The sequence below is a fragment of the Pseudomonas sp. GW821-FHT02A08 genome (assembly GCF_059422045.1).
The window spans coordinates 1-115343 of the sequence record NZ_JBWKWD010000017.1 but is presented as its reverse complement, the minus strand read 5'-3'; the positions used below and the strand labels follow the sequence as shown (position 1 = coordinate 115343).

At 60.1% G+C, this 115343-nt stretch carries 107 protein-coding genes and 5 pseudogenes (1 of these 112 running past the window's edge); 91 read left to right on the top strand and 21 right to left on the bottom strand.

Annotated elements, in window-relative coordinates; translation table 11 throughout:
- From flgH to flhB, 48 genes are all read left to right on the top strand, one after another.
- Positions 1-547, top strand: the 3' portion of a protein-coding gene (gene flgH, locus AC07W4_RS14430; RefSeq protein WP_008052830.1) for a flagellar basal body L-ring protein FlgH. 149 nt of this gene lie to the left of the window's left edge; only the last 547 of its 696 coding nucleotides appear in the window; the start codon falls outside the window, past its left edge; the stop codon is at positions 545-547.
- 18 nt (positions 548-565) lie between these two features.
- Positions 566-1675 (top strand): flagellar basal body P-ring protein FlgI, encoded by a 1110-nt coding sequence (locus AC07W4_RS14425; RefSeq protein ID WP_008052831.1) that lies wholly within the window; start codon positions 566-568, stop codon positions 1673-1675.
- Positions 1676-1686: 11 nt separating this feature from the next.
- Complete coding sequence (flgJ, locus tag AC07W4_RS14420; protein ID WP_495032876.1) at positions 1687-2973, top strand: flagellar assembly peptidoglycan hydrolase FlgJ; 1287 nt, start codon at positions 1687-1689, stop codon at positions 2971-2973.
- A 23-nt stretch (positions 2974-2996) separates the two neighbouring features.
- Positions 2997-5054: a flagellar hook-associated protein FlgK gene (flgK, locus tag AC07W4_RS14415; protein ID WP_495032875.1), complete on the top strand. Its 2058-nt coding sequence runs from the start codon at positions 2997-2999 to the stop codon at positions 5052-5054.
- A gap of 13 nt (positions 5055-5067) precedes the next feature.
- On the top strand, positions 5068-6639 hold the full coding sequence (locus AC07W4_RS14410) for a flagellar hook-associated protein 3 (RefSeq protein WP_495032874.1): 1572 nt from the start codon (positions 5068-5070) through the stop codon (positions 6637-6639).
- 124 nt (positions 6640-6763) lie between these two features.
- On the top strand, positions 6764-10336 hold the full coding sequence (locus tag AC07W4_RS14405; protein ID WP_495032873.1) for a glycosyltransferase: 3573 nt from the start codon (positions 6764-6766) through the stop codon (positions 10334-10336).
- Positions 10337-10626: 290 nt separating this feature from the next.
- The gene (gene rfbF, locus AC07W4_RS14400) at positions 10627-11400 is read left to right on the top strand and encodes a glucose-1-phosphate cytidylyltransferase (protein WP_008052842.1); all 774 of its coding nucleotides are present in this window, start codon (positions 10627-10629) and stop codon (positions 11398-11400) included.
- Positions 11382-12464, top strand: a complete 1083-nt coding sequence (gene rfbG / locus AC07W4_RS14395) for a CDP-glucose 4,6-dehydratase (RefSeq protein WP_495032872.1) — start codon at positions 11382-11384, stop codon at positions 12462-12464. Before rfbF ends, rfbG begins: the two co-directional genes overlap by 19 nt.
- Positions 12461-13021 (top strand): dTDP-4-dehydrorhamnose 3,5-epimerase family protein, encoded by a 561-nt coding sequence (locus AC07W4_RS14390; protein ID WP_495032871.1) that lies wholly within the window; start codon positions 12461-12463, stop codon positions 13019-13021. The genes rfbG and AC07W4_RS14390 overlap by 4 nt, the downstream gene beginning before the upstream one ends.
- Positions 13018-14244 (top strand): methyltransferase domain-containing protein, encoded by a 1227-nt coding sequence (locus AC07W4_RS14385; RefSeq protein ID WP_495032870.1) that lies wholly within the window; start codon positions 13018-13020, stop codon positions 14242-14244. Before AC07W4_RS14390 ends, AC07W4_RS14385 begins: the two co-directional genes overlap by 4 nt.
- Positions 14241-15092, top strand: a complete 852-nt coding sequence (locus tag AC07W4_RS14380) for an NAD-dependent epimerase/dehydratase family protein (RefSeq protein WP_495032869.1) — start codon at positions 14241-14243, stop codon at positions 15090-15092. Before AC07W4_RS14385 ends, AC07W4_RS14380 begins: the two co-directional genes overlap by 4 nt.
- On the top strand, positions 15089-16159 hold the full coding sequence (locus AC07W4_RS14375) for a class I SAM-dependent methyltransferase (RefSeq protein ID WP_495032868.1): 1071 nt from the start codon (positions 15089-15091) through the stop codon (positions 16157-16159). Before AC07W4_RS14380 ends, AC07W4_RS14375 begins: the two co-directional genes overlap by 4 nt.
- Before the next feature lie 17 nt (positions 16160-16176).
- Positions 16177-16914 carry a cephalosporin hydroxylase family protein gene (locus tag AC07W4_RS14370; protein WP_495032867.1) on the top strand — a complete coding sequence of 246 codons (738 nt, stop codon included), beginning with the start codon at positions 16177-16179 and terminating at the stop codon, positions 16912-16914.
- A gap of 51 nt (positions 16915-16965) precedes the next feature.
- Positions 16966-19902 (top strand): TIGR00180 family glycosyltransferase, encoded by a 2937-nt coding sequence (locus AC07W4_RS14365; RefSeq protein ID WP_495032866.1) that lies wholly within the window; start codon positions 16966-16968, stop codon positions 19900-19902.
- 30 nt (positions 19903-19932) lie between these two features.
- A complete protein-coding gene (gene pseB / locus AC07W4_RS14360; protein ID WP_495032865.1) occupies positions 19933-20934 on the top strand; it encodes a UDP-N-acetylglucosamine 4,6-dehydratase (inverting) in 1002 nt (333 codons plus the stop codon).
- Positions 20931-22094: a UDP-4-amino-4,6-dideoxy-N-acetyl-beta-L-altrosamine transaminase gene (gene pseC / locus AC07W4_RS14355; RefSeq protein WP_495032864.1), complete on the top strand. Its 1164-nt coding sequence runs from the start codon at positions 20931-20933 to the stop codon at positions 22092-22094. Before pseB ends, pseC begins: the two co-directional genes overlap by 4 nt.
- A 6-nt stretch (positions 22095-22100) precedes the next feature.
- Positions 22101-22796 carry a pseudaminic acid cytidylyltransferase gene (gene pseF, locus AC07W4_RS14350; RefSeq protein ID WP_495032863.1) on the top strand — a complete coding sequence of 232 codons (696 nt, stop codon included), beginning with the start codon at positions 22101-22103 and terminating at the stop codon, positions 22794-22796.
- Complete coding sequence (pseG, locus tag AC07W4_RS14345) at positions 22793-24298, top strand: UDP-2,4-diacetamido-2,4,6-trideoxy-beta-L-altropyranose hydrolase (protein WP_495032862.1); 1506 nt, start codon at positions 22793-22795, stop codon at positions 24296-24298. The genes pseF and pseG overlap by 4 nt, the downstream gene beginning before the upstream one ends.
- A complete protein-coding gene (gene pseI / locus AC07W4_RS14340) occupies positions 24291-25343 on the top strand; it encodes a pseudaminic acid synthase (protein ID WP_495032861.1) in 1053 nt (350 codons plus the stop codon). The genes pseG and pseI overlap by 8 nt, the downstream gene beginning before the upstream one ends.
- A 226-nt stretch (positions 25344-25569) precedes the next feature.
- A complete protein-coding gene (locus AC07W4_RS14335; protein WP_008052855.1) occupies positions 25570-26496 on the top strand; it encodes a ketoacyl-ACP synthase III in 927 nt (308 codons plus the stop codon).
- Positions 26497-26587: 91 nt separating this feature from the next.
- Positions 26588-27880 carry a motility associated factor glycosyltransferase family protein gene (locus AC07W4_RS14330; protein ID WP_495032860.1) on the top strand — a complete coding sequence of 431 codons (1293 nt, stop codon included), beginning with the start codon at positions 26588-26590 and terminating at the stop codon, positions 27878-27880.
- Complete coding sequence (locus tag AC07W4_RS14325) at positions 27877-28146, top strand: hypothetical protein (RefSeq protein WP_495032859.1); 270 nt, start codon at positions 27877-27879, stop codon at positions 28144-28146. Before AC07W4_RS14330 ends, AC07W4_RS14325 begins: the two co-directional genes overlap by 4 nt.
- Before the next feature lie 255 nt (positions 28147-28401).
- Positions 28402-29247, top strand: a complete 846-nt coding sequence (locus tag AC07W4_RS14320) for a flagellin domain-containing protein (RefSeq protein ID WP_495032858.1) — start codon at positions 28402-28404, stop codon at positions 29245-29247.
- A 71-nt stretch (positions 29248-29318) separates the two neighbouring features.
- On the top strand, positions 29319-29684 hold the full coding sequence (locus AC07W4_RS14315) for a flagellar protein FlaG (protein ID WP_495032857.1): 366 nt from the start codon (positions 29319-29321) through the stop codon (positions 29682-29684).
- An 82-nt stretch (positions 29685-29766) separates the two neighbouring features.
- Positions 29767-31209 carry a flagellar filament capping protein FliD gene (gene fliD, locus AC07W4_RS14310; protein ID WP_495032856.1) on the top strand — a complete coding sequence of 481 codons (1443 nt, stop codon included), beginning with the start codon at positions 29767-29769 and terminating at the stop codon, positions 31207-31209.
- 130 nt (positions 31210-31339) lie between these two features.
- Complete coding sequence (gene fliS / locus AC07W4_RS14305) at positions 31340-31735, top strand: flagellar export chaperone FliS (protein ID WP_008052862.1); 396 nt, start codon at positions 31340-31342, stop codon at positions 31733-31735.
- Positions 31736-31745: 10 nt separating this feature from the next.
- On the top strand, positions 31746-32042 hold the full coding sequence (fliT, locus tag AC07W4_RS14300) for a flagellar protein FliT (RefSeq protein ID WP_008052864.1): 297 nt from the start codon (positions 31746-31748) through the stop codon (positions 32040-32042).
- Between the two features lie 172 nt (positions 32043-32214).
- Positions 32215-33690 (top strand): sigma-54 dependent transcriptional regulator, encoded by a 1476-nt coding sequence (locus AC07W4_RS14295; RefSeq protein ID WP_008052865.1) that lies wholly within the window; start codon positions 32215-32217, stop codon positions 33688-33690.
- A 128-nt stretch (positions 33691-33818) separates the two neighbouring features.
- Positions 33819-35024, top strand: a complete 1206-nt coding sequence (locus tag AC07W4_RS14290; RefSeq protein WP_495032879.1) for a sensor histidine kinase — start codon at positions 33819-33821, stop codon at positions 35022-35024.
- Positions 35025-35029: 5 nt separating this feature from the next.
- Positions 35030-36415, top strand: coding sequence for a sigma-54-dependent transcriptional regulator (locus tag AC07W4_RS14285; RefSeq protein ID WP_495032855.1), 1386 nt, complete (start codon positions 35030-35032; stop codon positions 36413-36415).
- Positions 36416-36677: 262 nt separating this feature from the next.
- Positions 36678-37004, top strand: coding sequence for a flagellar hook-basal body complex protein FliE (fliE, locus tag AC07W4_RS14280; protein WP_008052868.1), 327 nt, complete (start codon positions 36678-36680; stop codon positions 37002-37004).
- A 16-nt stretch (positions 37005-37020) separates the two neighbouring features.
- Complete coding sequence (gene fliF, locus AC07W4_RS14275; protein ID WP_495032854.1) at positions 37021-38808, top strand: flagellar basal-body MS-ring/collar protein FliF; 1788 nt, start codon at positions 37021-37023, stop codon at positions 38806-38808.
- Positions 38801-39820, top strand: a complete 1020-nt coding sequence (fliG, locus tag AC07W4_RS14270) for a flagellar motor switch protein FliG (protein ID WP_007983391.1) — start codon at positions 38801-38803, stop codon at positions 39818-39820. The genes fliF and fliG overlap by 8 nt, the downstream gene beginning before the upstream one ends.
- 4 nt (positions 39821-39824) lie before the next feature.
- Entirely contained in the window at positions 39825-40622 is a 798-nt protein-coding gene (gene fliH, locus AC07W4_RS14265) for a flagellar assembly protein FliH (RefSeq protein WP_495032853.1), read from the top strand.
- The gene (gene fliI, locus AC07W4_RS14260) at positions 40612-41970 is read left to right on the top strand and encodes a flagellar protein export ATPase FliI (RefSeq protein ID WP_429385789.1); all 1359 of its coding nucleotides are present in this window, start codon (positions 40612-40614) and stop codon (positions 41968-41970) included. The genes fliH and fliI overlap by 11 nt, the downstream gene beginning before the upstream one ends.
- A 6-nt stretch (positions 41971-41976) precedes the next feature.
- Positions 41977-42426, top strand: a complete 450-nt coding sequence (fliJ, locus tag AC07W4_RS14255) for a flagellar export protein FliJ (protein WP_495032852.1) — start codon at positions 41977-41979, stop codon at positions 42424-42426.
- Between the two features lie 207 nt (positions 42427-42633).
- Positions 42634-42933, top strand: coding sequence for an STAS domain-containing protein (locus tag AC07W4_RS14250; protein ID WP_495032851.1), 300 nt, complete (start codon positions 42634-42636; stop codon positions 42931-42933).
- Between the two features lie 5 nt (positions 42934-42938).
- Positions 42939-44645, top strand: coding sequence for an ATP-binding SpoIIE family protein phosphatase (locus tag AC07W4_RS14245; RefSeq protein WP_495032850.1), 1707 nt, complete (start codon positions 42939-42941; stop codon positions 44643-44645).
- A gap of 30 nt (positions 44646-44675) precedes the next feature.
- Positions 44676-45026 carry an Hpt domain-containing protein gene (locus tag AC07W4_RS14240; RefSeq protein ID WP_495032849.1) on the top strand — a complete coding sequence of 117 codons (351 nt, stop codon included), beginning with the start codon at positions 44676-44678 and terminating at the stop codon, positions 45024-45026.
- 100 nt (positions 45027-45126) lie between these two features.
- Positions 45127-46503, top strand: coding sequence for a flagellar hook-length control protein FliK (locus AC07W4_RS14235; protein ID WP_495032848.1), 1377 nt, complete (start codon positions 45127-45129; stop codon positions 46501-46503).
- Positions 46504-46738: 235 nt separating this feature from the next.
- Complete coding sequence (gene fliL / locus AC07W4_RS14230; protein ID WP_495032847.1) at positions 46739-47242, top strand: flagellar basal body-associated protein FliL; 504 nt, start codon at positions 46739-46741, stop codon at positions 47240-47242.
- A gap of 9 nt (positions 47243-47251) precedes the next feature.
- Complete coding sequence (gene fliM, locus AC07W4_RS14225) at positions 47252-48220, top strand: flagellar motor switch protein FliM (RefSeq protein ID WP_008052878.1); 969 nt, start codon at positions 47252-47254, stop codon at positions 48218-48220.
- A 66-nt stretch (positions 48221-48286) separates the two neighbouring features.
- The gene (gene fliN, locus AC07W4_RS14220; RefSeq protein WP_008052879.1) at positions 48287-48733 is read left to right on the top strand and encodes a flagellar motor switch protein FliN; all 447 of its coding nucleotides are present in this window, start codon (positions 48287-48289) and stop codon (positions 48731-48733) included.
- 30 nt (positions 48734-48763) lie between these two features.
- Positions 48764-49177, top strand: coding sequence for a flagellar biosynthetic protein FliO (fliO, locus tag AC07W4_RS14215; RefSeq protein ID WP_008052880.1), 414 nt, complete (start codon positions 48764-48766; stop codon positions 49175-49177).
- The gene (gene fliP / locus AC07W4_RS14210; protein ID WP_008052881.1) at positions 49177-49935 is read left to right on the top strand and encodes a flagellar type III secretion system pore protein FliP; all 759 of its coding nucleotides are present in this window, start codon (positions 49177-49179) and stop codon (positions 49933-49935) included. The genes fliO and fliP overlap by 1 nt, the downstream gene beginning before the upstream one ends.
- Complete coding sequence (gene fliQ, locus AC07W4_RS14205; RefSeq protein ID WP_007948918.1) at positions 49932-50201, top strand: flagellar biosynthesis protein FliQ; 270 nt, start codon at positions 49932-49934, stop codon at positions 50199-50201. Before fliP ends, fliQ begins: the two co-directional genes overlap by 4 nt.
- A 3-nt stretch (positions 50202-50204) precedes the next feature.
- Entirely contained in the window at positions 50205-50987 is a 783-nt protein-coding gene (fliR, locus tag AC07W4_RS14200) for a flagellar biosynthetic protein FliR (protein ID WP_008052882.1), read from the top strand.
- A 3-nt stretch (positions 50988-50990) separates the two neighbouring features.
- Positions 50991-52130: a flagellar biosynthesis protein FlhB gene (flhB, locus tag AC07W4_RS14195; protein ID WP_495032846.1), complete on the top strand. Its 1140-nt coding sequence runs from the start codon at positions 50991-50993 to the stop codon at positions 52128-52130.
- A 92-nt stretch (positions 52131-52222) separates the two neighbouring features.
- Here the strand turns inward: flhB and AC07W4_RS14190 are convergent, their stop codons facing one another.
- Positions 52223-52777 (bottom strand): cytochrome b, encoded by a 555-nt coding sequence (locus AC07W4_RS14190; RefSeq protein ID WP_495032845.1) that lies wholly within the window; start codon positions 52775-52777, stop codon positions 52223-52225.
- A 227-nt stretch (positions 52778-53004) separates the two neighbouring features.
- Here AC07W4_RS14190 and flhA point away from each other — a divergent pair, with 227 nt between their 5' ends.
- From flhA to AC07W4_RS14115, 15 genes and pseudogenes are all read left to right on the top strand, one after another.
- Entirely contained in the window at positions 53005-55134 is a 2130-nt protein-coding gene (flhA, locus tag AC07W4_RS14185) for a flagellar biosynthesis protein FlhA (protein WP_032829794.1), read from the top strand.
- Positions 55135-55145: 11 nt separating this feature from the next.
- Complete coding sequence (gene flhF, locus AC07W4_RS14180; RefSeq protein ID WP_495032844.1) at positions 55146-56474, top strand: flagellar biosynthesis GTPase FlhF; 1329 nt, start codon at positions 55146-55148, stop codon at positions 56472-56474.
- Between the two features lie 116 nt (positions 56475-56590).
- Entirely contained in the window at positions 56591-57421 is an 831-nt protein-coding gene (gene fleN / locus AC07W4_RS14175) for a flagellar synthesis regulator FleN (RefSeq protein ID WP_008001746.1), read from the top strand.
- Positions 57418-58158, top strand: a complete 741-nt coding sequence (gene fliA, locus AC07W4_RS14170; protein WP_150724477.1) for an RNA polymerase sigma factor FliA — start codon at positions 57418-57420, stop codon at positions 58156-58158. The genes fleN and fliA overlap by 4 nt, the downstream gene beginning before the upstream one ends.
- Before the next feature lie 167 nt (positions 58159-58325).
- Positions 58326-58697 (top strand): chemotaxis response regulator CheY, encoded by a 372-nt coding sequence (locus AC07W4_RS14165; protein ID WP_003183998.1) that lies wholly within the window; start codon positions 58326-58328, stop codon positions 58695-58697.
- Positions 58698-58718: 21 nt separating this feature from the next.
- On the top strand, positions 58719-59507 hold the full coding sequence (locus tag AC07W4_RS14160; protein ID WP_008052267.1) for a protein phosphatase CheZ: 789 nt from the start codon (positions 58719-58721) through the stop codon (positions 59505-59507).
- Between the two features lie 54 nt (positions 59508-59561).
- Positions 59562-61826, top strand: coding sequence for a chemotaxis protein CheA (locus tag AC07W4_RS14155; RefSeq protein ID WP_495032843.1), 2265 nt, complete (start codon positions 59562-59564; stop codon positions 61824-61826).
- A gap of 48 nt (positions 61827-61874) precedes the next feature.
- Complete coding sequence (locus AC07W4_RS14150; RefSeq protein ID WP_495032842.1) at positions 61875-63005, top strand: protein-glutamate methylesterase/protein-glutamine glutaminase; 1131 nt, start codon at positions 61875-61877, stop codon at positions 63003-63005.
- Positions 63005-63745: a flagellar motor protein gene (locus tag AC07W4_RS14145; RefSeq protein WP_008052271.1), complete on the top strand. Its 741-nt coding sequence runs from the start codon at positions 63005-63007 to the stop codon at positions 63743-63745. The genes AC07W4_RS14150 and AC07W4_RS14145 overlap by 1 nt, the downstream gene beginning before the upstream one ends.
- A 15-nt stretch (positions 63746-63760) precedes the next feature.
- Complete coding sequence (gene motD / locus AC07W4_RS14140) at positions 63761-64651, top strand: flagellar motor protein MotD (RefSeq protein ID WP_008052273.1); 891 nt, start codon at positions 63761-63763, stop codon at positions 64649-64651.
- Between the two features lie 43 nt (positions 64652-64694).
- Positions 64695-65483 (top strand): ParA family protein, encoded by a 789-nt coding sequence (locus AC07W4_RS14135; RefSeq protein ID WP_008052275.1) that lies wholly within the window; start codon positions 64695-64697, stop codon positions 65481-65483.
- 1 nt (position 65484) lies between these two features.
- Positions 65485-65607 (top strand): annotated as a pseudogene (locus AC07W4_RS14130) (outer membrane lipoprotein carrier protein LolA); the annotation flags it as partial.
- A gap of 2 nt (positions 65608-65609) precedes the next feature.
- Entirely contained in the window at positions 65610-66530 is a 921-nt protein-coding gene (locus tag AC07W4_RS14125; RefSeq protein ID WP_495032841.1) for a CheW domain-containing protein, read from the top strand.
- 73 nt (positions 66531-66603) lie between these two features.
- Positions 66604-67089, top strand: a complete 486-nt coding sequence (locus AC07W4_RS14120; protein WP_007980742.1) for a chemotaxis protein CheW — start codon at positions 66604-66606, stop codon at positions 67087-67089.
- A complete protein-coding gene (locus AC07W4_RS14115; RefSeq protein WP_007980743.1) occupies positions 67090-67482 on the top strand; it encodes a DUF2802 domain-containing protein in 393 nt (130 codons plus the stop codon).
- 132 nt (positions 67483-67614) lie between these two features.
- On the opposite strand, the pseudogene AC07W4_RS14110 reads toward AC07W4_RS14115, so the two are convergent.
- A pseudogene (locus tag AC07W4_RS14110) lies at positions 67615-67760 on the bottom strand (EscU/YscU/HrcU family type III secretion system export apparatus switch protein); the annotation flags it as partial.
- A gap of 403 nt (positions 67761-68163) precedes the next feature.
- On the opposite strand from AC07W4_RS14110, the gene AC07W4_RS14105 reads away from it, so the two are divergent.
- The 7 genes and pseudogenes from AC07W4_RS14105 to AC07W4_RS14075 form a co-directional block, all read left to right on the top strand.
- The gene (locus AC07W4_RS14105; RefSeq protein ID WP_495032840.1) at positions 68164-69243 is read left to right on the top strand and encodes a hypothetical protein; all 1080 of its coding nucleotides are present in this window, start codon (positions 68164-68166) and stop codon (positions 69241-69243) included.
- 35 nt (positions 69244-69278) lie between these two features.
- A complete protein-coding gene (locus AC07W4_RS14100; RefSeq protein WP_495032839.1) occupies positions 69279-72155 on the top strand; it encodes a type VI secretion system Vgr family protein in 2877 nt (958 codons plus the stop codon).
- Between the two features lie 2 nt (positions 72156-72157).
- Positions 72158-74119 (top strand): phospholipase D-like domain-containing protein, encoded by a 1962-nt coding sequence (locus tag AC07W4_RS14095; RefSeq protein ID WP_495032838.1) that lies wholly within the window; start codon positions 72158-72160, stop codon positions 74117-74119.
- 3 nt (positions 74120-74122) lie between these two features.
- A complete protein-coding gene (locus tag AC07W4_RS14090) occupies positions 74123-75154 on the top strand; it encodes an SEL1-like repeat protein (RefSeq protein WP_495032837.1) in 1032 nt (343 codons plus the stop codon).
- A 73-nt stretch (positions 75155-75227) separates the two neighbouring features.
- A complete protein-coding gene (locus AC07W4_RS14085; RefSeq protein ID WP_495032836.1) occupies positions 75228-76292 on the top strand; it encodes an SEL1-like repeat protein in 1065 nt (354 codons plus the stop codon).
- 150 nt (positions 76293-76442) lie between these two features.
- On the top strand, positions 76443-77438 hold the full coding sequence (locus tag AC07W4_RS14080; protein ID WP_495032878.1) for an SEL1-like repeat protein: 996 nt from the start codon (positions 76443-76445) through the stop codon (positions 77436-77438).
- Positions 77439-77468: 30 nt separating this feature from the next.
- Positions 77469-77543 (top strand): annotated as a pseudogene (locus tag AC07W4_RS14075) (DUF2802 domain-containing protein); the annotation flags it as partial.
- Between the two features lie 191 nt (positions 77544-77734).
- On the opposite strand, the gene AC07W4_RS14070 reads toward AC07W4_RS14075, so the two are convergent.
- A complete protein-coding gene (locus AC07W4_RS14070; RefSeq protein ID WP_495032835.1) occupies positions 77735-78064 on the bottom strand; it encodes an EscU/YscU/HrcU family type III secretion system export apparatus switch protein in 330 nt (109 codons plus the stop codon).
- Positions 78061-79635, bottom strand: a complete 1575-nt coding sequence (fliK, locus tag AC07W4_RS14065) for a flagellar hook-length control protein FliK (RefSeq protein WP_495032834.1) — start codon at positions 79633-79635, stop codon at positions 78061-78063. The genes AC07W4_RS14070 and fliK overlap by 4 nt, the downstream gene beginning before the upstream one ends.
- Positions 79636-79833: 198 nt before the next feature.
- On the opposite strand from fliK, the gene ccmA reads away from it, so the two are divergent.
- From ccmA to phnN, 12 genes and pseudogenes are all read left to right on the top strand, one after another.
- The gene (gene ccmA, locus AC07W4_RS14060) at positions 79834-80469 is read left to right on the top strand and encodes a cytochrome c biogenesis heme-transporting ATPase CcmA (RefSeq protein ID WP_495032833.1); all 636 of its coding nucleotides are present in this window, start codon (positions 79834-79836) and stop codon (positions 80467-80469) included.
- The gene (gene ccmB / locus AC07W4_RS14055) at positions 80466-81134 is read left to right on the top strand and encodes a heme exporter protein CcmB (RefSeq protein ID WP_007980754.1); all 669 of its coding nucleotides are present in this window, start codon (positions 80466-80468) and stop codon (positions 81132-81134) included. The genes ccmA and ccmB overlap by 4 nt, the downstream gene beginning before the upstream one ends.
- A gap of 73 nt (positions 81135-81207) precedes the next feature.
- Entirely contained in the window at positions 81208-81963 is a 756-nt protein-coding gene (locus AC07W4_RS14050; protein ID WP_008052303.1) for a heme ABC transporter permease, read from the top strand.
- Positions 81960-82136, top strand: coding sequence for a heme exporter protein CcmD (gene ccmD, locus AC07W4_RS14045; RefSeq protein ID WP_007980758.1), 177 nt, complete (start codon positions 81960-81962; stop codon positions 82134-82136). The genes AC07W4_RS14050 and ccmD overlap by 4 nt, the downstream gene beginning before the upstream one ends.
- Positions 82133-82588 (top strand): cytochrome c maturation protein CcmE, encoded by a 456-nt coding sequence (gene ccmE / locus AC07W4_RS14040; protein ID WP_007980760.1) that lies wholly within the window; start codon positions 82133-82135, stop codon positions 82586-82588. The genes ccmD and ccmE overlap by 4 nt, the downstream gene beginning before the upstream one ends.
- Before the next feature lie 3 nt (positions 82589-82591).
- Positions 82592-84580, top strand: a complete 1989-nt coding sequence (locus tag AC07W4_RS14035) for a heme lyase CcmF/NrfE family subunit (RefSeq protein ID WP_495032832.1) — start codon at positions 82592-82594, stop codon at positions 84578-84580.
- Positions 84577-85113 carry a DsbE family thiol:disulfide interchange protein gene (locus tag AC07W4_RS14030; protein WP_495032831.1) on the top strand — a complete coding sequence of 179 codons (537 nt, stop codon included), beginning with the start codon at positions 84577-84579 and terminating at the stop codon, positions 85111-85113. Before AC07W4_RS14035 ends, AC07W4_RS14030 begins: the two co-directional genes overlap by 4 nt.
- Positions 85110-85583: a cytochrome c-type biogenesis protein gene (locus AC07W4_RS14025; protein ID WP_150673902.1), complete on the top strand. Its 474-nt coding sequence runs from the start codon at positions 85110-85112 to the stop codon at positions 85581-85583. The genes AC07W4_RS14030 and AC07W4_RS14025 overlap by 4 nt, the downstream gene beginning before the upstream one ends.
- Positions 85576-86778, top strand: a complete 1203-nt coding sequence (gene ccmI, locus AC07W4_RS14020; RefSeq protein WP_495032830.1) for a c-type cytochrome biogenesis protein CcmI — start codon at positions 85576-85578, stop codon at positions 86776-86778. Before AC07W4_RS14025 ends, ccmI begins: the two co-directional genes overlap by 8 nt.
- Positions 86779-86792: 14 nt before the next feature.
- Positions 86793-87200: a hypothetical protein gene (locus tag AC07W4_RS14015; protein WP_008052315.1), complete on the top strand. Its 408-nt coding sequence runs from the start codon at positions 86793-86795 to the stop codon at positions 87198-87200.
- A gap of 91 nt (positions 87201-87291) precedes the next feature.
- Positions 87292-87606 (top strand): annotated as a pseudogene (locus AC07W4_RS14010) (alpha-D-ribose 1-methylphosphonate 5-triphosphate diphosphatase); the annotation flags it as partial.
- A gap of 44 nt (positions 87607-87650) precedes the next feature.
- Positions 87651-88217 carry a phosphonate metabolism protein/1,5-bisphosphokinase (PRPP-forming) PhnN gene (gene phnN / locus AC07W4_RS14005; RefSeq protein WP_495032829.1) on the top strand — a complete coding sequence of 189 codons (567 nt, stop codon included), beginning with the start codon at positions 87651-87653 and terminating at the stop codon, positions 88215-88217.
- A gap of 95 nt (positions 88218-88312) precedes the next feature.
- Here the strand turns inward: phnN and AC07W4_RS14000 are convergent, their stop codons facing one another.
- From AC07W4_RS14000 to AC07W4_RS13990, 3 genes are all read right to left on the bottom strand, one after another.
- A complete protein-coding gene (locus AC07W4_RS14000) occupies positions 88313-89200 on the bottom strand; it encodes a LysR family transcriptional regulator (protein ID WP_495032828.1) in 888 nt (295 codons plus the stop codon).
- A gap of 148 nt (positions 89201-89348) precedes the next feature.
- The gene (locus tag AC07W4_RS13995) at positions 89349-90068 is read right to left on the bottom strand and encodes an SDR family oxidoreductase (RefSeq protein WP_495032827.1); all 720 of its coding nucleotides are present in this window, start codon (positions 90066-90068) and stop codon (positions 89349-89351) included.
- 194 nt (positions 90069-90262) lie between these two features.
- Positions 90263-91468 carry an MFS transporter gene (locus AC07W4_RS13990; RefSeq protein WP_495032826.1) on the bottom strand — a complete coding sequence of 402 codons (1206 nt, stop codon included), beginning with the start codon at positions 91466-91468 and terminating at the stop codon, positions 90263-90265.
- A 235-nt stretch (positions 91469-91703) separates the two neighbouring features.
- Here AC07W4_RS13990 and AC07W4_RS13985 point away from each other — a divergent pair, with 235 nt between their 5' ends.
- Positions 91704-92333 (top strand): hypothetical protein, encoded by a 630-nt coding sequence (locus tag AC07W4_RS13985; RefSeq protein ID WP_495032825.1) that lies wholly within the window; start codon positions 91704-91706, stop codon positions 92331-92333.
- Between the two features lie 12 nt (positions 92334-92345).
- Here AC07W4_RS13985 and AC07W4_RS13980 read toward each other — a convergent pair whose 3' ends face one another.
- A complete protein-coding gene (locus AC07W4_RS13980) occupies positions 92346-93071 on the bottom strand; it encodes a hypothetical protein (protein ID WP_495032824.1) in 726 nt (241 codons plus the stop codon).
- Positions 93072-93186: 115 nt separating this feature from the next.
- Positions 93187-93495: pseudogene (locus AC07W4_RS13975) on the bottom strand (sulfate ABC transporter substrate-binding protein); the annotation flags it as partial.
- A gap of 240 nt (positions 93496-93735) precedes the next feature.
- On the opposite strand from AC07W4_RS13975, the gene AC07W4_RS13970 reads away from it, so the two are divergent.
- Positions 93736-94179 carry a hypothetical protein gene (locus AC07W4_RS13970; RefSeq protein ID WP_495032823.1) on the top strand — a complete coding sequence of 148 codons (444 nt, stop codon included), beginning with the start codon at positions 93736-93738 and terminating at the stop codon, positions 94177-94179.
- Positions 94180-94394: 215 nt separating this feature from the next.
- Here AC07W4_RS13970 and AC07W4_RS13965 read toward each other — a convergent pair whose 3' ends face one another.
- The 8 genes from AC07W4_RS13965 to gcl all read right to left on the bottom strand — a co-directional run bounded on the left by AC07W4_RS13965 (position 94395) and on the right by gcl (position 104028).
- Positions 94395-95393 carry a sulfate ABC transporter substrate-binding protein gene (locus tag AC07W4_RS13965; RefSeq protein WP_495032822.1) on the bottom strand — a complete coding sequence of 333 codons (999 nt, stop codon included), beginning with the start codon at positions 95391-95393 and terminating at the stop codon, positions 94395-94397.
- A gap of 165 nt (positions 95394-95558) precedes the next feature.
- Complete coding sequence (locus AC07W4_RS13960; protein ID WP_008052626.1) at positions 95559-96383, bottom strand: ion transporter; 825 nt, start codon at positions 96381-96383, stop codon at positions 95559-95561.
- Positions 96384-96404: 21 nt separating this feature from the next.
- Positions 96405-97319, bottom strand: coding sequence for an urea transporter (locus tag AC07W4_RS13955; protein ID WP_495032821.1), 915 nt, complete (start codon positions 97317-97319; stop codon positions 96405-96407).
- Positions 97320-97468: 149 nt separating this feature from the next.
- Positions 97469-98884 (bottom strand): pyruvate kinase, encoded by a 1416-nt coding sequence (pyk, locus tag AC07W4_RS13950; RefSeq protein WP_495032820.1) that lies wholly within the window; start codon positions 98882-98884, stop codon positions 97469-97471.
- The gene (locus tag AC07W4_RS13945) at positions 98874-100154 is read right to left on the bottom strand and encodes a glycerate kinase type-2 family protein (protein ID WP_008052629.1); all 1281 of its coding nucleotides are present in this window, start codon (positions 100152-100154) and stop codon (positions 98874-98876) included. The genes pyk and AC07W4_RS13945 overlap by 11 nt, the downstream gene beginning before the upstream one ends.
- Before the next feature lie 152 nt (positions 100155-100306).
- Entirely contained in the window at positions 100307-101200 is an 894-nt protein-coding gene (locus AC07W4_RS13940) for a 2-hydroxy-3-oxopropionate reductase (RefSeq protein ID WP_008052631.1), read from the bottom strand.
- A gap of 128 nt (positions 101201-101328) precedes the next feature.
- On the bottom strand, positions 101329-102111 hold the full coding sequence (hyi, locus tag AC07W4_RS13935) for a hydroxypyruvate isomerase (RefSeq protein WP_495032819.1): 783 nt from the start codon (positions 102109-102111) through the stop codon (positions 101329-101331).
- A gap of 141 nt (positions 102112-102252) precedes the next feature.
- Positions 102253-104028 carry a glyoxylate carboligase gene (gene gcl, locus AC07W4_RS13930; protein WP_008052634.1) on the bottom strand — a complete coding sequence of 592 codons (1776 nt, stop codon included), beginning with the start codon at positions 104026-104028 and terminating at the stop codon, positions 102253-102255.
- A 268-nt stretch (positions 104029-104296) separates the two neighbouring features.
- On the opposite strand from gcl, the gene AC07W4_RS13925 reads away from it, so the two are divergent.
- Positions 104297-104737 (top strand): GlcG/HbpS family heme-binding protein, encoded by a 441-nt coding sequence (locus AC07W4_RS13925; RefSeq protein ID WP_495032818.1) that lies wholly within the window; start codon positions 104297-104299, stop codon positions 104735-104737.
- Between the two features lie 195 nt (positions 104738-104932).
- Positions 104933-105391: an REP-associated tyrosine transposase gene (locus AC07W4_RS13920; protein WP_495032817.1), complete on the top strand. Its 459-nt coding sequence runs from the start codon at positions 104933-104935 to the stop codon at positions 105389-105391.
- Between the two features lie 109 nt (positions 105392-105500).
- Here AC07W4_RS13920 and AC07W4_RS13915 read toward each other — a convergent pair whose 3' ends face one another.
- Complete coding sequence (locus tag AC07W4_RS13915) at positions 105501-106109, bottom strand: TetR/AcrR family transcriptional regulator (protein WP_015096199.1); 609 nt, start codon at positions 106107-106109, stop codon at positions 105501-105503.
- Between the two features lie 134 nt (positions 106110-106243).
- Between AC07W4_RS13915 and AC07W4_RS13910 the strand changes: the two genes are divergently transcribed.
- The gene (locus AC07W4_RS13910; RefSeq protein WP_495032816.1) at positions 106244-107158 is read left to right on the top strand and encodes a DUF808 domain-containing protein; all 915 of its coding nucleotides are present in this window, start codon (positions 106244-106246) and stop codon (positions 107156-107158) included.
- A gap of 126 nt (positions 107159-107284) precedes the next feature.
- Here the strand turns inward: AC07W4_RS13910 and AC07W4_RS13905 are convergent, their stop codons facing one another.
- Positions 107285-108073: an MlaA family lipoprotein gene (locus AC07W4_RS13905; protein WP_008052639.1), complete on the bottom strand. Its 789-nt coding sequence runs from the start codon at positions 108071-108073 to the stop codon at positions 107285-107287.
- Positions 108066-109364: a hypothetical protein gene (locus AC07W4_RS13900; RefSeq protein WP_008052640.1), complete on the bottom strand. Its 1299-nt coding sequence runs from the start codon at positions 109362-109364 to the stop codon at positions 108066-108068. The genes AC07W4_RS13905 and AC07W4_RS13900 overlap by 8 nt, the downstream gene beginning before the upstream one ends.
- 225 nt (positions 109365-109589) lie before the next feature.
- Here AC07W4_RS13900 and AC07W4_RS13895 point away from each other — a divergent pair, with 225 nt between their 5' ends.
- The gene (locus AC07W4_RS13895) at positions 109590-109958 is read left to right on the top strand and encodes a hypothetical protein (RefSeq protein ID WP_495032815.1); all 369 of its coding nucleotides are present in this window, start codon (positions 109590-109592) and stop codon (positions 109956-109958) included.
- Between the two features lie 123 nt (positions 109959-110081).
- On the opposite strand, the gene AC07W4_RS13890 is transcribed toward AC07W4_RS13895, so the two are convergent.
- Complete coding sequence (locus AC07W4_RS13890) at positions 110082-111677, bottom strand: glycoside hydrolase family 17 protein (protein ID WP_495032814.1); 1596 nt, start codon at positions 111675-111677, stop codon at positions 110082-110084.
- Positions 111678-111965: 288 nt separating this feature from the next.
- Between AC07W4_RS13890 and AC07W4_RS13885 the strand changes: the two genes are divergently transcribed.
- The 3 genes from AC07W4_RS13885 to AC07W4_RS13875 all read left to right on the top strand — a co-directional run bounded on the left by AC07W4_RS13885 (position 111966) and on the right by AC07W4_RS13875 (position 115024).
- Positions 111966-112817: a glycine betaine ABC transporter substrate-binding protein gene (locus tag AC07W4_RS13885; RefSeq protein WP_495032813.1), complete on the top strand. Its 852-nt coding sequence runs from the start codon at positions 111966-111968 to the stop codon at positions 112815-112817.
- A gap of 240 nt (positions 112818-113057) precedes the next feature.
- Positions 113058-113369, top strand: a complete 312-nt coding sequence (locus AC07W4_RS13880) for a DUF485 domain-containing protein (protein ID WP_008052644.1) — start codon at positions 113058-113060, stop codon at positions 113367-113369.
- Complete coding sequence (locus tag AC07W4_RS13875) at positions 113366-115024, top strand: cation acetate symporter (protein WP_008052645.1); 1659 nt, start codon at positions 113366-113368, stop codon at positions 115022-115024. Before AC07W4_RS13880 ends, AC07W4_RS13875 begins: the two co-directional genes overlap by 4 nt.
- Positions 115025-115343: the final 319 nt, after the last annotated feature.

Below are 115343 nucleotides of genomic sequence, written 5' to 3'. Positions count from 1 at the left end.
TCAGGCCGGTTTCGAACAGAACCTCTACACCGACCGCAAGGCGTTCCGGATCGGTGACATCATCACCATCACCCTGAACGAAAGGACCCAGGCCAGCAAAAACGCCAACTCGCAAATTGGCAAGAACAGCAAGGCCAACATCGGCCTGACTTCGCTGTTCGGCAGCAGCGCCACCACCAACAACCCGTTCGGCGATGGCGACCTGAGCCTGAGTGCCAGTTACGAAGGTGATCGCGCGACCAAGGGTGACAGCAAGGCGGCGCAGGGCAACACCCTGACCGGTTCGATCACGGTCACCGTCGCCGATGTGTTGCCCAACGGCATCATCGCGGTACGCGGCGAGAAGTGGATGACCCTCAACACCGGTGACGAACTGGTGCGGATTGCCGGCCTGGTTCGCGCCGATGACATCGCCACCGACAACACCGTGCCGTCGACCCGTGTCGCCGATGCGCGCATCACCTACTCGGGCACCGGTTCGTTTGCCGATGCGAGTCAGCCAGGCTGGTTCGACCGTTTCTTCCTCAGCCCGCTGTTCCCTTTCTAGGTGGCTTTCCAGTTGAGCATGTTGAACTTCAAACACCTGATGGTGGCCGCCCTGATGTTGTCCGCCGCCTTCAACGCTCAAGCCGAGCGCCTGAAGGACATCGCCAGCATTTCCGGCGTGCGTTCCAACCAGTTGATCGGTTACGGCCTGGTGGTCGGGCTTAACGGCACCGGCGACCAGACGACGCAGACCCCGTTCACCCTGCAGACCTTCAACAACATGCTCTCGCAGTTCGGCATCAAGGTACCGCCGGGCTCGGGCAACGTGCAGTTGAAGAACGTCGCGGCGGTGTCGATCAGTGCCGATTTGCCGGCGTTCGCCAAGCCGGGCCAGCAGGTCGACATCACCGTTTCGTCCATCGGTAACTCCAAGAGCCTGCGCGGCGGCACCTTGCTGCTGACGCCACTCAAGGGTATCGACGGTAACGTCTATGCGGTGGCCCAGGGCAACCTGGTGGTTGGCGGTTTCGATGCGGAAGGGCGAGACGGCTCGAAGATCACCGTCAACGTTCCGTCGGCCGGTCGCATCCCCGGCGGTGCGTCGGTGGAGCGTGCGGTGCCGAGCGGTTTCAACCAGGGCAATAGCCTGACGCTGAACCTCAACCGTTCCGACTTCACCACCGCCAAGCGCATCGTCGACAAGATCAACGACATGCTCGGCCCTGGCGTGGCCCAGGCCATCGACGGCGGTTCGATTCGCGTCACCGCGCCGCTCGATCCGAGCCAGCGGGTCGACTACCTGTCGATCCTGGAAAACCTCGAAGTCGATCCGGGCCAGGCGGTGGCGAAAGTCATCATCAACTCCCGTACCGGTACCATCGTGATCGGCCAGAACGTCAAGGTTTCTCCGGCCGCCGTGACCCACGGCAGCCTGACCGTGACCATTACCGAAGACCCGATCGTCAGTCAGCCCGGCCCTCTGTCCAATGGCACGACGGCGGTGGTACCGCGCTCGAAGGTCAACGCCCAGCAGGAGGCCAAGCCGATGTTCAAGTTCGGTCCGGGCACCACTCTCGACGAAATCGTGCGGGCGGTGAACCAGGTCGGCGCGGCACCGGGTGACTTGATGGCGATCCTCGAAGCGCTGAAGCAGGCCGGCGCCCTGCAAGCCGATCTGATCGTGATCTGAGGACGGCCATCGTGGATATGCGCAAGAGCGGTCTGGTCAGCAGCAGCGATTCGGGCTCCTATTCGGACCTCAATCGTCTGAATCAGCTCAAGGTCGGCGACAAGAACAGCGACGGCAATATGCGCAAGGTGGCGCAGGAGTTCGAATCGCTGTTCCTCGGTGAGATGCTCAAATCCATGCGCTCGGCAACCGAAGCGCTGGGCCAGGACAATCCGATGAACACGCCGGCGGCCAAGCAGTACCAGGAAATGTACGACCAGCAACTGGCGGTTTCCATGTCCCGCGAAGGTGGAGGTATCGGCCTGGCGGACGTGCTGATGCGTCAGATGTCAAAGAACAAGCCAATGGCCCCTGGCGAGGCCGCCGCAGCGTCTCTGGCCAAGCAAGAGGCTGCGAAAGCGGCCGTGCAAACGCCGGTGGCGGCAGGCACGGTGGCAATCAATGGCCCACTGTCGCGGGTCAATGGCCAGCGTCCGTTGTGGGCTTCGCGTTCAGTCCATACGCCGCAAGAAGCGGGTGAGGGTGCTCATCGCAATGACATGGTGCTGATCAATCAGCGACGCCTGGCACTGCCGCCGAAACTGGCTGACCGGTTGTTGGCCGGGCTGGTGCCTTCGGCGACGACCGCCGCCACGACGATCAACAAGACAACCCTGCCACAGCGCACGACGAACGCCGGCACGGGACCGTTGTACAACGGCGACTGGCTGGCGACCGCGCAACAATCCTCCACTGGCGGCATGCAAATCTACGGGCGCGCCATGGCGCAGATTCCTCTGGCGCCGGCGAAAAAAGCCTTCAGTTCCGCCGACCAGTTCGTCAACACCATGCTGCCGATGGCCAGGGAAGCGGCGGCCCGCATTGGTGTCGATCCACGTTACCTGGTGGCCCAGGCGGCCCTGGAAACCGGTTGGGGCAAGTCGGTCATGCGTGCCCAGGACGGCAGCAGCAGCCACAACCTGTTCGGCATCAAGGCCGGCAATAGTTGGCAGGGCAATTCGGCGCGGGCGATCACCAGCGAATTCAGGAACGGGGAGATGGTCAAGGAGACGGCCGAGTTCCGTTCCTACGACTCCTACAAGGACAGTTTCCATGACCTTGTGACTTTGCTGCAGACCAACAATCGCTATCAAGATGTCGTGAAGTCGGCCGATAACCCAGAACAGTTTGTACGCGAGTTGCAGAGAGCCGGTTACGCAACCGACCCGAACTACGCGAGCAAGATTTCGCAGATAGCCAAGCAGATGACGAGTTACCAGAACTACGCTGCGGCGGGCGTTTCCACCACGCCTTTATAGGCACAAGGTATAAGGTCTGAACCATGAGTTTGCTCAATATCGGGATGTCGGGGCTGAGTGCCAGTCATAGCGCCTTGGCGACTACCGGCAACAACATTGCCAACGCCGACACCGCCGGTTACTCGCGCCAGCAAACCGTGCAGGGCACCAAGGGGTCGATTCAGTACGGCAACGTCTACATCGGCACCGGCACGACGCTGGCCGATGTGCGCCGGGTATACAACAGCTACCTCGATGCACAGTTGCAGACCACGACGTCGCTCAACAGTGATTCGGCGGCGTACCTTGGGCAAGTCACGCCACTCGATACCTTGCTGTCCGACAGTGGCACAGGTCTCAATGGTGCCTTGACCAAATTCTTCGCCTCGGTACAAAACGTCAATGCCAAACCGGGCGACGACGCCTCCCGCCAGTTGTTGCTCAGCGATGCCCAGGCCCTGAGCAATCGTTTCAATTCCGTGTCCAGTCAGTTGAACACGCAGAATGCGAACATCAACGGCAACCTGACGAACATGGCCGATCAGGTCAACAAACTGGCCACGACCGTGGCGCAGTTGAACCAGAAAATCAGCGAGATTTCGAGCGCAGGCGGTACGCCGAATGAACTGCTCGATGCCCGCAACGAAACCATGCGCCAGCTGTCGACCTTCACTGGCGCACAGTATGTCGAGCGCGACGGCAACGTCGATGTGTACCTGGGTAGCGGTCAGCCACTGGTGATCGGCAGTACCGTCAACAAACTCGAGGCGGTGCCGGGTAAGGATGATCCGGGACGGTTGTCGCTGCAGCTCAATCGTGGCTCGAGCACTATCGACATCACCTCGATCATGACCGGTGGTGAAATCGGCGGCCTGCTGCGTTATCGCAGCGAAGTTCTCGATCCGGCCATGAACGAACTGGGTCGTGTGGCGCTGGTCGTCGCCGATCAGATGAACAGTATCCAGGCTCAGGGCATCGACAAGAACGGTGATTTCGGTTCGAACCTGTTCAGCAACATCAACAGCGCCGCGCAGATGTCTCAGCGCAGTATCGCTTCCACCGGCAACAGTGCCGGCTCCGGTAACTTCGATGTGAGCATCGAGGAGACGGGCAAGCTGACCATCAACGATTACAAGGTCACGTTCACCAGTGCTACCGACTACACCGTTCAGCGCCTGCCCGATAACACGTCGATGGGCAGCTTCAGCACCACGACGACGCCTGCGCCGGTGATCGACGGGTTCTCGATGACGTTCAACGGTGGGGCTGCCCAGGGCGACACTTTCAAGCTCACCCCGACACGTAACGCCTCGGCCAATATCAAAACCGAGATGACCGACTCCAAGCGTCTGGCCATCGCCGCACCGCTGGGTGCAGCGATTGCAGCGGGGGGCAGCGGCACGCTGACGATTCCGGCCAGCGGTCAACCGACCCTGACGACCAGGTTCGACCTCTACGACGCGGCCACCACCACCGCGATGCAGAACGGTATGAAGTATTCGACGCCGGTCAAAGTGGTGTTTGGCGATCCGTCGGCTGACGGCACGACCCAGAGCTATCAATTGCTGGATGCCAAAGGTGGCGTTCTCAGCAGCGGTACCATCCAGCCGGGCCAGAACAACACCTTGAACCTGAGCATTCCACTCAAGGACTCGACCGGTGCGCCGATCCCGCCAGCGCCTGCCACGCAGTACACCGTCAATTTCGACATGACCGTCGCCGGTTCACCTGGCAAGGGCACGGCGATCAACGTCAGCCTGAGCCAGCCAGGTTCCCTTGACAATCGAAACGGCACGGTTCTGGCGGGTCTGCAGACTGCGCAAACGGTCGACACCGGCTCGGCAAGCAAAGGTATTTCGCTGAACGATGCCTACGGCAAACTGGTCGAGGGTGTCGGTTCCAAGGCGGCACAAGGCAAGCTGGACAGTGCTGCGACCACCGCCATTCTGGCGAACGCCAAGGGCGCACGTGACTCGCTTTCGGGTGTCGACCTCGACGAGGAAACCGGCAACCTGGTCAAGTACCAGCAGTACTACACCGCCTCTTCGCAGATCATCAAGGCTGCGCAGGAAATCTTCAGCACACTGATCAACAGTCTTTAAGGAGTCGTAGCCCATGCGCATTTCTACCGCCCAGTTTTACGAGTCCTCGGCAGCGAACTATCAGAAAAATTTCGCCAACGTGGTCAAGAGCAGCGAAGAGGCGAGCAGCCTGGTTCGCGTCAACACCGCGGCGGATGATCCGGTTGGCGCTTCGCGTTTGCTGCAATTGGGTCAGCAGGCTTCGATGCTCGACCAGTATTCGACCAACATGACCACCATCAAAGGCACGCTCGGTCAGACCGAGGCGGTGATGACCAGCATCGGCAACGTGTTGCAGCGGGCCAAAGAGCTGGCGCTGGGTGCGGGCAACGCCGGTTTTACCGATGCCGACCGTCAGGCGAACGCATCCGAGCTGGGTGAGATCGAAGAGCAATTGCTCAGCCTGATGAACAGCAAGGACGAAAACGGCAAATACATCTTCGCCGGCTCCAAGGGTGATGTGGCTCCGTTCAGCCGCAACACTGATGGCACCTACAGCTACAACGGCGACCAGGTGACCCTCGACCTGCCAATTGGCGACAATCAATCGATGGCTTCCAACAGCACCGGTTGGGACGTGTTCCAGCAGGCGATCAACACCAACCGTACGTCCGCCACGCTCACTTCGCCAGCGGTGGATGACGGTCGTGTCGCGTTGTCCAACGGTCAAGTCGCGTCGGATGTCACCTACAACGCCAAGTTCCGTAGCGGTGAGCCTTACACCGTGGAGTTCTTGAGCAGCACTCAGCTGAAAATCACCGATGCGCTGGGTAACGACGTAACGTCTGAAGCGGGCCAGAACGGCGTGTTCAACTCCAACAACGCAGCCACGCAAACCGTGAGCTTTCGCGGCGTTGATCTGAAGCTCAATATTAACCTCAAGGCAGGTGACAGTGCCGACCCGGACGCGGCAATTGCCGGCCACAGTTTCACCCTGGCGGCCAAACCGGACAGCTTCAATACCTCGCGCAGCCCGGGCAATCCTTCGAGCGCCCTGGTGACAGGAGCCTCGGTGACCAACAGCACTGACTACCATGCCAGCTTCCCGGGCGGCGGTGCCGTGCTCAAGTTCACCAGCGCTACGGATTTCGAGCTGTATGCCGCGCCGGTGACGGCTGACAGCACGCCAGTGTCGACCGGCACCATGGCTGGCACTACCGCAACCGCATCGGGTGTTTCGTTCACCGTCGCCGGTACGCCGGGCGCAGGTGACCAGTTCTCGGTAGCGGTCAACACGCACCAGACCCAGAACGTTCTGGATACGGTCAGCCAACTGAGAATGGCCCTGTCGACACCGACCAACAATAATCCGGTCGCCATTCAGAAAATGAACGCGGCAGTCACAGCCGGTATCGGCAACCTGGCCAGCGGCATCGATCAACTGGCCACCGGTGTCAGTTCTGTGGGTGGTCGCGGTGCATCGCTGGTGACACAGACGGACATCAACCAGAGTCTGGTACTGGCCAACACGCAGACCCAGGGCGCCATTCGCGACTCCGATCCGGCTGAAGTGATGACCCGCCTGACCTTGCAGCAAACCATGCTGCAGGCATCGCAATTGGCGTTCAGCAAGATCGCTCAGTTGGGCCTGTTCAACAAAGTCTGAGTCAGGGCCTTCCCGATGACCTCGCGAAGGCGTTCGACAACCGAGTGAAAACCGTCTTTCTTCTGCGGTTCAGGGAGTCTTGCTTCATCCAGGCAAGCTCCCGCCGCTCGCGAGTTCCCCCGCCGTGAAACCAGCACCTCTTGTCACCATCGCCATTCCCGCCTTCAACCCGCGGTTCTTCCTCGTGGCACTGGAAAGCGCCCTGAGTCAGACCTACGCCAATCTTGAAGTGATCGTCTGCGATGACAGTGGCGGTGACGAGATCCGCGAGATCGTCGATGCCTGTGAAGTGCCTGCCTCGATTCGTCTGCGTTATGTGCGCAATCCACGGCGCCTGGGTTTTCAAGGCAACCTCATCGCGTGTGCGCGGGAAGCCAGCGGCGACTTTCTGAAATTGTTGTGCGATGACGATCAGTTGCTGCCTGAGTGCATTGCGCAACAGATCGCCGGATTCATCGATCACGACGATGTCAATCTGGTCATCGGCCAACGGCAGTTCTACGACGAAGACTGCATCCTGTTATCCGACCGTGTGGAAAATAGCTGCTTTTCCAAAGGTGTCACCTTGTTCAAGGGTGAGGATCTGTTGGGGATTCTGGAAACCAGTGTCCTTAATTTTCTCAGTGGCCTCAGTGGGGCCTTGCTGCGAACTGTGCATGCACTGGAATACTTGCCGACCCTGACACAGATCGGCGAGGGCTTTGTTGCGAACCTGGATTTTGCTTTGTTCGCGTGCCTGTTGCGACGCGGCAATCTTGTCGTGGTCGGGCAGATCCTGAGTCTTGAGCGTTTGCATCCGGCGCGTCTGAGCAACCAGCCCGCGGTCAAGGCTGCGGTCGTGACCGAACTCGACTGGCTCAAGCAAATGCTCTCTCTGCGCAGTGGCGAGCCAGCGCCGGCACCCGGCTGGGTGCGTCATGTTGCGCTGGCCGATGCCATTGAAGGGCAGGCTTATGCGTGGGAAGAGGCGGCCCTTGGCCGACAACTGGGTTTCATTCAAACCCTGGTGAATTCCCGGGTCGGCCCGGATTGCGAAAGTTTCGCTGACATGTATCGGCAATGGCTGTCCTGCCGCCATCTGAATCCGTCCCAGCAACGCCTGCTTGATGCTCGCGTGCAGAGTTGGAGCTGGCGTCCGCGCGTCGTGCCGATCGTGCTCGACAGCGAAGGTGACTTGTCGGCGTTGGAGGACACCCTCAAAAGTCTTCGCCAGCAAGCCTACAGCGCTGAGCAAGTGGTGGTGCTTTCCCCATTGCGGCACGCACCTGTCGACGGTGTGCGTCATGTGCCACTGGAGGCGGACGCGGTTGCCCGGTTCAACCATCTGCTGGCCGAGTTGGACAACGCGGACTGGATCTATCTGGTTCGCGCCGGTGACCGCGTGCATGAACTGGCGTTGCTGTTGCTCGCCGAGCGCATGGTGGAAATGCCGGATGTGCGCTGCCTTTACAGCGACGAAGGCGGTTTGCGTGACGAGATCTCGATCGAGCCGGTGTTCAAGCCGGATTTCAATCTCGACTTGATGCGCAGCTTTCCCTATGTCGGCCGTGTGCTCGCGCTACAGCGCCAGTGCCTGCTGGAACTTGGCGGGATGGCGCCGGGCTTTGGTGAGCTTGGCGTGCACGATCTGCTCTGGCGCCTGGTCGAAAACAACGGGCCACACACGATCGGGCACATTGCCGAAGTTCTGGTGGAGTCCACCCTGCGCCTGTCCCAGTGGCTGACACAGCCGCAGGTCATTGATCAGGCCCCGCTAGTGTTGGCCGCGCATCTGACGCGCCTGGGTGTTCCTCACCGAATCCGCACCGGCAGTCAGCGGATGATCAGTCGTGTGGATTACCTCCATGTTCAACCGGCCATGGTGTCGATCATCATCGCGACCCGTAATGAGCTGGCGTCTCTGGAGCGTTGCATTGAAAGCCTGCTGGAGAAAACCACCTGCCAGCGATTTGAAGTGCTCATTGTCGATAACGGCAGCACGGCGCTGGATGCCTGCAACTGGCTGTCGGCCGTGGAGCAAATGGGAAGCGACAAGCTGCGCGTGCTTCGTTGTGATCATGGCGACAATCCGGCAGCGGTGCACAACTTCGCCGCCGGCCAGGCTCGCGGTGACTACCTGTTGTTTTTCAGCCCGTGCAACCGCGTGGTCAATCCGGACTGGCTCGACGAGTTGCTCAACCATGCCCAGCGTCCGGAAGTCGGCATCGTCGGCGGCCGTCTGGTGAGTCCGCAAGGGCGCATCGAAGGGGCTGCGCTGGTGTTGGGGCTGCGGGGGGCAGTGGGGGTGCCCAATCGTGGCGAGCTACTGAATACGCCGGGCTACATGCAGCGCCAGCAGACCGTGCAGAACTTCAGCGCGGTGGGCATCGACTGCCTGCTGGTGCGCAAGAAGGTCTTCGACGAAGTGCTCGGCCTCGACGAAAAAGACCTGTCGCAGGCACTCAATGGCGCAGACTTCTGCCTGCGGGTGAAGCAAAACGGATACCTTGTGGTATGGACGCCGTACGCCGAACTGATGCGAGTGTCGGCGGCTTCCTATGCGGAACCGGCCCCGCGCACCCTGCAAAACGAGCAGAAAAGCTTTTATCAGCGTTGGTTGCCTCTGGTCGCCAGAGATCCGGCTTACAACCCTAACCTGAGTCTGGGCAGCAGTAATTTCAGTCTCGAACCCGGATTCAAAAACGGTTGGGATCCGTTCTTCCGCCAGTTGCTGCCCAAGGTGCTGGCGATCCCGATCAACACGTCTGCCGTGGGCCATTACCGGGTTGCCCAGCCGTTTCTTGAACTGGAAGCGGCTGGGCGTATAGTCGGACATTTGAGTTACCACACGCCGACGAACGTCGAGCTTGAGCGCAGTTCGCCGGACGTGATTGTGCTGCAGGGTCGCTATAGCCAGAACGCGGTCGACGAAGTGGAGCGCGTCAAGGACGCTTCCCGGGCATTCAGGATTTTCGAGCTGGATGACTATGTGATCGATGTGCCGAAAAAGAACGCACACATACGCAAGGCTGAAGTCGGCGTCGACAATATCGTGCGTCGTGGCATCAGTCTGTGTGACCGGGTGGTGGTATCGACCCAGCCACTGGCCGATGCATTGCGTGGCATGCACCACGACATCCGGGTCGTCCCGAACATGCTGGCGCCACACCTGTGGGCCGGCCTGAACAGTCGTCGACGTACTTCGCGCAAACCTCGCGTCGGCTGGGGGGGCGGGACCAGTCATGACGGCGACCTGGCGATCATTGCCGATGTCGTCCGTCTGTTGGCCAACGAAGTCGAGTGGGTGTTCTTCGGTATGTGCCCGCCGGCGCTACGTCCGTTCGTTCATGAATTCCATCCAAGCGTTGGCCTCGACGCCTACCCGGCCAAACTGGCCAGCCTGAACCTTGACCTGGCACTGGCGCCGCTGGAATTTCATATCTTCAACGACTGCAAGAGCAACCTGCGCCTGCTGGAATACGGTGCCTGCGGCTACCCGGTGATCTGCACCGAGACTGAAGCCTATCGCGGCTATCTTCCGTGCACCAGAGTCGTGAGCAACAGCGCCGAGGAATGGCTTGAGGCGATCCGCATGCATCTGTCCGATCCGCAGGCCAGCTACCGCATGGGCGATGCGTTGCGCGAGGAAGTGCTGCGCGATTACATGCTCAAGGGCAACAACCTCAATTACTGGGCCGAGGGTTGGCTGCCCAACTGATCCGAAGTGAATATTGGTGTTTTAGCAGGCGGCCTTGGGCCGCCTGTTTTGTTTGTGTCGAAAACGTCGCAAATCCCGCTGATGGACTCATCCCTTTTTTCCTGGCCGATTACGCCACCGACATAGAGCCTGCGCGGCTGGCGCGTTTCCTGCACGTCCCCCTCAAATCGCCATAAAACGAGCGCTCGCGGTCATTCCACCAGCGTCCGGAACGGTAGAAGGTTTAGCCAGAAGGCCCGCAACGCTCAAGAAAGCGGCGCGCAGCCCGGTGAAGAACAAGAGGGGAGACGATGAAGGCAGTTATTTTGGCGGGTGGCCTCGGCACGCGCATCAGTGAAGAGTCGCACCTCAAGCCCAAGCCGATGATCGAGATCGGCGGCAAGCCAATTCTCTGGCACATCATGAAGCAGTATTCCGCCCACGGAATCCACGATTTCGTGATCTGCCTTGGCTACAAGGGTTACGCGATCAAGGACTTCTTCGCCAACTACTTCCTGCACACCTCCGACGTCACCTTCGACATGCGCAACAACCGCATGGACGTGCACCAGAATTACAGCGAGCCGTGGAGCGTCACCCTGATCGACACCGGCGAAGAAACCATGACCGGTGGCCGTCTGCTGCGTGCCGGTCGTTACCTGAAGGATGAAGAGGCGTTCTGCTTCACCTACGGCGATGGCGTTTCCGATCTGAACATTCGTCAATTGGTGGACTACCACCGAGCCCATGGCCGCCTGGCAACCGTCACCGCCGTGCAACCTCCCGGCCGTTACGGCGCGCTGGACCGTCACGGTGATCAGGTGCTCGGGTTTACCGAGAAACCGCGTGGCGACGGTGGCTGGATCAATGGCGGATTTTTCGTTCTGTCACCCAAAGTGCTGTCGTATATCGCCGGTGACGGGACTACATGGGAAGCCGAACCCTTGGCGCGTCTGGCCCAGGAAGAACAGTTGAAAGCCTTTGAACACAATGGTTTTTGGCAACCGATGGACACCCTGCGCGACAAGAACCATCTCGAAGCGCTGTGGCAGAGCGGGGAGGCCCCATGGAAGCAATGGGCCTGAGTGCGGATTTCTGGCGTGGCAAGCGCGTCCTCGTTACCGGCCACACCGGTTTCAAAGGCAGCTGGCTGACTCTGTGGCTGCAAAGCCTCGGCGCACAAGTCAGCGGTTTTGCCCTTGATCCTTCAACCGGGCCGAACCTGTTCGAACTGGCGCGCGTCCACGAAGGCATCAACGATCAGCGCGGCGATCTGCGGGATCTCGGCGCCTTGCTGGAAATCATCGCCGAAACCGAGCCTGAGATCGTCCTGCACCTGGCCGCTCAGCCTCTGGTGCGTGAAGGTTATCGCGATCCGCTCGGCACCTATTCCAGCAACGTCATGGGCACGCTCAACTTGCTCGAAGCGATTCGACAGGTCGGCTGTGTGCGTGCCTGTGTGCTGGTGACCACCGACAAGGTCTACGCCAACAAGGAATGGCTGTGGCCGTACCGCGAAGACGAAGCCCTCGGTGGCCACGATCCTTACAGCAGCAGCAAGGCCTGCTGTGAACTGTTGGCGCAGTCTTATGCCGCGTCGTTTTTTCCGGCCGACAAATACGCCGGGCACGGTCTGGCCCTGGCTACCGCGCGTGCCGGCAATGTCTTGGGCGGCGGTGACTTTGCGCCTGAGCGACTGATTCCCGACGTGCTCAGAGCCTGGACGGCAGACGAGCCGGTGACCCTGCGCTACCCGCATGCCGTGCGCCCGTGGCAGCACGCGCTGGAGCCACTGGCCGGTTATTTGCAATTGGCCGCCGGCCTCTACGAGCAAGGCCCGGAATACGCCGGCGCGTGGAATTTCGGTCCGGGCGAAGCGGACATGTGCAGCGTCGGCGCAGTCGTCGAATTGCTTGCCAATCGCTGGCCACAAGCCCGTGGTCTGCGCATCGAGCCGAGTGAATTGCACGAGGCCGGTCTGCTGCGTCTGGACAGCAGCCGCGCGCGCCGGTTGCTCGGCTGGCAGCCACGCTGGACCTTGCAGCAATGCCTGACTCAAACCCTCGACTGGCATCTGGCATGGCAGAACGGCGATGACATGCGCGCCGTGACCCTTAGTCAATTGAACCTGTACCGAGGCGCACTGTGAGCGAGTTTTCCTTGCACGCGTTACCGCTGACCGGACTGTTCAGCGTCCAGCACAAGCGCTTCGAAGATCAGCGCGGGCACTTCGCCCGACTGTTCTGCGAGGGCAGCCTGAGCGCGTTTGGCAGCGAATTTCACATTCGTCAGATCAACCATTCCCGCACCCGCGAGAAGGGCAGTGTGCGCGGTCTGCATTATCAGAATGCCAATGCGCCGGAAGCCAAACTGATCACCTGCCTGCGCGGTGAAGTGTGGGATGTGGCGGTAGACCTGCGCCCCGAATCCAAGACCTTTTTGCATTGGCACGCCGAGCATCTGAAGGCGGGTGACGGTCGCAGTCTGCTGATTCCGGCGGGGTTCGCCCACGGTTTCCAGACACTGACTGAAGACGCCGAATTGCTTTACCTGCACAGCGCCGATTACGCGCCGGAGCATGAGGGCGGTCTGTCGGTGAACGATCCACGGCTGGCGATTGCCTGGCCATTGCCTGTCAATAATTTGTCAGCGCGTGATTCCAGCCATCCCGCGCTCGATCAACACTTTGCTGGAGTGCCTCTATGAACTGCCGTGGTTGCGCCGCACCGCTGAGCCTGCCGCTGATCGACCTTGGCACCGCGCCACCGTCCAACGCCTACGTGCATGCCGATCGCCTGGAGCAGGCTGAACAATGGATGCCACTGAAGGTCGCCGTGTGCCGGCAATGCTGGTTGGTACAGACCGAGGATTACACCCGCGCCGACAGCCTGTTCGACGCCGAATACGCCTACTTCAGTTCGTTCTCCAGCACCTGGCTGGCCCATGCCGAGCACTATGTCGCCGAAATGGTCGAGCGTTTCGGCCTGACTGCCGACAGCCGCGTGGTTGAAGTCGCTGCCAACGATGGCTATCTGCTCCAATACGTGGCGGGTCGCGGCATCCCTTGCCTGGGTGTCGAGCCAACGCGCAGCACTGCGCAAGCAGCGCGGGAGAAGGGCCTGGAAATTCGCGAGCTGTTCTTCGGTCGTGAAACTGCCGCGCAGTTGAACAGCGAAGGCTGGGGCGCCGACTTGATGGCCGCCAATAACGTGCTCGCGCATGTGCCGGACATCAATGATTTCCTCGGTGGTTTCGCAACGCTGCTCAAGCCAACCGGCGTGGCCACTTTCGAATTCCCGCAACTACTGACGCTGATGGCCGGCGCGCAGTTCGACACGCTGTATCACGAGCACTATTCCTACCTGTCTTTGACTGCCGTGCAGACCCTGTGCGAACGCAATGGCCTGGAAGTGTTCGACGTCAGCCAATTGAGCACTCATGGCGGATCGCTGCGGGTGTTTGTGCAGCGCAAGGACGGCGAACGACGCGCGGTACAAGCGGCCGTGCAGCAACAGTTGCAGGCCGAGCTCGATGCCGGGGTGAAAACCGCCGAGTACTACGCGACCCTCGCACCGGCCGCTGAACACATCAAACATGAGCTGCTGCGCTTCCTGTTGCAGGCCAAGGCCGACGGCAAGCGCGTGGTCGGTTACGGCGCGGCGGCCAAGGGCAACACGCTGCTCAATTACGCCGGGGTCAAACCCGACTTGCTCGCCTGGGTGGCCGACGCCAATCCGCACAAGCAAGGCAAGTACTTGCCGGGCAGTCGCATCCCGATTGTCGCACCGGCGCAGATCGATATCGAAAAACCGGACTACGTGCTGGTGCTGCCGTGGAACCTGCTGCACGAAGTCAGCCAGCAACTGGCACAGGTGCGTCAATGGGATGGGCGCTTCGTGATCGCCGTGCCTGAGTTGAAAGTACTGTGAAGGTTCTGGTCACTGGCGCCACAGGCTTCGTTGGCCGGCATCTGGTCGCGCAATTGCTCGCCCGTGGCGACGACGTTCGCGCCGTGGCACGTAACGTGGAAACCGCGCAAGGCATGCCGTGGATAAACGATGTCGAGTTCGTAAGCGCGGATATTCACGCCGCCGATCTCGATATCCGCGCGCTGACCGACGGCATCGACGCGCTGGCGCATCTGGCCTGGCCGGGGTTACCGAACTATCGGGCGCTGTTTCATTTTGAACACAACCTGATGGCCGATTACCGTTTTATCAAAGGCGCGGTCGAGGTGGGCGTGAAGCAGGTTCTGGTCACCGGGACTTGCCTGGAGTACGGCATGCAAGGCGGACCGCTCAGCGAAAGTACCGAGCCGCGCCCAAGCAATCCGTACGGACTGGCCAAACACACGTTGCACCTGTTTTTGCAGAACCTGCAGCAGGAACATCCGTTCACCTTGCAGTGGGCGCGATTGTTCTATCTGCATGGCGAAGGGCAGAACCCCAACAGTCTGCTGGCGGCACTGGACTGTGCGATCGATGCCGGTGAGCAATCGTTCAACATGTCCGCCGGTGAACAGTTACGCGATTTTCTACCGATTGAAACCGCGACCGGTTACCTCGCCGCAATCGTGCATCAGCGCGACTTCGACGGCGTTATCAATTGCGCCAGTGGTCAGCCGGTGTCGGTACGGACGCTGGTCGAACAACGCCTGCGCGAACGCGGCGCGACGCTGAAACTGAACCTTGGCCACTACCCATACCCGAGCCACGAACCGATGGCGTTCTGGGCCGTGACCGAGCGTTTGCAACAGTTATTGGGAGAGCCGCAATGAGGCACGAGTTGTATCGGGTCACCGACCTGCCGGTGCTGCAGAACCGCACTTTTACCGATGCCGAGTCGGCGCGAGCCTCTGCCAGTGCCGACATGTTGCTGGTGCAGGACGAGCGCAGCGGCCTGATCTTCAATGCCGCCTTTGACGCCGACAAGCTCAGCTACGACGCTGACTATCAAAACGAGCAGGCACATTCAGGCCGGTTCCAGAAGCACCTGAGCGACGTCGAAGGCATCATCGCCAGGCGCTTCAAGGGCCAGGAACTGATTGAAGTCGGCTGCGGCAAGGGCTACTTTCTTGAACTGCTCAAGGGCCTGGGCTATTCGATCACTGGCATCGATCCGGCTTACGAAGGCGATAACGCCAACGTGATCAAGGCCCCGTTCACTCGCGGTCTCGGTCTGGCTGCGGACGCCATCGTCCTGCGGCATGTTCTGGAGCACATTCAGGATCCGGTGAGCTTCCTCGCTGAAATTGCCAATGCCAATCAGGGCGGGCAGATCTACATCGAAGTGCCGTGCTTCGACTGGATCCTTGAGCATAAAGCCTGGTTCGATCTGTTCTACGAACACGTCAATTATTTCCGCCTCGATGACCTGCGCCGGATGTTCGGCACTGTGCACGAGGCTGGTCACCTGTTCGGTGGCCAATACCTGTACATCGTCGCCGATCTGTCCACGTTGCGCCTGATCCCGGAGCAACCGGTACCGCGCCTGACGCTGCCGCAAGATTTCACCGCCAGCCTCGACCGCGCGGTGCGGATCGTTCAATCCGCGCCCGGGCAGGGCTCGGCGATCTGGGGCGCCTCGTCCAAAGGCGTGATCTATTCGCTATTCCTGCAACGCGCGGGTGTGGCGGTTGATCGAGTGGTGGATATCAACCCGGCCAAGCAGGGACGTTATCTGCCGCTGAGCGGTGCCCGCGTGTCTTCGCCGCAAGAGGCCATGGACGCGTTGCCCGAAGGCGCCAACCTGTTTGTGATGAACTCCAACTACCTCGAAGAAATCAAGCGGATGACCGGTGGACGCTACGTCTATCACGCCGTTGACAGCGCTTCGTTCCAGTGACCCTTGAGATTTTGAAAATGACCGACAACAGCATCAATAAAGCCTTCGAAGCCGAGTGCCGGGAACAGATTGCCCAGCAGGGTGACGACCAGAGGCTCACTGGCCTGGCCCGGGATTTCTTCAATGAATCGGCCAGGCACAAGTACAGCTACCACTTTTCGTGGATGGGCCGTCCGATCATCCAGTTGCCACAAGACATGATGGCGATGCAGGAGATCATCTGGCAGGTCAAGCCGGACCTGGTCATCGAGTGCGGCATCGCCCACGGTGGTTCCATCATCTACTACGCCTCGTTGCTGGAGCTGCAAGGCCACGGCGAAGTACTGGGCATCGACCTCGACATTCGCCCGCACAACCGCGAAGCGATCGAAAGCCATCCGATGGCCAGGCGCATCAGGATGATCGAAGGTTCCAGCATCGACCCGGCCATCGCCGCTCAAGTGCAAGCTGCCGCCAAAGGCAAAAAAGTCATTCTGGTCCTCGACTCCAACCACACCCACGACCACGTACTCGAAGAGTTGCGCCTGTACGCGCCGCTGGTCTCGGTCGACAGCTACTGCGTGGTGATGGACACCGTGGTGGAAGACATGCCGGCCGACTTTTTCCCGGATCGTCCATGGGGTCCGGGCGACAACCCGAAAACCGCGGTATGGAAATACCTGGAAGAGAACAAGGATTTCGAGATCGACCAGCAGTTGCAAAACAAGCTGCTGATCACCGTGGCGCCGGACGGCTATCTGCGTCGCGTTCGTTAATCAAAAACAGTTTCAGGCGTCAGGCGACTGGCCGGTTGTGGGGATAGGAAAATGCAGGTTCAAAGCAGTACGCAAACCAACGTGACACCGCTGGACGAATTGTTCACGGTGGTGCTGATCACCCACAACCGCAAGGCGTTCCTGCGACGCGCGTTGCAGTACTACAGCAGTTACTCCGCCAAGGTCCTGGTGCTGGATTCATCGGTGCAGGGCGATGACAGCATCGCGGGCGATTTTCCTTCGGTCGATTATCGCCATTTGCCTGATTACACCTATCTGGGGTTTCAGCAAAAGCTTGCCTATGGGGTCAGCCAGGTTACTACGCCCTACATGGTGCTGGCCGCTGACGACGATTTCATGCTGCACGGTGCATTGACCGACTCGGTCAATTTTCTGGAAGCCAACCCCGATTACGGTATGTGCCATGGCTATTGCCTGATGTACCTCACGCACGCCAACTTCGTGCAGTACTATCGCCGTGACAAGAAGGTGCAAGAGGACTACAACGCCGAGCGTGCGCAGGATCGTATTCTCGACTACATGGGGCAGTACATACCGCCGTTCTATGCAGTGCATCGCACCGCGTTGTTGCAGGACTGGTATGCGGCGATGCCGCAAGGCACGATTTTCGAGTGGCAGGAAATCGGCCATGTGTATTACGTGCTGGCACGGGCCAAGGCGCGGATTCTGCCGATTCCGTATGTGGTTCGGGAGGTCAACTATGGCCGCTCGGATCACAACACCGAGATCATTCACGTCCTCCGTTTCCAGGATGCCCGTTCCGTCGCCGAGCGTGAGCGCTTTGCCGGGTTCCTTGCCACGTTGCCAACCGAAATAAATGAGCCGAACGCGGAGCAAACCGCAGCCTTTGCCCTGCAGAGTTTCCAGGCGCTGGCGGACAGCCTCGCCACGCGCAATGCACTGACGATCGAGCCGATCTTCGAGTCCTGGTGGAAAGACCCGACCACGGGCCCGAAACGAGTCTTCGGCCCCCGGCAATACGTCGAAATGCCGTTCTACAATCAGGCTTTTTTCGATCAGTTGACCGAGTTTGAATTCCTCCTGCATGCGATGCCCGCCGGGCGCTTGCAGCGGGAAGAAATGGAAGGTGCATTGCTCAAGCAGCACACGCTGCTGAGCACCTATTCCAATGACACGCCCGAGACTATCCAGAATCGCTTGCTGGAAGCCGTGCAGTTGGGGCCATTCAACCGTCGTGTTGTGCAGAAAATGCATCGGCAACTGCTGGATCTGGGCCAGAACGGTGATGCGCAAGTACTCGCAGACTGGATGGCGCGGCTGGACAGCGTGCCGACGTACGACAGCCGTCAAATGCTCGACAGCACGCGTTCCGGTCAGTTGATGAACTGGTTGCAGGCACGTCAGCCGAACGAGACCGCCATCGGCAAGATCAATCAGCAACTGGCGACTGTCGGGGGTGGGCCGCAGTTCGGCATTCTGTTGCTGGATCTTGAAGCTGACATGGACAAGCTTCAGGTCACCTTCGACAGCCTGATGGAAAGCGCTTTGCGCGCGTTCAAGGTGGTGGTCTTCACGACGGGGGATCTGCCAGCTGTCACGACCGAACAGAGCACCGTGCATTTCGTCAAAGTCAGCACCGCTAACTACGTCGACAAGCTGAACCAGATCGCCCGGCGCTCGAACGCCGATTGGTTGCTGTTGGCCGAGGCCGGTGACGAGTTCACCCGCAGCGGTTTCCTGCGTGCCAGCCTTGAGTTGCAGAACGCTGAAGGTTGCCGTGCAGTGGCCATGGATGAGATCCATCGTCGCACTGACGGCACGTTGAGCGACATGTTCCGCTCGGCGTTCAACCTCGATCTGCTGCAAAGCATGCCGTCGCTGACGGCCCGGCATTGGCTGATTCGACGCGAAGTCATGGTCGAGGCCGGTGGCTTTGCCCGCGAGTACAGCGATGCGCTGGAGTTCGACCTGCTGTTGCGCCTGATCGAGGCCGGGGGCCTGGCTGGCCTGGCGCATCTGGCCGAGCCGTTGCTGATCACCCCGGCCGTGGCGCCGGCGCCGAACGAGCATCAACGTCAGGCCCTCGTGCGGCATCTGGCAACCCGCGGTTATCAGGCGCAAGTGAGTGCCGAGGCATTCGGTGGCTTGCGCGTCGATTACCGCCACGCCGACCGACCGAAAGTGTCGATCATCGTCTGCAGCGATGACAATCAGGAGCACCTGCAGCGTTGCCTGGTGAGTGTGCTGCAACGCACTCGTCATCAGAACAACGAGATCATCATTGCCGATAACCACAGCCAGTCGAGCGAACTGCTGGCCTGGCTGGAAAGCCTCGAGCAAAACGGGCGTGGGCGTATTCGTCTGATCAGGAATGAGCAGTGCCTGAGCGCTTCGGCTTTGGTCAATCAAGCTGCCGCTCAGGCTCAAGGCGAGTATCTGGTGCTGCTGGCGGCGGACGCCGAAGTGCTCAACGCCAGTTGGATCGAAACCTTGCTGAACCAGGCTCAACGCCCGGAAGTCGGCGTGGTCGGCGCCAAACTGGTGGATCGTGAAGGTTCTGTGACCTGCGCCGGATTCATCCTGGGCCTTGGTGATGGTTTGGCTTCACCGTTCCTCGGCGAGAAAAAAGACGCAACGGGTTACATGCACCGGTTGCTGGTCGAGCAGAATTGTTCGGCGGTCTCCGGCGCTTGCCTGATGGTGCGCAAGGTGATTTTCGAGGCCTTGGGTGGACTGGATCAGGAGCACTTCGATGAGGCGTTCGCCGACGTCGACCTGTGCCTGAAAGCCGCCGATGCCGGGCTGTTGACCGTATGGACGCCGCAGGTGCAGATCGTCCACACCGGTACGTTGCCGAACGATGCGCAGGCCGTTGCCGCGCTGCAAGACAAGTGGCAAGCGCACTTTGCCCAAGACGTAGCCTACAACCAGAACCTTTCCCTGACCGGCAAGGGCTTCACCCTCGGCCAGGCCTCCAGTATCGACTGGGCGCAGTTGCTCGCCTAAGCCTGACGATCAGGAAACAGGACTCAAGACATGTTCAACGGTCAATCGATTTTCATCTCCGGCGGCACCGGCTCGTTCGGTCGCAACTTCATCCGCCGCTTGCTGGAGCAATATCAGCCCAAGCGCGTGGTGGTGTTCTCGCGCGATGAACTCAAGCAATACGAAATGCAGCAGACGTTCAATGCGCCGTGCATGCGTTACTTCCTCGGAGACGTACGCGACGCCGACCGTTTGCGTCAGGCGATGCGGGGCATCGATTATGTGGTGCACGCGGCCGCACTCAAGCAAGTGCCGGCGGCGGAATACAACCCGACCGAGTGCATTCGCACCAACGTCAATGGCGCGGAAAACATCATTGCCGCCGCCATCGACAATGGCGTGAAGAAAGTGGTGGCGCTGTCGACCGACAAGGCGGCCAGCCCGATCAACCTGTACGGCGCAACCAAGCTGCTGTCGGACAAACTGTTCGTGGCCGCCAACAACATTGCCGGCGAACAGCAGACCCGTTTTGCCGTGGTGCGCTATGGCAACGTGGCCGGTTCGCGGGGGTCGGTGGTGCCGTTCTTCAGCAAACTGATTGCCGATGGTGCCGAGGAGTTGCCGATCACCGATGAGCGCATGACGCGCTTCTGGATCACCCTCGACCATGGTGTGCAGTTTGTTCTCGACAGCTTTGCACGCATGCACGGTGGTGAAGTATTCGTGCCGAAGATCCCGTCGATCCGCATCGTCGATCTGGCGCGTGGCATGGCCGAGCATCTGCCGCACAAGCACGTCGGGATTCGTCCGGGTGAGAAACTGCACGAGCTGATGGTGCCGCTGGACGATGCGCGGATGACCCTGGAGTTTGCCGATCACTACACCATCCAGCCGTCGATCCGCTTCACCAGCGTCGACGTCGATTTCGCTGTCGACAAATCGGGCGAGCGCGGTCAGCCGGTGGGTGAAGAGTTCGAATACCGTTCCGACACCAATCCGCACTTCCTCTCGGTCGGGCAGATCGCCGACCTGCACGCGAGGCTGTCGAAATGATCCCTTACGGTCGGCAGAGTCTCGATCAGGCCGATATCGACGCTGTGGTCGACGTGCTGAAATCCGACTGGCTGACCCAGGGGCCGGCCATCGAGCGTTTCGAACAGGCAATGGCCGAACGTTGCCAGGCGGATTACGCGGTAGCGGTGTGCAACGCCACGGCGGCGCTGCACATTGCCTGTCTGGCGGCCGGGCTCGGCGCGGGTGATCGCTTGTGGACGACGCCGAACACTTTTCTGGCCTCGGCCAACTGCGGTCGTTATTGCGGCGCCGAGGTTGATTTTGTCGATATCGATCCGCTGACCTGGAACCTCGATACGTTCGCGCTGGCCAAGAAGCTGGAGCGGGCCGGGCGCGACGGTACGTTGCCGAAGGTTTTGGTGGCGGTGGCGTTCTCTGGGCAAAGCTGCGACATGCGCCGGATCGGCGAACTGGCCGAGCGCTACGACTTCACCGTCATCGAAGATGCTTCGCATGCGGTCGGCGCCTCATACGCCGGTCGTCCTGTGGGCTGTGGTGAATTCGCGGCGATGACCGTGTTCAGTTTTCATCCGGTGAAGATCATCACCAGTGCCGAGGGCGGCATGGTGCTGACCAATCGCGCGGAGCTGGCCGAGCGCTTGCAGCGCTTGCGCAGCCACGGCATGACCCGCGATCCGCAACAGATGAGCGAGCCCAGCCACGGCCCGTGGTATTACCAGCAGGTGGAATTGGGCTTCAATTACCGGATCACCGATTTGCAAGCCGCGCTCGGGCTGTCGCAGCTTGGCAAGCTGGATGAGTTTGTCGCCCGTCGACGTGAGCTGGCGGCGCGCTATGAGCGCTTGCTGGCCTGCCTGCCAGTGACATTGCCGAGCGCACAGTCCGAAGCCGAATCCGCCTGGCATTTGTACGTGGTGCGTTTGCAGCGCGAGCGCATCAACCTCAGCCATCGTCAGGTGTTCGAAGGCTTGCGCGCGGCCGGGGTCGGGGTGAATCTGCACTATATTCCGGTGCACTTGCAGCCTTACTATCAAGACCTGGGTTTTACCGAGGGAGACTTTCCCGAGGCCGAACGTTATTACGCAGAAGCGATCAGCCTGCCGCTGTTTCCACTGCTGACTGATGAGCAACAGGACTACGTGGTCGAGCAATTGCGACGGCTGGTTCTTGAGGAGTAGGACAAGGTGAGCTGCGTTGCGATCATCCCCGCCCGTGGTGGCAGCAAGCGCATTGCGCGCAAGAACCTGAAGCCGTTCGACGGCGTGCCGATGATCGTCCGTTCGATTCGCACGGCGCTGGAATCGGGATTGTTCGAGCGCGTGGTTGTCAGCACCGACGACGAAGAGATTGCCCAGGTAGCGCGAGCGCATGGCGCCGACGTGCCGTTCATGCGGCCTGCCGATCTGGCCGATGATTTCACCGGTACTGCTGCTGTGATCGTCCACGCCTTGCAGCAGTTGCCGGGCTTCGATTACGCCTGTTGCGTGTACGCCACCGCGCCGCTGTTGCAGGCGCGGTATTTGCGTCAGGGTTTTGATTTGCTGGAGCTGCGTGGGGACAAATCCTTTGCCTTCTCCGTCAGCAGTTTCGGTTTCCCGATCCAGCGTGCGTTGACCCTCGACGGGCAGGGCGCGCTGACGGCGTTGTATCCGGAATTTCGTAATACCCGCTCACAGGATCTGCCTGAAGCCTTTCAGGATGCCGGCCAGTTCTACTGGGGGCGCAGCGAGGCCTGGTTGCGCGGCGAGGTGTTGTTCTCACCGGCCAGTCTGCCGGTGATCGTGCCGCGGCATCTGGTACAGGACATCGACACGCCAGAAGACTGGACGCGCGCCGAGTATCTGTACGCCGCGCTCAAGGCGGGCGGAGAGCTTTCATGAGAGTGCTGATCCGTGCCGACGCCTCGCCGACCATCGGCAGCGGCCACATCGCTCGTTGCCTGAGTTTGGCGCGGGTGCTGCGCAAGCAGGGCAGTCATGTGGCGTTTGCCTGTCGGCGCTTGCCGGGACATCGGCTCGACGCCTTGCAGGTCGATGGTTTCGAGACGTTCGCGCTACCCGAGCGCTATGTCGATGAAGACCCGCAGCAGACCATCGAAGCGATGCTGCCTTGGCGGGCCGACATTGATGCGCTAGCCCAATTGCTTGATGGTCACGCCGGGTTCGACTGGATCATCGTCGACCACTATGGCCTCGATCATCAGTGGCAAACGGCAGCCCGGCGCTGGGCACCACGGATTGCCGCGGTGGATGATCTGGGGACTCGGCGCTACAGCGTCGATCTGCTGCTCAATCAGAACTTGTCGGGCCTGACCGAGAATTACCCACCACTGCTGCCTGAAGGTTGCCGCACGCTGCTCGGCCCGCGCTACGCCATGTTGCGTGAAGAGTTCAGTTGCCCGGCCATTGCGATCAAACCCAGGGCGCAGCGGGTGCTGGTGAACTTCGGTGGTTTCGACGCGGCGATGCAGACCCATCACGCTATGTTGGCGCTGGCCGATTTTGCAGAGTTGGAAGTGGACTTTGTCGCCGGCGCCGATAACCCGGCATGGGCGCAGATGCAGGCGCTGGCCGAGACTCGGCCGAACTGGCATCTGCACAGTTTTGTCAGCGATTTTTATCAGCGCATGAGCGCGGCCGATCTGTTTATCGGCGCGGGTGGCGGTACCAGTTGGGAGCGCGCGGCCATGGGCCTGCCGACGATTTGTATCGCCGTGTCGAACAACCAGCAGGCCAATGGCGAAGTGATGGCGGCAGCGGGGGCGCATGTGTTCCTGGGCGCTCGCGAGCAGGTCAGCGTCGAGCAATTGCGCCAGGCCATCGGCTTTGTCGCCGGGAATTTTTATTTGCGTCAAAGTCTCGCCGATCGTTCGCGGCGACTGGTCGATGGTGGCGGTGCGCTTCGCGTCGCGGTAGCGCTGGCCGGTGCGGTGCTCAACCTGCGCGTGGCGACTACGCAAGATGCTCAGTTGTTGTTCGAAGGGCGCAATGCCAAGGCAGTGCGGCGCTGGTCGAAAAATCAAGGCGTGATCGACTGGGCGCAACACCTGAACTGGTTGAACGCAAGTTTGGGCAAACCGCAGTGTCTGCTGTTGATTGCCGAGGCCGATGATGGGCCGGTGGGGGTCTTGCGTTATGACTTGCGCGGGCTCGAGGCCGAAGTGTCGATTTTTCTGCTCGAGGGGCGTTTTGGGCTCGGCTGGGGCAGGGCGTTGCTGGCTCGCGGCGAATCGTTCGTCAGCGAATACTGGCCGCAATTGACGGCCATTACGGCCCAGGTGCTGCCCGCCAATCACCCCTCATTGAATGTTTTTCGAGACGCCGGGTTCACTCAAAGTGCCTGCGCGTTCACCCGTGTTTTGAAGGAACATCCCCATGCCTAGTTTCAAGATTGGCGACCGCCTGATCGGTGCCGACGCGCCGCCGTTCATCATTGCCGAGATGAGCGGCAACCATAACCAGTCGCTGGACATTGCACTGCAAATCGTCGAAGCGGCGGCCAGGGCCGGCGCGCATGCCTTGAAACTGCAAACCTATACAGCCGGGACCATGACTCTGGATATTGCCGAGGGTGAGTTCTTCATCAAGGATCCGGGCAGTCTGTGGGCGGGCACCTCGCTCTACGATTTGTATGAAAAGGCCCATACGCCGTGGGAATGGCATGCGCCGATTTTCGCCCGGGCCAAGGAGTTGGGGATACTGGCGTTCTCGACGCCGTTCGATGACACGGCGGTGGATTTCCTCGAAAGCCTCGATGTGCCGGCCTACAAGATCGCCAGTTTCGAAAATACGGATTTGCCGTTGATCCGACGTGTGGCCGCCACCGGCAAGCCGCTGATCATCTCCACCGGCATGGCCAGCATCGCCGAGCTTGACGAAACCGTGCGCGCGGCCCGCGAGGCCGGTTGCAAGGATATGGTGCTGCTCAAGTGCACCAGTACTTATCCAGCGACCCCGCTCAACAGCAACGTGCGCACGATCCCGCATCTGCGCGAATTGTTCGGTTGTGAAGTGGGACTGTCCGACCACTCCATGGGCGTTGGCGTGTCTGTCGCCGCTGTGGCGCTCGGCGCGACCGTGGTGGAAAAACACTTCACCCTTGACCGCGCGGCCGGCGGGGTGGATGCCGGTTTCTCGCTGGAACCTGAGGAAATGGCCAGTCTGGTGCTCGAGACCGAACGCGCCTGGCAGGCCATGGGTCAGGTGCAATACGGCCCCACCGAGGCCGAGCGCAAGTCGCTGGTGTATCGCCGTTCACTGTACGTCACCGCTGAAATGGCCGCCGGTGAGCTGTTTACCGAGGACAATCTGCGCGCCATTCGTCCGGGTCTCGGTTTGCCGCCCAAGCATACCGATGCGCTACTCGGTCGCCGCGCTCGGGCCCCGATCAAGCGCGGCACGCCGCTGGACTGGTCATTGGTTGAATGACCCGATATGCAACCGATTCGGCAAAATAGCGTGACCTGCGAGTCATAACGCGCATCTTCACTGTATTGTATTGATCGGGGAGGTGGCGCCTGGCCCTTTATCGGATCCAGTGATGGCCCTTTGCGCTCCCCGTGGCTGTCCGTTGTGGCGGCCGTTTTCTGTTTGTCGGCGCCCCTCGAATCCTTGCGAGCGGTGGTCTTGGGCTGTTTTTTATTGGGAAGCCGTAATGATTGGCATAAAAAGCATTGCGAGCTACGTTCCTGTAGCCGGCGTGGACAATTACGCACAAGGTGCAAAATTCGAGAAGGATGAAGAATTCATCCTCGGCAAGATCGGTTCGGCATTCCTGCCGCGCAAAGGCGCTGAACAGGAAACCTCCGATTTGTGCGTGGAAGCGGCCAATGCGCTGTTTGCCGGCAACCCTGATCTGAAACGTGAATCGATCGACGCACTGATCGTCGTCACCCAGAACGGTGACGAAGAAGGCCTGCCGCACACCGCGGCGATCGTGCAGGACAAACTCGGTCTGTCGACCAATGTCGCTGCGTTCGATATTTCCCTGGGCTGCTCCGGTTATGTATACGGCATCTACGCGATCAAGGGCTTCATGGAAGCCGCTGGTCTGAAGAACGGCCTGTTGATCACCGCTGACCCCTATTCGAAGATCGTCGACCCGGAAGATCGCAACACCACCATGCTCTTCGGTGATGCCGCTACCGCGACCTGGATGGGTGAAGATCCGTCCTGGGCGCTGGGCAAGGCCAAGTTCGGCACCGACGGTTCTGGCGCACCGCACCTGAAAGTCACCGATGGCGTGTTCTTCATGAACGGCCGTCAGGTGTTCAACTTTGCGCTGCTCAAAGTACCGGCACACTTGCACGAATTGCTCAACGACTCAGGCCTCAAGGCCGATGACATCGATGCGTTCTGCATTCACCAGGGCAGTGCGGCGATAGTCGATGCCGTGGCGCGGCGCTTCGAAGGCGAGCCGGAGAAGTTCATCAAGGACATGGTCGAGACGGGTAATACCGTTTCGTCGAGTGTTCCGCTGCTGCTGGAAAAACACGTGCTCGATTCTGACTGGAAGCGCATTGCGATCAGCGGTTTTGGCGTAGGTTTGTCCTGGGGGTCGGCGATCATCTATCGTCCCTGAGCAAGCTCTTTATCGGTAAATCGCGGCACAATAAAGCGCTCAAGGTGTAACCTTGAGCGCTATTTTTTTGCCCGAATTTTCACGAGGCGCCATGAGCGAGTTTTTTCAATCGAATGCCGACGTTATCCAGCGTCGCTGGCCTCTGGTGGCTGCCCGTCTGTTGGCGGAAGATCCGTCATCGCTGCAGGCGGATCTGGTGGAAGGGCTGGGTTCGACGTTGAGCATCAACGGCATTCAACTGACCAGCCGCCATGACCGAACGCGCGAGGCGCAAATCCAGGCGGCGAGCCTGGCGCGCAACAGTCTGGTGCTGCACGTCTACGGCACCGGGCTGGGCGATCTGCAACTGGAACTGTTGCAGCGTCCGCAGCTCAAGCAATTGCACGTGCATCTGCTCAACGGTGCGGTGTTTGCGTTGGTTCTGCAGTTGCTCGATCAACAGCCGTGGCTCAAAGATCCGCGCATCGAATTGCATTACGCCGGCGATCTTGCGGAAATCTGCCTGCCGTTTTTCGCGTTGCCCTCGGAGTTGGTATTGGCCGACGACTACAACGCCAGGATCCGTGATCGGCTGATCAGCGAAACCCACCTGAGCTTCAATAATCGCGAGTTCGACCCGCAATCACCGGAAGTCGTCGAGCGCTTGCAAGCCGGCAAGACGCTGCTGCAGGGTGATGGCGATGTGGCTGAGCTGTTCGGTTCGCAGACTGGGCGCGATGTTTTCGTGATTGCCACGGGGCCGAGTCTGGAACTGCACTTCGAGCGCCTGCGAGCCATTCGCGAGCAAGCCGAGCGGCCGTTGTTCATTTGTGTCGATACGGCATATCGCCCGTTGCTGGAACACGGCATTCGTCCAGACTTTGTGGTCACCATCGATCAGCGCATTTCGGCCCGGCATCTGCCGCCGACGGACACTGCTTCAATAGCGCTGGCCTATATGCCCATGGTCGATCCGCAGGTGCTCAAGGACTGGCAAGGAGTGCGCTACGCCGCTTACTCGGCCAGTCCGATCTATCAGGCGATTCGCCATCAATTGCCTCGCGGTGAACTGTATGTCGGTGGCAGTGTGATTCATCCGGCGGTGGATCTGGCGGTGAAAATGGGTGCGGCGCAGATCACTCTGTTCGGTGCCGACTTTGCTTTTCCTGGCGACAAGACCCATGCCGGTTGGGGCGACGGTGATCTGGGGCCGCAACTGGTCGCAGCCAAACACTGGGTGCTCGATGGCCATGGACAGCGAATCAAGACCCAGCTCAACTTTCGCAGTTATCTGTGCGAACTGGAGCGCTACATCGCCAGGCATCCGCAGGTGCGTTTCCATAACACCAGCCGGGCAGGAGCGATGATTGCCGGAACAGTGTTTGATCCGGAGTGGGCGGTATGAGCGTGAGCGATTCGTTTGTTGTCAGGGCGCGCGAGTGCGCCGTCCTGTTTCGCCTGGGGCGGGATGTGGAGGCCGGGGGCGTGATGATCGATCTTGTGACCGATATACAGCCGTCATTCGACAAGGCATCGCAGCAAAGTCAGCAGCAGTGGGTGCAGGTGCTTGCTCAGATGCTGCAATGCCAGGAAACCCAGAATTGGCTGGCGTTGGCCGACTATCTGGAATACGAGCTGGTACAGGTGGTGACTGACAATCTGTCCATTTGAACAATTTTGCTCTGTCGCGGCTGACAGGAGGGCATTGTTCTGAGTGAGTGGCGAATTCCTGACGCCATTTATTCGCTGTTGGGCAGCAGCCAAGACCTTGATTTACGGGGAGGTGGCCAGCTGATGGCAAAAAATTTCGAAATTCTGCTAAAGCAACCTGCGTTGGCGACGATAACTACTACGAAGGTTCTCTAGGCCATACCGGGCGGTTGCCAGGGCCGGAAGCCGTAGTACCCAACCAACGAGGAATTCGTCATGGCTTTAACAGTAAACACCAACACTACTTCCCTGGGTGTTCAGAAGAACCTGAACCGTGCGTCCGACGCACTGTCGACCTCGATGTCCCGTCTGTCCTCCGGCCTGAAAATCAACAGCGCTAAAGACGACGCCGCTGGCCTGCAGATCGCTACCCGCATGACTTCGCAAATCCGTGGTCAGACCATGGCTATCAAAAACGCCAACGACGGTGTTTCGATCGCTCAGACCGCTGAAGGCGCTCTGCAAGAGTCGAGCAACATTCTGCAACGTATGCGTGAAATCTCGCTGCAATCGCGCAACGACTCGAACGGTACTGCTGACCGTACCGCTCTGGACAAAGAATTCCAACAGTCCGTTGCTGAACTGACCCGTATCGCTCAATCGACCAACCTGAACGGTAAGGCTCTGATCGACGGTACTGCTGGTGCGATGGAGTTCCAGGTAGGTTCGAACACAACTTCCGACAACCAGATCACTCTGACCCTGTCGACCAGCTTCGACGCCAGCGCCCTGGGCATGACCGGTATGGTCATCTCTGGTTTGGACAACACCACCAACCACACCAACGTTGACGCTTCGATCTCGGCAATCGATGCTGCCCTGGCAAACATCAACGCCACTCGCGCTGACCTGGGTGCTGCTCAGAACCGTTTCTCGACCACCATCTCCAACCTGCAGAACATCAACGAAAACGCCAGCGCTGCACTGAGCCGCGTACAGGATACCGACTTCGCTGCTGAAACTGCACAGCTGACCAAGCAACAAACTCTGCAACAAGCTTCCACCGCAGTTCTGGCTCAGGCCAACCAACTGCCATCCGCTGTACTGAAACTGCTTCAGTAATAGCCGATGAGTTTTGGCGGGGGAGTGCGCTTGCGTGCTCTCTCGCTTTTTCACTTTGAGAGGTGATGGACATGGATATGAGCGTCAAGCTGAACTTGTCTTATCCTGCGGCACAGCAGGCGACGACTGTTGCCGACAAGCCTGCGCAGAAGCCTCGAGCGGAAACTGCGCAAGTGGTAGCCGTCAAGGAAGAAAGTAAAAGCGCAAAAACCGAACAGGAAAAACTGAAGATGGCCGTTGAGGAAATCGAAAAGTTCGTACAGTCGGTCAAGCGTAACCTGGAGTTTTCGATTGATGAGCCTTCAGGCAAGGTAGTGGTCAAAGTGATTGCCGGCGACTCCGGTGAGGTGATCCGCCAGATCCCCAACGAAGAAGTCCTGAAACTGGCAAACAGTTTGAATGATGCAAGCAGCCTGTTGTTCAGCGCAAAAGCCTGACAGCTGGCACGAATTTTGTTGCTATGTTCTTTTGGGCGTTGTAGTGGTCAAAAGGCCGGCGACACACTGAAGGGAGCTCCACATGGCAAGTCCAATTCTACCGGGTCTGGGTTTAGGCTCCGGCCTCGATACCACCGCCATCGTCAAAGCATTGGTGGATGCAGATAAGGCCGCCAAGCAGAATCAGATCACTCGTCAGACGACTATCAACACTTCGCAGATCTCCGCGATTGGTAGCCTCAAAAGTGTCCTGGCGAACTTTCAGACTGCGATCAAGAATCTGGGCGATACCAAAAACCCGCAATTCCTGGGTTTCACTGCGACGTCCGCCGATCCGAAAGTGCTGACAGCGGTAGCCAGCAATACGGCCGTCAACGGTACGTATTCGATCAAGGTCACCAACCTTGCGACCTCCTCCAAAGTGGCGACTGCCGCTTTTGTCGGCGGTGCAACCAGCTCTATTCCTCAAGGTACGCTGAATATCACGCAAAATGGCGTCAGCCGTCCCGTGACCATTCCGGCGGGCGCAACGTTGCAATCGGTGCGTGATGCGATCAACACCCAGCAGGGCGCCAACGGCTTCAGCGCCAACATCGTGACCGACCAGTACGGTTCGCGTCTGGTGATGGGGTCGACGACGACCGGTGCCGGTTCCGATATCACCCTCAGCGGTATTGCAGGCCTGGAAATCACAGCTGGCCAAAAAATGGACACGCCGCCGACGGCGGCCTCGGCCGGTGCCATCGGCGAGTTCGCGATGGATGCGAACTTCAGCGTGGATGGTCTCGCGCTGACCAGCAAGAGCAACACGGTCGATAAGGCGATCTCCGGCTTGACCCTTAATCTGGTCGCCGGTGGTAACGCAACCTCAACGGTAACAGTTGGTCCGAACAACGATGGCTTGAAAAAATCCATTCAGACGTTCGTAGACGCTTACAACCAGGTCGTGACCAGCGTGAATTCCTTGACCAAGCCAACTCTGGATGCCGACGGCAAGCCGACCGTTGCGGCAGCGTTGACCGGCGATCCTCTGACGCGCGGTATTCTGGCGTCGATTCGTGAGCCGCTGACCACTACGGGGGCGGGTGACAAACTCACGGTTCTGTCGCAGTTGGGTATTACCACCAACCAGAAGACCGGTGCGCTGGATTTCGACAGTACCAAGTTCACCGCCGCGATGGGTACGCAGCAGCTCGGTGGTGAGGTCCAGAAGCTGTTCCTGGGCGACCCGACAGCGACCGGTGCTGCCTCCAAAGGCTTGCTGGATCGTATGAACGATGCCATCACGCCTTATACCGTTACCGGCAAGGACGGCATCCTGGATGCGCGCTCGACCAACCTGGCCAAGGCCAAGACCAATCTGTCCAACCAGCAGTTGGCTCTGGATCGTCGGGTTGCAACGCTGACTGCCGTGTTGACCAAAAAGTACAACGACATGGACACTCTGGTCGGAAAGCTGAAGGCCACTGCCAGCAACATTACTTCGATGTTCGAAGCAATCTCGGCGCAGCAGAAGAACAGCTGATAGCGCTGTAGACGCCAAAAGCCCGGCGACGTTTTTGGCGTTCCGGGCTTTTTGCATTTGCATCTAAAGTTTTTTGACGCGTCGTCGATATGCTGGTTATACGAACCAAAGATTTCAGATGAGGTACAACATGAATCCAATGTTAGCCCTTCGCCAATATCAGAAGATTGGCGCTCAGGCCCAGACTTCCGAAGCCAGCCCTCATCGTCTGGTGCAAATGCTGATGGAGGGAGGCCTGGATCGAATTGCCCAGGCCAAAGGCGCGATCGAACGCAAAGACATCCCGAACAAGGGGGTGTTCATCAGCAAGGCTATCGGCATTATCGGTGGTCTGCGTGAAGGTCTGGATCTGGATAACAAGGCTGAGTCGGTGGGCGAGCTGGACAGTCTCTACGCGTACATGATGAAGCGTCTGGCGCAAGCCAACGTCAATACCGATCCAAAGATCCTCGATGAAGTCGCTGACCTGCTGAGCACGGTCAAGGACGGCTGGGATGCCATCGGCACGCCAGGTCCTCAGTTTTAAGGAGATCACCATGAGTCTTGTATTGCAGCGAATCGAACAAACCCGGGAAGGTCTTGTTGGCGCTCTGGCCGAGCGTAACTGGGAAGCCATCGGGGAGTTGGACCAGGCTTGCCGTTCCTGCATGGAAGACGTCTTGAGTGAACCTTCGGTGGACGAGGCGGCGTTGCGCGATAATCTTGAAGAGTTGCTGGGGGTCTACAAGCAGCTGCTTGAGGCGGCAACGGGAGAGAGGCAGGCGATAGTCGATGAGATGTCGCAGATCACCCAAGCACAAAACGCGGCAAAGGTTTACCATCTGTTTGGTTAATTAATCCCCGGTTAATCCAAACAAGTGCGCCATAAATTTGACTGTGCACGGTTTTTTGACTTAACTAGTGGCTGGTTCCAGATTTCAGTCGTCTTCAGGCATATCAGGCCTGCAAGCGTTTAGCTTGCCCCAGCATTTTGGGCATTGAGTTGACTAGGGAAGTTGCTATTGCATGTGGCGTGAAACCAAAATTCTGCTGATTGATGACGATAGCGTCCGCCGCCGCGACCTGGCGGTGATTTTAAATTTTCTCGGCGAAGAAAATTTACCCTGCGGTAGCCATGACTGGCAGCAGGCTGTCGGCTCTTTGTCGTCAAGTCGTGAAGTGATCTGTGTCCTCATCGGGACGGTCAATGCTCCTGGTGCACTTCTGGGCTTGCTTAAGACACTCTCGACATGGGATGAGTTCCTTCCGGTTTTGTTAATGGGCGATAATTCTTCCATTGACCTGCCGGAAGACCAGCGTCGGCGAGTGCTTTCGACCCTCGAAATGCCGCCCAGCTACAGCAAATTGCTCGATTCGCTGCACCGTGCCCAGGTCTATCGCGAGATGTACGACCAGGCCCGCGAGCGCGGTCGTCATCGCGAACCCAATCTTTTCCGCAGTCTTGTCGGCACCAGTCGGGCGATTCAACACGTCCGCCAGATGATGCAGCAAGTCGCCGACACCGATGCCAGCGTGCTGATTCTCGGTGAGTCCGGCACCGGTAAGGAAGTGGTTGCGCGCAACCTGCACTACCATTCCAAGCGCCGCGAAGCGCCGTTCGTGCCGGTCAACTGCGGGGCGATCCCGGCCGAGTTGCTGGAAAGCGAATTGTTCGGCCATGAGAAGGGCGCCTTCACCGGGGCGATCACCAGCCGTGCCGGTCGATTCGAACTGGCCAACGGCGGCACACTGTTCCTCGATGAAATCGGCGACATGCCGCTGCCGATGCAGGTCAAGCTGCTGCGCGTGTTGCAGGAGCGCACCTTCGAGCGCGTGGGCAGCAACAAGACCCAGAGCGTCGACGTGCGCATCATTGCGGCGACCCACAAGAATCTCGAAAGCATGATCGAGATCGGCACCTTCCGCGAAGACCTGTACTACCGCCTGAATGTGTTCCCGATCGAGATGGCGCCGCTGCGTGAGCGCGTCGAAGACATTCCGCTGCTGATGAACGAGCTGATCTCGCGCATGGAGCACGAGAAGCGTGGTTCGATCCGTTTCAACTCGGCGGCGATCATGTCGCTGTGCCGCCATGGCTGGCCTGGCAACGTCCGCGAGCTGGCCAACCTGGTGGAGCGCATGGCGATCATGCATCCATACGGCGTGATCGGTGTGGTCGAGTTGCCGAAGAAATTCCGCTACGTCGACGATGAAGACGAGCAAATGGTCGACAGCCTGCGCAGCGATCTGGAAGAGCGCGTGGCCATCAACGGCCATACCCAGGACTTCACCGCCAATGCCATGTTGCCGCCGGAAGGCCTGGACCTGAAGGACTACCTGGGTAGTCTGGAACAGGGGCTGATCCAGCAGGCGCTGGATGATGCCAATGGCATTGTGGCCCGCGCGGCCGAGCGCCTGCGCATCCGTCGTACCACGCTGGTGGAAAAGATGCGCAAGTACGGCATGAGCCGTCGTGATGGAGACGAACAGGCGGATGATTGACGCCTGTTTTCCAATTCATTCATTTATAAGCAGTTTTTTTTAGGCACGGGTATTGCTACGTCCCTCGCAACGTTCCGTTTCACTGACGGTCAGCCAAGCGAGAGAGCACCATGCCCCCATCCGCCCAGATATCTCCTGCCTCAGATGCTTTTGGGGATGCTTCGCGGCAACTGTCGTCCGTAGAGCAGGCGAGCCGGCTTGGCCTCGAGCAGGCATTCGCGCTGTTCAATCAGATGTCCAGTCAGTTGACCGATTCCTACAGCATGCTTGAAGCCCGGGTCACCGAGCTCAAGGGTGAACTGGCGGTGGTCAGCGCCCAGCGCATGCAGGAACTGGCGGAAAAAGAACGCCTGGCCAACCGCCTGCAAAACCTCCTCGATCTGTTGCCCGGCGGTGTCATCGTCATCGACGCCCAGGGCATTGTGCGCGAAGCCAATCCGGCGGCGTGCGAGTTGCTGGGGTTGCCGCTGGAAGGTGAATTGTGGCGCCACGTCATTGCCCGCTGTTTTGCGCCGCGCGAAGACGATGGCCATGAAGTCTCCCTCAAGGATGGTCGGCGCCTGTCGATCGCCACGCGCTCACTGGACGCCGAGCCAGGCCAGTTGGTGTTGCTCAACGACCTGACCGAAACCCGCCATCTGCAGGATCAACTGGCCCGTCATGAGCGGCTGTCGTCGTTGGGGCGCATGGTCGCTTCGTTGGCGCATCAGATACGTACGCCGTTGTCCGCCGCGCTGCTGTATGCCAGTCATTTGACCGAGCAAGAGCTGCCGGTCGCTACCCAGCAGCGCTTTGCCGGGCGCCTCAAGGAGCGCCTGCACGAACTGGAACACCAGGTGCGCGACATGCTGGTTTTCGCCCGGGGCGAGTTGCCGCTGACCGACCGCGTGACCCCCGGTCAATTGATGCAATCGTTGCAAGCGGCGGCGCTGACCCACGTTCAGGATCTGCCGATCCGCTGGCAGTGCGACAGTCATTCGGGGGAGTTACTGTGCAATCGCGACACCCTGGTCGGCGCGATCCTCAATCTCATCGAGAACGCCATTCAGGCCAGTGCCGGTCAAATTCGTCTCAAGATTCACCTCTACACCCGCGGCAACAGTCTGCGCCTGTGCGTCAGCGACAGTGGCTGCGGTATCGACGCTGTCGTTCTGGCGCGATTGGGTGAGCCCTTTTTTACCACCAAGACTACCGGTACAGGTCTTGGCCTGACCGTAGTCAAGGCAGTGGCGCGTGCTCATCAGGGAGAATTGCAGTTGCGTTCGCGGCTCGGTCGCGGCACTTGCGCGCAGGTGATCCTGCCGTTGTTCAGCGGTGCTCAAGGAGCGGAGTGACACAGATGGGTATCAAGGTTCTGTTGGTCGAAGACGACCGCGCGTTGCGCGAGGCGCTGGCCGATACGCTGTTGCTCGCGGGGCACGATTACAAGGCGGTGGGTTCGGCAGAGGAGGCGTTGCTTGCCGTTGGCGACGAGGCCTTCAATCTGGTGATCAGCGACGTCAACATGCCGGGCATGGACGGCCACCAGTTGCTCGGCCTGTTGCGAGCACGGCAGCCGCAGTTGCCGGTATTGCTGATGACCGCCCACGGTGCGGTCGAGCGCGCGGTCGATGCGATGCGCCAAGGGGCGGCGGATTACCTGGTCAAGCCATTCGAGCCCAAGGCTTTGCTCGATCTGGTGGGGCGTCATGCCCTGGGCAATCTCGGCCTGACCGAAGGCGAAGGGCCGGTGGCATTCGAGCCGGCGAGCGCGCAGCTACTTGAGTTGGCGGCGCGGGTCGCACGCAGCGATTCCACGGTGTTGATCTCGGGTGAGTCCGGCACGGGCAAGGAAGTGCTGGCGCGATACATCCACCAACACTCCCATCGCGCCAGTCAGCCATTCATTGCGATCAACTGCGCGGCGATCCCGGACAACATGCTCGAAGCGACCTTGTTCGGCCACGAGAAGGGCTCCTTCACCGGCGCCATCGCCGCGCAAGCCGGCAAGTTCGAACAGGCTGACGGCGGCACTATTCTGCTCGACGAAATTTCCGAAATGCCCCTGGGGCTCCAGGCCAAACTGCTGCGCGTGCTGCAAGAGCGCGAGGTCGAAAGGGTTGGGGCGCGCAAACCGATCACATTGGACATTCGTGTGGTCGCCACCACCAACCGCGACCTGGCGGGGGAAGTGGCGGCGGGGCGCTTCCGCGAGGATCTTTACTATCGCCTGTCGGTGTTTCCCCTGGCCTGGCGCCCATTGCGCGAGCGCACCGCCGACATACTGCCGCTGGCCGAGCGACTGCTGGCCAGATACGTCAATAAAATGAAGCATTCGGCTGCCAGATTGTCCCCCGAGGCCCAGGCGTGCCTGATCGGTTATCCGTGGCCGGGTAACGTGCGTGAACTGGACAACGCGATTCAACGTGCGCTGATTCTGCAGCAGGGTGGCTTGATCCAGCCGCAGGATTTCTGCCTGGCCGGGCCGGTGGCCTGCGCTCCATTGCCTGCATTGGCTGCGGCGCCGGCGCGTGCGGTGGAAATCGAGTCCGAGTCGGCCGGTGCGCTGGGTGATGACCTGCGTCGCCGTGAATTCCAGATGATCATCGATACCCTGCGCGGCGAGCGCGGTCGTCGCAAAGAGGCGGCCGAGCGCCTGGGTATCAGCCCGCGAACCCTGCGCTACAAGCTGGCGCAGATGCGCGATGCCGGCATGGATGTGGAAGCGTACTTGTTCTCCACCTGAAAGTTGACGGAATCAACACTGATCTAAATGTGGGAGCGGGCTTGCTCGCGAAAGCTGTAGACCAGTCAGCATCTCTGTTGAATGGAAAACCGTATTCGCGAGCAAGCCCGCTCCCACATTTGTTTTGCGGTGGTTCACGGTTGAGCAAAGCCCGGAATTGGCTTTTGTTTAGAGCAGTCACGGAGCTGGCACCCTTGTTGCTAACACCTCATGACCCGCCGAGTGAGTGTCAAAAAATTGCGGGTCGTCAAAGAGAGAGACCATGAGCCAAGGTATTGAATTCAATCGGTTGATGCTGGATATGCGCGCCATGCAAATGGATGCCATGTCTGCGCCGAAATCGACTGCCGTCCCTGAAATGACGGGCAGCAGCTTTTCCGACATGTTCGGTCAAGCCATCAATAAAGTGAACGACACCCAACAGGCCTCCACGCAGTTGGCCAGTGCGTTCGAAATCGGCAAAAGCGGCGTCGATCTCACGGATGTGATGATTTCCTCGCAGAAGGCCAGCGTGTCGTTCCAGGCGTTGACCCAGGTGCGCAACAAAGTGGTTCAGGCCTACCAAGACATCATGCAGATGCCGGTTTAAAGGACGAGATTGAGTCATGGCAGAAGCAGTCGCCGATAACGTTCCGGCCAAGGCCACTCCAATAGACGGCAAGCCGCCGCTGTTCGGGTTGTCCTTCCTGGAAAACCTCTCCGAGATGACCATGTTGCGTCAGGTGGGCCTGTTGGTCGGCCTGGCGGCGAGCGTGGCGATTGGTTTTGCCGTGGTGTTGTGGTCCCAGCAACCGGACTACCGGCCTCTGTACGGCAGCCTTGCCGGCATGGACGCCAAGCAGGTCATGGATACCCTGGCTTCCGCCGATATCCCGTACACCGTCGAACCCAATTCCGGTGCCTTGCTGGTCAAGGCCGATGACCTGTCCCGTGCGCGGCTCAAGCTCGCGGCCGCTGGTGTCACTCCCAGCGACGGCAACATCGGTTTTGAAATCCTCGACAAGGAACAGGGGTTGGGCACCAGCCAGTTCATGGAGGCGACCCGCTACCGTCGCGGCCTTGAAGGCGAACTGGCCCGCACCATCTCCAGCCTGAACAACGTCAAGGGTGCCCGTGTGCACCTGGCGATCCCGAAAAGTTCGGTGTTCGTGCGCGACGAGCGCAAGCCGAGCGCTTCGGTTCTGGTTGAACTCTATTCCGGTCGCTCCCTGGAGCCCGGCCAGGTCGTGGCCATCATCAACCTGGTGGCGACAAGCGTTCCTGAACTCGGCAAGTCGCAGATCACCGTCGTCGACCAGAAGGGCAACCTGCTCTCGGACCAGGCGGAAAACTCCGAGCTGACCATGGCCGGCAAGCAGTTCGACTACAGCCGTCGCATGGAAAGCATGCTCACCCAGCGCGTGCACAACATCCTGCAGCCGGTGCTGGGCAACGATCGCTACAAGGCCGAAGTCTCGGCCGACGTGGATTTCAGTGCGGTCGAGTCGACTTCCGAGCAATTCAACCCGGATCAACCGGCGTTGCGCAGCGAGCAGTCGGTCAACGAACAACGTACCGCCAGCAATGGCCCGCAAGGCGTGCCGGGTGCCCTGAGCAACCAGCCGCCAGCGCCGGCCTCCGCGCCGCAGACCACCGGCGGCACGCCAGGTGCAGCAGGCATGGTGCAGCCGGGCCAGCCGCTGGTTGATGCCAATGGCCAGCAAATCATGGACCCGGCCACCGGTCAGCCGATGCTCGCTCCGTACCCGGCGGACAAGCGTCAACAATCGACCAAGAACTTCGAACTCGACCGCTCCATCAGCCACACCAAGCAGCAGCAGGGCCGGTTGAATCGCCTGTCGGTGTCGGTGGTGGTCGATGATCAGGTCAAGATCAACCCGGCCAACGGCGAAACCACCCGTGCGCCATGGAGCGCCGATGAATTGGCGCGCTTCACTCGCCTGGTGCAGGACGCGGTCGGCTTCGATGCCAGCCGTGGCGACAGCGTCAGCGTGATCAACATGCCGTTCTCCGCCGAGCGCGGTGAAGTGATTGCCGAAATCCCGTTCTACTCCCAGCCGTGGTTCTGGGACATCGTCAAGCAAGTGCTGGGCGTGCTGTTCATTCTGGTGCTGGTGTTCGGTGTGCTGCGTCCGGTGCTCAACAACATCACCGGTGGTGGCAAGGGCAAGCAGCTGGCCGGCATTGGCAGCGACGTCGAGTTGGGTGGCATGGGCGGTCTGGACGGCGAACTGGCCAACGACCGCGTCAGCCTCGGTGGCCCGACCAGCATCCTGTTGCCGAGCCCGAGCGAAGGCTATGACGCTCAGTTGAACGCAATCAAGAGTCTGGTGGCAGAAGATCCGGGTCGTGTGGCCCAGGTCGTGAAAGAGTGGATTAACGCAGATGAGTGATAACAGAGCCGTTGCCGCCAAACTGTCCAAGGTCGACAAAGCCGCAATCCTGTTGCTGTCCCTGGGCTCCACCGATGCTGCCCAGGTGCTGCGCCACATGGGGCCCAAAGAGGTTCAACGCGTGGGCGTGGCCATGGCCCAGATGGGTAATGTGCACCGCGAGCAGGTCGAGCAGGTGATGAGCGAGTTCGTCGATATCGTCGGCGACCAGACCAGCCTGGGCGTCGGCTCCGACGACTATGTGCGCAAGATGCTCACCCAGGCCCTGGGCGAAGACAAGGCCAATGGCTTGATCGACCGCATCCTGCTCGGTGGCAACACCAGTGGCCTCGACAGCTTGAAGTGGATGGAGCCGCGCGCCGTCGCCGACGTGATCCGTTATGAGCACCCGCAGATCCAGGCGATCGTGGTGGCGTATCTCGACCCGGACCAGGCCGGTGAAGTGCTCGGCAACTTCGACCATAAGGTGCGACTGGACATCATCCTGCGGGTGTCCTCGCTGAACACCGTGCAGCCAGCGGCCTTGAAAGAGCTCAACCAGATTCTCGAGAAGCAGTTCTCCGGAAACTCGAATGCCTCGCGCACCACCCTGGGTGGCATCAAGCGCGCGGCGGACATCATGAACTTCCTCGACAGCTCGATCGAAGGCCAGCTCATGGACTCGATCCGCGAAGTCGACGAAGACTTGTCGGGTCAGATCGAAGACCTCATGTTCGTGTTCAACAACCTGGCCGATGTCGACGACCGCGGGATCCAGGCGCTGCTGCGCGAGGTGTCCTCCGATGTGCTGGTACTGGCCCTCAAGGGGTCGGACGAAGGCGTCAAGGAGAAGATCTTCAAGAACATGTCCAAGCGTGCGGCCGAACTGTTGCGCGACGACCTGGAAGCCAAGGGCCCGGTGCGCGTCAGCGACGTGGAAACCGCGCAGAAGGAAATCCTTACCATCGCCCGTCGTATGGCCGAAGCCGGAGAAATCGTTCTCGGCGGCAAAGGCGGCGAGGAAATGATTTAACACCATGGCCAAGCATGATGATTCGCCCACTGACCTGATCCGGGCCAGGGATGTCAGTGGCTTCGAGTCCTGGGCGCTGCCCAGCTTCGACCCGCCGGAACCCGAGCCTGAACCTGCGCCTGAACCCGAACCGCCGGAAATGGAAGAGGTGCCGCTGGAGGAAGTCCAGCCACTGACTCTCGAAGAACTCGAAAGCATTCGCCAGGAAGCCTATAACGAAGGCTTCGCGGTGGGCGAAAAGGAAGGTTTCCACAGCACCACGCTCAAGGTCCGACAGGAAGCCGAGCAGGCGCTGGCGCCAAAGCTTGCCGGGTTGGAGCAGTTGATGGCGCACTTGTTCGAGCCGATTGCCGAGCAGGACACCCAGATCGAAAAGTCCCTGGTCGACCTCGTCCAGCACATCACCAGGCAGGTGATTCAGCGTGAACTGGCCATCGACTCGACGCAGATCGAACATGTCATGCGCGAAGCGCTCAAGCTGTTGCCGCTAGGCGTGGGTAACGTGCGGCTGTACATCAATCCGCAGGACTTCGCGCAGGTCAAAGCCCTGCGCGAACGCCATGAAGAAACCTGGCGCATCGTCGAGGACGAATCGTTGTTGCCCGGCGGTTGCCGGGTCGAGACAGAACACAGCCGCATCGACGCCACGGTCGAAACCCGTGTTGCGCGAGTGATGGACAAGCTGTTCGATCAGTTGCACGAGCAGGCCTTGCACCCGGCCGCACCGGACCTGGGCCTGGATCTGCCGATCGACAGCAAACCGGCGACCGCGCCAGAACCGGATGCACCTGATGCGCCTTGAACGCACCAGTTTCGCCAAACGCCTGGGCAGTTATGCCGAGGCCACGGGACTGGAGGGCGCACCGATCCTCGAAGGCCGCCTGCTGCGCATGGTCGGCCTGACCCTCGAAGCCGAAGGCCTGCGCGCGGCCATGGGCAGCCGCTGCATGGTCATCAACGACGACAGCTATCACCCGGTGCAGGTTGAAGCCGAAGTGATGGGCTTCTCCGGCAGTAAAGTCTTTCTGATGCCAGTCGGCAGTGTCGCCGGCATCGCACCCGGTGCCCGAGTGGTGCCCTTGGCCGATACCGGTCGCCTGCCCATGGGCATGAGCATGCTCGGACGGGTGCTCGATGGCGCCGGCCGCGCACTGGACGGCAAGGGCGGGATGAAGGCCGAAGACTGGGTGCCGATGGACGGCCCGACCATCAACCCGCTCAAGCGAGAACCGATCAGCGAACCGCTGGACGTGGGCATCCGTTGCATCAACGGCATGTTGACGGTCGGCCGCGGTCAGCGGCTCGGTCTGTTCGCCGGTACCGGTGTCGGTAAATCGGTGCTGCTGGGCATGATGACCCGCTTTACCGAGGCCGACATCATCGTCGTCGGGCTGATCGGTGAGCGGGGTCGTGAGGTCAAGGAATTCATCGAGCACATCCTCGGTGAAGAAGGGCTCAAGCGTTCGGTGGTGGTTGCATCCCCGGCGGACGATGCACCGCTGATGCGTCTGCGTGCGGCCATGTACTGCACGCGCATCGCCGAATATTTCCGCGACAAGGGCAAGAACGTCCTGTTGCTCATGGATTCGCTGACCCGTTTCGCCCAGGCCCAGCGGGAAATCGCCCTGGCCATCGGCGAGCCGCCGGCGACCAAGGGCTATCCGCCGTCGGTATTCGCCAAACTGCCGAAACTGGTGGAGCGCGCTGGCAACGCGGAGAAGGGCGGTGGTTCGATCACCGCGTTCTACACCGTGCTGTCCGAAGGCGATGACCAGCAGGACCCGATTGCCGACTCGGCGCGGGGCGTGCTCGACGGGCATATCGTGTTGTCCCGGCGCCTGGCCGAGGAAGGGCATTACCCGGCCATCGATATCGAGGCGTCCATCAGTCGGGTGATGCCGGCGGTGGTGTCGCCGGAGCACATGGCCCGTGCGCAGTATTTCAAGCAGTTGTGGTCGCGTTATCAGCAGAGCCGCGACCTGATCAGTGTCGGCGCCTATGTCGCTGGCGGAGATCGTGAGACCGATCTGGCGATTTCCCTGCAGCCGCAATTGGTCAAATACCTGCGCCAGGGCCTCAACGACAGCATCAGCCTGGGTGAAAGCGAGGCGTATCTGGCCTCGATCTTCGCGCCCGCGGCAGGCGGTTAAGCGGTCATGGCCCTGAGTCGGGCAGGAAGGCTGGCGCCAGTGGTGGAAATGGCCGAAAAGGCCGAAAAAACCGCGGTCCAGCGCCTGGGGCACTTTCAAGGGCAGGTTCGCCTGGCACAAAGCAAGCTCGCCGACCTCGAAGCCTTCCGTCTCGACTATCAGGAACAATGGATCGTGCGCGGCAGCGCCGGCGTCTCGGGCCAATGGTTGCTGGGGTATCAGGGCTTTCTGGCGCAACTGGGCACGGCCATCGACCAGCAGCGGCAAAGCCTGGCCTGGCATCAGAACAACCTGAACAAGGCCCGGGAAACCTGGCAGCAGGCGTTTGCCCGGGTCGAAGGCTTGCGCAAGCTGGTTCAGCGCTATGCCGACGAGGCGCGGGCGCTCGAAGACCGCCGCGAACAGAAACTGCTGGATGAACTGTCCCAGCGCTTGCCGCGGCAGGATCGGTATTGAATCAGGTGGACCGCGTTATCGTTCATCGCGGGCAAGCCACGCTCCCACAGGATTTGCGCCATTTCAAAATTGGCGAAAAACCTGTGGGAGCGTGGCTTGCCCGCGAAAGCGATCTCGCTGACTCCACATAGTTCCAGCCTTGCCCCAACCCCTACCAACTGCTAAACCTTGTACAAGCAGGTTTATCAATGACAAGGAAGCCATGACATGTCAGTTGTTACAGAAGTCTCACCCGATGGGCAAAAGCTGACGATATCGATCAGAGGACGTTTCGATTTCGCCAAGCATCAGGAATTTCGTCAGTCCTACGAAGATAAACAGCTATCGGCGGTCGTGGTCGACCTGAAAGACGCCACTTACCTCGACAGTTCGGCCTTGGGCATGCTGCTTTTGTTGCGCGATCATGCCGGTGGCGACGATTCCGATGTGCGTGTCGTCAACAGCAGTAGCGATGTGCGCAAAATCCTCGCCATCTCCAATTTCGACAAACTGTTCGACATCAGTTGATCGCCATGCAGCCACTGGAGCCGCTGACGATCCTGATTGCCGAGGACAGCGCCGCCGATCGCCTGCTGTTGTCGAGCATCCTGCGTCGCCAGGGGCATGAGGTGCTGACGGCGGCCAATGGTGTCGAAGCGGTCGAGGTGTTTCGTCTGCAACAACCGCACCTGGTGTTGATGGATGCGATGATGCCGGTCATGGACGGCTTCGAGGCGGCCCGGCAAATCAAGGCCATGGCCGGGGAAACCCTGGTGCCGATCATCTTCCTTACTTCGTTGTCCGAAAGCGAAGCCCTGGCCCGTTGCCTGGAAGTCGGCGGTGACGACTTTCTGGCAAAGCCCTACAACCAGGTGATTCTCGCTGCCAAGATCAAGGCGATGGATCGCTTGCGGCGCTTGCAGGACACCGTGCTGCAACAGCGCGACCAGATCGCCCGGCACCACGACTACCTGCTCAACGAACAGCGCGTGGCCAAGGCCGTTTTCGACAAGGTGGCGCACTCCGGCTGCCTGAATGCCGCGCCGAATATCCGTTATCTGCAATCGCCCTATGCGCTGTTCAACGGCGACCTGTTGCTGGCCGCGTTCACCCCGGCCGGAGACATGCACGTGCTGCTGGGCGACTTCACCGGCCACGGTCTGCCGGCGGCGGTGGGCGCCATGCCCTTGGCCGAGGTTTTCTACGGCATGACCGCCAAGGGCTATGGCCTGGCGGAAACCCTGCGCGAGATGAATGCCAAGCTCAAGCGCATCCTGCCGGTGGACATGTTCTGCTGTGCCACGTTGTTGTGCTTGAGTTTTCAGCGTCGTTTGGTGGAAGTCTGGAACGGCGGCATGCCCGACGGTTACCTGCATCGCGTTGCCAGTGGCGAGCGCATGCCTCTGCCGGCGCGGCACCTGCCTTTGGGGGTGCTGAGCCCGGATTCCTTCGATGAGCGTACCGACGTGTATCCCATGGCCCTCGGGGATCGGGTGTTTCTCCTGTCCGATGGGGTGATCGATACCTGCGACGCCAATGATCAGTTGTTTGGCGTACAGCGATTGCAGCAGGTATTTGCCGCCAATCGACATCCGGATGCGCTGTTCGAAGAGATCGAGCAGGCGTTGCGTCATTTCGGCGGAGAAACCCGTGACGATGTCAGCATGGTCGAAATCAGCCTGCTGGAGTCGACGCAGATCAGCCCGCCGGCGTTGGTCTACTCCGACAGCGGCCAGTCCTGCCCGCTGGACTGGTCGGTTAGTTTCGAGTTTCGCGCAGCCACGCTCAAGCGTTTCAACCCGTTACCCTACCTGCTGCAATTGCTGCTTGAAGTCCATGGCCTTCGGGCTCAGAGCGGTGCGCTCTACAGTGTGCTGGCGGAACTCTATTCCAATGCGCTGGAGCATGGCGTGCTGGGGCTGGACTCGAGTCTCAAGCGCGATGCCTCGGGGTTTGCGCGGTATTATCAGGAGCGCAATACCCGCCTGGATGAGCTGCGCGAAGGCTATGTACGGTTACATTTGCAGGTGACGCCAACGGATGACGGGGGTTGCCTGACCATTCACATCGAAGACAGCGGCAAGGGTTTCGATGTCGAGCGGGTGATGGCAAGGCCTGTGGAAGACATCCGCCTGTCGGGACGAGGGGTCAGTCTGATCCGCCAGTTGGGGCGTAATGCCCGCTGGACCGACGATGGTCGAAGTGCACGCGTGGAGTTTATCTGGGAGGCTCTGGCATAATCCGCGCATTCTTGATCAAGGAGTGAGCAAGTGGACGACACACATGTGGATCGCGACGTGCTGAGTGCATTGCGCGAAGTGATGGAAGAGGGCTATCCGGATCTGCTGGATATCTTTCTTGCGGACTCCGAAGAACGCCTGAAAGTCTTGAGAATAGCTGACAGTGCCGCACTGCTCGTTGAAATCGCCCATAGCTTCAAGGGCAGCAGCAGCAATATGGGCGCCCTCAGGCTGACCGGGCTTTGCCATCGACTGGAACAGCGGGCCAAAGATTTGCCATGGGCCGCCGTTCAGGAACTGGTCGGCGAAATCGACCGGGAATTCGCCGATATCCGTCCTCTGTACGAAGCTGAACGACAGCGTTGCCCGGCGAAAATCTGAGCACGCGCTGTATTTGGTCTCCTTCGAGCGAAACTGGCTCGACCTTTGCAATCAACTCATTCAACTGTACTTACGAGCCCCGTGCAGCGGAGACCGTTTTATGCCCGTTACCCCCGATATTCTTCTTCAGGCCTCCAGGCAGGCCAAGACTCAAGCCGGCTCCGCCAATCCTCCGGCGCTGACCGCTGAGCCCGGGGGCAAGGCCGCAAGCTTCGCTCATGTCTACGCCAGCCAGGCCCAGAGCAAGCCCAATGCGTCGGCGGATGCCCCGGTCAAGTCGGGTCGCGAAAAAACCGGCGATGTTGCCGGAAAAAATGACGCTGGTGACGACAAGGCTGCCGCCGAGGAACCGGTGGTTGCCGATGGCGGCAAATCCTTGCCTGCCGACCATTCGGTGCAGGCTGACGACAAGACCGCCGGCGATGCTGCTTCAGATGCTGTTCCAGCTCAGGTCGTCGACGCCCAGCCGCTCGATCCGGCGCTTGATCCTTCATTGCAGCAAGTCCTTCAGCCAGTCGTGCCGACACCGACACCGGTAGCGCCTGCCGTGGTCGACACCGTACAACCTGCCGTTGAAGTGTCGGTTGCCGCCGGGGCTACTGCTACGGCTAAAGCTGCAATCGTTCCGGCGCCGGCCACTGCCGACGGCGATTTCGATCCCTCGACCGATCCACTCGACGCCCTGCCGGCGGTTCGCCTGGCGATGGAGCAGGGCGGTCACGTATCGGCTTCCAGCCAGGCGCAGCCCAAGGCTGCACCGACACAGGCGCAGGCCCAGGCTGACGGAGAGCTGACGTCGGCGCAAAACTTTGCCACGGGCATGGCAACCATGCTGGATGTTCAGGGCGACAAGAGCGGCACCGGCCAAGGCGACGACAAGGCTTTCAGCGGCTTGATCGATGACGGCCTGAAGGACCTCAAGTCCGCCAGCAGCGACACCCGTGTCGATGATTTCGCCAACCGTCTGGCTGCGCTGACCCAGGCGGCCACACCGAAGACAGCCAATGCCTTGCCGGTGAACCAACCGATTGCCATGCATCAGAGCGGCTGGACCGAAGAGGTGGTGAACCGGGTCATGTACCTGTCCAGCGCCAATCTCAAGGCGGCGGACATCCAGTTGCAGCCCGCTGAACTCGGGCGTCTGGATATTCGGGTGAACATGGTTCCCGATCAACAGACCCAGGTCACGTTCATGAGTGCGCATCCGGGGGTCCGTGAGGCGCTGGATGGGCAGGTCCATCGCTTGCGCGACATGTTCGCGCAGCAGGGCATGGGGCAGGTCGATGTCAATGTTTCGGACCAGTCCCGTGGTTCGCAGCAAGGGCAGGAACAAGCCGGGCAAAGCCACAGCGGCCGGGCCGGTACCAGCGGCGGTCGCCTTGATTCAATGGATGACGACATCATCCCGGGCATCGCTGAGGTGGCGGCCAATACCACCAGCGTGATCGGCTCGAGCGCGGTCGATTACTACGCCTGATCCCGGCAGACATATCACCCTGTGGGAGCGGGCTTGCCCGCGAAGAGGCCGGAACATTCAGCATTGATGCTGACTGTGCCGACGCCTTCGCGGGCAAGCCCGCTCCCACAGAGGGTTGCAGTGTTCTTCAAGTCGCGGCCATCCCCACCCATCCCTCTCCCGACACTTCTGGCATAACACTTGCTCTTGCCTTGCCGTGCGACTGTGAAAACCCGAATAGTGACGGATTATTGGCATGGCGAAGAGCGACGCAGCAGTAAAAGACCCCGCAACCAAAGGCAAACTCAAGCTGATTATCGCGATCGTGGTGGCCCTGCTGCTGGCGATCGGTTTGTCCGTGGGGGCGACCTGGTACTTCATGCACAGCGCCCAGAGCAAGCCTGCCGCCGCCGTGGTTGAAACCGCTCCGATCGGCAAGCAGCCAGCGATTTTCGAACCGATGGCGCCGGCTTTCGTGGCCAACTTCAACCAGAACGGTCGCCAGCGCTACATGCAAGTGAGCATCACCATGCTCGCGCGCAATCAGGCGGATCTGGAGGCGCTCAAGGTCCACATGCCGGTGATCCGCAATAACCTGGTCATGCTGTTCTCCGGGCAGGACTTCGCGACCCTCGCCTCGCCGGTCGGCCAGGAAATGCTGCGGCAGAAAGCCACCGCCAGCGTCCAGGAAGTGGCGCAGAAAGAGCTCGGCAAAGTGGTGATCGAACAGTTGCTTTTCACTAATTTCGTACTGCAGTAGGAACTCGACATGGCCGTGCAGGACCTGCTGTCCCAGGATGAGATCGACGCGCTGTTGCATGGCGTCGACGATGGTCTGGTACAGACCGAGAACGCCGCCGAACCCGGTGCCGTCAAAAGCTATGACCTGACCAGCCAGGATCGCATCGTCCGTGGACGCATGCCGACCCTGGAAATGATCAACGAGCGTTTCGCCCGCTACACGCGCATCAGCATGTTCAACATGCTGCGTCGCTCGGCGGACGTGGCGGTCGGTGGTGTGCAGGTGATGAAGTTCGGCGAATACGTGCACTCGCTGTACGTGCCGACCAGTCTCAACCTGGTCAAGATCAAACCCCTGCGCGGCACCGCGCTGTTCATCCTCGATGCCAAACTGGTGTTCAAGCTGGTGGACAACTTCTTCGGCGGTGACGGCCGGCACGCCAAGATCGAAGGGCGTGAATTCACCCCGACCGAACTGCGTGTGGTGCGCATGGTGCTGGAGCAGGCGTTCGTCGACTTGAAGGAAGCCTGGCAGGCGATCATGGAAGTCAACTTCGAGTACATCAACTCGGAAGTGAACCCGGCCATGGCCAACATCGTCGGCCCGAGCGAGGCCATTGTGGTGTCGACCTTCCATATCGAACTCGATGGTGGTGGCGGCGACCTGCACGTGACCATGCCGTACTCGATGATCGAGCCGGTGCGCGAAATGCTCGACGCCGGCTTCCAGTCGGACCTCGACGACCAGGACGAGCGCTGGGTCAACGCCCTGCGCCAGGACGTGCTGGACGTCGACGTGCCGATCGGTGCGACGGTGGCTCGTCGTCAGTTGCGCCTGCGCGACATCCTGCACATGCAGCCGGGGGATGTGATTCCGGTCGACATGCCGGAAGAAATGATCATGCGCGCCAATGGCGTGCCGGCCTTCAAGGTCAAGATGGGCTCGCACAAGGGCAACCTGGCGTTGCAAGTGATCGAGCCGATCGAGCGCCGCTGACCGGCGCTCGAACCCATTCGCGATTAACCGAATTCTGAATTTTTGCTCGCCGAGGACACTGACAATATGAACACGCAGGACGATCAGGCACTGGCCGATGAATGGGCTGCGGCCCTGGAAGAAACCGGCGATGCCGGGCAAGCTGACATCGACGCTTTGCTGGCGGCCGATTCCGGCAATTCCGCGTCCAGCCGCCTGCCAATGGAAGAGTTCGGCAGCGTGCCGAAAAACAACGATCCGGTGAGTCTCGAAGGTCCGAACCTGGACGTGATCCTCGATATTCCGGTGTCGATTTCCATGGAAGTGGGCAGCACCGACATCAACATCCGCAACCTGCTGCAACTGAACCAGGGTTCGGTGATCGAGCTTGATCGCCTGGCCGGCGAGCCGCTGGACGTGCTGGTCAATGGCACGCTCATCGCCCACGGCGAAGTGGTGGTGGTCAACGAAAAGTTCGGCATCCGCCTGACGGACGTGATCAGCCCAAGCGAACGCATCAAGAAGCTGCGCTGAGTGAAAAGGGTTCTCGGATTTGTGTTGGCGATGCCGTTCAGCGTGCTGGCGGCCGAGCCTGTCGCAACGGCTTCAACGGCTGCTGCACCGGCGGTGAGCAGCGGTGTGGCGGGCCAGTTGACGCAGTTGGTGTTCGGCCTGCTACTGGTGCTGGGGCTGATCTTCTTCCTCGCCTGGTTGCTGCGTCGGGTCCAGCAGGCCGGTCCGGCCGGCAAGGGGCAGGTGATCGGGATTGTCGGCTCCCGCGCGCTGGGGCCACGCGATCGCCTGATGCTGGTGCAGGTCGGCAACGAGCAGATCCTGTTGGGCCTGAGCCCCGGCAACATCACTGCGCTGCACGTCCTCAAGGAGCCGGTGCAAGTGCCGGGTACCGAGAAGCCGACGCCGGAGTTTGCCCAGCGCCTGTTGGAGATGCTGGGTAAAGATCAGAAGGATAAGAAGTAATGGGTGCGCTGCGCATCGTCTTGACGCTGACCCTGATGCTGGCCGCGCCGCTGGCTTTCGCCGCCGACCCGCTGTCGATCCCGGCAATCACCCTGGGCACCAATGCGCAGGGTGCGCAGGAATACTCGGTCAGCCTGCAAATCCTGCTGATCATGACCGCGCTGAGTTTTATCCCGGCGTTTGTCATGCTGATGACCAGTTTCACCCGGATCATCATTGTCTTTTCGATCCTGCGCCAGGCCCTGGGCCTGCAGCAGACACCGTCGAACCAGATCCTCACCGGCATGGCGCTGTTCCTGACCCTGTTCATCATGGCGCCGGTGTTCGACCGGGTGAACCAGGACGCCCTGCAGCCGTATCTGGCGGAAAAACTGACGGCACAGGATGCGGTCGCCAAGGCTCAGGTGCCGATCAAGAACTTCATGCTCGCCCAGACTCGCACCAGCGATCTGGAGTTGTTCATGCGCCTGTCCAAGCGCACCGATATCGCGACGCCGGATCAGGCGCCGTTGACTATCCTGGTGCCGGCCTTCGTGACCTCCGAGCTGAAAACGGCGTTCCAGATCGGCTTCATGATCTTCATTCCGTTCCTGATCATCGACCTGGTCGTGGCCAGTGTGTTGATGGCCATGGGGATGATGATGCTCTCGCCGCTGATCATTTCCCTGCCGTTCAAGATCATGTTGTTCGTGCTGGTGGATGGCTGGGCGCTGATCATCGGCACGCTGGCCAGCAGCTTCGGCGGTGTCTCGCCATGACCCCGGAAGTTGCGGTCGATATCTTCCGCGAGGCGCTGTGGCTGACCACCATGATGGTGGCGGTGCTGGTGATTCCGAGTCTGCTGGTCGGCCTGCTGGTGGCGATGTTCCAGGCCGCCACCCAGATCAACGAACAGACCCTGAGCTTCCTGCCGCGCCTGCTGGTGATGCTGGTGACCCTGATCGTGGCCGGTCCGTGGCTGGTGCAGACCTTCATGGAGTACATCCTGCAGTTGTACGGCAGTATTCCTCAGGTCATCGGCTAAACCATGTCACTGCTGGCGTTGACCGATACCCAGATCAGCACTTGGGTGGCGACGTTCATGTTGCCGCTGTTTCGCGTCGGCGCCTTGCTGATGGTCATGCCGGTGTTTGGCACGACCCTGCTGCCCCGGCGCATCCGCCTGTATTTCGCGTTGGCCATTACCGTGGTCATCGTGCCGGGGCTGCCGCCGATGCCGCCGGTCAATCCCCTGGATTTGAGTGGGTTGTTGCTGATTGCCGAGCAGATTCTCATCGGTGCGGTGATGGGGTTTTCCTTGCAACTGTTCTTCCAGGCCTTTGTGGTGGCCGGGCAAATCGTCGCCATCCAGATGGGCATGGGCTTCGCCTCCATGGTCGACCCGACCAACGGTGTATCGACGGCGGTGATCGGGCAGTTTTTCACCATGCTGGTGACGCTGCTGTTCCTGTCCATGAACGGTCATCTGGTGGTGTTCGAGATCCTCACCGAGAGCTTCACCACGCTGCCGGTGGGGGGAGGCCTGATGGTCAATCACTACTGGGAACTGGCCGGTAAGCTCGGCTGGGTGCTGGGTTCGGCGTTGTTGCTGGTACTGCCGGCGATCACCGCGCTGCTGGTGGTCAACATCGCCTTTGGTGTCATGACCCGGGCAGCGCCGCAACTGAACATTTTCTCCATCGGCTTCCCGCTGACCCTGGTGCTTGGGTTGTTCATCGTCTGGGTCGGATTGGCGGACATTCTCAACCAGTATCAACCGCTGGCCACCGAGGCCTTGCAGTTGTTACGCGAAATGGCACGGGCGAGCTGAGCCATGGCCGAGAGCGAAAGCGGTCAGGACAAAACAGAAGATCCCACGGAGAAGCGCAAGCGGGACTCCCGTGAAAAGGGTGAGATCGCGCGTTCCAAGGAACTCAACACCCTGGCGGTCATGCTGGTCGGTGCCTCGGCGCTGCTGATTTTTGGCGGCGCCATGGCGCAGGACATGATGGAGCTGATGCGCATCAACTTCTCGCTGCCGCGGGAAGTGATCCTGGATCAGCGCTCCATGTCCACCTACCTGATGCGCTCGGGGCAAATTGCCCTGTGGTCGATCCAGCCTGTGATGATTGCGCTGGTACTGGCCGCCATCATCGGCCCGATTTCCCTGGGCGGCTGGCTGTTCGCGGCGGGTTCCATGGCGCCCAAGTTCAGTCGCTTGAACCCCGGTCCCGGCCTCAAACGCATGTTCTCCACCAAGTCGCTGGTCGAACTGCTCAAGGCTCTGGCCAAGTTCATCATCATCCTGTTCGTGGCGCTGGCGGTGTTGTCGTCGGACATCGATGACCTGCTGCGCATCGCCCATGAGCCCCTGGACATGGCGATCATTCACAGCCTGCAAGTGGTGGGCTGGAGCACGTTGTGGATGGCTTGCGGGCTGATCCTGATCGCGGCGGTGGATGTGCCGGTTCAGCTCTGGGAAAGCCACAAGAAACTGCTCATGACCAAGCAGGAAGTGCGTGACGAACATAAGGACCAGGAGGGGCGGCCGGAGGTCAAGCAGCGGATCCGGCAGCTGCAACGCGAGATGTCCCAACGCCGGATGATGGCCGCCATTCCCGAGGCCGACGTGGTCATCACCAACCCGACCCACTACGCCGTGGCCCTCAAGTACGACCCGGAAAAGGGCAATGCGCCGGTATTGCTGGCCAAGGGTAGCGACTTCCTGGCCCTGAAGATCCGCGAGATCGCGGCGGCCAACGAGATTTTGCTGCTGGAGTCGCCAGCGCTGGCGCGCTCGATCTACTACTCCACCGAGCTTGAGCAGGAAATTCCTGGCGGGCTGTATCTCGCGGTGGCTCAGGTGTTGGCTTACGTTTATCAGATTCGACAGTATCGGGCGGGTAAGGGCAAGCGGCCTGATCCGCTCAAGGATGATTTGCCGATTCCGCCGGATTTGCGCCGGGATTCTTGAGTTTCGCGCTGTCGCTGATGCCCCCTTCGCGGGCAAGCCCGCTCCCACAGGGTTCTGCGCAAGCCGCACTGGCCTGCGCTGGCCTTTTCAGCTCAGCGCCTGATTTTGAGTAACATTCCGGCGAGGACGTCGTCCTTGTCGATACAGTGGTGTTTTACTGCCACCAGCAGATGCCCGCCGACCAGTGCGCCACAGCACCACGATGTCCAGGTATGAATGTATTTGGCCAGGTCGTAGAGGTCGGGATCAGGGGCAACCAGTGGCGGTAAAAGAAACAGTCCCGCCACAAGAATCGGTTTGTCTGCAACCGAGCTCCAGTACCAGCCTGAAAGGGGTAAGGCAATCAGCACAATGGCGTAAAGCAAGATGTGACCAATCATCGCGCCTTGTTTCATCAGTCCGCTCATGTGGTCTGGCAGCGCTGGAGGCGGATTCTTCAGTCGCCAGGCAACTCGCACGACAATCATGAAAAGCAGGGTGCTAGCCAATGCCTTGTGCAAGAAAGTGAGTTCGTGGTTGGGGTTCAGTTCATCACGCCAGTGCGTGGCCAGGATCCCCAGCGCCCAACTGCCCATCCAGACAAGTGCCATTCCCCAGTGCAGCCACTTGGCAGTGTTGGTGTATTCCGTGGTTTTAGCCTTCGGCATCGTTGCTTTCCTCCTTGTTCAAGGTTTTGTCAATTTGGAGCCTGGAACGCGATGTTGGAGGGGGTGCATTAACCGACTATTAGGTAGGCGGGCTCAACATCTAGAGATCGCGGCCTGCGAAAACCCTCTGTTTCGCCCCTTTGCAAAAGTTGGAAAGCTTCTTGCAATAGCCGCCCTGCGCCCGCTTCAGGCGTCAAAAGTTTGCTTTAAAGGAACGGGGAAAACCGGTGGATCGCTCTCAGTTAATCAACAGTGCCCGCACAAACGTTGCCGACCTCAGTCGAGGCAATCTGGGCGTGCCGCTGTTGCTGCTGGTCATGCTGGCGATGATGATGTTGCCGGTGCCGCCGTTCCTGCTGGACGTGTTCTTCACCTTCAACATTGCCCTGTCCATCGTCGTGCTGCTGGTGTGCGTCTACGCTTTGCGGCCGTTGGATTTCGCGGTGTTCCCGACCATTTTGCTGGTGGCGACGCTGTTGCGCCTGGCGTTGAACGTGGCCTCCACGCGGGTGGTGATGCTTCACGGCCAGGATGGCCATGCCGCCGCCGGCAAGGTGATCCAGGCCTTCGGTGAGGTGGTGATCGGCGGTAACTATGTGGTCGGTATCGTGGTCTTCGCGATCTTGATGATCATCAACTTCGTCGTGGTGACCAAGGGGGCTGGGCGGATTTCCGAGGTGAGCGCGCGATTCACCCTCGATGCGATGCCCGGCAAGCAAATGGCGATCGACGCCGACCTTAACGCCGGCCTGATCGATCAGGCCCAGGCCAAGGCCCGTCGCTCGGAAGTGGCTCAGGAAGCCGAGTTCTACGGTTCCATGGACGGTGCCAGCAAATTTGTCCGTGGCGACGCCATCGCCGGCCTGTTGATCCTGTTCATCAACCTGATCGGCGGCATGGCGGTCGGCATCTTCCAGCACGGCATGACCTTCGGCGACGCCGGCAAGGTGTATGCGCTGTTGACCATCGGTGACGGTTTGGTGGCGCAATTGCCATCACTGTTGTTATCGACAGCAGCGGCGATCATGGTGACCCGTGCGTCCGGTTCGGAAGACATGGGCAAGCAAATCAATCGCCAGATGTTCGCCTCGCCCAAGGCGCTGGCGGTGGCAGCCGGTTTGATGGCGGTCATGGGCCTGGTGCCCGGCATGCCGCACTTCTCGTTCCTGAGCATGGCGGCCCTGGCGGCCGGTGGCGCTTACCTGTTCTGGAAAAAGCAGAACGTCGCCAAGGTGCAGGCTCTGCAAGAGGTCAAGCGCCAGCAGGAGTTGCTACCGTCGCCGGCCCGCGCCCAGGAAACCAAGGAGCTTGGCTGGGATGACGTGACACCGATCGACATGATCGGCCTGGAAGTGGGTTATCGCCTGATTCCATTGGTGGATCGTAACCAGGGCGGCCAGTTGCTGGCGCGGATCAAGGGCGTGCGCAAGAAGCTGTCCCAGGATCTGGGCTTCCTGATGCCCACGGTGCATATTCGCGACAACCTCGACCTGGCGCCAAGTGCCTATCGCCTGACCCTCATGGGGGTGATCCTGGCCGAAGCGGAGATCTACCCGGATCGCGAGTTGGCGATCAACCCGGGGCAGGTCTACGGCACGCTCAACGGCATTACCGCCAAAGATCCGGCTTTCGGCCTGGAGGCGGTCTGGATCGAAATCAGCCAGCGCGCCCAGGCGCAATCCCTCGGTTATACGGTGGTGGATGCCAGTACAGTAGTGGCTACCCACCTGAACCAGATACTCTACAAGCATTCCAGTGAACTGATCGGTCACGAAGAAGTACAGCAACTCATGCAATTGCTGGCCAAAAGCTCGCCAAAACTGGCCGAGGAGCTGGTGCCGGGTGTGGTTTCGCTGTCGCAACTGCTCAAGGTGCTGCAAGCGCTGTTGGCCGAACAAGTGCCTGTGCGCGATATCCGCAGCATTGCCGAGGCGATCGCCAACAATGCCGCCAAGAGTCAAGATACCGCCGCGCTGGTGGCTGCCGTGCGGGTTGGCGTATCCCGCGCAATCGTCCAAAGCATTGTAGGCACTGAGTCGGAGCTGCCAGTCATCACGCTGGAGCCAAGGTTGGAACAGATATTGCTCAATAGTCTGCAAAAGGCAGGACAAGGCTCGGAAGAGGGCGTTCTGCTGGAGCCAAGCATGGCCGAGAAACTGCAACGTTCGTTGATCGACGCGGCGCAGCGTCAGGAGATGCAAGGTCAGCCGGTGATTCTGCTGGTGGCCGGTCCGGTTCGCGCGATGCTCTCGCGATTCGGCCGGCTCGCAGTCCCGGGTTTGCACGTGTTGGCTTACCAGGAAATTCCTGACAACAAGCAAGTGACCATCGTTGCGACAGTAGGGCCCAACGGCTGAGGTAGTGGTTTATGCAAGTTAAGCGTTTTTTCGCCGCCGATATGCGTCAGGCCATGAAGCTGGTTCGCGATGAGCTGGGCGCTGATGCCGCCATCATTGGCAACCGCCGGATCGCCGGGGGTGTCGAACTGACGGCTGCGCTGGATTACAAGCTGTCGGCGCTGGCGCCGCGGGTTCCGAACATGGAGCTCGAAGACGAGCTGCGCAAGACTCAGTCGCGGATCGTCACCGCCCAGGCCGAGTTGAGCCTGCGTGGCGATGGCGAGAGCGACAATGCAACCAATCGCCAGTTGTTCGCCGGCTTGCCGTTGACCGCCGCCGAGCCGCTGATCGAACCGACCTGCGCCGAACCCCGTCGCCCCGCGCCAGCCGCTGCGCCAGCGTCCGGTGGCGTGGATCCACGTGCGTTCGACTCAATGCGTTTCGAACTCAACAGCCTGCGCGAACTCATGGAAGTCCAACTCGGCTCCCTGGCCTGGAATCAGCTGCAAGGCAGCCGTCCCGACCAGGCCAACCTCTGGCGTCGCCTGCAACGCATCGGCCTGAGCGGCCCGCTGTCGCGCGACCTGCTGGCGATGATCAGCGAAATCGAAGAGCCTCGTCAGGCCTGGCGCATGTTGCTGGCGTACCTGGCGCGCATGATCGTTACGCCGCAAGTCGAGCCGCTGGAAGAGGGCGGTGTGATTGCCATGGTCGGCCCTGCCGGCATGGGCAAGACCACCACCCTGGCCAAGCTGGCCGCCCGCTACGTGCTCAAGTACGGCGCGCAGAACATTGCGCTGGTGAGCATGGACAGCTTCCGCATCGGTGCCCAGGAACAACTCAAGACCCTGGGGCGCATTCTCAATGTGCCGGTGACCCACGTCGATCCGGGCCAGTCCCTGGTGCAGGCGCTGGAGCCATTGCTGCGCAAGCGCGTGGTGCTGATCGATACCGCCGGCCTGCAGGCCAGCGATCCGGCCCTGCGCATGCAGCTCGAAAGCCTGGCCGGTCGTGGCATCCGCTCGAAAAATTATCTGGTCCTGGCAACCACCAGCCAGAAACAGGTTCTAACGGCCGCTTATCACAGTTACAAGCGTTGTGGGCTCGCAGGCTGCATCCTGACTAAACTGGATGAAACGGCAAGTCTGGGTGAGGTGTTGAGTCTTGCCATCAGTCATGAACTGCCGGTGGCTTACCTGACCGATGGCCCGCGGATCCCGGATGATTTGCATCTGCCGCGCCGTCATCAATTGGTCAGCCGCGCCGTGAGCGTGCAAATGCAGGAAGAACCCAGCGAAGAAGCCATGGCTGACATGTTCGCTGACATCTACCACAGCCCGACCAAGCAGGTTGGCTGAGGTATTAATGAACAGTTTTTGTACCTACATCGATGGTCTGCCATGCATTGTTCCGTTTGTGAACGCGCAGCCAGTAATGTGGCCTCCGTCTATGCAAGACAAGGTAAAGAAATAACATGGGCAGCATGCATCCCGTACAGGTGATCGCGGTGACCGGCGGCAAAGGTGGCGTCGGGAAAACTAATGTGTCAGTGAACTTGTCCCTGGCTTTGGCCGAGCTTGGCCGGCGCGTCATGCTGTTGGACGCGGACCTTGGACTGGCGAACGTCGACGTTCTGCTGGGCCTGACACCCAAACGTACCCTGGCCGACGTGATCGAAGGCCGCTGCGAACTGCGCGATGTATTGCTGCAGGGCCCCGGCGGCATCCGTATCGTTCCGGCCGCATCCGGCACTCAGAGCATGGTGCATCTGAGCCCCGCGCAACACGCCGGCCTGATCCAGGCCTTCAGTGATATCGGCGACAACCTCGACGTATTGGTGATCGACACCGCCGCGGGCATTGGTGACTCGGTAGTCAGTTTCGTTCGCGCAGCCCAGGAAGTGCTGCTGGTGGTGTGCGACGAGCCGACCTCGATTACCGACGCCTACGCCTTGATCAAGTTGCTGAACCGCGACTACGGCATGAACCGCTTCCGCGTCCTGGCCAACATGGCCCAGAGCCCGCAGGAAGGACGCAACCTGTTCGCCAAGTTGACCAAGGTCACGGATCGCTTCCTCGATGTCGCCCTACAATACGTCGGCGCGGTGCCCTACGACGAAAGCGTGCGCAAGGCCGTGCAGAAGCAGCGCGCGGTCTACGAGGCCTTCCCGCGTTCCAAGTGCTCGCTGGCGTTCAAGGCCATCGCGCAGAAGGTCGATACCTGGCCGCTGCCTGCCAACCCGCGCGGGCACCTGGAGTTTTTCGTCGAGCGGCTCGTGCAGCAGACAGCAGGACCTGTTCTATGACAGCCAGCGGCTACAACCTCTACAAGAAGTCGGCACGCGATGCGCAGTACGAGCTGATCGAGCGTTACGCGCCGCTGGTTAAACGCATTGCCTACCACTTGCTGGCGCGTTTGCCGGCCAGTGTCCAGGTCGAAGACCTGATCCAGGCCGGGATGATCGGCCTGCTTGAAGTGTCGACCAAATATGACGCCAGCAAAGGCGCCAGTTTCGAAACGTACGCGGGCATACGAATCCGCGGCGCCATGCTCGATGAGGTGCGCAAGGGGGACTGGGCACCACGTTCGGTCCATCGCAACACGCGCATGGTCAGCGATGCCATTCGCTCGATTGAAGCTAAAACCGGCCGAGACGCTAAAGATCACGAAGTTGCGGCCGAACTCCAATTGAGTCTCGATGATTACTACGGGATTTTGAACGACACCCTGGGCAGCCGGCTGTTCAGTTTCGACGACCTGTTGCAGGACGGCGAACACGAAGGGCTGCACGAGGATGGCGCGAGTGCTCATATTGAGCCGTCACGCGACCTGGAAGATGAACGCTTCCAGGCTGCGCTGGCGGATGCGATTGCCAATTTGCCGGAGCGTGAGCGACTGGTGTTGGCGCTGTACTACGACGAAGAGTTGAACCTCAAGGAAATCGGTGAGGTCCTGGGGGTCAGCGAATCGCGGGTCAGCCAGTTACACAGCCAGTGCGCGGCCCGTTTGCGGGGGCGTTTGGGGGAGTGGCGAGCGCGCTGAAGGCAGTGTGGGGACACTGCGAACGAGGCTGGTGTGGTGTTGAACTGCACCGGTCTCGATCTGTTGTGCTCCAGACAGTCATTGAGTGCTTTGCCGGATTGATTGAAATGGCGCGTCCAGGTGCTGGACGCGTTTAAGACTGCTTGGAGGTCGAATTGGACAAGAACATGAAAATCCTCATCGTTGATGACTTCTCAACGATGCGGCGGATCATCAAGAACCTGCTGCGTGACCTTGGGTTCACCAACACCGTCGAGGCCGACGATGGCACTACCGCCATTCCGGTGCTCAACAGCGGAAGCATCGACTTTCTGGTAACGGACTGGAACATGCCTGGCATGACCGGTATCGATCTGCTGCGCCACGTGCGTGCCGATGAAAAGCTCAAGCACCTGCCGGTGCTGATGGTGACCGCTGAAGCCAAGCGCGAGCAAATCATCGAAGCGGCCCAGGCCGGCGTTAACGGCTATGTGGTCAAACCCTTCACGGCCCAGGCGTTGAAAGAAAAAATCGAGAAGATTTTCGAACGCATCGGTTGATGAATGCGCCACGGGGGAGCTATGGGCAATAACGAAACTTCATTGGGCGACTTTGAGTCGACCCTGAAAAAACACGCCGTCGAATTGGTTGAGAGCCTTGAAAAAGGCAAGTTCGGCGACGCGGTGCAATTGATCCATGAGCTCAACCAGACCCGTGACCGTGGCCTGTATCAGGAAGTGGGCAAGCTCACTCGCGAACTGCATAGCGCGATCGTCAATTTCCAGATTGACCCGCACATGCCGCAAGCCGAAGAAGTGTCGCAGATCACCGACGCCACCGAGCGCCTGGGGTATGTGGTCAAGCTGACCGAGGCTGCGGCCAATCGCACCATGGATCTGGTGGAAAGTGCCACGCCGCTGGTCAATGGCCTGGCCGATGAAGCCAAGGTGTTGAGCGCGGACTGGGGGCGTTTCATGCGTCGCGAAGTCGGCGCCGAAGAGTTTCGTGAACTGGCCCGGCGGGTCGACGGGTTCCTGACGCGCAGCGGCACGGACAATCGCGCGGTGTCGGGCAACCTCAACGACATCCTGCTCGCCCAGGATTACCAGGACCTCACAGGCCAGGTGATCAAGCGTGTGACCCAGTTGGTCACCGAAGTTGAAAGCAACCTGCTCAAGCTCGTGCTGATGGCCAGCCAGGTGGACCGCTTTGCGGGCATCGAACATGACCGTGAAGCGATGCTTGCTGAAAAAGATCCACAAAAACATCTCTCTCAGGGTGAAGGTCCGCAGATTCATGCCGATAAAAGAGAAGACGTTGTGTCCGGTCAGGACGATGTGGACGATTTGTTATCCAGCCTGGGATTTTAGAGTTTTAGAATTTTAGGTTTTTTGGGTTTTTAGACCTGTAGGAGCACCCCCTTAATGAGCTTCGGCGCCGATGAAGAGATCCTTCAGGATTTCCTGGTTGAGGCCGGCGAGATTCTAGAGCAACTGTCCGAGCAACTGGTCGAGCTGGAAAGCCGTCCGGATGATGCGGATCTGCTCAATGCAATTTTTCGCGGTTTTCACACTGTAAAAGGGGGCGCCGGCTTCCTCCAGCTCAACGAGCTGGTGGAGTGCTGCCACATCGCCGAGAACGTGTTCGACATCCTGCGCAAGGGTGAGCGTCGCGTCGACTCGGAACTGATGGACGTGGTTCTCGAAGCGCTGGACGCGGTGAACAGCATGTTCAGCGAAGTCCGCGAACGCAGCCCGATCACGGCCGCGACACCGCAACTGCTCGCGGCGCTGGCCCGTCTGGCCGAGCCGCAATCGGCCGACGAGGTGGCTTCTGCGCCCGTCGCCGAGGTCATTGAAGAGCCAGTGGCCGAAACCGGTTCCGATGACATCACCGACACCGAATTTGAACAACTGCTGGACTCACTGAACGCCGTCAAGGCCCAGGCCGAGGCCCCGGTGGTTGCTCCAGCGCCGGCCAGCAATGCCGCTGGCAGCGATGAAATCACCGATGCCGAGTTCGAGTCGTTGCTCGATCAACTGCATGGTAAAGGCCAGTTCGCCGTTGACGCGGTGGTCCCGGCACCGGCTGCGCCAGAAGCCCCGAAATCCGCAGGCGACAGTTCCGATATTACTGACGACGAATTCGAAGCGCTGCTCGACCAGCTGCACGGCAAGGGTAACTTTGCTGTCGAGGCGCTGGAGTCGGCCATTGCTTCTGTGCCAGCACCCGCGGCACCCAGCGCGGTGGCGGCCGGCAGCGATCTGATTTCCGATCACGAGTTCGAAGCGCTGCTCGACGAATTGCACGGCAAAGGCAAGTTCAGCGAAGTCGGCACCGCGACGGTGGCCAACGGTTCGAACGCTTCCGTTGCGGCACCGGCAGCCAAGGCTGCGGCGCCGAAACCTGTGGCCAGGGCACCGGAGCCAAAAGCCGAAGCGCCGACCCCGGCAGCCGCTGCTGCACCGGCTGCTGCCCGCGCACCGGCCGCGCCTCCTGCGGAAAAACCGGCGAGCGAAGCCGAGACCACCGTGCGTGTCGACACCGCGCGTCTCGACGAGATCATGAACATGGTCGGCGAGTTGGTGCTGGTGCGTAACCGCCTGGTCCGCCTGGGCCTCAACAGCGGCGACGAAGCCATGTCCAAGGCCGTGTCGAACCTCGACGTGGTCACCGCCGATCTGCAAACCGCGGTCATGAAGACCCGGATGCAACCGATCAAGAAAGTCTTCGGGCGCTTCCCGCGCCTGGTTCGCGACCTGGCTCGCCAGCTCAAGAAAGAGATCAACCTGGAACTGGTCGGCGAAGAAACCGACCTCGACAAGAACCTCGTCGAGGCCCTGGCCGACCCGCTGGTCCACTTGGTGCGCAACGCGGTCGATCACGGCATCGAATCGCCGGAAGAACGCGAAGCCTCGGGCAAGGCCCGGGGCGGCAAGGTGATCCTGGCGGCCGAGCAGGAGGGCGATCACATCCTGCTGTCGATCTCCGATGATGGCAAAGGCATGGACCCGAACGTCCTGCGTTCCATCGCGGTAAAACGCGGTGTGATGGACAAGGATGCCGCCGATCGCCTGAGCGACACCGAATGCTACAACCTGATCTTCGCCCCGGGTTTCTCGACCAAGACCGAGATCTCCGACGTATCGGGTCGCGGCGTGGGCATGGACGTGGTGAAAACCAAGATCTCCCAGCTCAACGGCTCGATCAACATCTATTCGGCCAAGGGCCAGGGTTCGAAGATCGTCATCAAGGTACCGCTGACCCTGGCGATCATGCCGACGCTGATGGTCATGCTCGGCAACCAGGCGTTCGCGTTCCCGCTGGTGAACGTCAACGAGATCTTCCACCTCGACCTGTCGACCACCAACGTCGTGGACGGCCAGGAAGTGGTGATCGTGCGGGACAAGGCGCTGCCATTGTTCTACCTCAAACGCTGGCTGGTCAGCTCCGCCGCTCACGAAGAGCAGCGCGAGGGCCATGTGGTGATCCTTTCGGTGGGCACGCAGCGGATCGGCTTTGTCGTCGATCAGCTGGTGGGCCAGGAAGAAGTGGTCATCAAGCCATTGGGCAAAATGCTCCAGGGAACTCCGGGCATGTCCGGCGCCACCATCACCGGTGACGGCCGCATCGCGCTGATTCTCGATGTTCCGAGCATGCTCAAGCGTTACGCCACACGGCGTATTTGATTCTGGTGGAGCGGGGCGCCTGGCCTCGCTCCATCTAATGGAGTGTTTATGGCAGTCAAAGTCCTGGTGGTGGACGATTCGGGGTTTTTCCGCCGCCGCGTCTCGGAAATTCTTTCAGCGGATTCCAATATCCAGGTCGTCGGCACGGCGACCAACGGCAAAGAAGCGATCGATCAGGCGCTGGCCCTCAAGCCCGACGTGATCACCATGGACTACGAGATGCCGATGATGGACGGCATCACCGCTGTGCGGCACATCATGCAACGCTGCCCGACCCCGGTCCTGATGTTCTCCTCGCTGACCCACGAAGGCGCCAGGGTCACCCTCGATGCGCTGGATGCCGGCGCGGTGGACTTCCTGCCGAAGAATTTCGAAGACATCTCGCGCAACCCCGAGAAGGTCAAGCAACTGCTGTGCGAAAAGATCCTGAGCATCTCGCGCAGCAATCGTCGCGTCAGCACTTACAGCGCTCCGGCACCTGTGCCCGCACCCGCGCCAACACCCGCGCCTTCGAGCGTCGGCAGTTACGGCAGCAGTGCGCCCGTGCGTCCGGCACCGGCACCGATCCCTGCGCGTACCCATGGGGTCACCGCGTCGTCACCCGTGCCGAAACGCAAAGCCTACAAACTGGTGGCCATCGGTACGTCCACCGGTGGCCCGGTCGCCCTGCAGCGGGTCTTGACCCAGTTACCGGCCAACTTTCCGGCCCCGATCGTGCTGGTCCAACACATGCCGGCTGCCTTCACCAAGGCCTTCGCCGAGCGCCTGGACAAGCTCTGCCGCATCAGCGTCAAGGAAGCCGAGGATGGTGACATCCTGCGTCCGGGCCTGGCGTTGCTGGCGCCGGGTGGCAAGCAGATGATGATCGATGGCCGCGGTGCGGTGAAAATCCTCCCGGGTGACGAACGTCTCAATTACAAGCCGTGCGTGGACATCACCTTCGGTTCGGCAGCCAAGACCTTCGGTGACAAAGTTCTGGCGGTGGTGTTGACCGGCATGGGCGCCGACGGTCGCGAAGGCGCGCGCCTGCTCAAGCAGGGCGGCAGTTCGATCTGGGCGCAGGACGAAGCCAGTTGCGTGATCTACGGCATGCCGATGGCCATCGTCAAAGCCGAACTCGCCGACGCGGTGTATAGCCTCGATGACATTGGCAAGCACCTGGTCGAGGCCTGTATCTGATGGATGTTCTAAGCCTGATTGGCATCATCATGGCCTTCGTCGCCATCATCGGCGGCAACTACCTCGAGGGCGGCCATCTCGGCGCCCTGGCCAACGGCCCGGCAGCGCTGATCGTACTCGGCGGCACCATTGGCGCCGCGCTCCTGCAATCGCCGATGAGCGCCTTCAAGCGCGCCATGCAGATCCTCGCCTGGATCCTCTTTCCGCCCCGTGTCGACCTGGCCGGTGGCATCGACCGCGTGGTGAACTGGAGCCTGACGGCACGCAAGGAAGGTCTGCTGGGCCTTGAAGGCATTGCCGACGCCGAGCCCGACAACTACGCGCGCAAAGGCCTGCAACTGCTGGTCGACGGCGCCGAGCCGGAAGCGATCCGCAGCATTCTGGAAGTGGATTTCTACACCCAGGAAAGCCGCGACATCGAAGCGGCCAAGGTCTTCGAAAGCATGGGCGGTTACGCGCCGACCATCGGCATCATCGGTGCGGTGATGGGCCTGATTCATGTCATGGGCAACCTCGCTGATCCATCGCAACTGGGCAGCGGTATTGCCGTGGCGTTCGTCGCCACTATCTACGGCGTGGCCAGTGCCAACCTGGTGCTGCTGCCGATTGCCGCCAAACTCAAAGCCATTGCGCTGCGCCAGTCGCGTTATCGCGAAATGTTGCTGGAAGGACTGCTGTCGATCGCCGAAGGTGAAAACCCTCGCTCGATTGAGTTGAAGCTTCAGGGCTTCATGGATTGATGGGGGACATGGATCATGGCACGTCGTCGCCAGCATGAAGAACACGTCAACCACGAACGCTGGCTGGTGTCCTACGCGGACTTCATTACCTTGCTGTTCGCCTTTTTCGTGGTGATGTACTCCATCTCGTCGATCAACGAAGGCAAGTACAAGGTCATTTCCGAAGCCCTGATCGGCGTCTTCACCGATTCCGATCGCGCGCTCAAGCCGATCCCCATCGGTGACGAGCGGCCGAAGACCGTGACCCCGGCCAAGCCGCTGGTCAAGGACAGTGACCAGGTCGATGCCGGTGTCTCCGGCGCCAGCGATCCACTCAAAAGCATCGCCGACGACATCAGCGCGGCGTTCGGTGACCTGATCAGCTCCAACCAGATGACCGTGCGCGGCAACGAGCTGTGGGTCGAGATCGAGCTCAATTCCAGCCTGTTGTTCGGCAGCGGCGATGCCATGCCCAGCGACATCGCGTTCAGCATCATCGACAAGGTCGCAGCGATCCTGAAGCCGTTCGACAACCCGATCCATGTCGAAGGTTTCACCGACGATCAACCGATCCGCACCGCGCAGTACCCGACCAACTGGGAGCTGTCCTCGGCCCGCTCGGCCAGCATCGTACGCATGCTGGCGATGCAAGGGGTGAACCCCGGTCGCCTGGCGTCGGTGGGCTACGGCGAGTTTCAGCCGGTGGCCAACAACGCCACCGCCGAAGGCCGCGCCCGCAACCGTCGCGTGGTGCTGGTGGTGTCGCGCAACCTCGATGTTCGCCGCAGTCTGACCGGCACCGGAACCGCCCATGCGCAACCGGATGCCGCATTGAAGCGTGCTGGCACACAAACTGCACCGACCCCGGTCAAGTCGCCGGTACGAGAGAACGCCGTCAATTCTCCGTCACCGGCATTAACACGTTGAGCTATTTCTCGGTCGATCCGTGCGGCCGGGAGGAACAATCCGAATGAGAGTCTGGGCAGTCGCCAATCAAAAGGGTGGTGTCGGTAAAACCACTTCCTCCATTGCTTTAGCCGGTTTACTGGCGGAGGCGGGCAAGCGCGTGGTCGTGGTCGATCTCGACCCCCACGGCTCCATGACCAGCTACTTCGGCTACGATCCCGACACTCTGGAACACAGCAACTACGACCTGTTCCTGCACAAGGGCAACGTGCCGCAAGGCCTGCCGGGTCAACTGTTGCTGTCGACCAGTGATGAACGCATCTCCCTGTTGCCCTCCAGCACCGCACTGGCCACCCTTGAGCGCCAGTCGCCGGGACAGAGCGGTCTGGGCCTGGTGATTGCCAAGAGCCTGGCGCAACTGTGGCAGGACTTCGATTACGCCGTGATCGACAGCCCGCCCTTGCTCGGCGTGCTGATGGTCAACGCCTTGGCGGCGAGCCAGCAACTGGTGATCCCGGTGCAGACCGAACACTTGGCAGTCAAGGGCCTGGAGCGCATGGTCAACACCCTGGCGATGATCAACCGCTCGCGCAAACAGGCATTGCCCTTCACCATCGTGCCGACCCTGTTTGACCGCCGCACCCAGGCGTCCCTCGGAACCTTGCGCGTGCTGCGCGACAAATTCCCCGAGGAAATCTGGCAAGGCTACATCCCGGTGGACACCCGCCTGCGCGATGCCAGCCGTGCCGGGCTGACGCCTTCGCAGTTCGACGGCAAGAGCCGTGGCGTTCTCGCCTACCGTGCGTTGCTCAAGCATCTGCTGGCGGCGCAACTTGTTGCGCAGGTGGCGTGACATGACCCCGATCCCTGTAGGAACGAGCCTGCTCGCGATGGTCGTCAACGATGACGCGGGAAACCTGGCACCCCGTGGCGCTCTCAGGTTCATCGCGAGCAAGCTCGCTCCCACAGGTGCGTGCGGATGAACCGGCCATTGAAGACCACATTACGCCCGCAATTGGCGTTGCAGTCGTATCTGGACAGCCTGCTGCAGGACGTGACCGAAGAGTTGACGCTGCCCCTGGAGGAAGTGGCCGAGGAGATCGCCGCCGAAGCGGTGCTGGACGAATTCCAGGCAGCGGTGCTCGAGGAGCAGGCCCGTGATGCCGCGGCGGCCGCGCCGGTGCCGGCATCCGTAGCGCCAGTGTTCAAGGCGCCGGTGATCGAAGCCCCGGCACCGCTCATGGCGTCCGTTTCGACCATCGCTCCCCTGCTGCAAGCCTTGGTACCGCCACCTGTTGAAGCGCAGCCAGTCGCTGTCGAAGTGCCGCAAACCCTGGTACCGCCAGTCGTCGAAGTGCATCTGCCGCCGAGCAATACGCCGCCACCGGTGGAAACCGATGGTCGCCCGTCCTGGGCTGCCGAACCCTTCGAATGCCTGCTGTTCGATGTCGCCGGCTTGACCCTGGCGGTGCCGCTGGTGTGCCTGGGGTCGATCTATTCCCTGGCCGGTCACGAGTTGACGCCGTTGTTCGGCCAGCCGGAGTGGTTCCTGGGCATCCTGCCGAGCCAGGCCGGCAACCTCAAGGTGCTCGATACCGCGCGTTGGGTCATGCCCGATCGTTACCGCGACGATTTCAAGCAGGGCTTGCAATACGTGATCTCGGTGCAAGGCTACGAGTGGGGGCTGGCTGTGCATCAGGTCAGCCGCTCGTTGCGTCTGGACCCGAATGAAATCAAATGGAGAAGTCACCGAGGTCAGCGGCCATGGCTCGCCGGCACGGTGATTGAACACATGTGCGCCTTGCTCGACGTTGCCTCCCTGGCGGAGTTGATCGCCAGTGGCGGGGCAAAGCACATGTCCGGCAGCAAGCCGAACCACAAACCGACAAACATCAAATAAACAACAGGCGACGTCACTCGATGGCGTTGCACGGAACACACACCGCCAGGGCGGTTTCTTGAGGGGTCAGGGTATGAATGACAAGGCAACGGCGGCAAAAGGTTCCGAAGATCCGATCCTGCAATGGGTCACCTTCAAGCTGGACAACGAGACCTACGGCATCAACGTGATGCGCGTCCAGGAAGTCCTGCGCTACACCGAAATCGCCCCGGTCCCGGGTGCCCCGAGCTACGTGCTGGGCATCATCAACCTGCGCGGTAACGTCGTTACCGTGATCGACACCCGCCAGCGCTTCGGCCTGATGAACGCCGAGATCAGCGATAACACCCGTATCGTCATCATCGAAGCCGACAAGCAGGTTGTCGGGATCATGGTCGACAGCGTGGCCGAAGTGGTTTACCTGCGTCAGTCGGAAATCGAAACCGCGCCGAACGTGGGTAACGAAGAATCCGCCAAGTTCATTCAAGGCGTCTGCAACAAGAACAACGAATTGCTCATCCTGGTCGAGCTCGACAAGATGATGAGCGAAGAAGAATGGTCGGAACTGGAGAGTATCTGATTGATTCTCGAGGTTGCGGTCATTGTCCTGTTCCTGTTCTGGGCAGGCACGCTGGCGATGTTCCTGGCCTACATTCGCGCCCAGAAGCAGATCGCCGCGCAACAGGCCCAGGGCGATGCGCAGCGCGACCAGCGCATCAAGGACCTGGGCAAACGCGTTGACAACTACCAGAACGGCAACGTGCGCATGGGCGAAGACCTGCATGAACTGCGGGCGATCGTTGCGCCGTTGCCGGACAAACTCGCTCAGCTGGAACAGCGCGACCCGACCAGCCTGTCGTTTGCCCAGGCAGCACGATTGGTCGGGATGGGCGCCAGCGTCGACGAACTGACCCAGTCCTGCGGCTTGACCCAGGCTGAGGCGGAGTTGATGAGCAAGGTGCACAAGAACTGATTGTTACGATCAGGTTGAAATCGCTTTCGCGAGCAAGCCCGCTCCCACAAGTGTTGATGGTGCTTACAAAATCTGTGAACACCCCCCCCAACCTGTGGGAGCGGGCTTGCCCGCGAAGGCGTCCTCGAACGCTCAATAGTCTTCCTCGCGCTCGGTGATGTCCTTCTCCACCATCAGCACATCGGGATCCTGCCCGCCGGAAATTTCCCCTTCAGATCCCACGCAAACGCAATGTCCCGGCAAATCGTTGGATAACACTCCTGCGAAATATCGCCCCCCCAGCTCCATCCCCATGCGCAATCTCAACACATCCGATTTCGCGTTCAGGCGCTTCGTGAAGTCGGGCAGGATCGCACCTGGGACGCGTCCTACGTGGTCGTGGGACTCGGACTACTTGGTTTGAGGAAGGCGCTGACTTGTGACAGTCGACCTCCGTCAGTACCGTGCGGTTCTTGTATTTGCCCTCGGTTTCAGACTGTGAGCCGAGTCTTCCATGTTCAATCACGGACGTCACTTTGCGCCCCATCATCGTAATCGACGACCCGACCTCTGATGGAGGGCGTGTTTGTCAGGGATCGCCCTGGATGGATATCACCGGTTGCTCGTGACGGTGACCTGACTTCCTGCGGTGCAAGGTTGATAGCTACGCAAAAGGACACTGGCCTTCTCTAAGGAACAGAGATGGAATATCGAAGAAGTATCTACGACCGTATCTCCGAACGACGGTTGGCGGCGCAGGAGGCGCAACGTCTGGCGGACGCCGTATTTCCCGCAGGGGATTTCGCCTCCAGTTGCGTCAGTATTGCGCGGGCCTGGGTCTGGCTACCTTGCGGCGCTTATGACGCACCGCTGCCGGTGAGCGAACTGGCAGGGATGCGTACCGACTTCTCTCACGACCCACGCCTGCTTGATGCGCGCGGACTGCGACGGCCCATTCGCCGTCTTGCCACTCCCGCCGCAGGGTGGCCAGCAGTCGAGGCGCTGGGGCGTTCCAGTGAAATCCTGCAGGGCGCCCTGAAAAAATGGACGTCGACAATGCGCGATTCAATCGACTGGTCGAACACCCAGGTTGTGTTGTTCGCTCCAGACGCTGTGGGAGCGATGGACTGGATTGATCGAGCCGTGAGCCTGTGGCCTCGGGAGCTGATGCCACTGCATGGTTTTGACCTGCAGACCCAAGCCCCCGCGCAGTGGTTGCCCGAGGTCCTTGGTCACAGTGCCGGGCCGCAGGAGCTGTTGTGTCTGAGTCTGGACACATGGGTCTGCAAGGAGCAGGCGCCGTCTTGCGCATCTGATGAGATAGCCGGCGAAGCGGTCAGCGCGGTGTTACTGCGTCGCCGGCCGAAGCTTGCGGACCCGCAGACCGACAGTGCTTTGAAACTGTTTGCGCCAATCCGGCTGGATCATCCGGCGCGCACTGCACAGGCGCGTACCGACACGCAAACCCTCGAACTCTTGATGGCAAAGCTGTGCGAGGGCACGGCCATCGATCCGGCGCGAGTCAGTGTGCTGATCGGGGAGGGCGCACTCGGTGACAACCGCCTCACTCAGCTCAGCGAATACGCCCGGCGTTTCTTGCCTGGCCTGGACCTCGAGCGCCAGGTTCGCCTCAACACAATTGGCGCCCGGTTCGGACCTGTGACAGGGCAATGGGTGCAAATCGCCCTCGCCTGGCTGATGGCAAGCGCTGAACCTGGCCGCGCCGTATGGATACTGGATCGCACATTGTCCGACCAGACCCGTGGCTGGTTGATCGGCTGAAGATACATGGACTTGAGATACAGGGAGTTTGAACGGTGAATTCAATCACAGACGCCGCATGGGCCACGTTTGTCCAGCCGTTGAGCCAGGCCGGACGCCTGTTGCAACTGACGACACCCCAAGGGCAGGAGCTGTTCGCGTTGCGCGCCCATGCCCGGGAGCGGCTGGGCCGGGTGCCACGCTACACGGTTGACGTGATCAACCAGTCCACGGTGTTCGACCCGGAACAGCTCATTGGTCAGGCGGTGCAACTGAGCATCAAGCTGGACGACGGTAGCTTGAGCCCCAGGCATGGCTGGGTGGAAAGCGTGCGTTACCTGGGAAGTGACGGCGGTCTGGACGACTGGCAACTGGTCTTCGCTCCCTGGTTCAGCCTGCTGGAGTACCGTGTGGATTGCCGGATCTGGCAGGAGGTGAGCCTTCCCGACATCCTCGCCCAGGTCTTCCAGCACTATAGCCAGGCGCGAGGCGCGTACCGCTTCGAACTGTCACGGGAATATCCCCTTCTGTCCTACGTCACCCAGTTCAACGAGACCGATGCCCATTTCGTGCAGCGTTGGTGCGAACAGGAAGGTTTGTTCTGGTACGTGGAGCATACGCACGATAGTCACTGCATCGTGTTCACTGACAGCGCCATCCTTTTACCGACCTTGAGCCCATCGGCCTTGCGTTTTCATACGCAACAGGCCGCTGACCGGCAAGACAGCATTACTCAATGGAGCCCGGGTGCCCGATTGCTCAATGGTGTGGTGCAATCGAGCAGCAGCGACTACCTCTGTCATGCCCGATCACATATCACGCGAACTCCGGCGCTGCCTGCATCTTCGGCGCCGCCTGATCTCGAACGTTATCAATACCGTGGGCAATATGCCTGGCAAAACCCGGACCGTGGCGACTGGCTGAGCCGTGTGCAGATTGAGCAGGACGAGTCGGCTGCCAGACGCATCCATGGACAAGGTGGCGTACGACAGATGCAACCTGGTCATGGTTTCGAGCTGACCCAACATCCATTGTATGAATTCAAGACACCCAAGGAACGCCAGTTCCTGATCATTGCGGTCGAGTTCTTTGCCCAGAGCAACCTGCCGGTCGGCACGCAGCGAGTCAGCCCGCCCGGTAGCCTGAAAGCGCTTTTCGAGTCCGAGCAGCGTCAGTCGATGCTCGAGGTGGCTAACGAAGGCTTTTACCAGAATCGCTTTGAAACCCAGCGGCTGGACATTGCTTATCGCAGCCCGTTCGCTCATGCCAAACCGGCCAACCCCGGCCCGCAAACCGCCGTCGTTGTGACCCCGAGCGGTCGTGAGGTCTTTACCGACAAACTCAACCGTATCTGCGTACGCTTTCATTGGGACCGACTGCTCAAGGATGGCGAACTGGGCTCATGCTGGCTGCGCATGATGCAGGCCAGCAGTGGCGAGGGCTGGGGCAGCGTGAACGTGCCACGCTCGGGGGAAGAGGTCGTGGTGACGTTCCTCGACAACGACATCGACCGCCCCCTGGTGATGGGGCAGGTCTACGGTGGACACAAGCCCGCCTGGCACTCAAGCGGGTTGATGAGTGGTTACAAGAGCCAGGAGATCAAGGGGCTCGGCTACAACCAATGGGTGATGGACGACTCCACCGGCCAGGTACGAACCCAGATCCATAGCAGCCATGGCCACAGCCAGTTGAACCTCGGTTATCTGATCGACCAGCAGGGCAATCAGCGTGGCGCCCTGCGGGGCACAGGCTTTGAGTTGCGCACCGATGCCTACGGTGCCCTGCGTGCGCAGCAGGGTTTGTATCTCAGCACCTGGCCACGCACCAATGCGCAAGGTGGCCAGGTCGATGCCCAGGAAGCCCGGACGCAACTGACGAACGCACAAGCGCGGGTCAAGGCATTGTCCGAGGCCGCTCACCAGCACAACGCCCTGCCGATGCAGGGCAGTGTCGACAGCCTCGATCAGCTTGATGTCGACACTCGGCTGGACTATGGCAGCGAGGGCAAACCTCTCACCAGTACTCAACGACAACCACGCAATGGCGGCGACACCGATGCGGCGATCAGCACGGGTGGCCGTGGCCGTACGGCCGGCTTTCACAAGCCGCTGTTGATCGCGTCAGCGCCTGCCGACATCGTCACCGCGACGCCGCAAAATACCCACGTCCATAGCGGCAAGCAGTTGACCTTGTCGACCGGAGAGGACATCAACCTTGCCGGCGGCTCGTCATTGCTGGCCAGTGTTGCTCAAGGCATCAGCCTGTTCGCCAAGGCCGCGGGCGCCAGGCTGTTTGCGGCCAAAGGCAAGATAGAAATACAGGCGCAGAGCGATGCCATCGAGCTCACCGCCCAGGACAGTGTGCGTATCACTTCGACCGCGCGCTGCGTCGAGATTGCCGCTCAGGATGAAATCCTGCTGACCAGCGGTGGCGCCTACATCCGCATCAAGGACGGCAACATCGACATCCATGCGCCCGGCACCGTTGATGTAAGGGGCTTGAAAAAGTCCTTCAAGGGCCCGGCACAACTTAACCGCGATAACCCGGCCTGGCCGGCAGGCTCGGCCAGGCAGTCACTTATGTTGGCGGTCGGGAAAAGCAGTGCAGCAGGTTTTCAGTCGTGGGCGGGCATGCCCTACACACTCTTTGCCGATGGGGTTCGGGCTGCAAACGGTGTGATGGACGCCAGTGGCCGGATCGCTGTCGACCACCACGTCACCACCACTCGTTATCACATCGAACTGGCCAACGGCGTCAGCTACGAGGTGCCGGTGGGCGGCGACTACCTGGGAGAGCCGGGCAATGCCGAACGGGCCAACCAGGGTTTCCACCGCCATGAGCGCCGACCTCAACCTGACGATACGCCGCGGGACAGCCGTAGCCGGTTCCGCATGGCCTACACCCAACTGAATACTCCAGAATCGGAGGCTTGAAGATGACCCTGCCCACGATCACAGTCCCGATCGCCACGAGCAAGACCACCTCCTGCCAGCTCAACCTGCCATGGTTCGTGCAGTGCACCGAATACGACCCGGTGCCCGCCACCTTCGAGCCGCTGGTGAACGGCGAGCGCGCCTTTGGCGCGGTTTATGATGCCATCATGACCGCCAAAAACAGCGTGGAAATCATCTGTTGGGGTTTTCAGCCGTCGATGTACTTCAAGCGGGGCGATACCAGTTCGCTGTGCATTGGCGATCTGTTGATCAAGAAAGCCCATGAAGGGGTTCAGGTCCGAATCCTGTGCTGGTACGACACGCTGCGCGTCGCCCAGACTTCGGAGAACCCGACGCCCGGCGACAACGTCTCCAATTGGTTTGGCAGATTCAAGCAGAACCGCAACGATGCACAAATCGAATATGACAAGTTGTGGTATCGCCAGGTCCGGCTGGCCTACACGGGCGCCGAAACCGGCCCCATCGAGCTGGGCCAGCGTTTCTTTCGCCTGATGCGATGGGGTAATGATCCCTCTCTGGGCATCAAGAACATCGAATTCGTCACGCGTGACTTCAGCTTGCTGGATCGTGCAGAAACTGCCTGGCGGCTGAACTTGCAGGCACTCGACAAGGATCGTGACACGATCAACAAAATCATGAGTTCGGTGGCAATGGTTGCCGAACCGAGCCACCACCAGAAAGTGGTGCTGGTGGACTACGAGCAACCAGAGGTCGCCGTCGGGTTCGTGATGGGACACAACACGCTGGATGCCTATTGGGACGATGATCATCACAGACATGCTCGACTCCACGCGCAGTTCGGGCGCAACGGCGAAACACCCCGGCAGGACATTTCCAGCCGGGTGACCGGGCCGGTGCTTGAGTTTTTGAACGACAACTTCTGCACCGCCTGGAAAAAAGAAACCCGCATCGACCTGCTGGGCCCTCGCCAGCACATCGCCGGACAACTGCGCGTGCGCCCAGGCTTTGGCCCTCCCGTCATGGCGCAGATACTCAGGACCCAAAGCCAGGAAGGAATCCGCGACATCGAGAAGGTCTACCTGAAGGCCGTCAACAACACGACCCGATTCATCTACATCGAGAACCAGTACTTTCGCTGGCCACCGCTGGCGGACAAGATCAAGAGCGTCGTGCAAAACCTGCTCAATGGGGGCCGCGATCTTGAAAAAGACGGGCCGGTGTATCTGTTCGTCGTGACCAACTCCTCCAGCGAGGCCATGGGCGATGGCTCCGTCAATACGTTCCGCATGTTGAAACAGTTGGGCCGTCCGGAGCTGATGCCGGGTATCGCCAAGGCCGAGCGGCGTGACGGTTTGCTGGCCGAACTTGCGCAAGCCAGGCTGGCCGAGCGCCTGGCATCCATCAATGCACGCATCTTCAAGGATCAACGCGATATTGCTCATGACCAGGCGGCGGCCCGGTACTACGAAACCTTGAAAGAAAAGCTGGAGCGCGCACGCGCCAAAGTCGCGCAGCTTGAAAATGAATTTCCCCAGAAGAACCAGTCCGTCATTTCACCCACGGAAATCCCCGGCCTGAAAGTGCACATTTGTACCCTGGTGGCACCTGATTCCCCACCGGAAAACTGGATGGATGTGTATGTGCACAGCAAGTTGATGATTGTCGATGACGTGTTCACCACGTTGGGCTCCGCGAACATCAATACGCGCAGCATGCAGGTGGATAGTGAGTTGAATATTTGTATTGAAGATCCTGCGGTGACTCGGCCGTTGAGGGAGCATTTGTTTGGGGTGCATACGGGGGGGAGGGTGATGGGGAATGATATGAAAATCGTATATGGTAAATGGAAAGTAATAGTTGATGAAAATGATGAGCTAAGAGTCCACAGCTTACAAAGAAAATCCGAATTTACCCCCAGCTCCCCGATTGCATCATTGGTTGAATTTTTACAAGAGAGTCCTGTCAGGAAGGATTGGGACTAAGGGATGAAAAAAATAGTTGTTATTTTATTTTTGTGTTTTTTCATTTTGGCTTGTTCAGAAAAGGAAGAAAGGATGCTCAACACTTCGCAGACAGATTTTGCCTACAGCAGATTGGCATTTAAGTGCATATATGAGCGCGATTCATTACCGGAGTTGAATCAGGATGCGGACATCCTCTATCGATATGGCCTTTACCTGGAAAAGCGTAAAGGACAGAAGGATTACGACGAGATCGCCCGCTATTATCGTATCGCGACTGCACACGATCATTACAAGGCCGCGACTAATCTACAATTCCTGCTGTCAACTGGGCAAGCCCGCTCTCCTGATGCCAGCAAAGAGACCATCGATCTGGCCGAATACTATGTCGCCCAAGGCATTCCGGGGGCTTATTATGATATGGCGCATTACTTGGAGTTGGGTTATGGCGTCAAACAGGATATTGCCGCGTCCAGAGCTTATTTTCGACGAGCGGCCGACTTGGGGAACCCGGACGCCCAATACTACATAGGTAGACTCATGTCCTACGTACCCAATACAGCCGAAATCATGCTGGCGATGTACAAGTGCGCGATGGAGCAAGGTAATGGCGTAGCGGGAAGAAGATACTCAATTTATTTGAAAAACTCAGAGCTTTACCAAGAGGCTTTGCAAGGCTTCCAATTAGCAATTCGTAATGGCGATGACAGCAGTGCCAGTCGACTGGCGAGTGCCTTCGAAGGGCCTCCAGCGTCCGATCGGCTGTACTACCTGGCTGTTCAGCAAGATGACGAACGCGTCGATCGATACAATAAAATCAGCGATTTCCTGACGCGACATGAACACCTCGGGGCAAAAGTCCCTGATCTGGATGACATCGTCCCTTTGCCACCTGCGACCCTCCCCGAGTGGGACGGTACCTTCCAATGGAAGCGAGAGCGTGACTCGGCTGTACCCATCATTCCATCAGCAGAGTTGATCGAAAAACTCAGTGCTGAAAAGGGACTTGATCCGGCCACCGGTTTGCCGCTGCCGAAGTCAGCCGGGAATACCTGACCATTGCATTTTGTTTGGCAGTTCGGAGGACGTGAATGGATGATGGGTAAGTCATTAGTTATCGAGTGAAGTTATGCAGGGAAATTTAATAAATAATCGGGTGGGGGCGAATCAGCTACTGCTGACAATGTTCAGTTTCTTGATGATCATGGCCTGCTCAAAAAAAGAAGAGCAGATGCCTGATGCCGTGTCGGTGGACTTTGCCTACAGTAGGCTGGGGTTTAACTGTGCATATGAGCGCGATTCATTACCGGCGTTGAATCAGGATGCGGACATCCTCTATCGGTATGGACTTTATCTGGAGAAACGTAAAGGACAGAAGGATTACGACGAGATCGCCCGCTATTATCGTATCGCGGCTGCACACGATCATTACAAGGCCGCGACCAATCTGCAGTTCCTGTTGTCAACCGGACTAGCCGGCTCTCCTGACGCCAGTAAAGAGGTCATTGATCTGGCGGAATATTATGTTGCTCAAGGCATCCCAGGGGCTTATTACAATATGGCGCATTACCTGGAGTTGGGTTATGGCGTCAAACAGGATATCGCCGCCTCCAGAGCCTACTTTCGGCGGGCGGCCGACCTGGGAAATCCAGACGCTCAGTATTACATAGGCAGGCTACTGTCCTACGTGCCCAATACGGCCGAAATCATATTGGCAATGTACAAGTGTGCGATGGAGCAAGGTAATCGATTGGCAGCAAGATACTACTCAAGTTACTTACAAGATTCAGAGCTTTATCCAGAAGCTCTGTACGGCTACCAAACAGCTACCCGAAATGGCGACGATCTGAGTGCGTATAGTCTCGCTAATGCATTCAAAGGACCACCTGCTTCTAATGAGCTAAACTATTTAGCTTTACAGCGAGATGACGAACGCGTCGATCGATACAATAAAATCAGTGATTTCCTGACACGACACGAACACCTTGGGGCAAAAATGCCCGATCTGGATGACATCGTCCCGCTCCCTCCTGCGACCCTCCCCGAGTGGGACGGTACCTTCCAATGGAAACGAGAGCGTGACTCGACTGTACCCATCATTCCATCAGCAGAGCTGATCGACAAACTCAGCGCCGAAAAGGGACTTGATCCCGCCACCGGCTTGCCGCAGCCAAAACCCACCGGGAATACCTGACCATCACCGTCGGGGTGCATCCTGTTTGGCAGTTCGGAGAAAGTGAATTGATGATGGGTGAGTCATTAATTATCGAGTGAAGTTATGCATGGGAATTCAATAAGTAATCGGCTGGTGGCGAGTAAGCTACTGGCATTGTTCAGTTTCTTGATGATCATGGCCTGCTCAAAAAAAGAAGAGCATGCGCCTGATGCCGCGTCGGTGGACTTTGCCTACAGTAGGCTGGAATTTAACTGCGCATATGAACGCGACTCGTTGCCTGTATTGGGCCAGGACGCGGACATCCTCTATCGGTATGGACTTTACATGGAAAAGCGTAAAGGACAGAAGGATAACGACGAGATTGCCCGCTACTATCGTATCGCGGCTGCACACGATCATTACAAGGCTGCAACCAATCTGCAGTTCCTGCTGTCAACCGGACAAGCCCGCTCTCCTGATGCCAGTAAAGAGGTCATTGATCTGGCGGAATATTATGTTGCTCAAGGCATCCCGGGGGCTTATTACGACATGGCGCATTACCTGGAGTTGGGTTATGGCGTCAAACAGGATGTCGCGGCCTCCAGAGCCTACTTTCGGCGGGCGGCCGACCTGGGAAATCCGGACGCTCAGTATTACATAGGCAGGCTTCTTTCCTACGTACCCAATACAGCCGAAATCATATTGGCAATGTACAAGTGTGCGATGGAGCAAGGTAATCGATTGGCGGGAAGAAATTACTCAAGCTACTCGAAAGTCACCGGGCAATATCAAGAGGCTCTGCATGGCTACCAGGCAGCTACCCGAAATGGCGACGATCTGAGTGCGTATAGTCTCGCTAATGCATTCAAAGGACCACCTGCTTCTAATGAGCTAAACTATTTGGCTTTACAGCAAGATGACGAACGCGTCGATCGATACAATAAAATCAGCGATTTCCTGACGCGACACGAACACCTCGGGGCAAAGATCCCCGATCTGGATGACATCGTTCCACTCCCACCTGCGAACCTCCCTGAGTGGGACGGTACCTTCCAATGGAAGCGAGAGCGTGACTCGGCTGTACCCATCATTCCATCAGCAGAGCTGATCGAAAAACTCAGTGCCGAAAAGGGACTTGATCCCGGCACCGGCTTGCCGCTGCCGAAATCCGCCGGGAGCCTCTGATTAATACTGTCACGGCACTTACTGCTCGCGATGGTGGGCATGGGCGTAAGCATCGACGAACTGACCCAGGCTGAGGCGGAGTTGATGAGCAAGCTTCACAAGAACTGGTTACCTGTAGGAGCGAGCCTGCTCGCGATGGACGTCAACGATAACGCGGGCATTCTGAATAAACGCGTCGGACTTGAGTCCATCGCGAGCAGGCTCGCTCCTACAATGGTTCGGAGTCGTTCACAAAATCCGGGGCCACCTCTGCCCCCTGTGGGAGCGGGCTTGCTTGCGAAGGCGGCCTCAAAAGCTCAGTAATCATCCCCGCATTCGGTGATGTCTTTCTCCACCATCAACGCATCCGGACCCATCCCCGCCGGAAATTTTCCCTTCAGATTCCACGCAAACGCAATAATCTCGGCAATCGTCAGATACAGCTCCTGCGGAATGCTGTCCCCCAGTTCCATGCGCGCCAGCAGTCTCACCAACTCGGCATTTTCGTAGATCGGCACTTCGCAGTCGCGGGCGATTCGCAGGATTTCTTCCGCCAGTTCTTCGTCGCCCTTGGCGGTGAGGGTGGGGGCTTGGGTGCCGTCGTATTTCAGGGCGATGGCCTGGCGTGGGGCGTTGGGGTTTTTCATGCGGTTTCGTCGACCCAGCGTTGTTCGAGGCGGGTTTGCGGGCCTTGGGGCGGTGTGCCGAGGTGGCAGTCCAGGTCGCCGACGTTCAGGCCGGCGGACAGCAGGCGGTCACGCAACCCGGCCAGATTGCTTTCGATCAGGCTGGCGGTGTACGGCCGTTCGGCCCAGAGCTGGCTGGAGAGGCTGCCCTTGATCAGTTGCGCCTGGATTTGCAGGGGGCCCAACGGCTCCATGGCGAAGGCCAGTTCGACTCGCCACAGCTGTTGCTTGGGTTCGCGTTCTTCGCGACGCTCCTTTGGCTGTTCTTTCTCGGGGGCGTCTTCGCGCTGGAACTTGATCTGCAAGGGCACGATGTCTTGCATGTTGCGCATCGGGATTTCCAGCTGCCAGGTGCTCATCAGCCGTCCGTCGGCGGTGACGCCGGTCTGTTCCAGGCTCGACAGCTGATGGCTTTGCAGGCGTGAAACCGCAGCGGCGGCCAGGCGTAGCAAGTGTTCGAGGTCGTTTTCACCCTCGGCGCTTTGCAGCAGGCGTTCGGGCAGGGGGAAGCCGTTCGGCGACGGTTTGGCACTGACCTGGCCGAGCATGCCCAAAGCATTGCGGACAAAATTCGGCATGGCCTGGGCCAGGGTGTTGGCGGTGATGATCGCGCCGAGGCTGGTGTTGGCCGGCAAGCCCTGGCTCAACTGCGCAACCAGTTTGAGCAGGTCGCCTTTCATGTCCGGCGCGTGTGTCGGGTTTTGCCCGTTCAGCAGTTTGCTTTCCAGGAACGCTCCACTGCTGGCCAGTGCCAGGGCCAGGCCCTTGGGGGTGCTCAGTTGCTGGACATCCGGCAGGCCGGCGAGCAACCGGGCAGCGGCGCTGCGCAGTTCGGTGGAGGTCTGGTCCGAGGGCGCAAGGTTCTGCAGGAGTTTGAGCAATCCATCCAGCGAGCCCTGGCGGCTTTGCTGGTCGACCAGTTGCCGGGTGACCGCCAGTTGTTCCTGGCGGCTGCTCAGCGGCACGAATTTCAATGTCTGGCTGTCTTGCACCTGCGCGCTCAACAAGGTACCGATGCGCAAGGGTTGCGGGCTGTCGATGCTCAGGGTGCTGCCGCTCAACGCGGTGTTGAGCAGGCTCACCATCGAGCGAAACACCATGGGCTGGCCGGGGGCCTGGGGCAGCACTTGCGAGGTCAGCACCTTGCCCTGCAGCAGGGTGCCAACGGGCAGTTGCGCGGTGTCGAGGCGGGTGAGGGTGGCGACGCTGGAGGCGATGGCCTGTTGCACCGTCACGGCCAGGTTGCCGGCCGAGGGCTGGGTGACGACCAGCGTGGTGCCCTGGGCCAGCGGCTGATTGCTGGTGGTCTGGACCGTGGTCTGGCGGCCGCTGTCGAGGGTGACCTTGAGCAGCAGCTGGAAAGTCTGGTCCGCCTGCTTGAGCGACAGTACTTCGGCCTGGGCGGTTTGACCGACGCTGATCAGCCCCTCCACCGGTGTCAGCAATTTGAGCAGCTCGCCGCTGACCACCTGCGGGCGCGAAGTCGCCGGGAGGGTTTGCGGTAGCGGGAGGATGTTCATTTCGCCTGTCATACGCGGTCACAACCTGAGGAAAATGCACTCTTTAGAGTAAGGCATGGCATGTATAATGCCGCGCCGTTGTATCCAAAAATGGCAAAACTTTGCAATTGTTTGACGCAGCTCTCTAGAACAAGACGTCATTGCATCTATGCTGCATCTCTTTAACGGCCGCGCCAGAGCCGACTTGAACCGTATAAGGCCCGTGAACCCTTGACCAGCCCAGTCCTGCAAACCGTTGCCCTTGCCTGTGAGCGAGACCTTCGGCTGCTCTTCGAAAATCTCGATTTGCGACTGGCCAGTGGCGAAATGGTACAAATCAGCGGACCCAACGGCAGCGGCAAGACCAGCCTGTTGCGCCTGCTCTCGGGGCTGATGCAGCCGACCGCCGGTCAGGTGCTGCTCAATGGCCAGCCGCTGAACGAACAACGCGGCGAACTGGCGCGCAACCTGCTGTGGATCGGCCATGCCGCCGGAATCAAGGATCTGCTGACGCCGGAAGAGAACCTGAGCTGGCTGTGCGCCTTGCATCACCCGGCGACCCATGCGGCGATCTGGCAGGCGCTGGCCGCGGTCGGGCTGCGCGGATTCGAGGATGTGCCTTGCCACACCCTGTCTGCCGGCCAACAGCGTCGTGTCGCCCTGGCGCGCCTGTATCTGGACAGTCCACCGCTTTGGATCCTCGATGAACCCTTTACCGCCCTCGACAAGCAGGGCGTGGCGCAACTCGAAGAGCACCTGGCCGGCCACTGCGAACGCGGCGGCATGGTGGTGTTGACCACCCACCACACGCTGAGCCGGATGCCGGCCGGTTATCGCGATATCGATCTGGGGAGCTGGGCCGTATGAGTGTTTTCGGCCTGTTGGTCGCCCGCGAGGCTCGTCTGCTGTTCCGTCGCCCGGCGGAACTGGCCAATCCGCTCGTCTTCTTCGCGATCGTCGTTTCGCTGTTCCCGTTGGCCGTCGGACCTGAGTCTCAATTGTTGCAAACCTTGTCTCCGGGGTTGGTCTGGGTGGCGGCACTTTTATCGGTTCTGCTCTCGCTGGACGGGCTTTTCCGCAGTGATTTCGAAGACGGATCCCTTGAACAGTGGGTCCTTTCGCCGCACCCCCTGGCTCTTCTGGTTTTGGCCAAGGTGCTGGCACACTGGGCCTTTTCCGGCCTGGCACTGGTTTTGCTGGCACCCTTGCTGGCGCTGATGCTCGGTTTGCCTGCCGCCTGTCTGCCGGTGTTGCTGCTTTCGTTGCTGCTCGGTACACCGGTACTGAGCCTGCTCGGTGCAGTGGGCGCGGCGCTGACGGTCGGTTTGAAGCGCGGTGGCCTGTTGCTGGCCCTGCTGATTCTGCCGTTGTACATCCCGGTGTTGATCCTTGGCAGTGGCGCCTTGCAGGCTGCCTTGCAGGGGATGCCGGCGACCGGTTATCTCCTGTGGCTTGGCAGCCTGACCGCCCTGGCGATAACCCTGACACCTTTTGCAATAGCCGCTGGCCTGAAGATCAGCGTCGGCGAATAATGAGGTCTGGTTAAAAAATGACCAGCAAAGACCCTGGCTCTTCACAGTAAAGAGCAACCGTGATGGAAACAGTATGAACTGGACGTGGTTTCACAAGCTCGGCTCGCCCAAATGGTTTTACGGCATCAGCGGCAAAATGCTGCCCTGGCTGAGCGTTGCGGCGTTGCTGCTGATCAGCGTTGGCGTGGTCTGGGGCCTGGCCTTTGCGCCGCCGGACTACCAGCAGGGCAACAGCTTCCGCATCATCTATATCCACGTTCCGGCCGCCATGCTGGCGCAGTCCATCTACGTGATGCTGGCGGTGTGCGGCATCGTCGGGCTGGTATGGAAGATGAAGCTGGCCGACGTCGCCCTGCAATGCGCGGCGCCCATCGGCGCCTGGATGACCGCGGTGGCGCTGGTCACCGGGGCGATCTGGGGCAAGCCGACCTGGGGCTCGTGGTGGGTCTGGGATGCACGCCTTACGTCCATGCTTATCCTGCTTTTCCTGTACTTCGGTCTCATTGCATTGGGCAACGCCATCAGCAATCGTGACAGCGCGGCCAAGGCCTGTGCGGTGCTGGCGATCGTCGGCGTGATCAACATCCCGATCATCAAGTACTCGGTGGAGTGGTGGAACACCCTGCACCAGGGCGCGACCTTCACCCTCACCGAGAAACCGGCAATGCCTGCCGAAATGTGGCTGCCATTGCTGCTGACGGCGTTGGGTTTCTACTGTTTCTTCGGCGCGGTCCTGCTGCTGCGCATGCGGCTTGAAGTGCTCAAGCGCGAAGCCCGGGCCAGTTGGGTCAAGGCCGAAGTGGAAACCAGCCTGGAGGTCGCTCGATGAGTTTTGCTTCATTCGGCGACTTCATCGCCATGGGCCATCATGGCCTGTATGTCTGGTCAGCCTATGGCATCTGCCTGGCGGTACTGGCCCTCAACGTGGCGGCGCCGATCCTGGCCCGCAAGCGGTATCTGCAACAAGAGGCGCGTCGTCTGCGCCGGGAGAACGGCAAGTGAATCCGCTGCGCAAAAAGCGTCTTATCATCATTCTCGCGATCCTGGTCGGGGTCGGCGCTGCTGTCGGCCTGGCCCTGAGCGCCCTGCAGCAGAACATCAACCTGTTTTACACACCGACCCAGATCGCCAACGGCGAAGCCCCGCATGACACGCGCATTCGTGCCGGCGGTATGGTCGAGGCCGGTTCCTTGCAGCGCTCCGGCGACTCGCTGGACGTGAAGTTCGTCGTCACCGACTTCAACAAATCCGTGACCATCACCTATCGCGGCATCCTCCCGGACCTGTTCCGCGAAGGGCAGGGCATCGTTGCCCTGGGCAAGCTCAACGCCGATGGTGTGGTGGTGGCCGATGAAGTGCTGGCCAAGCACGACGAGAAGTACATGCCGCCGGAAGTGACCAAGGCGTTGAAAGACAGCGGCCAGTCGGCACCCACTCCCGCGAAAGAGGGCTAACTGATGACAGCTGGAATCTTCATCCCCGAATTGGGCCACCTGGCCATGATCCTGGCGCTGTGTTTCGCGCTGGTTCAGGCCGTGGTGCCATTGGTCGGTGCCTGGCGCGGTGACCGCTTCTGGATGAGCCTGGCCCAGCCGGCCGCGTGGGGGCAGTTCGCGTTTTTGCTGTTCGCCTTCGGTTGCCTGACCTACGCCTTCATGGTCGATGACTTCTCCGTGGCCTATGTGGCCAACAACTCCAACAGCGCCTTGCCGTGGTACTACAAGTTCAGCGCCGTGTGGGGTGCCCACGAAGGTTCCTTGCTGTTGTGGGCCTTGATTCTCGGCGGCTGGACCTTCGCGGTGTCGGTGTTTTCCCGGCAATTGCCGCAGGTCATGCTGGCCCGCGTGCTGGCGGTGATGGGCATGATCAGCACCGGATTTATGCTGTTCCTGATCATGACCTCCAACCCGTTCAAGCGCATCCTGCCGCAGATGCCCACCGACGGTGCCGACCTCAACCCGCTGCTGCAAGACATCGGCCTGATCGTTCACCCGCCGATGCTGTACATGGGTTACGTCGGTTTCTCCGTGGCGTTTGCCTTCGCCATCGCCGCGTTGATGGGCGGTCGCCTGGATGCGGCGTGGGCGCGCTGGTCGCGTCCGTGGACTATCGTCGCCTGGGCGTTCCTCGGCATTGGCATCACCCTCGGTTCGTGGTGGGCGTACTACGAACTCGGCTGGGGTGGCTGGTGGTTCTGGGACCCGGTGGAAAACGCCTCGTTCATGCCATGGCTGGTGGGCACCGCACTGATTCACTCGTTGGCGGTCACGGAAAAACGTGGCGTGTTCAAGAGCTGGACCGTGTTGCTGGCCATCGCCGCATTTTCCTTGAGTCTGCTGGGCACCTTCCTCGTGCGTTCCGGCGTGCTGACCTCGGTGCACGCCTTTGCGTCCGATCCGGAGCGCGGGGTGTTCATCCTGATTTTCCTGCTGTTCGTGGTCGGTGGTTCGCTGACGCTGTTCGCCCTTCGCGCACCGGTGGTCAAGAGCCAGGTGGGCTTCAACCTCTGGTCCCGGGAAACCCTGTTGCTGGGTAACAACCTGGTGTTGGTGGTGGCGGCTTCGATGATCCTGCTCGGCACCTTGTACCCGCTGATTCTCGATGCCATGACCGGGGCCAAGCTGTCCGTCGGCCCGCCGTACTTCAACGCGCTGTTCATTCCGTTGATGGCGTTGCTGATGGTGGTGATGGCGGTCGGCGTGATCGTGCGCTGGAAAGACACACCGGTGAAATGGCTGGTGAGCATGCTGACCCCGGTCCTGCTCGGCAGCGCCGCGCTGGCAGTCGTGGCCGGCGTCGCCTACGGCGATTTCAACTGGGCCGTGCTCGCGACCTTCATGCTCGCCGCCTGGGTGTTGCTGGCCGGTGTGCGTGACATCTTCGACAAGACCCGCCACAAGGGCCTGATCAAGGGCCTGCCAACCCTGACCCGCAGCTACTGGGGCATGCAGGTCGCGCACCTGGGCATTGCCGTGTGTGCGCTGGGTGTCGTGCTGTCGAGCCAGAACAGTGCCGAGCGCGACCTGCGCCTGGCGCCGGGCGAATCCATGGATCTGGGCGGCTATCAGTTCGTCTTTGAAGGTGCCAAACACTTCGAAGGCCCCAACTTCACTTCCGACAAAGGCACCGTGCGGGTGATCCGCAACGGCAAGGAAATCAGCGTGCTGCACCCGGAAAAACGCCTCTATACCGTGCAGAACTCGGTGATGACCGAAGCCGGCATCGACGCCGGCTTCACCCGCGACCTCTATGTCGCCCTCGGTGAACCGCTGGGCAACGGCGCCTGGGCTGTGCGCGTGCACGTCAAGCCGTTCGTGCGCTGGATCTGGTTCGGTGGTCTGCTGACCGGCTTCGGTGGTTTGCTGGCGGCGCTGGATCGGCGTTATCGGGTCAAGGTCAAAAGCCGCGTGCGCGAAGCACTGGGCATGTCGGGAGCCACTGCATGAAGCGTTGGTTGATGTTGTTGCCACTGGCGATTTTTCTGGTGGTTGCTGTATTCCTTTACCGAGGGTTGTACCTGGATCCGGCCGAGCTGCCTTCGGCCATGATCGACAAGCCGTTCCCGGCGTTTTCCCTGCCGTCGGTGCAGGGCGACAAGACCCTGACCCGCGCTGACATTCTGGGCAAGCCGGCGCTGGTCAACGTCTGGGGCACCTGGTGCATTTCCTGCCGGGTCGAGCACCCGGTGCTGAACAAGCTGGCCCAGCAGGGCGTGGTGATCTATGGCATCAACTACAAGGACGTCAACGCCGACGCCTTGAAGTGGCTGACGGACTTCCACAACCCGTATGTGCTGGACATTCGTGACGACGCAGGCTCGCTGGGCCTGAACCTCGGCGTGTACGGCGCACCGGAAACCTTCTTCATCGACGCCAAGGGCATCATCCGTGACAAGTTCGTCGGCGTGATCGACGAGCAGGTCTGGCGCGAAAAACTGGCGGCCAAGTACCAGGCGCTGGTCGACGAGGCCAAGCCATGAAGCGCTGGATCGCTGCCGTTGCTCTGGGCTTGAGCCTGGCGGGCGTGGCCCACGCGGCCATCGACACCTACGAGTTCGCCAAGGAAGAGGATCGCGAGCGTTTCCGCGAGCTGACCAAGGAGCTGCGTTGCCCCAAGTGCCAGAATCAGGACATCGCCGATTCCAACGCACCGATTGCCGCTGACTTGCGCAAAGAGATATTCCGCATGCTCGGCGAGGGCAAGGACAACCAGCAGATCATCGACTTCATGGTCGATCGCTACGGTGATTTCGTCCGCTACAAGCCTGCGCTCAACGCCAAGACCGCCTTGCTCTGGTTTGGCCCCGCCGGCCTGCTGCTGGGCGGTGTCGTGATCATCGCGGTGATCGTCCGCCGTCGTCGCGTGCAACGCGCCGGCACCCCGGGCTCGCTTTCTGCCGAGGAGCGCTCGCGCCTCGACCACCTGTTGGATAAAACCAAGAATGATTGATTTCTGGCTCGCTGCAGGTCTGCTGCTTCTGGTTGCCCTGAGTTTTCTGTTGATCCCGGTGCTGCGCAGCCGTCGCGCTCAGCGCGAAGAGGATCGTACCGCCCTGAATGTCGCGCTTTATCAGGAGCGCGTGGCTGAGTTGCAGGCTCAACAGGAAGAGGGCGTACTCGATGCGGCGCAAATGGACGCCGGTCGTGCCGAAGCCGCCCGTGAATTGCTGGCGGACACCGAAGGCGCTGAAGTGCCGCGGGTGTCGCGTCTGGGTAAACCCTTGCCATTGTTGGCGGCCATTCTGGTGCCGGTGCTGGGCCTGGGCCTGTATCTGCATTTCGGTGCCAGCGACAAGGTAGAACTGACCCGCGAATTCTCCCAGGCCCCCCAGTCGATGGAGGAGATGACCCGGCGCCTGGAGCGTGCGGTCGCCGCTCAGCCGGATTCCGCTGAGGGCATGTACTTCCTCGGTCGCACCTACATGGCTCAGGATCGCCCGGCGGACGCGGCGAAGATGTTCGAACGCACGGTGAACCTGGCCGGTCGTCAGCCCGAGCTGCTCGGTCAATGGGCCCAGGCCCAGTACTTTGCCGATGGCAAGAAGTGGTCGGACAAGGTCCAGGCCCTGACCGACGAAGCGCTCAAGGCCGATCCGAAGGAAGTCACCAGCCTTGGCCTGCTGGGCATTGCCGCATTTGAAGGCGAGCGTTATCAGGACGCCATCGATTACTGGAATCGCCTGTTGGCGCAGTTACCGCCGCAGGACAAGTCCCGCGAGGCACTGCAAGGCGGGATCACCCGGGCCGCGGAGAAACTGGTGGCCAGTGGCGGCAAGGTTGAGCAGGCACCGACGGCCAAGGCCGCGGCGTTGCTCAAGGTCAGCGTCGATCTGAGTGCAGACATTAAATCCAGGGTCCAGCCTGGTGACAGCGTGTTCATCTTCGCCCGTGCGATCTCCGGTCCTCCGGCCCCGCTGGCGGTCAAGCGCATGACCGTGGCCGACCTGCCGGTGACCGTCGAACTGGGCGATGCCGACGCAATGATGCCGCAATTGAAACTGTCGAACTTCCCTGAAGTCCAACTGGTTGCGCGCATTTCCCGTGCCGGCAAACCGACCGCTGGCGAATGGATCGGTCGCAGCCAGCCTTTGGCCAGCAGCACCACCGCGCCGCAAACACTGACCATCGACAGCCCGGATAAATGACAGGAAACGCCACCATGACCGCCATTGCTCGTATTGCCCTGCTCAGCGCTGTTTTGGGGCTAAGCGCTTGTGCGGTCCAGCCACCAACGGAGCAACAGGCACCCGCACCGTTCCCGCCGTCGCAGCCCAGCCCCACGCCTTCGACGTCGCCCGTACCGAGCAAGCCGACCATCCCGGCCAAACCCTCCAAGCCGTTGCCACGCACTTCTGCCAGCTTCGCGCCACCACCTGGAGGGAATAGCCATTGGGATCCGAAGCTTGGGGTGTATGTGCTGGATGACCAGCCCAATACTTTTTATCGCCAGCGTACCTATTACCGCTGGGATAACGGCTGGAGCCGGTCGATCAGTCCGAACGGACCGTGGGAAGATACTGACATCCACGGTGTACCGGGTGGCCTGGGGCGGCAATTCGGGCAGTAACGCAAAAAGGCAACCTTCGGGTTGCCTCTTTCTTGGCTGTAGAAATGTGATTGTCGGGTCACTGCTGGACCCTGTGGGAGCGCGAAGGCGGCCTGACAGCCTCGGCGTGTTCCGCGATCTGGTGCAGAACCCGCTGGTGCAACGGGTGTCGGTGATGGACCATTCGCCGGGTCAGCGCCAGTTCGTGCTGGAATCCAACTACCGTGAGTACTACATGGACAAGTCTCACCTGACCACGACCCGGATGGACGAATTCATCACGCTGCGGCATGACCATCGCCGGGTTCCCGACCACCGTCGAGGCCGCGCGCGCGGCATGAAAGTGTTGATGGGCGCACCGAACATCGTGCGCGGCGAGTCGCACTCGGGTAACGTGACCGCCGCAGATCTGACCGCAGAGGGTCTGCCGATGGTCCGGCAAGTATGGCGACAGGCGAAGAGGGTGTTTTGATGGCGGGCAGGTTGATCTATCTCATAGGGCCTTCAGGTTCGGGCAAGGACAGCCTGCTGGATGCCGCGCGAACGCGGTTGGCCGAACGCGGCTGCCGTATCGTGCGTCGGGTCATTACCCGCTCGGCCGAAGCCGTGGGCGAGGCGGCGCTTGGTGTCAGTGCGCAGCAATTCGCCGACATGCAAGCCCAGGGCGCGTTTGCCCTGAGCTGGCACGCCAATGGTTTGTCCTATGGCATCCCACGGGAAATCGACGATTGGCTGGCCGCCGGCCAGGACGTACTGGTCAATGGCTCGCGGGGGCATTTGCAGAATACGCGCCTGCGCTATCCGGATGTGTTGGTGCTGCTGCTGAGCGTGGAGCAGGCGGTGTTGCGTGAACGACTGCTCAAGCGCGGGCGTGAATCGATTAGCGAGATCGATCAGCGCCTGGCACGTAATGCCCGATTCAACGAGCGGTTGCTGGTGGAAGATCCCGCCGCGCACCTGCTCGACAACTCCGGACCGCTGGCGCTTACGGTCGAACGCTTGCTGGCCTGCATTGACGAGCAAACCCCATGCGCCTGACGTTGCCGGGAACGAACACGAGGAATTACCTTCGTACGCGGTCAATGCAAGAGCTGGCGTAGCCCGCGATCTTTTGATCCTGATTGGGCTGCCTGTCAGGCTTTCCTGGCCAACAACCCCTGCACATACTCCACAAACGCCCGAGCCTTGGCGCTGGCCATTCTCCCGGTGGGGAACACCGCCCACAGATCCAGGTTCGGCAGTGTCCAGTCCCTCATCACTTCCCGGACCGAACCGTCGGCCAGTTCCGGCGCGAACATCCATTGCGAGGCCAAGGTCAGCCCTTGATGGGCCAGCACGGCTTCACGCAGGCCTTCGGCGGCGTTGACGCGGATCCGGCCGCTGATGTTCACCGACTGTTTCTCGCCGGCTTTTTCGAACTGCCAACCGGCGCCGCCACCGAGGGTGTAGAGGATGGCCTGATGCTTGCGCAGGTCGGTGGGGCAGGTGGGCTCGCCGTGTTTTTCGAAGTAGGCCGGTGTGCCCAGTACCATGCGCCGACATTCGGCGATCTTGCGGGCGGTCAGGCCCGAGTCGTTCAACACGCCCATGCGCAGGGCGATGTCGACGCCTTCTTCCACCAGGTTGACGTTGCGATCATCGAGCATCAGGTCGATGTCCAGCGCCGGGTTTTGCTCCAGAAAGGGCCCCAGGCGCGGAACAATGTGTAGCCGGCCGAAGGTGACAGGCGCGCAGATGCGCAGGTTGCCACTGAGCCCGCCTGCGGATCCCCGTGCGGCGTTATCGGCCTCGTCGGCTTCTTCGATGGCGCGCCTGGCCCGTTCGAAAAAGGCCAGCCCGGCCTCGGTGGGCGTCAGGCCCCGGGTCGAACGCAACAATAGCCGCACCGCCAACCGCGATTCGAGTTGCGCGATGGTTTTCGACACGGCCGGCTGGCCGATGTTCAGGCGCCGGGCGGCGGCGGAAAACGAACCGGTTTCCACCACGTAGACGAAGGTTTCCATTGCGCCGAGGCGGTCCATTGAAAGTCCTTGTGTAGTCTCAATGTTGCCGGTGACCCACTGTGGGAGCGGGCTTGCTCGCGAAAGCGGTGTTTCAGTCGACATCGATGTTGAATGTCAGTCCGCATTCGCGAGCAAGCCCGCTCCCACATTTGTTAGTGGGCGTTAATCAGAAAGCAGCTTTACCCACCGAAGCACCACCATCGACAAACAGCGTCTGCCCGGTGATGAACCCGCTCTGTTCCGACAGCAGAAACGTAATCGCCGAGGCGATTTCCTGTGGTTGTCCCAGGCGGCCCATCGGCACACTTGCCAGATACCGCGCTTCACCTTCGCTGCCCGGCGGATTGTTGGCGCGAAACAGTTCGGTTTCGGTCGGCCCCGGCGCCACGGCGTTTACCGTGATACCACTTTGCGCCAGCTCCAGCGCCCACGAGCGGGTGAAGCTGATCAGCGCAGCCTTGGCCGCCGCATACGCCGTGCGCTGGGTAATCCCGAGCACCGTCAGGCTGGAGAGGTTGACCACCCGGCCCCATCCCTTGGCGCGCATGTTCGGCAACAGCGCCTGGGTGGCCTGCAAGGCCGAATGCAGATTGACCCGCATCACCTCATCAAAGGTATCCAGATCGATTTCGCCGAGCGCTTGCGCACGCACCAGGCCGACGTTGTTCACCAATCCATCGAACTCGTACGTTTGGGCCAGATCCGCCAGTACTTCCTTGGTCAGTGCTCGGTCGCTCAGGTCCAGGGGAAACAGAATGCCGGGGAACGTCAGGTCGGGTTTGCGGGCAATGCCCACCACACGATGACCGGCCCGGTCCAGGTGCTCGGCCACCGCCCGGCCAATGCCTTTGCTGGCGCCGGTGATGAGAAAGGTACGTCGGGTCATGGCAACTCCTTGTAAGTGCATGCCGCCGGCCGGGCGGCACTTGAACGGGTCAGCCGCGATTCGCATCCAGCATCGCATCAGGCTCTGGCGTTGAGTGTAATCGGGGTTGACCTCGGCGTAACGGATCATCGTTGATCCTGGATAGGCACGGGCGCAACACAGGTGTGCGGCATAGCATTCATGCTTTTAGCGACTTATACCGTCGCCAGCGAAGCCTTCTGCGAAACACTCAAGAACCGCAGCAACGCCAACAGTGGAAACGCGCTGCCGACGATCACGATCCACAACCAGCCGCCGTGTTCGTACACCGCGCTGGCCACCGAAGAGCCGAAGGCGCCGCCGATGAAGATGCTGGTCATGTACAGCGCATTCAGGCGGCTGCGGCTTTTGCCGTCGAGGGAGTAGACCGCGCGCTGGCCGAGGACCATGTTCATCTGCACGCAGAAGTCGAGCACCACGCCGGTCACCGCCAGGCCGATGACGCTGTAGGCCGGATGGATAAACGCCGGCACGAAACTCAGGCTGGCGAACAGCAGGGCCAGCAACGAGGCAATGCGGGTGTGACCGGCATCGGCCAGGCGCCCGGCGATGGGGGCGGCGATGGCGCCGATGGCACCCACCAGGGCGAAAATCGCAATCTGGCTTTGCGACAAACCGTGATTGCGCGCCAGTTCCAGCGGCACGGCGGTCCAGAACAGGCTGAAGGTGGCAAACATGCAGCCCTGGTAAAACGCCCGCTGGCGCAGCACTGGTTGTTTGCGCAACAGCGTCCACAGCGAGCCCAGCAACTGGCCATAGGAAGCGCTGTGATCAGGTTCACGCTTGGGAATGGTCACGGCCAGCACGATGCTGATGGCCGCCATCAACGCCGCGGCAATCATGAACATCGCTCGCCAGCCGAAGTGGTCGGCCACCACGCTGGACACCGGCCGGGCCAGCAGAATGCCGAGCAACAAACCGCCCATGATCCCGCCCACCACACGGCCACGGGTTTCTTCCGGCGCCAGATGCGCGGCCAACGGAATCAGGATCTGCACCGACACTGAACTGAACCCCACCAACAGTGAAATCAGCAAGAACACGTTCGGCTGATCGGTGAACGCCGCGCCCAGCAGGCTGGCAATTGCCACCAGGGTGGTGATGATCATCAGCCGACGGTTCTCCAGCAGATCCCCCAGCGGCACCAGGAAAAACAGCCCCAGCGCATAGCCAATCTGAGTCAGGGAAACGATCAGGCTGGCCATGGTGTTGGTCAGGCCAATATCCGGGGCGATCAGGCCGATGATCGGCTGGGCGTAGTAGATGTTGGCAACAATGGCGCCGCAGCAGAAGGCGAACAGCAGCACCATGCCTCGGGTCATTGTCGCGGTGCCGTGGGGCACCTGGGTCGCTGGGTTCATAACGGGTCTCGCTGTACGGAAAGGAATGCGCGCAGGCTAATGGGCTGACTGAAACGGCGGAAGCGGGATTGGAGTGATAGCAATTATTCCATTGCGGAATGACTGACGAACGCGTGTGTCGCCCGTCGAAGAGCCTTGCGTCAGAACTATGCAGTTGAATGATACATTCACTTACATCTTGTTCGATAGCGTGCTTATGTTCTCTCTTCCTGTCTTGCCACCGGAGGGCCATCCCATGAATGTGAAGTTTCGTCAGCTGATTCGTCGCGCTGTTGTCGCAACCTTGATCAGCGTCTTCGGCGTTGGCCTGGTACAGGCAGAGGATGCGCCGGGCACACGTATCGGTGTGCGCGGCGAGATCACCGGTGTCAGCCAGGACGCGCTGAAAGTCCGTGCCAACAGCGGCGACAACGTGATGATCAACCTGACCAGGGACACCAAGGTCCGCGCCGTGACCCTGGCCAACATCGAAGACATCAAGCCCGGCAGCTACATTGGCTCAGCGGCTATTCCTCAGGAAGATGGCACCCTCAAGGCCCTGGAGGTCCACGTTTTCCCTCCGGAACTGGCCGGCAGTGGCGACGGTCATCGACCGTTTGACCTGGTCAAGGGCAGCAGCATGACCAACGGCAGCGTCGGCGACCTGGTGGTGAGCAATGGTCGGGTGCTGACCGTCAACTACAAGGGCGGCCAGCAAAAGATCCTGGTCCCCGAAGACGTACCCATCGTCAACCTGATGCCGGCCGATCGCAGCCTGTTGAAGGTGGGCGTGAAGATCGTGACCTTTGTGACGCAGGGCGCTGACGGCACGCTCACCGCTCAATCCATCTCGGCGGGCAAGGATGGCGTGACGCCGCCGATGTAGACGTCATTAGTATCAGGGGTTGGTCGCCGTTGGTTTAAAAAGACCGTATATCCAATAGAAGAAGGAAAGTATCATTAAAATAGAGAGATAAATAAAAATCAAATAATAGTCCGCTACGCGAGAGGCCAATCCCGTAAATGCTTTCGGGTACTCAATATCTGCTGTTTGTTGATCACTGCCGATAGAAATTGCGTACTCGTCAATTTTCTCCAGTTCTGTTGGAAACCAGGCCCAAATTCGAAAAGTGCCACCTTGTCTGATTGAGGGGATTTTATAGCGTCGTGTTTGTTCGCCTAAATTTGAAACCTCTTTTTTATCATCTTCAATCATCAATAGTGCGTGCTGCGGAAGATCAACGTAGACATCTTTTGCTATAGCGGATCCTTTATTGGATATGCTGATAAAAATCATTGTTTGATACTGTTCGACTCCGTTTGTGAATGGAGGAGTCCAAGGCATGAGTATATTGGTTTTGATTCTTTCGAATAGTTCGTTTTTATGCTCGTTGCTGACTTCGGGAAGCGATTTGTTTATGAGGTCCGAGAGTATTGTCGGACTTGCGAGTTTTCTGCTCTCACGCATCAGTTTATCGTACTGCGGAGGTGTGTACGATACTTGCTTGTCAATTTTGGCGTTTAGGTCTGCGCTGGGGCTTGATAGCGTAATGAATAGTCCTGCTATGGCAGTTACTGAAGTAATGACTCCGAAAATTATTGCGCCGATTTTTTCCGTACTCAAAAATTTGGTCCTTTCTATATGAGTCGATGCTATTGCTGTCGTGATTTTCTGAAGATGTAAGATGTTAGCGTAAAAGGCGTCTGTTTAGGATCGCCTTTTCGTTACCGCCCTGTCATCACTGACCGCTGTAGAACTGGTCGAAAATCCCGCCATCGTTGAAATAGGTCTTCTGCTCGGTGCGCCAACCACCAAAGGTCTTCTCGACGGACAGGAAATCCACTTTCGGGAAGCGGTCATGTACTTGGCCTGCACGACTGGATTTCGCGGGTGCAGGTAGTTCGCCGCAGCAATCTCCACAGGTACTTCAGGTATTCCTCGGCCGCTGCTCGGGTGCCTTTCTTGTCTTGTCGACGATCTTGTCGAACACCGACACCGGTTGCTCGGCTTCGGCGGAATCGCTCGGGTGGATGACTTCAAATTGATGTTGAGGGATTGCAGTCTGCTGAAACTGAGCGTGATGATCGGAGGAATATGACATTTGTGACGCAGATTACTGACGGTAAGCTTACCCCTCAGTCGATTTCGGCGGGCAAGGATGGCGTGACGCCGCCGATGTAGTCTTTGCAGGCCCGACCGACCATCCGATGAAATGCCCACATTGGCCTGACAACTAGAATCAACAGGGGGATCACTTCAACGCGTCCTTTCAAGCGGGAGTATCACGATGAAAATCGTATCGTCGCTGGCGTTGGTGGTAGCGGTTGGGTTGATCTCCGGGTGCTCGACGGTGCCTGATCGTCAGGTCACCAACGTTCCCCTGAACGCTACTTCCATCAATGCCGGGAAAATCGCCCGGCCCATCATGATGTCTGACGGTAATGCAACGGTGTTCTGGTTCGCGGTCAGTGGCGAAAGCATGGGTAGTGCTTTGCCGGGTCGTTTGCAGACTTATATCTATCAGGGAAGCTGTGCGAGCCTGGGTGCGAAACCGGCCTATGACATGAACGACGGGCCGAATGCGCGGTTCTATTCTGCGGCGTCGCATCAGTATTTCTGGAAGAGCGCACCGGTCGCCTACGAGACTCTTCGAGCGGGCGGCTATTCGTTGGTTGTGCGTGAAAGCCCGGCCGACGGGAGCCAGATTATTTTCTGCGGCAACCTGAGCTAGATCTGTAGCAGCTGGCGTAGCCTGCGTCCGGCTGCGCAGCAGTCGTAAAATCAGAGTTCGCGGTACGTCAGGGAGTTCGTGCAAGCCGGATTTACGACTGCTGCACAGCCGGACGCAGGCTACGCCAGCTGCTACAAAGAAGGCGTAGCGTCCGGGTTCGCCTGACTGATCGGCATTAACCTGTGCAGGTCGCCTTTTTCATTGCCGTTCAGTGATCACTTACCGCTGTAGACCTGGTCGAAAACCCCGCCATCGTTGAAGTGGGTCTTCTGCACGGTGCGCCAGTCGCCGAAGGTTTTCTCGACGGACAGGAAGTCCACTTTCGGGAAGCGATCGGTGTACTTGGCCAGCACGGCCGGGTCACGCGGGCGCAGGTAGTTCGCTGCCGCAATTTCCTGGCCTTGCGGCGACCACAGGTACTTCAGGTATTCCTCGGCCGCCGCACGGGTGCCTTTCTTGTCGACGGTCTTGTCGACAACCGACACCGGTGGCTCGGCTTCGGCGGAAACGCTTGGGTAGATGACTTCGAACTGATCACGGCCGAACTCGCGGGCGATCATTTCCGCTTCGTTTTCGAAAGTCACCAGTACGTCGCCGATCTGGTTGGTCATGAAGGTGGTGGTGGCGGCACGGCCGCCGGTATCGAGTACCGGCGCTTGCTTGAACAGCTTGCCGACGAAGTCTTTGGCCTTGTTCTCGTCGCCGCCGTTTTTCAGCACGTAGCCCCAGGCCGAGAGGTAGGTGTAGCGACCGTTACCGGAGGTTTTCGGGTTCGGGACGATGACCTGGACGCCATCCTTGAGCAGGTCCGGCCAGTCTTTCAGGGCTTTCGGGTTGCCCTTGCGCACGATGAACACGGTGGCCGAGGTGAACGGTGCGCTGTTGTTGGGCAGGCGCGTGACCCAATTGTCCGGGACCAGTTTGCCGTTGTCCGCCAGGGCGTTGATGTCGGTGGCCATGTTCATGGTGATGACATCGGCCGGCAAGCCGTCGATCACCGAACGCGCCTGTTTGCTGGAGCCGCCGAAGGACATTTGCAGGACGATGTTTTCGTTGTGCTCGGCTTGCCAGTGTTTCTGGAACGCAGTGTTGTAGTCCTTGTAGAAATCTCGCATCACATCGTAGGAAACGTTGAGCAGGGTCGGTGCCGCCTGGGCGATGTTGCCCAGGGCCAGGCCAGCGGCGAGAAGCGAGGCGCCAAAGAGTTTTTTCACTGCGAATTCCTTGTTCTGTGTAGGAGCTGCCGCAGGCTGCGATCTTTTGATCTTCTGTTTAAAAGATCGCAGCCTGCGGCAGCTCCTACAGGTTATTAGTTGGTTTCAAAGCACGCGACTATAGCCGGGCTCGTTTAGTCCCTTAAAGATTAAAAAGCTCTTTGCTTATTCCAGTTTTTTGAACAATGCATTGCCACATCGGGAGCAGAACGACGCCTCGGGTTCATGGCTGTCCTTGGCACACACCGGGCAGTCGCGATGCAACTGGCCGCCACGCATGGCCGTGGCCAGTTCGGCGGTGAAAATCCCGGTGGGCACGGCGATGATCGAGTAACCGGTGATCATCACCATCGACGAGATGACCTGGCCCAGTGCGGTCTTGGGCACGATGTCGCCGTAACCGACGGTGGTCAGGGTCACGATAGCCCAGTAAATGCCCTTGGGAATGCTGGTGAAGCCATGTTGCGGGCCTTCGACCACGTACATAAGGGTGCCGAACACCGTCACCAGGGTGCAGACGCTGAGCAGGAACACGAGGATCTTCTGCTTGCTGCCGCGCAGGGCATCGAGCAGGTAATGGGCTTGCTTGAGGTACGGACCGAGCTTGAGCACGCGGAAGATCCGCAGCATCCGGATCACCCGGATGATCAGCAGGTACTGGGCATCGCTGTAGTACAGCGCGAGAATGCCGGGCACGATGGCCAGCACGTCCACCAGTCCATAGAAACTGAAGGCATAGCGCAGGGGCTTGGGCGAGCAGTACAGGCGCAGGATGTACTCGCCGAGGAAGATCACCGTGAAGCCCCACTCGATATACGCCAGCAGGCTGGCGTAGTTCTGGTGGACGTCATCGATGCTGTCCAGGACCACCACCACCAGGCTGGCGAGGATGATCAGCAGCAGAGTGGAGTCGAAGCGTCGACCGGCGACGGTGTCGGTCTGGAAAATAATCACGTACAGGCGATTACGCCACGTGTCGTTGCTGATCATGCACATCGCCTTGGCCGCAAATCAGCGCAGCCTAGGTTGATTCTCCCCGGGAGCGCAAGGCACGCTTTCGACCGTGGCTTTGCCGAGCATTTGCACGATGCTGCGAATCAGCCAGCCGGCAAGAATGAACGGCGCGGTCAGGGTGGGCAGACCGATGGCGGCAAACACCGGTGTCAGCAACAGCGCCAGGCCAATGCCAACCAGCGGCAGCCACGGTTGGCGACGCCGCGAGCTGAAGGCGAGGGCGGCGAGTACGGCGTTGTAGCCGCCGAGGCCGAGCAGTGCGGTGTAGAAGTCGTGGTGCAGCAGGCTCCAGCCCATGCCCGCGACAGACGCCAGCAACGCCCAGCAGAATGCGCGGCGATCGGCGATCAGCAAACCGGCGGCAATCATCGCACCAGCCAACGGATGACCGAGGAACATCACCTGGCCGATGCCTTTGAGGGGCGCGGCGAGCATGTTCAGCGTGCTGACTTCGATCAAATGCGGCTCTGTCGAGGGCGTGGCGAAGCACAGCAGTAACCAGCCCAGCCCGACGAAGGGCGCGGTGTAGGCCGGCAGGCATTGGCTGAACCGGACGCGCTTGAGCCACTGCTGGGTGACCATCGCGCTCAGGCCTCCGGCGGCCAGAATCAGTGGCGGCATCATCGCCGACCAGGGGAAATACAGGCTCAGTAACAGTCCGAGCAGCACGCCGTTGTAGCTGAACAACCCGGCCTGACGGTCAGCCTTGGCATAGTTGCGGCGTTGCGCGGTGAGCAGCCCGGCGACACCACCGAGCAAGGCGCCGCCGAGCAAGGCGGGCGCCGTGAACAAAATGGCCAGGACGCACAGCAGGCCGCACAGCGGATTGCGCTGGAGAAAGATCTGGCTGAAGCCGTTGAGCAAGGCTTCGGCCCAGTCGGGGCAGTGGGTGTTGAAATGGTTGGCAGGCATGATGAAGTCTGTGGTGTTTCCGGTGAATCGTGTCGCCTGCTTCGCGAGCAAGCCCGCTCCCACACTGAATCTTTGTTCAGTCTTGGTTCCGTGAACGACACAAAACCAATGTGGGAGCGGGCTTGCTCGCGAAGAGGCCGGTACAGGCGCTAGATCAACGTCTCGATGCGCAAAGAGTTAGTCGATCCCGGCTGCCCAAAGGGCACACCGGCGGTGATCAATAAGGTGTCGCCACGCTGCGCCATGCCCTGGGCCTGGGCAATCTCCAGTGCCGTGGAGCACACTTCATCGACCTGACGCAGACGATCGTTGACCACCGAGTGCACACCCCAGGCCACGCTCAGGCGACGGGCGGTCTGCAGGTTCGGTGTCAGGTTGAGGATCGGCACCGTCGGCCGCTCCCGCGCCGCACGCAGGCTCGACGCGCCGGACTCGCTGTAGTTCACCAGCACCGCCACCGGCAGCACGTTGCTGATGCGGCGAATGGCGCAGCTGATCGCGTCGGAAACAGTCGCCTCGGCTTTCGGTCGACTGACGTCGAGTTGAGTCTGATAGTCCGGACCGTTTTCCACCTGGCGGATGATCTTGCTCATCATCTGCACGGCTTCGAGCGGGTATTCGCCGGACGCGGTTTCCGCCGACAGCATCACCGCGTCCGCACCTTCGGCCACGGCGTTGGCCACATCGGTGACCTCGGCGCGGGTTGGCGCCGGTGAGAAGCGCATCGACTCCAGCATCTGCGTCGCCACCACCACCGGTTTGCCGAGCTGGCGGCAGGTGCCGATGATGTTCTTCTGGATCTGCGGCACGCTTTCGGCCGGCACTTCCACGCCCAGGTCACCCCGGGCGACCATGATCGCGTCGCTCAGTTCGGCGATCTCGCGCAGTTGCTCGACCGCCGAGGGCTTCTCGATCTTGGCCATCAGGAACGCCCTGTCGCCGATCAGGCTGCGGGCTTCGCGGATGTCCTCGGGAAGTTGCACGAACGACAGCGCCACCCAGTCCACGCCCAGCTCCAGACCGAAGGTCAAATCGCGGCGATCCTTGGCGGTCAGCGGGCTCAGGTCGAGCACTGCTTGTGGCACGTTCACGCCTTTGCGGTCCGACAGTTCGCCGCCATTGATCACGGTGGTGTCGATGGCGTCGGCGTACTTGGTCACTACCCGCAGACGCAACTTGCCGTCGTCCAGCAGCAGGTCCATGCCCGGCTCCAGGGCGGCGATGATTTCCGGGTGGGGCAGGTTGACCCGGCGCTCATCGCCCGGCGTGGCATCGAGGTCCAGGCGCAGGGCCTGGCCGCGTACCAGTTGCACCTTGCCGTCGGCAAATTTGCCGACCCGCAGTTTCGGGCCTTGCAGGTCCATCAGGATGCCCAATGGATAATTGAGCTGGCGCTCGACTTCACGAATCCACTGGAAACGCTGGGCATGGTCGGCGTGATCGCCATGGCTGAAGTTCAGGCGGAAGATGTTGACCCCGGCCAGCACCAGCTCACGGATGGCATCGATACCGTCAATGGCAGGTCCCAGGGTGGCGAGGATTTTGACCTTTTTATCAGGCGTCATGTTTAGTGCTCTCAAGGATCAGAATGGCGCGGAAGTCGTTGACGTTGGTACGGGTCGGTTCGGTGACGATCAAGGCGTCCAGTGCCTCGAAGTAGCCGTAACCGTTGTTGTTGTCCAACTCGTCGCTGGCGCTCAGGCCCAGGGCGGCAGCACGGGCGTAACTGTCCGGGGTCATGATCGCGCCGGCGTTGTCTTCGGAGCCGTCGATGCCGTCGGTGTCACCGGCCAGCGCGTAGACGCCGGGCAGGCCCTTGAGGCTGTCGGTCAGGCTCAGCAGGAACTCGGCATTGCGCCCGCCACGGCCATTGCCGCGCACGGTGACGGTGGTTTCGCCGCCGGAGAGAATCACGCAGGGCGCCGCCAGCGGCTGACCGTGCAGGACTATCTGCCGTGCGATGCCGGCGTGGACTTTCGCCACCTCGCGGGATTCGCCTTCCAGGTCGCCGAGGATCAGCGGGCTGAACCCGGCCTGACGGCATTTCACCGCCGCCGCTTCAAGGGATTGCTGCGGGCGGGCGATCAACTGGAAATGACTGCGGGCCAGGCTCGGATCACCGGGTTTTACGGTTTCCGACTCGGGGCTTTGCAGCCAGGTGCGCACCGAAGCCGGAACCTCGATGGTGTAGCGTTTGAGGATCGCCAGCGCTTCGGCCGAGGTGCTCGGGTCGGCCACGGTAGGGCCGGAGGCGATGACCGTGGCGAGGTCGCCCGGTACATCGGAAATCGCATAGGTGTAGACCGTGGCGGGCCAGCAGGCTTTGCCCAGGCGGCCGCCCTTGATCGCCGAGAGGTGCTTGCGCACGCAGTTCATCTCGCCGATGGTCGCGCCGGACTTGAGCAGGGCTTTGTTGATCGATTGCTTGTCGGCCAGGGTGATGCCTTCGGCCGGCAGAGCCAGCAGGGCAGAGCCACCACCGGAAAGCAGGAAGATCACGCGGTCGTTTTCGCTGAGGTCGCTGACCAGTTCAAGCACACGCTTGGCCACGGCCAGGCCGGCGGCGTCCGGTACCGGGTGCGCGGCTTCGACCACTTCGATTTTTTCGCAAGGCGCGCCGTGACCGTAACGGGTCACCACCAGGCCTGACACTTCGCCCTGCCAGCAGCGCTCGACCACCTGGGCCATGGCGGCTGCGGCCTTGCCGGCGCCAATGACGATCACGCGACCCGTACGGTCGGCAGGCAGATGGGCTTCGAGGACTTGTTGCGGATGCGCCGCATCGATGGCTGTGGCAAACAGCTCGCGCAGCAATTGTTGCGGATCGACCGACATGGCGGGCTCCCGGAATTCTTGTTATTTGAAGGGCAACTCGGTCCAGTGTGGGAGCGGGCTTGCTCGCGAAGGCGCCATGTCAGTCAACATCTCTGTTGAATGTGAAGCAGCCTTCGCGAGCAAGCCCGCTCCCACATGGGGTGGGGCAGGGCTTACTTTTTGTCGCGAATCGAGAAGTTCGCCATGTGTTCCAGACCCTTGATCAGCGCCGAATGGTCCCAGTTGCTGCCACCGATGGCCGCGCAGGTGCTGAACACTTGCTGGGTGTTGGCGGTGTTCGGCAGGTTGATGTTCAGCTCCTTGGCGCCTTGCAGGGCCAGGTTCAGGTCCTTCTGGTGCAGGCTGATGCGGAAGCCCGGATCGAAGGTGCCCTTGATCATGCGCTCGCCGTGCACTTCGAGGATCTTCGAGGAGGCGAAACCGCCCATCAGTGCTTCACGCACCTTGGCCGGATCGGCACCGTTTTTCGAAGCGAACAGCAGGGCTTCGGCCACGGCCTGGATGTTCAGGGCCACGATGATCTGGTTGGCCACCTTGGCGGTTTGACCGTCGCCGTTGCCACCGACCAGGGTGATGTTCTTGCCCATGGCCTGGAACAGCGGCAGGGCGCGTTCGAAGGCGTCGGCATCGCCGCCGACCATGATGCTCAGGGTCGCAGCCTTGGCGCCGACTTCACCGCCGGAGACCGGGGCGTCGAGGTATTGCGCGCCTTTTTCGTTGATCCTGGCCGCGAAAGCCTTGGTGGCGGTCGGGGAGATCGAGCTCATGTCGATGACCACTTTGCCTTTGCCCACGCCGGCAGCGATGCCGTCGGCGCGGAACAGCACGTCATCGACCTGCGGGGTATCGGGCACCATGACGATGATGAACTCGGCTTCCTGGGCAACTTCCTTCGGGTTCGCCAGGGCAACGGCGCCGGCGGCAACCAGGTCGGCAGGCGCAGGGTCGTGGTGGGCCGACAGGAACAGGCTGTGACCGGCTTTCTGCAGGTTCGCCGCCATTGGGTGGCCCATGATGCCGGTGCCGATAAATCCGATTTTAGCCATGAGAAAATCCTCTTGTTTTTGTGTGACCCCCTGTAGGAGCTGCCGAAGGCTGCGATCTTTTGATCTTGAGATTGTAAAAGTCAAAAGATCGCAGCCTTCGGCAGCTCCTACAGGGATTTCATGTTCGTTTAGATTGCGTTGTGGGTTTTGAGCCAGCCCAGGCCCGCTTCAGTGGTGGTCAACGGTTTGTATTCGCAACCGACCCAACCCTGGTAACCGATGCGGTCCAGGTGTTCGAACAGGAAGCGGTAGTTGATTTCACCGGTACCTGGTTCGTTGCGCCCCGGGTTGTCCGCGAGCTGTACATGGTTGATCTCGCCCAGGTGCGATTGCAGGGTGCGGGCCAGATCGCCTTCCATGATTTGCATGTGGTAGATGTCGTACTGCAGGAACAGGTTGGCGCTGCCGACCTGCTCGCGAATCGACAGGGCTTGCGCCGTGTTGTTCAGGTAGAAACCCGGGATGTCGCGGGTGTTGATCGCTTCCATCACCAGCTTGATACCCGCCGCTTGCAGCTTGTCGGCCGCGTACTTGAGGTTGGCGACGAAGGTTTTCTCCACGGTGGCATCGTCAAAGCCTTGCGGACGAATACCGGCCAGGCAGTTGACCTGGGTGTTGCCCAGCACTTGCGCGTAAGCGATGGCCAGGTCGACACCGGCACGGAATTCTTCGACCCGGTCCGGCAGGCACGCGATACCGCGCTCGCCCTTGGCCCAGTCACCGGCCGGCAGGTTGAACAGCACTTGGGTCAGACCGTGTGCGTCAAGCTGGGCCTTGATTTCGGCGGAGCTGAAGTCGTACGGGAACAGGTATTCGACACCAGTGAAGCCGGCCTTGACGGCCGCTTCGAAACGGGCGAGAAAGTCCTGTTCGGTGAACAGCATGGACAGGTTGGCTGCGAAACGCGGCATGGTGGTCTCCCGTAAAAAGTAGTCGTAGCAGCTGCCGAGGCACGAGGCTGCGTTGGGCTGCGAAGCGGCCCCCCGATGGCGGTCCTGCGGACACGCAACGCAGCCTCGTACCTCGGCAGCTGCTACAAGTGTCAGAACATCTTAATCAAGCAACGAAATCGCAGTCGGTGCGTCGTCGCCAACCAGCGCCAGGTCTTCGAATTCGTTGACGGCGTTGATCTCGGTGCCCATGGAAATGTTGGTCACGCGCTCCAGGATGATCTCGACGATCACCGGCACCTTGAACTCTTCGATCAGCTCCTGGGCCTTGCGCAGGGCAGGCTGGATCTGGGACGGTTCGAATACACGCAGTGCCTTGCAGCCCAGGCCTTCGGCCACTGCGACGTGGTCGACACCGTAGCCATTGAGTTCCGGCGCGTTCAGGTTGTCGAAGGACAGCTGCACGCAGTAGTCCATGTCGAAACCACGCTGCGCTTGACGGATCAGGCCCAGGTACGAGTTGTTCACCACGACGTGGATGTACGGCAGCTTGAACTGCGCGCCCACCGCCAATTCCTCGATCATGAACTGGAAGTCATAGTCCCCCGACAGGGCCACGACTTTACGGTTCGGATCAGCCTTGACCACGCCCAGCGCCGCCGGAATGGTCCAGCCCAACGGGCCTGCCTGACCGCAGTTGATCCAGTGGCGCGGCTTGTAGACGTGCAGGAACTGCGCGCCGGCAATCTGCGACAGACCGATGGTGCTGACGTAGCAGGTGTCTTTGCCGAACACCTGGTTCATTTCTTCGTAAACGCGTTGCGGCTTGACCGGCACGTTGTCGAAGTGAGTCTTGCGCTGCAGGCTGGCTTTACGCTGCTGGCAGTCTTGCAGCCAGGCGCTGCGGTTCTTCAGCTTGCCGGCGGCTTGCCATTCGCGAGCGACTTCGATGAACACGGTCAGCGCGGCAGCGGCGTCGGAAACGATGCCCAGGTCCGGGGTGAACACGCGACCGATCTGAGTGCCTTCGATGTCGACGTGAATGAACTTGCGGCCTTCGGTGTACACGTCGACCGAACCGGTGTGACGGTTGGCCCAACGGTTACCGATGCCCAGCACCACGTCCGACTTGAGCATGGTCGCGTTGCCGTAGCGGTGCGAGGTCTGCAAGCCAACCATGCCCACCATCAGTGGGTGATCGTCCGGGATCGTGCCCCAGCCCATCAGGGTCGGGATAACCGGAATGCCGGTCAGTTCGGCGAACTCCACCAACAGATCGCTGGCGTCGGCATTGATGATGCCGCCACCGGCCACCAGCAATGGGCGTTCGGCCTGGTCCAGCAAGGCCAAAGCCTTCTCGACCTGAACGCGGCTAGCGGTCGGCTTGGCCAGCGGCAGTGGCTGGTAAGCGTCGATGTCGAATTCGATTTCAGCCATTTGCACGTCGAACGGCAGGTCGATCAGCACCGGGCCTGGACGGCCGGAGCGCATTTCATAGAACGCTTTCTGGAACGCGTAAGGCACCTGGCCCGGTTCGAGAACGGTGGTTGCCCACTTGGTGACTGGCTTGACGATGCTGGTGATGTCGACAGCCTGGAAGTCTTCCTTGTGCATACGGGCGCGGGGTGCCTGGCCGGTAATGCAGAGGATTGGAATCGAGTCGGCCGAGGCGCTGTAGAGCCCGGTGACCATGTCGGTACCGGCAGGGCCGGAAGTGCCGATGCACACGCCGATGTTGCCGGCCTTGGTGCGGGTGTAGCCCTCGGCCATGTGCGAGGCGCCTTCAACGTGGCGAGCGAGTACGTGATCGATGCCGCCGACCTTTTGCAGGGCGGAGTACAGCGGGTTGATGGCGGCACCCGGGATGCCAAAAGCGGTATCGACCCCTTCGCGGCGCATCACCAGAACGGCGGCTTCGATTGCTCTCATTTTGCTCATGGTTTTGTGCCTCTTTACGTTTTGTAATTGTATACAAGTGGCTTTGCGCAGAGTGTATTCACGGCGGACGGCGCAGGTCAATCCATTTTCTCAAGCGCTTGTTTCATTCGTCGGAAGGCCGTTCTACTGTGGCTTTTCGTCGCATGTGGCGCCTTTCGATAATTATTGTATACAAAAAAATAACTCATTGTGTTCTATTTGTTGCATCGGGCTGCGACGCAAGCGCGCAGCCCACCGACTTTCCGAAAAACAAAATGAGGACGGCACCATGAGCGCTTTAACCTTGAAAGTCGCAGTCAACCTGGTCAACGAGGCCATCACCGCGGGGCGTGCAATCTCTGCGGCACCCTTGACCATTGCGGTACTGGATGCCGGCGGGCATCTGATCACCCTGCAACGCGAAGACGGCGCCAGCCTGCTGCGTCCGCACGTCGCCATCGGTAAAGCCTGGGGCGCCATTGCGTTGGGCAAGGGTTCACGCCTGCTGGCGCTGGACGCCCAGCAACGCCCTGCATTTATCGCCGCGTTGAACAGCCTGGGGCAGGGCAGCGTCGTGCCGGCACCGGGTGGTGTGCTGGTGCGGGATCAGGGCGGCAACGTGCTGGGGGCGGTGGGGATCAGCGGCGATCTGTCGGATGTTGACGAGCAGTGTGCGATCACTGCCATCGAGGCGTTGGGGTTGGTGGCGGATGCGGGGGTGGCGGCTTGATTTGCGCTGACTGAACTACCGCTTTCGCGAGCAAGCCCGCTCCCACATTGGATCTATGGTGTTGCAAATCCCCTGTGGGAGCGGGCTTGCTCGCGAAGGCAATCTCCCTGACACATCCAGCTAAAAGTCTGTCCCGCCATTCTGTCTTCGCTGATCTAGCCTTTTCTGGATTTCATCCATTAGAGGGGCAAAGGAATGCCTGAGCTGTCAGCTTCACACCGCCTGCGCATCGGCCGCTACGCCGAGCAAAATCGCATCTATCTACTGACTGCCAACACACTAAAGCGAGAGCCTGTTTTCAGGGATTACACCCTTGGCAGACTGGTTGTTCATCAATTCAGGCAGGCACAGGATGACGGCTTTGCCGACACACTGGCCTGGGTGGTCATGCCCGATCATTTTCATTGGTTGATTCAGTTGCAAAAGGGGACGCTGGTGCAATTGATGTGCCAGGCGAAATCCCTGAGTACTCGTGCAGTCAATTCGGCGCTCGGCAGAACAGGTAGCCTTTGGCAGCAAGGCTTTCATGATCATGCACTGCGGAAAGAGGAAGACCTGGTAAAGCTGGCTCGATATGTTGTGGCTAACCCATTGCGGGCCGGGCTGGTCGGGAAGCTTGGCGATTATCCATTGTGGGATGCGATCTGGGTTTGATCTAAAATCGGGTTGCCGCCATTCGCGAGCAAGCCCGCTCCCACATTGGATCTATGGTGTTGCAAATTCCCTGTGGGAGCGGGCTTGCTCGCGAAGGCCGCGACTCGGTCTACCGCTCCGGCTCACACCCCTTGAGCACCAACCGGATAATCGTCTGCGCTGCCGCTTCGTAATCTTCTTCATCCAGCCTGGCCTTGCCGGTGATGGCAGTGATCTGCCAGTCGAAGTCGGCGTAGGTCTGGGTGGCGGCCCAGATGCTGAACATCAGGTGGTTGGGGTCGATGGGGGCGATTTGTCCGCGGTCGATCCAGGTCTGGATGCACTCGATGTTGTGTTTGGCCTGGCCATTGAGCTGTTCGACCAGATCGCTGCTCAGGTGGGGCGCGCCGTGCATGATTTCGCTGGCGAACACCTTGGAGGCGAAAGGCAGGTCGCGGGAGATGCGAATTTTCGAGCGAATGTAGCCGCTGAGCACTTCGCCAGGCTCGCCGTCCGGGTTGAACGGTGTCGAAGCCTGCAGGATGGGCTCGATGATGCTTTCCAGAACCTCGCGGTAGAGGTTTTCCTTGGATTTGAAGTAGTAGTAGACGTTGGGCTTGGGCAATCCCGCCTTGGCTGCGATGTCGCTGGTTTTGGTCGCAGCGAAGCCTTTGTCGGCGAACTCCTCACTGGCGGCACGCAGGATCAATTGTTTGTTGCGCTCGCGGATAGTGCTCATAAACCCGGTGATTCCTTGCCTGTTCTGGCGGTTGCGCATGGTATCACCGGCCTCGCGCGGCGCTCAAGAATGCACCGTAGGCTCTTATGTCGCGCTATGCTGCTGCGCATTCATTGCAGAAGGAAACCCGATTCATGGCAGGAAGCAGTTTGCTGGTGCTGATCGACGACATCGCGACCGTGCTGGACGATGTGTCTTTGATGACCCAAATGGCCGCCAAGAAAACCGCCGGCGTACTCGGTGACGACCTGGCACTCAACGCCCAGCAAGTCAGCGGCGTGCGTGCCGAACGGGAAATTCCGGTGGTCTGGGCGGTCGCCAAGGGTTCGTTCATCAATAAACTGATCCTAGTGCCGTCGGCGCTGGCGATCAGTGCATTCATTGCGTGGCTGGTCACGCCGTTGTTGATGGTTGGCGGTGCCTATCTGTGCTTCGAAGGGTTTGAGAAGCTCGCCCACAAGTTCCTGCACAGCAAGGTTGAAGATGTCGCCGGGCATGCGCAGTTGGTCGAGGCGTTGGCCGATCCTGCCATCGACCTGGTGGCGTTCGAGAAGGACAAGATCAAAGGCGCGATCCGCACCGACTTCATTCTTTCGGCGGAAATCATCGCCATCACCCTCGGCACCGTCGCCGGCGCGCCATTGACCCAGCAAATCATCGTGCTTTCGGGCATTGCCATTGTCATGACCGTCGGCGTGTACGGATTGGTGGCGGGTATCGTCAAGCTCGACGACCTCGGCCTGTGGTTGACCCAGAAACCCGAGCAGATGGCGAAAAGCATCGGCGGCGGGATTCTGCGTGCGGCACCGTACATGATGAAGAGCTTGTCGGTGATTGGTACGGCGGCGATGTTTCTGGTGGGCGGCGGGATCCTTACGCACGGTGTGCCGGTGGTGCATCACTGGATCGAAAGTGTCGGTGCCGCGGCGGGTGGCGGCGGATTTATCGTGCCGGTGTTGCTCAATGGTGTGGCGGGGATTGTGGCGGGTGCGGTGGTGTTGGTTGGGGTTATGGTTGTCAGCAAGATCTGGAAAACGCTGAAAGGCTGAAGACTGCACATAACAAATGTGGGAGCGGGCTTGCTCGCGAAAGCGGTGTGTCAGTCACCAAAAAGGTTGTCTGACACACCGCTTTCGCGAGCAAGCCCGCTCCCACAGTGTTTTTCGGCTGCCGGTTTACTCGGCGATCTGCAACTTGCGCGCTTCGGTATATACGTAACGCACTTTCTCGTACTCGAATGGTGAGTTCAGCTGGCCATAACGGAAGGTGGTCTGGTTGCGCTTGTCGATGCCGCGCAGGATCCATACTTCCGGATGGTTGGAGCTGACCTCGGCCACATTGAGGAAGTTGATCGCATTCTCGGCCGTGTAATCCACCAGCAGGCCACCGGTATCACGCAGGTTCGACGGACCGAGGATCGGCAGGACGAAATAAGCGCCGCCCGGCACGCCGTAGAAGCCCAGGGTCTGGCCGAAGTCTTCGCTCTGGCGCGGCAGGCCCATGGCGGTGGCCGGGTCCCACAGGCCGGCGATGCCGATGGTGGTGTTGAGCAGCAGGCGCCCGGTGGTTTCCAGCGAGCGCTGGCCCTTGAGTTGCAGCAGGCTGTTCAACAGGTTCGGCACGTCGCCGAGGTTGTTGAAGAAGTTGCTGACACCGGTACGCAGAAAGCTCGGGGTGACGTAGCGGTAACCATTGACCACCGGCAGGAACACCCATTGGTCGAAGCGGTAGTTGAAGTGATAGACGCGCCGGTTCCACTCCTCCAGCGGATCGTAGACGGCCAGCGCGCTGAGGGTCGAACGCTCGAACTCGCGCTGATCCAGGCCCGGGTTGAATTTGAGTTTGCTCAGCGGCTCCTTGAAGCCATCGCTGTCGACGACCACGGGGGCATTGGCTTTGCTGTTGTCGGCATTGGCGACACCTGCACAGAGTAACGCTGCCAAAAGCAGGAGATATTTAGCCACGGAAGAACTCCAGCATGGCGTCGCTGTTGACGCGGTAGTTAATGTTGCCGCAATGGCCGCCCAGCGGGTAAACGGTCAGGCGATCGCCGAAGGTCTTGCGCAGGAAACCGAGGTCGCCAGGACCGAGGATCACGTCGTCGGCGTTGTGCATGACCGCGATTTTCGGGCTTTCGTGCAGGTAGTCCTTCAGCGCATACAGGCTCACCTGGTCAATCAGTTGCAGCAGGCTGCCGCCGTCGGTGCGGGCACGCCACATCGGGATCACTTGTTCGGTGATGTAGCAGTCGAAGTCGCATTGCAGCGCGCGCTTGAGGAATGGCGTGAGGCTGGTGCCCTCGGTGATCGGGAACTTGGGTGGGGTGATCAGGCCGCGACGGTTGATCAGGTCCGAAGTGAAGGCAATGTCGGCCGCCGAAAAGCGGAACGAGGTGCCGATCAGCATGGCCATCTGCTCGTTGGTCAGGTGCTGCTTGGACTGCTGGAAGTCGTAGAGCAGGGCGTCATTGAGGTCGATGTAGCCCTTCTGCTGGAAGTAGCGGGTCAGTTTGTTCAGTACCAGTTCATAGAATGTAGTGCTGGAGTTGATGCCCTTGACTTCCGTTTGCACAAGCTTGTCGAGGTTGGTGATCGAGGTGTAGAGGTTGACCGGCGGGTTGAGCAGCAGGACTTTCTTGAAGTTGAAGCTGCGGCGGGTTTCGTCCAGGTGCGAAACGAAAGCGGCATCCAGTGCGCCCAGGCTGTACCCGGTCAGGTAGTAATCGGTGACCGGCATTTTCGGGTTCTGTGCCCGCACGGCCTGCATCACCCGGTACAGATCTTCGGCGTCTTCCTTGGAAACACCTGGTGTGGCGAAGCGCGAGGCGGCACTCATGAAGTCGTAGCTGGTGGGCGATGACAACTGCACCACGTGGTAGCCGGCTTTGTAATAGAGCTTCTTCAGGTATTCGTTCAGGGTGCTGTCATAGCGCGCGCCGGTACCGGCGATCAGGAAAATCAGCGGTGCGGCGTGATCCTGCGTGGCAATGCGGTAGTCGAGTTTCTTGACCGCCCAGAAATTGTCCGGCAATTCGAACGCCCGTTCCGGACGCAGGGTGACGCTGCGCACCGTCTGATCGATGTCATCGTCCAGGGGTAACTCCGGGCGCAGGTCCGGTGGCGTGGTCGCGATGGTCGCCTCGAACGGGTTGGTCAGGGGGTAGCCATAACTGGCGGCGTCAATGTCGACCGCCAGCGCGGACGCACTCAATATAAGGCCGCCAAACAAGGCAGCGAAGCGCAAGGAACGGAGCATGACTAAATCCCTTAGAAGAAGGTGCCAAATGAATTTCGCAGGCTATGACCACCGGATTTGCGCCAAAGTGCCAACCCTCGGCACCAAACTGGCCTGATTTCGAAGTAATAGTAGCTGGACGATACACTTTGCAGCGATTGAATGACCAGTTAACAGTTGTTATCGCTTGCGAAACCCTTGAGGGCGATTAAGCTGGCCGCCGTTTTTCGCCAATTGGAGTGTTTCATGTCCCGCCGCCTGCCCGTGATCCTTCTGCTTTTTTTGCTGCCTGCCTGGCTGGCCGCCAGTTATGGCGCGCGTTATGGCTTCATGGAGGATGCGCAGTGGGTCGGTATTTGCGTGGATGAGGCGAATCGTTGGGAATGCCAGGTGCGATCGAACCTGGGGCTGATGATTCACTTCGCAGTCCTGGGATGGGCTGCGTTGGCGGCTGCGATCGTCGGCTTCGTTGTTCCGGGGCGGGCAGGGTGGTGGCTGGCGGTGCTGGCGCTGGTGTTCGGGTTTCCGGCATTGGCGTTGTACAACACGACGCTGGCGGTGTTTGCGGTGGTGATTGCGGGGTTGCGGTTGGTCAGGGCTTCCCTTAGCGCCTGATAGTCAGCCTTCGCGAGCAAGCCCGCTCCCACAGGGTTGTCCAGTGAACACAGAATTTGTGTACGACAAAGATCCTTGTGGGAGCGGGCTTGCCCGCGAAGAGGCCAGCAAGGTTGATGAAAATTAAACCTTGCGAACCCGCAAGCAACGCCACAACGCAGCCACCATCAACACACTCACCAGCGCCCAACCCCAGGCCTGCTGATTCTGCAAACCTTCACGGAACAGCTGCGGTGCAATGCCGGCGCCGATGATGAAGGTCAGCAGGGCAATCTCCCGACGCGGCACGCTCACCGGGCGGCACAGATACACCAGCGCAGGCACAATGAACGCGACACTCGGGAAGCTGCGATAACGCGGATCGAGCACCAGTTCCAGCATCATTACGGCTGCCGCGAAACCTGTCGTTGCAACCAGCCAGCCAGCGCGGCGTTCCAGCAGGTTGAAAGCCCGTCCACGCCAACCGCCACGAGGGCTCAATGCCAGCGCGGCATGGGCCAGCACCAGAAGATTCAGCACCGTCAGCAACCCGACCCACAGCCATTCGCTGGTAAAACGTGTGGTCACCCGTGCCAGGTCGCCCCAGGCGCCAATCGAGCACGCCGCCAGCGCACCGAACAGGGGCAGCACCAGTGCCGAGCGCGTCGTGCGGACCCGGCCACCGAGCAGCAAGGTACCGATGAAGATCAAGCCACCCACCGCCAGCCACTGCGACCAGTACGGTACGTTTGTCACGGGTCCCGCCAGCACGCCTTTGTCCTGGCGATCGGCGTCGAACAGTCCCCAGTAACCACCGACCGCACCTTCACTGGCGCGTTTCCAGGGCTGGTCGAAGGCTTCGATCAGGTTGTAGTGCCAGCCCTGTTGTTCGGCCATGGCGACAAAGCCGCGAATGAATCTGGCTTCGTTGACCCGGCTCGGCAGGGCTGTCTCGCGCTGGCGACCTTCGCTTGGCCAGCCGGTTTCGCCGATCAGCACATCCTTGGGCGCGAACTTGTTGCCGAACACCTGGCGTACGTCGGCCACGTGTTGCAGGGCGGCGTCGATGTTCGAAGGATCATCTTCCCAGTAAGGCAGCAAGTGGATGGTCAGGAAATCCACGGCGGGGGCGATTTCCGGATGCTTGAGCCAGAACTCCCAGACGTCGGCGTAGGTGACAGGCTGTTTGACCTGGCTCTTGACCTTGTTGATCAGCTTCGCCAGTTGCGCACCGGTGACTTCCTTGCGCAGCAGGGTTTCGTTGCCGACGATCACCGCGCTCACCACATCCGGGTTGGCGTTGGCCGAGGCGATCAACAGGTCGACTTCTTTCTCGGTGTCCACCGGGTTGCTGTTGACCCAGGCGCCGATCATCAATTTCAAGCCATGCTTGCGCGCCAGATCCGGCAGGGCTTCCAGGCCGGTCATGGAATAGGTGCGGATACATTCGAAGCTTTTGGACAGCAGTGCGAGGTCGGCATCCATACGCTTGGGGCGCAAGTTGAATGGCACGTCGAACGGCGATTGGTCTTTATCGAATGGGGTGTATGAGGCGCATTGCAACTTGTGCGTTGCGCTGGCGACGTCCGGCAGGATCACCGGTTTGCCGAGGCCGTACCAGAAGCCGCCAAGGGCAAACAGCCCGAGCAGGCAAGCGAATAGATAAGCAGCAAAAGGGAAGCGGGAGGTCGCGGACATGGTCAGGCCGTGTGGGAACAAAGCGGCGCATGTTACCTGCATTTGCCGCGTGCCTGGTGGCCTGCATGATTTTGACATGCAAAGTTCGAGCGGATTGGAAGGGGGTGCTTGTAGCGCTGAGGATTAATGGCTTTCTGATGTCGTTTCTCGATGCCTTGAGGTCGCTGGCAGAGCAGGTCGCCAAGAGCGTCAGGTTGATTATCGCAAGTGTCAGTACTCCGCTGATGTTCGAACGAGTTTGCGGTGGGCGTGATGGGGGCGCTGTGCACCATAACAATACGTTTAAGCGACTCGGCATCCGTCGAGTGCAGCACTTTCGGGGAAGTAACGATGAAGATGCGACGACTCTTGGGCGCAGGTGCGGCTTTGGTGCTGGCGATCAGTTCGGCCGTGGCGAGCGCCGCTGGCAAAGACGTGACGCTTGGTTACGTCGACGGCTGGTCGGACAGTGTCGCCACGACCAACGTGGCGGCTGAAGTGATCAGGCAGAAACTCGGTTATGACGTGAAGCTGCAAGCCGTCGCTACCGGGATCATGTGGCAGGGCGTGGCTACCGGCAAACTCGACGCCATGCTGTCGGCCTGGCTGCCGGTGACCCACGGTGAGTACTGGACGAAGAACAAGGATCAGGTCGTCGACTACGGCCCGAACTTCAAGGACGCGAAAATTGGCCTGATCGTGCCGGAGTACGTCAAGGCCAAGTCCATTGACGACCTCAAGACCGACGACACCTTCAAGAACCGCATTGTCGGCATTGACGCCGGTTCAGGCGTGATGCTCAAGACCGATCAGGCGATCAAGGACTACGACCTGGCCGGTTATCAACTCAAGGCCAGTTCCGGCGCCGGCATGATCGCCGAGCTGACCCGTGCCGAGAAGAAGAACGAATCCATCGCAGTGACCGGCTGGGTGCCGCACTGGATGTTCGCCAAGTGGAAACTGCGCTTCCTCGAAGACCCGAAAGGCGTGTACGGCGCGGCTGAAACCGTGAACAGCATCGGCAGCAAGGGGCTGGAAGCCAAGGCGCCGGAAGTGGCCAGGTTCCTGAAGAACTTCCAGTGGGAATCCAAGGATGAAATCGGCCAGGTGATGCTGGCGATTCAGGACGGTGCCAAGCCTGAAGCCGCGGCGAAGGATTGGGTCGCCAAGCACCCTGAGCGTGTGGCTGCCTGGACCAAGTAACAGTCGACCTCGCTTTAACCTGTGGGAGCGGGCTTGCTCGCGAATACTGTCTGTCAGTTGACTGAAAGTTGACTGTCATGACGCCTTCGCGAGCAAGCCCGCTCCCACATTTATTTTGTACGTGCTGGAGATTGGCGAATACGTCATGTGGTTCTAAGACTAAGGTCGTCTGGAACCTGCCCCGCAGCCGCATAGAGTGGATACCGTTCCAACTAAATCTGTGCTGCGAGGATAAAAACAATGAACGACAGCATTTACCTCTCGATTCAAAACAGCCCACGCTTCAAGGAGCTGGTTAGCAAGAGGGAACGATTCGCCTGGATTCTTTCGGCGATCATGCTAGGGCTTTACTCCGGATTCATCCTTCTGATCGCCTACGGGCCGCAGGTGCTGGGGGCGAAAATCAGCCCTGAGTCCTCGATTACCTGGGGCATACCGATCGGTGTCGGGCTGATTGTCTCGGCCTTCATCCTGACCGGTATCTACGTACGACGCGCCAACGGCGAGTTCGACGACCTGAACAATGCGATTCTCAAGGAGGCTCAGCAATGATCCGCCGTCTAATGGCTCTTTTGAGTATCGCAGCTTTCGCACCTGGCGCCTGGGCGGCTGACGCCCTGACCGGTGCCGTGCAGAAGCAACCGCTTAACGTGTCGGCGATCGTGATGTTTGTCGCCTTCGTCGGTGCCACCCTGTGCATCACCTACTGGGCTTCCAAGCGTAATAACTCTGCAGCCGACTACTACGCCGCCGGCGGCAAGATCACCGGTTTCCAGAACGGCCTGGCGATTGCCGGTGACTACATGTCGGCAGCGTCCTTTCTGGGTATTTCCGCGCTGGTATTCACCTCCGGCTACGACGGCCTGATCTATTCGATCGGCTTCCTGGTGGGCTGGCCGATCATTCTGTTCCTGATTGCCGAGCGCCTGCGTAACCTGGGTAAATACACCTTTGCCGACGTGGCGTCCTATCGCCTGGGGCAAACCCAGATCCGCTCGCTGTCCGCCTGCGGTTCGCTGGTGGTAGTGGCGTTCTACCTGATCGCGCAAATGGTGGGTGCCGGCAAGCTGATCCAGCTGCTGTTCGGTCTCGATTACCACGTTGCGGTGATCCTGGTTGGTATCCTGATGTGCCTGTACGTGTTGTTCGGCGGCATGCTGGCGACCACCTGGGTGCAGATCATCAAGGCTGTGCTGCTGCTGTCCGGTGCTTCCTTCATGGCACTGATGGTGATGAAGCACGTCAACTTCGACTTCAACATGCTGTTCTCCGAGGCAATCAAGGTTCACCCGAAAGCTGAAGCGATCATGAGCCCGGGCGGCCTGGTGAAGGATCCGATTTCGGCGTTCTCCCTTGGTCTGGCGCTGATGTTCGGTACCGCTGGCCTGCCACACATCCTGATGCGCTTCTTCACCGTGAGTGACGCGAAGGAAGCCCGCAAGAGCGTGTTGTACGCAACCGGCTTCATTGGCTACTTCTACATCCTGACCTTCATCATCGGCTTCGGCGCGATCCTGCTGGTCAGCACCAACCCGGCCTTCAAAGACGCTGCTGGCGCCTTGCTGGGCGGTAACAACATGGCGGCGGTGCATCTGGCCAACGCGGTGGGCGGCAGTATTTTCCTGGGCTTCATCTCGGCGGTGGCGTTCGCGACCATTCTGGCAGTGGTTGCCGGTCTGACCCTGGCCGGTGCTTCGGCGGTGTCCCACGACCTGTACGCCAGTGTGATCAAGAAGGGCAAGGCCAACGAGAAGGACGAGATCCGCGTCTCGAAAATCACCACCATCGCCCTGGCGGTGCTGGCCATTGGCCTGGGTATCCTGTTCGAGAGCCAGAACATTGCGTTCATGGTGGGCCTGGCGTTCTCCATCGCGGCAAGCTGCAACTTCCCGGTACTGCTGCTTTCCATGTACTGGAAGAAGCTGACCACCCGCGGTGCGATGATCGGCGGCTGGATGGGGCTGGTCAGTGCCGTGGGCCTGATGGTGCTTGGTCCGACCATCTGGGTGCAGATCCTGCATCACGAGAAGGCCATCTTCCCGTATGAGTACCCGGCGCTGTTCTCGATGATGATTGCCTTTATCGGGATCTGGTTCTTCTCGGTTACCGACAAGTCCACTGCGGCTGACAACGAGCGGGCGTTGTTCTTCCCGCAGTTTGTTCGTTCGCAGACTGGCCTTGGGGCGAGCGGGGCGGTATCGCACTAAGGCTTCAACGCTTTATATATAAGTTGCACTGAAACCCAATGCCCCGGTCGAGAGATCGGGGCATTTTTGTTGGGCGATTACCGACCGGAATTTGTCTGGTGTACTCGATCCTGTGGGAGCGGGCTTGCTCGCGAAGGCGGTCTGTCAGCCGACCTGTCTTTCGCTGATCGTGTACATATCCATTCCTGCGGTAACGGCCACCTATGGTTTCGCCCTTACGGCGAGTCACTTTTTTTACAAGCGTGTCCCGTCCTGAATAAGGTTTACACCTTCTGATCTGTTTTTCAGGAGGACGTAATGGAACCAGCAAAAAGGCGTA

What these genes read in the sequence shown, in the direction of transcription:
- AC07W4_RS14425 (WP_008052831.1), top strand. Translation starts at nt 566, where the DNA reads ATGTTGAACTTCAAACACCTGATGGTGGCCGCCCTGATGTTGTCCGCC.
- flgK (WP_495032875.1), top strand. Translation starts at nt 2,997, where the DNA reads ATGAGTTTGCTCAATATCGGGATGTCGGGGCTGAGTGCCAGTCATAGC.
- AC07W4_RS14410 (WP_495032874.1), top strand. Translation starts at nt 5,068, where the DNA reads ATGCGCATTTCTACCGCCCAGTTTTACGAGTCCTCGGCAGCGAACTAT.
- rfbF (WP_008052842.1), top strand. Translation starts at nt 10,627, where the DNA reads ATGAAGGCAGTTATTTTGGCGGGTGGCCTCGGCACGCGCATCAGTGAA.
- rfbG (WP_495032872.1), top strand. Translation starts at nt 11,382, where the DNA reads ATGGAAGCAATGGGCCTGAGTGCGGATTTCTGGCGTGGCAAGCGCGTC.
- AC07W4_RS14385 (WP_495032870.1), top strand. Translation starts at nt 13,018, where the DNA reads ATGAACTGCCGTGGTTGCGCCGCACCGCTGAGCCTGCCGCTGATCGAC.
- AC07W4_RS14375 (WP_495032868.1), top strand. Translation starts at nt 15,089, where the DNA reads ATGAGGCACGAGTTGTATCGGGTCACCGACCTGCCGGTGCTGCAGAAC.
- AC07W4_RS14370 (WP_495032867.1), top strand. Translation starts at nt 16,177, where the DNA reads ATGACCGACAACAGCATCAATAAAGCCTTCGAAGCCGAGTGCCGGGAA.
- AC07W4_RS14365 (WP_495032866.1), top strand. Translation starts at nt 16,966, where the DNA reads ATGCAGGTTCAAAGCAGTACGCAAACCAACGTGACACCGCTGGACGAA.
- pseB (WP_495032865.1), top strand. Translation starts at nt 19,933, where the DNA reads ATGTTCAACGGTCAATCGATTTTCATCTCCGGCGGCACCGGCTCGTTC.
- pseC (WP_495032864.1), top strand. Translation starts at nt 20,931, where the DNA reads ATGATCCCTTACGGTCGGCAGAGTCTCGATCAGGCCGATATCGACGCT.
- pseG (WP_495032862.1), top strand. Translation starts at nt 22,793, where the DNA reads ATGAGAGTGCTGATCCGTGCCGACGCCTCGCCGACCATCGGCAGCGGC.
- pseI (WP_495032861.1), top strand. Translation starts at nt 24,291, where the DNA reads ATGCCTAGTTTCAAGATTGGCGACCGCCTGATCGGTGCCGACGCGCCG.
- AC07W4_RS14335 (WP_008052855.1), top strand. Translation starts at nt 25,570, where the DNA reads ATGATTGGCATAAAAAGCATTGCGAGCTACGTTCCTGTAGCCGGCGTG.
- AC07W4_RS14330 (WP_495032860.1), top strand. Translation starts at nt 26,588, where the DNA reads ATGAGCGAGTTTTTTCAATCGAATGCCGACGTTATCCAGCGTCGCTGG.
- AC07W4_RS14325 (WP_495032859.1), top strand. Translation starts at nt 27,877, where the DNA reads ATGAGCGTGAGCGATTCGTTTGTTGTCAGGGCGCGCGAGTGCGCCGTC.
- AC07W4_RS14320 (WP_495032858.1), top strand. Translation starts at nt 28,402, where the DNA reads ATGGCTTTAACAGTAAACACCAACACTACTTCCCTGGGTGTTCAGAAG.
- AC07W4_RS14315 (WP_495032857.1), top strand. Translation starts at nt 29,319, where the DNA reads ATGGATATGAGCGTCAAGCTGAACTTGTCTTATCCTGCGGCACAGCAG.
- fliD (WP_495032856.1), top strand. Translation starts at nt 29,767, where the DNA reads ATGGCAAGTCCAATTCTACCGGGTCTGGGTTTAGGCTCCGGCCTCGAT.
- fliS (WP_008052862.1), top strand. Translation starts at nt 31,340, where the DNA reads ATGAATCCAATGTTAGCCCTTCGCCAATATCAGAAGATTGGCGCTCAG.
- fliT (WP_008052864.1), top strand. Translation starts at nt 31,746, where the DNA reads ATGAGTCTTGTATTGCAGCGAATCGAACAAACCCGGGAAGGTCTTGTT.
- AC07W4_RS14295 (WP_008052865.1), top strand. Translation starts at nt 32,215, where the DNA reads ATGTGGCGTGAAACCAAAATTCTGCTGATTGATGACGATAGCGTCCGC.
- AC07W4_RS14285 (WP_495032855.1), top strand. Translation starts at nt 35,030, where the DNA reads ATGGGTATCAAGGTTCTGTTGGTCGAAGACGACCGCGCGTTGCGCGAG.
- fliE (WP_008052868.1), top strand. Translation starts at nt 36,678, where the DNA reads ATGAGCCAAGGTATTGAATTCAATCGGTTGATGCTGGATATGCGCGCC.
- fliF (WP_495032854.1), top strand. Translation starts at nt 37,021, where the DNA reads ATGGCAGAAGCAGTCGCCGATAACGTTCCGGCCAAGGCCACTCCAATA.
- fliG (WP_007983391.1), top strand. Translation starts at nt 38,801, where the DNA reads ATGAGTGATAACAGAGCCGTTGCCGCCAAACTGTCCAAGGTCGACAAA.
- fliH (WP_495032853.1), top strand. Translation starts at nt 39,825, where the DNA reads ATGGCCAAGCATGATGATTCGCCCACTGACCTGATCCGGGCCAGGGAT.
- fliI (WP_429385789.1), top strand. Translation starts at nt 40,612, where the DNA reads ATGCGCCTTGAACGCACCAGTTTCGCCAAACGCCTGGGCAGTTATGCC.
- fliJ (WP_495032852.1), top strand. Translation starts at nt 41,977, where the DNA reads ATGGCCCTGAGTCGGGCAGGAAGGCTGGCGCCAGTGGTGGAAATGGCC.
- AC07W4_RS14250 (WP_495032851.1), top strand. Translation starts at nt 42,634, where the DNA reads ATGTCAGTTGTTACAGAAGTCTCACCCGATGGGCAAAAGCTGACGATA.
- AC07W4_RS14245 (WP_495032850.1), top strand. Translation starts at nt 42,939, where the DNA reads ATGCAGCCACTGGAGCCGCTGACGATCCTGATTGCCGAGGACAGCGCC.
- AC07W4_RS14235 (WP_495032848.1), top strand. Translation starts at nt 45,127, where the DNA reads ATGCCCGTTACCCCCGATATTCTTCTTCAGGCCTCCAGGCAGGCCAAG.
- fliL (WP_495032847.1), top strand. Translation starts at nt 46,739, where the DNA reads ATGGCGAAGAGCGACGCAGCAGTAAAAGACCCCGCAACCAAAGGCAAA.
- fliM (WP_008052878.1), top strand. Translation starts at nt 47,252, where the DNA reads ATGGCCGTGCAGGACCTGCTGTCCCAGGATGAGATCGACGCGCTGTTG.
- fliN (WP_008052879.1), top strand. Translation starts at nt 48,287, where the DNA reads ATGAACACGCAGGACGATCAGGCACTGGCCGATGAATGGGCTGCGGCC.
- fliO (WP_008052880.1), top strand. Translation starts at nt 48,764, where the DNA reads ATGCCGTTCAGCGTGCTGGCGGCCGAGCCTGTCGCAACGGCTTCAACG.
- fliP (WP_008052881.1), top strand. Translation starts at nt 49,177, where the DNA reads ATGGGTGCGCTGCGCATCGTCTTGACGCTGACCCTGATGCTGGCCGCG.
- fliQ (WP_007948918.1), top strand. Translation starts at nt 49,932, where the DNA reads ATGACCCCGGAAGTTGCGGTCGATATCTTCCGCGAGGCGCTGTGGCTG.
- fliR (WP_008052882.1), top strand. Translation starts at nt 50,205, where the DNA reads ATGTCACTGCTGGCGTTGACCGATACCCAGATCAGCACTTGGGTGGCG.
- flhB (WP_495032846.1), top strand. Translation starts at nt 50,991, where the DNA reads ATGGCCGAGAGCGAAAGCGGTCAGGACAAAACAGAAGATCCCACGGAG.
- AC07W4_RS14190 (WP_495032845.1), bottom strand. Translation starts at nt 52,777, where the DNA reads ATGCCGAAGGCTAAAACCACGGAATACACCAACACTGCCAAGTGGCTG.
- flhF (WP_495032844.1), top strand. Translation starts at nt 55,146, where the DNA reads ATGCAAGTTAAGCGTTTTTTCGCCGCCGATATGCGTCAGGCCATGAAG.
- fleN (WP_008001746.1), top strand. Translation starts at nt 56,591, where the DNA reads ATGGGCAGCATGCATCCCGTACAGGTGATCGCGGTGACCGGCGGCAAA.
- fliA (WP_150724477.1), top strand. Translation starts at nt 57,418, where the DNA reads ATGACAGCCAGCGGCTACAACCTCTACAAGAAGTCGGCACGCGATGCG.
- AC07W4_RS14165 (WP_003183998.1), top strand. Translation starts at nt 58,326, where the DNA reads ATGAAAATCCTCATCGTTGATGACTTCTCAACGATGCGGCGGATCATC.
- AC07W4_RS14160 (WP_008052267.1), top strand. Translation starts at nt 58,719, where the DNA reads ATGGGCAATAACGAAACTTCATTGGGCGACTTTGAGTCGACCCTGAAA.
- AC07W4_RS14155 (WP_495032843.1), top strand. Translation starts at nt 59,562, where the DNA reads ATGAGCTTCGGCGCCGATGAAGAGATCCTTCAGGATTTCCTGGTTGAG.
- AC07W4_RS14150 (WP_495032842.1), top strand. Translation starts at nt 61,875, where the DNA reads ATGGCAGTCAAAGTCCTGGTGGTGGACGATTCGGGGTTTTTCCGCCGC.
- AC07W4_RS14145 (WP_008052271.1), top strand. Translation starts at nt 63,005, where the DNA reads ATGGATGTTCTAAGCCTGATTGGCATCATCATGGCCTTCGTCGCCATC.
- motD (WP_008052273.1), top strand. Translation starts at nt 63,761, where the DNA reads ATGGCACGTCGTCGCCAGCATGAAGAACACGTCAACCACGAACGCTGG.
- AC07W4_RS14135 (WP_008052275.1), top strand. Translation starts at nt 64,695, where the DNA reads ATGAGAGTCTGGGCAGTCGCCAATCAAAAGGGTGGTGTCGGTAAAACC.
- AC07W4_RS14125 (WP_495032841.1), top strand. Translation starts at nt 65,610, where the DNA reads ATGAACCGGCCATTGAAGACCACATTACGCCCGCAATTGGCGTTGCAG.
- AC07W4_RS14120 (WP_007980742.1), top strand. Translation starts at nt 66,604, where the DNA reads ATGAATGACAAGGCAACGGCGGCAAAAGGTTCCGAAGATCCGATCCTG.
- AC07W4_RS14105 (WP_495032840.1), top strand. Translation starts at nt 68,164, where the DNA reads ATGGAATATCGAAGAAGTATCTACGACCGTATCTCCGAACGACGGTTG.
- AC07W4_RS14095 (WP_495032838.1), top strand. Translation starts at nt 72,158, where the DNA reads ATGACCCTGCCCACGATCACAGTCCCGATCGCCACGAGCAAGACCACC.
- AC07W4_RS14090 (WP_495032837.1), top strand. Translation starts at nt 74,123, where the DNA reads ATGAAAAAAATAGTTGTTATTTTATTTTTGTGTTTTTTCATTTTGGCT.
- AC07W4_RS14085 (WP_495032836.1), top strand. Translation starts at nt 75,228, where the DNA reads ATGCAGGGAAATTTAATAAATAATCGGGTGGGGGCGAATCAGCTACTG.
- AC07W4_RS14080 (WP_495032878.1), top strand. Translation starts at nt 76,443, where the DNA reads ATGATCATGGCCTGCTCAAAAAAAGAAGAGCATGCGCCTGATGCCGCG.
- AC07W4_RS14070 (WP_495032835.1), bottom strand. Translation starts at nt 78,064, where the DNA reads ATGAAAAACCCCAACGCCCCACGCCAGGCCATCGCCCTGAAATACGAC.
- fliK (WP_495032834.1), bottom strand. Translation starts at nt 79,635, where the DNA reads ATGACAGGCGAAATGAACATCCTCCCGCTACCGCAAACCCTCCCGGCG.
- ccmB (WP_007980754.1), top strand. Translation starts at nt 80,466, where the DNA reads ATGAGTGTTTTCGGCCTGTTGGTCGCCCGCGAGGCTCGTCTGCTGTTC.
- AC07W4_RS14050 (WP_008052303.1), top strand. Translation starts at nt 81,208, where the DNA reads ATGAACTGGACGTGGTTTCACAAGCTCGGCTCGCCCAAATGGTTTTAC.
- ccmD (WP_007980758.1), top strand. Translation starts at nt 81,960, where the DNA reads ATGAGTTTTGCTTCATTCGGCGACTTCATCGCCATGGGCCATCATGGC.
- AC07W4_RS14035 (WP_495032832.1), top strand. Translation starts at nt 82,592, where the DNA reads ATGACAGCTGGAATCTTCATCCCCGAATTGGGCCACCTGGCCATGATC.
- AC07W4_RS14030 (WP_495032831.1), top strand. Translation starts at nt 84,577, where the DNA reads ATGAAGCGTTGGTTGATGTTGTTGCCACTGGCGATTTTTCTGGTGGTT.
- AC07W4_RS14025 (WP_150673902.1), top strand. Translation starts at nt 85,110, where the DNA reads ATGAAGCGCTGGATCGCTGCCGTTGCTCTGGGCTTGAGCCTGGCGGGC.
- ccmI (WP_495032830.1), top strand. Translation starts at nt 85,576, where the DNA reads ATGATTGATTTCTGGCTCGCTGCAGGTCTGCTGCTTCTGGTTGCCCTG.
- AC07W4_RS14015 (WP_008052315.1), top strand. Translation starts at nt 86,793, where the DNA reads ATGACCGCCATTGCTCGTATTGCCCTGCTCAGCGCTGTTTTGGGGCTA.
- phnN (WP_495032829.1), top strand. Translation starts at nt 87,651, where the DNA reads ATGGCGGGCAGGTTGATCTATCTCATAGGGCCTTCAGGTTCGGGCAAG.
- AC07W4_RS14000 (WP_495032828.1), bottom strand. Translation starts at nt 89,200, where the DNA reads ATGGACCGCCTCGGCGCAATGGAAACCTTCGTCTACGTGGTGGAAACC.
- AC07W4_RS13995 (WP_495032827.1), bottom strand. Translation starts at nt 90,068, where the DNA reads ATGACCCGACGTACCTTTCTCATCACCGGCGCCAGCAAAGGCATTGGC.
- AC07W4_RS13990 (WP_495032826.1), bottom strand. Translation starts at nt 91,468, where the DNA reads ATGAACCCAGCGACCCAGGTGCCCCACGGCACCGCGACAATGACCCGA.
- AC07W4_RS13985 (WP_495032825.1), top strand. Translation starts at nt 91,704, where the DNA reads ATGAATGTGAAGTTTCGTCAGCTGATTCGTCGCGCTGTTGTCGCAACC.
- AC07W4_RS13970 (WP_495032823.1), top strand. Translation starts at nt 93,736, where the DNA reads ATGAAAATCGTATCGTCGCTGGCGTTGGTGGTAGCGGTTGGGTTGATC.
- AC07W4_RS13960 (WP_008052626.1), bottom strand. Translation starts at nt 96,383, where the DNA reads ATGATCAGCAACGACACGTGGCGTAATCGCCTGTACGTGATTATTTTC.
- AC07W4_RS13955 (WP_495032821.1), bottom strand. Translation starts at nt 97,319, where the DNA reads ATGCCTGCCAACCATTTCAACACCCACTGCCCCGACTGGGCCGAAGCC.
- pyk (WP_495032820.1), bottom strand. Translation starts at nt 98,884, where the DNA reads ATGACGCCTGATAAAAAGGTCAAAATCCTCGCCACCCTGGGACCTGCC.
- AC07W4_RS13945 (WP_008052629.1), bottom strand. Translation starts at nt 100,154, where the DNA reads ATGTCGGTCGATCCGCAACAATTGCTGCGCGAGCTGTTTGCCACAGCC.
- AC07W4_RS13940 (WP_008052631.1), bottom strand. Translation starts at nt 101,200, where the DNA reads ATGGCTAAAATCGGATTTATCGGCACCGGCATCATGGGCCACCCAATG.
- hyi (WP_495032819.1), bottom strand. Translation starts at nt 102,111, where the DNA reads ATGCCGCGTTTCGCAGCCAACCTGTCCATGCTGTTCACCGAACAGGAC.
- gcl (WP_008052634.1), bottom strand. Translation starts at nt 104,028, where the DNA reads ATGAGCAAAATGAGAGCAATCGAAGCCGCCGTTCTGGTGATGCGCCGC.
- AC07W4_RS13925 (WP_495032818.1), top strand. Translation starts at nt 104,297, where the DNA reads ATGAGCGCTTTAACCTTGAAAGTCGCAGTCAACCTGGTCAACGAGGCC.
- AC07W4_RS13920 (WP_495032817.1), top strand. Translation starts at nt 104,933, where the DNA reads ATGCCTGAGCTGTCAGCTTCACACCGCCTGCGCATCGGCCGCTACGCC.
- AC07W4_RS13915 (WP_015096199.1), bottom strand. Translation starts at nt 106,109, where the DNA reads ATGAGCACTATCCGCGAGCGCAACAAACAATTGATCCTGCGTGCCGCC.
- AC07W4_RS13910 (WP_495032816.1), top strand. Translation starts at nt 106,244, where the DNA reads ATGGCAGGAAGCAGTTTGCTGGTGCTGATCGACGACATCGCGACCGTG.
- AC07W4_RS13900 (WP_008052640.1), bottom strand. Translation starts at nt 109,364, where the DNA reads ATGCTCCGTTCCTTGCGCTTCGCTGCCTTGTTTGGCGGCCTTATATTG.
- AC07W4_RS13895 (WP_495032815.1), top strand. Translation starts at nt 109,590, where the DNA reads ATGTCCCGCCGCCTGCCCGTGATCCTTCTGCTTTTTTTGCTGCCTGCC.
- AC07W4_RS13890 (WP_495032814.1), bottom strand. Translation starts at nt 111,677, where the DNA reads ATGCAGGTAACATGCGCCGCTTTGTTCCCACACGGCCTGACCATGTCC.
- AC07W4_RS13885 (WP_495032813.1), top strand. Translation starts at nt 111,966, where the DNA reads ATGAAGATGCGACGACTCTTGGGCGCAGGTGCGGCTTTGGTGCTGGCG.
- AC07W4_RS13880 (WP_008052644.1), top strand. Translation starts at nt 113,058, where the DNA reads ATGAACGACAGCATTTACCTCTCGATTCAAAACAGCCCACGCTTCAAG.
- AC07W4_RS13875 (WP_008052645.1), top strand. Translation starts at nt 113,366, where the DNA reads ATGATCCGCCGTCTAATGGCTCTTTTGAGTATCGCAGCTTTCGCACCT.